Origin of the sequence: Hymenobacter citatus (assembly GCF_014333615.1) — a bacterium.
In the GTDB taxonomy this organism is placed as follows: domain Bacteria; phylum Bacteroidota; class Bacteroidia; order Cytophagales; family Hymenobacteraceae; genus Hymenobacter; species Hymenobacter citatus.
In genome coordinates this window covers 228,969-344,311 of sequence record NZ_JACSCY010000005.1, presented here as the reverse complement: position 1 = coordinate 344,311, position 115,343 = coordinate 228,969, and the positions used below count along the sequence as shown (strand labels likewise).

Sequence of the window (115,343 nt, the reverse complement as noted above, 5' to 3'; positions counted from 1 at the left end):
TACGCCGGCCTGCTGGCCATCCGCGACTACCACCTGGCGCAGGGCGACACGCACCGCAACGTGGCCCTCATTCCGGCCTCGGCCCACGGCACCAACCCCGCCTCGGCCGTGATGGCCGGCATGCAGGTAGTAGTGGTGAAAAGCACCGAACAAGGCAACATCGACGTGCAGGACCTGAAAGACAAGGCCACCAAGTACGCCGATACGCTGAGCTGCCTGATGGTGACCTACCCCAGCACGCACGGCGTGTATGAGGAAACCATCATCGACATCTGCCAGACCATTCACCAGCACGGCGGCCGCGTGTACATGGACGGCGCCAACATGAATGCCCAGGTGGGCCTCACCTCGCCCGCCACCATCGGCGCCGATGTGTGCCACCTCAACCTGCACAAAACGTTCTGTATTCCGCACGGCGGCGGCGGACCCGGCGTGGGCCCCATCGGCGTAGTAGCCGATCTGGCGCCCTACTTACCCGGCCACGTGGTGGTCGATGCCGAGGGCCGCACAGCCGGCGCGGTATCGTCGGCGCCATGGGGCTCGGCCAGCATCCTACCCATCAGCTACGCCTATATCTCGATGATGGGCGGCGATGGGTTGGAAATGGCTACGCGTATTGCTATTCTCAATGCCAACTACTTGAAAGCGAAGCTAGAAGAGCACTACCCGGTGCTGTACGCTGGTGCTAACGGCCGCTGCGCCCACGAGATGATTCTGGATTGCCGCCAGTTCAAGAAGGCCGGCATTGAGGTAGAAGACATTGCCAAGCGCCTGATGGACTACGGTTTCCACGCGCCTACCGTGTCGTTCCCAGTAGCGGGCACGCTGATGGTAGAGCCTACCGAGTCGGAGAGCAAGGAGGAACTGGACCGCTTCGTGGAGGCCATGGTGAAGATCCGGGAGGAAATCCGGGAGGTGGAACAAGGCCGCGCTGATGCCAAGGACAACGTGCTGAAGCACGCCCCGCACACCGCCGCCACCGTGCTGGTGCACGACTGGACGCGTCCCTACTCCCGCGAGCAGGCTGTGTATCCCACCGAACACGCCCGCGCCTACAAGTTCTGGCCCGCCGTGTCGCGCGTCGACTCCGCCTACGGCGACCGGAACCTGATCTGCTCCTGCACCTCTACCGAGGACTACGCCGACGAGCCCGAGCAACTGGTACAGGCCGATAAAGGCCCTTCGTATTAGGTTGAGGTAGGCGTCGCTCACAGAACGTAATTTCGACCAGCGGGAGAAATCTCGCGTGCTGATGTCGGATACTATCTGACGTCAGCACGCGAGATTTCTCCCGCTGGTCGAAATGACAGGTAAGCGTACTATAGTACAATACAAAGCAAAACCGGCCGACGCTTCTAGAGTGTCGGCCGGTTTTGTTATAAAAGGGAGGGTAGGGATTACCATTGTTTTGGGAAGCACGTGCGGTACATATAGCCCGTCACTACCTTGTCGCCGTTGCTCACGCGGGCCTTCACAAAATAGGCGTCAACTGAGTCGAGAACCTGCACTTTCATACCCGATTTGATTTCTGCCAATTGAGGGGAATCCTTCTTCATGCCATCGTATAAGATGCATTCGACGGCCGCAGTGCGCTCGGTTGGGGTATTGGCGGCGCGGCTGTTGCCGTGGCCATCTTCACGGGCGGCGTTGCAGCCACCGAGTAGAGTAAGGGCTAGCAAGCCGGAAAAAGATACGCGTACTGTTTTTTTCATGGTGAAGGAAGTATGGTATGATGTAGAAAAATTTATATTTTATCAACTTCCTCGCCCAGCTGTTTGAGTATAGCAATTTCGATACCAGAGGTGCTAACTAACGGGGAACGTTGGTTTTACGTACGGTGTTTACTCTATACCACCAACCACCCCGCCTCGTTATAGCGAGGATTCGGTTTCTCCCACGTTTTTAACTTTCGTATGAATCGTATAGCCCGTTTTCTGAATCGCTCTGCCATGCTGGCGCTGGTGGGCTTTTCCTTGCTGCTGGGCGCCAGCAGCTGCGCCATCTCTTCCCGGGTAGGCGTCTCCTCCGATTTTGACCACGCCGTGAACTTCCGGGCCTACAAAACCTGGGCCTGGTATCCGCAGCAGCCCGTAGATGCTGAGGGCGGCCCGGCTAAAGGCTACGAGTCGTTTTTGGACCAGCGCCTGCGCACGGCCATCGACCGGGAACTGGCTAACAAAGGCCTAACCCGCGTTGAGAGTAACCCCGACATCTATGTGGCCTACAATGCCAAGGTAGAAGAAAAGCAGTCGGTATCGCCGTACTACAATGGCTTGGGTTACCCCTACTATGGTTATGGTATGTACGGTGGCCTCTACGGCCGGGGCTACGCGCCTATGAGTCAATATGCCGCTGGTACGGTTATCATTGATGTGGTAGATGCGAAGCGCAAAGAGCTAGCATGGCGCGGCTCAGGTCAGGCTCAGATCGATAACAACCACTCCATTTCGGAGCAGGAAGTGTATCGCATCGTCAACGGCATCATGGGTGTGTACCCACCTAACGATCAGGCGCAAGCCCGCCGCTAAGTTGATTTTCGCTTAAAAAAGAAACCCCACCAACACGTTGTTGGCGGGGTTTCTTTTTGTGTGTAAAAAGTAAATGTCATTTCTCACCATGTTCGAAATGACGGTCTGGCTACCCTAGATCGGCACGTTTACGTGGCGCTCGGCGTGGTAGGAGCTGCGCACCAGCGGGCCGCTTTCCACATATTTCAGACCGCGCTTCAATCCTTCTTCGCGGTAGTGGGCGAAGAGGTCGGGGTGGATGAATTCGGCTACCTCCAGGTGGCGCTTGGTGGGTTGTAAGTACTGGCCCAGGGTCAGAATGTCGAGGCCATTGGCTACGAGGTCGTCCATGGCCTTGTACATTTCGTCCTTGGTCTCGCCCAGGCCCAGCATAATGCCTGATTTGGTGCGGTGTCCGGCGGCTTTGGTCCGGCGGATTTGCTCCAACGAGCGGTCGTACTTGGCCTGCGGGCGCACGAGACGATAGAGGCTGCCCACGGTTTCCACGTTATGCGAAATCACTTCCTGTCCCCCCGAAATCATCACGTCCAGCGCTTCCCAGTTGGCTTTCACGTCGGGAATCAGCGTTTCAATGGTTGTGGCGGGGGAGAGCTGCTTGATGCGCACCACCGTTTCGTGCCAGATGCTGGCGCCGCGGTCCTTCAGCTCGTCGCGGTTTACGGAGGTAATCACGGCGTGCTTCACACCCATCGTCAGAATGGCCTCGGCCACGCGGCGGGGTTCGTCGGTATCGTACTCGTTGGGGCGACCCGTAGCCACCGCGCAGAACGAGCACGACCGGGTGCAGATGTTGCCCAGAATCATGAAGGTAGCGGTACCCGCACCCCAGCACTCGCCCATATTGGGGCAGTTACCGCTTTCGCAAATAGTATGCAGCTTGTTTTCGTCTACCAGCTTGCGCACCCGGGCATACTCGGGGCCTACGGGCAGCTTCACGCGCAGCCAATCGGGCTTGCGGGGCCGGGCCGGCGCGGCGGCTTCCGGCTGTATTACGGGGAGTAGCAGCAGATCATCCATAGATAACAAAGATACGCAGCGCCTGGCTTACGCAAAGGCTGTAGCCAGTGGCGACGCTAGGTTTCCCTCACAACCAGCAATTGCAGAGAAAAGTTGAGCAGGAAAAAAGCAGTAGGGTAGGCTAGCTACGATGCCCGAGGTAGAGGGTGAGGTACACCGAAGGGTAGAACTGCTTGTTGAGCTTGGAGCTGGGTACGTTGTTGTCGCGCAGAATCTCCAGGCGCTTGGTGTACACCTCTAATAAGAAACCTGTTTCCACACCGGCTACCGCGTCGCGGTAGCGGCCGTACTCAAAGCTGAGCGCCCCGCGCAGGTGTGCGCCTACCGTGGGCTTGATTTCGCTGGCACCTCGGAACAAAGGGGCCCTATCGATGGGCGTTTGGGCGTTGTTAGGGTCGTATTGCGCCTCGCGTATGTCTTGGGCAGCGCCGGGTATGGGGTTGCCGTTGCCGTCGCGTAGGGTATAATCGTAGTACACGTAGTAGGGCATAAGCAGCCCGATAGATGGGCCTGCGCTAGCGAGTGCATTTACCTGTACGCCCGACTCGGCTGCTTTTCGAAAGATAACCCGCTGCAAACCCACAGAAGGCCGCAATACATAGAAATAATTGGTCTTGCCCGGCACGTAGGAGCCGCCGGTGTAGGGGTTGATGAATTTATCTTCCTTCTGCCCCTTCACTTCCACTGCCTCCAGGCTCCAGAAGCGTAGCCAGTCCTGCGACAATACTTTGGAGGAGCGAAAATGCACTCCACCAATCAAGCCGCCTTGCGTGTTGAAGTTGACGCCGTATACCGTTTCCTTGCGGTAGGAAGGATCATCGCCGCTGCCTCCTGCACTTTGTGCGCTGGTAGCGCCGGCAGCAGCTAGCAGCAGTGCCAGAGTAGAAAAACCGGAAGCCAGTAAAGTTCGCACGGCAGGCAAAGAAGCTAAGGGCGAGGAGATTCGGACGAAAGACGGCCGCTCCGAGGCAGCCTGATCGAAAGTACGTAAATTTGTTGTCATTGTCCTGCCAAATTTCTGATTCTATGAGCACTGCCAGCGCCCGCTATACCGGCCAACTGCGTACCGAGGCTACGCACAACGCTTCCGGCAACACCATTATTACTGATGCGCCTGTAGATAACCACGGTCGGGGCGAGGCCTTTTCGCCCACTGATTTAGTGGCGGCTTCGCTGGGTGCCTGCATGATGACCATTATGGGCATCGTAGCCGAGCGCCACCAGCTAAACCTCACTAGTGTTACGTACGAAGTGACCAAGCACATGGCTTCCGAGCCGCGCCGCATCCGGCAGATCGACGTGCAGTTTCACCTGCCCGCCAGCCTCCCCGAAAAGGAGCGCGCCTTACTAGAGCGTGCCGCCCACACCTGCCCCGTAGCACTCAGCCTGAACCCGGAAATCAAGCAGGAAGTTTCGTTCCTGTATGAGTAGGGAAATGGTGAAATGGTGAGTTTGATGTTCTGATGGCGCCACTTGCGCAAGCTGTGCCAATAGCACCGGTAGAACATCAAACTCACCATTTCACCATCTCACTATTTCACCAATTGCTGCACGTCGCTGAGGCGGATGCCCATGTGGGAGGCGTCGTAGCTGCACTCGCCGTTTTGGATGAGTAGCAGCTGGGGCGACTGGTGCTCTACGCCAAACTTTTGGGCAATTTCGTTGGAAATGGGACGGTAGCGCAGCAAGTCGAGGTAGTAAATGGGCGTGCCGTCGAGGCCAGCCGAGTCCCACTGGCGCTCAATCTTGCCTTTGGCAGCGGCGCTAATGGAGCAGGTAGTGCTATGTTTGAAGACCAATACCGGATGCTCGTGTGATTCCTGCACGATGTCGGCCAGCTGTTCGGGTTGGGTGAGGGGTTGCCAAGGGGTCATATTTCAGAGCGTTTTAAAGTTACTTTTTGCGGGTAAGACGTAAGCCGGGGGGCGTTGGTTCGCTAACGCGGGCTGTGCCAGTGTGGTCGAAGCGGTAACGGCGGCGGCTGTCGCGGGGGAGGGGAGTGCCCGTCTGGCCCCGTTTCAGTTCCTTAGGCGTCACAGTCAGGTGCGACTCTTTATACTTAGCCGGGTACTTGGCCGCGTCGCGCAGGGCGCGGCGATTCTCGGAGCGGTGCTGGGCGGGGGTGGTGTACTCCGTTTGGGCCGAGGCCGAGGCGGCTAGCAGCAAGGCAGGTAGAAGTAGCAAGCGTTTCATACCAAAGCATACGGAAAAGTGAGAGGGGGTAGCCATGCAAAACGGCTTGATTATCTGCGAGTCTACGGGAGCGAGGACACTAAAATATGATACCCAGAAACCGGTATTGCCCTACTTTGCGCTTCCGACTACGGTCGTGTTTTTTCTTCTTCAGCAGTCCCTGTTTATCGTAGCTGTTGTGCTGGGGCGGCGCGTTTTCTGCTTGGGCTGTGCTTTGGCTACTACCATCGGCGCTCTGCTCGGTATCTGTAGCGGAGGCTTTCGCCTTTTTCATCTTGGGCTGCGGCGGACCTTTTGGGTCGGAAATATGGTAGCGGTGGCAGCCCGTTTGGCCTAAGAGCAGCCAGCCGCTCAACAGCACGAGCAGGACCAATCGGAAACACTGTATGGGCCGAGTAGAGAAGAACATAGGCAACGGGTTGATGCAATGAGAATAGAACCTTGCCCAGAAATCAAGCCAATAACGCTACTATAGTAGAATTAAAGCAGGAGGAAGTAACGCGAAAGTAGGTTGCGTATGGAGTCTACAAGCACTATGAAATTGGCATTCTGAGCGCAGGGAGGAATCTTTTATTCAGATTCTTCGCTGCGCTCAGAATGCCAGGTATGCCTGTACAAGCTGCTTATGTTAAACAAGGAAGCAGTTGAAAGGGTATAGAGACGCATAGTTGTGTCCCATCGTTAAACATTAGCCGTCCGAATCGTTCAACGACGAGACGCAAGTATGCGTCTCTACGCCGTTCGAGCGGCGCGGAAAGCTTAGTAGTTGCGCAGCTTCTCTACCGCCTCGCGCAGGCGCTGCAGGGGTAGGAAGTCTTTTTCCAGGGTAGGGGCAAAGGGCACGGCCGTATCCAAGGAGGCCACGCGGTGCACGGGCGCATCGAGGTGTTCGAAACAGTTTTCGCCAATCCAGGCGGCCAGCTCGGCGCCGAGGCCGCCCGTGAGCGTGTCTTCGTGCAACACCAGTACACGGCCGTTTTTCTCGGAGGTACGGCGCACAGCTTCCTGGTCCCAGGGTAGGAGGGTGCGCAGGTCAAGAATGTCGCAGCTTACGTTCAATTCCTTTGTTACCTGCAAGGCCCAATGCACCCCCATGCCGTAGGTGACGATGCTCAGCTCGTCGCCCTCGCGCACCAGGGCCGCCTGCCCAATGGGCGTGGTGTAGTAAGCGTCGGGCACGGGGCCACTCACAGAGCGGTAGAGCAGCTTGTGCTCGAAGTACATTACCGGATTGGGGTCTTGCAAGGCGGCGCAGAGTAGGCCTTTGGCGTCGTGGGGGTTGCTGGGAAACACCACCTTCAGGCCGGGCGTGTGGGTAAACCAGGCCTCGTTGCTCTGGGAGTGAAAGGGGCCAGCCGCCGTGCCCGCGCCGGTGGGCATGCGCACCACTACATCGGCGTTCTGCCCCCAGCGGTAGTGGCTTTTAGCTAAGTTGTTGACAATCTGATTGAAGCCACAGGTCACAAAATCAGCAAATTGCATCTCTACCATGCTCTTCTTGCCGCGCACGCTCAACCCCAAGCCCGCGCCCAAGATGGCCGACTCGCACAGAGGCGTGTTGCGCACCCGCGCCTTGCCAAATTCCTCCAGCAGGCCCTCTGTCACCTTGAACACGCCGCCGTACTCGGCAATGTCTTGCCCCATGAGTACCAGCTCGGGGTAGCGTTCCAGGCTCTGGCGCAGCCCGTCGCGGATGGCGTCGACGTAGCGTTTATCAGTTGTGGTCAGTGGCGAGCTGTCAGTGGCGAGTTGTGCGTCGTCGGCGGGCAAACTGTTCTCTTGTTCTGGCAGCTCCGCATACATATCAGCCAGCTCGCGGGCAGAGTCGGGGGTAGGGGCGGGGAGAGCATCGGCCTGCTGCAACCCGGCTTCGATTTCCTGCTTGATCTGCTCCCGCATGCGGTGGCGGGCGGTTTCGCTCAGTAGCTCTTCCGACAGCAACCACTGCTCGTAGGTGGCCACCGGGTCTTTTTCAGCCCATTCTGTGAACAACTCCTGGGGCACGTACTTGGTGCCGCTGGCTTCCTCGTGCCCGCGCATCCGGAAGGTGAGGGCCTCCACCAGCACCGGCCGCGGGTTCTGGCGCAGGTCCTCGGCCAGACGCTGGATGGTGCTGTGTACCTCCAGCACGTTGTTGCCGTCGATCTGCACGGCTTCTATGCCGTAGGCGGGGCCTTTGTCGATAAAGCTCTTGCAGCGGAATTGCTCGTTGCTGGGGGTAGAGAGGCCGTAGCCGTTGTTTTCTATGAGGAAAATAACCGGCAGCTGCCATACGGCGGCCACGTTCAGGGCCTCGTGGAAGTCGCCCTCCGAGGCGCCGCCGTCGCCGCTGTAGACCAGCGTCACACGTTTTTGGTCGTCCAGCACATCGGCCAGGGCAATGCCGTCGGCCACAGCCAGCTGTGGGCCGAGGTGGCTGATCATGCCCACAATGTGGTGTTCGCGGGAGCCGAAGTGAAACGACCGGTCGCGGCCTTTAGTGAAGCCGCCTTCCTTGCCTTCCCACTGCGCAAACAGCCGCCCCAGCGGCACCCGCCGCGCCGTGAACACGCCCAGGTTGCGGTGCAGGGGTAGGATGTACTCATCGGGATTGAGGGCCAGGGTGCTACCCACCGCAATGGCCTCCTGCCCAATACCCGAAAACCACTTGCTGATCTTGCCTTGCCGCAGCAGAATCAGCATTTTTTCCTCGATGAGACGGGGTTTCAGCAGCTCTTGGTAGATGGTGAGCAGTTGCTCGGTAGGGTAGGCGGCGCGGTCAAAGGGCATAACAATAGGGGCTCAAAAGGGTAGCACCGGCAAAAGTAGGCGTTTGCGGGGGAAGGGGAATCGTGGGACGATTTTTGGGGTAGGCGGCCAACTCATTTTATAGCCTATTCTACTGTTTGCCTATGCGCCCACTTTTACTTTTTGGTCTGCTCTGTACCGCCGCGCCTATCCTGGCCCAACAACCCGATACACTGGCTTCGCGGCGGGTAGCGGTAGTCATACCAACTATTGCTGATTCCCTTGTTTTATCGAGCACTGATTCATCTAGAGCTTCTTTTATCGACCGAATACAGGGCGTAATTATCGAGAGAAAAAGATCTTTCCCCTTTCTCCCCATCCAAGAGCAACTACGCCAGACGGCCGGCGTGCAGGTCACGCCCTACTCCGGCGCACCGGGCGCGCAGGTGGTGGTGCGTATCAGAGGAGCAGCCAGTTTTGCCAACAACGCTCAGCCGCTGTACGTGGTAGATGGCATGCCGGTATTTCAGCGCGCATTCCGGTTGGGCATAATAGGAATCGCTTATTCGGATGCATTACCAGAAATAAGGGAGCTAGACACGAATCCATTACTGCACATTCCGACAGAAGATATTGAGCAGGTAGAGGTACTGAAAGGCGCCTTTGAAACGGCGCAATACGGCTCACAGGGTATAAACGGCGTTATCCGCATCACCACGCGCCAGGGCCGGACCGGGCCGCTGCGCGTGCAATACACTGGCTACGGTGGGGTGCAGCAAGCCCGCTATCGATACGAGCTGCTGGATGCCCGCCAGTACGCCATACTAGCCAACGACGCTGCCCGCAACGACGGAGAGCCACCGCGTTTTTCGGCAGCCGAAGTAGATGCTCTGGGCCGGGGCACCGATTGGGAAGAGGAGATGCTGCGCACGGCGGCCGTGCAGGAACACCATCTGAGCCTCACAGGTGGTACTTCCACCACGCACTACTATACGGGCATCGACTACCTGGGTCAACAGGGCATCGTGCTGAACTCCAACCTGCGCCGCTACGCCGTGCGGGCCAACGTAGACCAGCAACTAGGTCAACGCCTACACGTGGCGTTGCGGGGGAATCTGAGCAAAACGCAACGGCACGTGCCGTATTACTATGCCTTGCAAAGCGCGCTCTACGAGCGGCCTACCCGCACGGCGCAGGATACCACCAATCAACGGTATTTGATGAATCCGCTGCGGGAAGCCCGCGAACGGTACCAAACGCCCCACCAGCAACGGCTGCTAGCGCAATTAGACGTGCAATACCGATTAGCTACTGGGCTCACGTTGGAAGTACTGGGCGGATTAGAACGGGCCACGCAGCGTAGCCAATCGTATCAATCGGCTCTCTACTCTGCTGCCGGTAAGAATGGTGATATCACCAGCATCTACAAGCAATGGATAGCTAATCCGGCCCTACATTACAACCGCAGCTTTGCAGGTGATAGGCACGCCGTAACTGCCAGTGTGGAGGCCATTCGGCAGCAGCAAAGCGCTACGGACGATCTGCGAGGGTATATGCCAGGTACTCCCGTGGTAAATCTTCAATATAGTACATCGGAAATAGGTAGCCTCTTTTACCGATTCACTGGGGGCTATACGTTTGCAGAGCGCTATCAAGTGCAAGGGAGTGTGCGACACGACGTTCTAGCCACTTTTTCTGCTGACGACCGCAAATTCTGGCTGCCGGGTGCGCAGGTTATGTGGCATGCGGACAAAGAAGCCTTTTTACGAGACAACGCAACCATAAGCAAACTGAACGCGTGGGTCGGCTGGGGCTATACGTCGGGAGCGGGCATTGTAGGACGTAATGCGTATGCGTGGTCTATAGCTAGTTTCCCCGCAGGTGCTACTAATGAACCACTTCTGCTGCGGGAGCGGAGTCGGCAGCTCGATGCTGGCCTCTCGCTGGGTCTATGGCAGCACCAGCTGAACGTAACGCTGCAGGGCTACACCCGGCGCACGGTTGATGATAAGCTGTCGTCGTTTCGTGAAATGCCGGGCGCACTGTACAACAAGGGGCTGGAGCTATCCGTGGACGGGGGGTGGCGGCTGGGTGCGGTGCAGGGTAGCACAACACTGGCCGGCGCTATCAACCGCAGCCGCTACCAAGCAACGCCCTCATCCACCCCTTCGCGATATGAGCAAGCCGTATACAACAAGCCGCTCAGCACATTTTATGGGCTACATTATCTTGGAGTAGACGATTCTGGTCGGCCACGCTTTACAGAGGACAATTCCAGCACCCCACAGGATGAGGGCTGGCAGCCGCATGGCAGTGGTCTGCCCCGGCAATTACTCACCCTCACGCAACAAATTCAATACAAACGCTTTGCGCTGAATATGCAAGCTGATGCGATGTTAGGATATCAAGTGCAGAACGCGCAGCTAAGCAGACTAGATGTGCCACTTGGTGTCTACAATGCAACTACCCGCGTGCTGGACCGTTGGACGCCCACTAATACCACAACCGATGTGCCGCAAGCCAGCCAGCAATTGAGCGTCTTGTCTTTCAGTGACTACGGCCTGCAATCCGGCAACCACGTCCGCCTGACGGCCGTTACGCTCAGTTACCCAGTGTGGCAGCGAGCGGCCCGCAGCGCCAGTGTGTGGGTAGGTGGCCAAAACCTGCTGGTACTCACGCGTTACCGCGGCTACGACCCCAATGTTAGCTCCTTCGGGTCCGACGGCACGCAAGCCGGCTTTGATATAAGCGCCTACCCCACGGCGCGCACCTTCTTGCTGGGCGTGCGGGCCACGTTGTGAGCAAACGCATTCAAAACCAAACAAAAGCGGCCCGCTTCATATAGAAGCGGGCCGCTTTTGTTTAATCCTTAACTACTTCTACCAGGGCATTTCGTCGCCTTCCCCATCCGCGTCGTTGCTAAAGAACTGGCCGGTCGGGCCATCAGCGCCGATGGCAGCATACTTGGCAATGATCTTACCGGCGTCTTCCACCGTGCCGGGGCCGCTGTGCTGGTTGAAGTCGGTGGCGGTGTAGCCGGGGTCTACCACGTTGATTTTGAAGGGCGTATCGCGCAGCTCGTAGGCTAGCACCACGGTGTAGGCGTTCAGGGCCGTTTTGGAAGGACCGTAGGCGGCCGACTTTACGTGGTAGAACTTCGACGCCGGGTCGGTTTGCATCTCCAGGGAACCCAGCCCCGAGGTGACGTTGACGATGCGCGGCTCGTTGGACTTGCGCAGCAGATCCAGAAAGGTTTGCGTGACGTTGATGGTACCGAAGAAATTGGTGTCAAACACCTGCCGGATGGCGGCTGTGTCGGTGGTCGTGGTGCTTTGCGGCATGGGGCCGCTGATGCCCGCGTTGTTGATGAGCACGTCCAGCGAGTCGGTCTTCTTACCTAATTCCTCGCGGGCCGTGCGGATAGACGCCTCGTCGGCAATGTCAATCTGAAGGGGCTCCACGTTGGTGAGGCCTTCGGCTTTCAGCTTTTCTAAGGCTTCCTGGCCGCTTTCCAGGCTGCGGCTGCCCAAATAGATAAAATAGCCTTGCGCGGCCAGTTGACGGGCGGTTTCAAAGCCAATGCTGCGGTTGGCGCCGGTGATGAGGACAGTTTTCATGGTGCTTGCAATTGCGTTTAAGTACCCTGCAAACGTACAGGCACGCCGGCGGGAAGTAGTAACCCATATTCCGGTTTCACTGGTACATTTCGCGGACGCCGTGGCGGTACTGCAAGGGCGTTTGCTGGGTGAGGCGCTTGAAGAAGCGGTTGAAGTAGGAGGCATCCTCAAACCCCAGCTGAAACGCTATTTCCTTGCTGCTCTGCTCGGTATGAAACAGCAGGCGCTTGGCCTCCACCACCAGCCGCTCGTGGATGTGCGCAATGGCCGACTTGCCGCTCTGTTCTTTCACTACCTCGCTCAGGTGCCCGGCCGAGAGGTGCAACATGTCGGCGTAGGTGCCCACGTCGTGGTGCTGCGTAAAGGATTCTTCAATCCTAGTTCGGAATTTACCCAGCAGCACCGCGCCGTCGGCGGCATCCAGGGGGTGGTACTGCGCCGTGTACAGCCGGCTCAGGTACACTAGCAGCACATTTAGGTAGGCCAGCAGCATGGTGTATTGCCACGGGTGCGCTGCTTGGTACTCGGCGTACATCTTCTCCAAAATATCCTGCACAAACGCCATATCGGCCGGCGCGAGGCGTAGCGCATGGCCATTATGCGGGTTTTGGATGATGGGCAGTTGGCGTAGCGTGCCGCTCCCATCCAGGGCCAGAAACTCCTCCGTGAAGTTGAGGTTGAAGCCCGAAACCGGATGCAGCTCTTCCTTTAAAATCACTTGGCGCGGCACGGTGAAATACAATGTGTGCGGCTGCAGAGAGTAGGCGGTGGTGTCAATCCAGTGCCGCCCGCTACCCTCCCAGAGCAGCACCAGAAAGTAGTAGCCTTTGCGGTGCGAAATCAGCAAATCGTTTTGGCCGTGCACGGTCACTCCGCTCATTTTGCGGATCTGCAACGACTCGGCCTGGCCGTTGGTCTCCAACGGGTAGGTAGGGATGCGTAGGTCAGAAGCAGTGAGAAGATGCATAGCAGTAGGCAGGTAGGAGGTAGCTGAAACGCCGGCGGATGATAGGCTAAGCAGCCGCAACAAGCAAACAACAACCCCGCGCGGTAGTTACGTCGTTACTGCGCGCGCCGGTTGCAGCCACAAGTAAGTCGGGCTTGCTAACTAGCCATAGCGTGCTTTCGCTCCGGCTACCGAACCTGCCGCCGATTTCGTAAGTTGTAGCTTTCAAAAGAAAGCCCTGTCCTTCATATATGATTCACTTCACCGAATTTACCCTCGACAACGGCCTGCGCTGCATTGTGCACGAAGACCACACCACGCCCCTGGCCGTGCTGAACGTGCTCTACAATGTGGGCTCACGTGATGAGGACCCCGAGCATACCGGTTTTGCGCACTTGTTTGAGCACCTGATGTTTTCGGGCTCCGTGAATATCCCTAGCTACGACGAGCCCTTGCAGCTGGTAGGCGGCGAGAACAATGCCTTCACCTCGCCCGACATCACCAACTACTACCTCACCCTACCCGCTACCAACATCGAAACTGGCTTCTGGCTGGAATCGGATAGGATGCTGAACCTGGCTTTCTCCGAAAACGGGCTGGAGGTACAGCGCAAAGTGGTAGTGGAAGAGTTCAAGCAGAACTACCTCAACCAGCCCTACGGCGACCTGTGGTTGAACCTGCGCCCCCTGGCTTACCAGCAGCACCCCTACCGCTGGGCCACCATTGGCAAAGAAGTCAGCCATATCGAAAATGCCAACATGCAGCAGGTGCGCGACTTCTTTGCCAAGCACTATGCCCCCCAAAACGCCGTGCTGGTAGTAGCCGGCGCCGTAACGGAAGCAGAGGTAAAGCGCCTAGCTGAGAAGTGGTTCGGCCCGATTCCGGGCGGCACGCGCTATGAGCGCCAGCTCCCGCAGGAGCCGCGTCAGACCGAAGCCCGCTTCCTGGAGCTGACGTCCGACGTACCGCTGAGCGCCCTCTACAAAGTGTACCACATGCCCAGCCGCGCCGACGACGCCTACTACCCCGTCGATCTGCTGGGCGACGTGCTGGGCCGCGGCAAATCCTCGCGCCTGTATCAGCGCCTGGTGAAGGACCAGCAGCTATTCAACTCTATTTCGGCGTCGGTGTCGGGGTCGTTGGAGCCGGGGCTATTGGTGGTGAGTGGTAAGTTGAACGCCGGTGTAGCTTTGGAAGAGGCTGATGCGGCCGTAGAAGCTATTATTGCCGAGCTGCGCACCGAGCTGGTGCCCGCCGCCGAGCTGGAAAAAGTAAAGAATCAGGCCGAAGCCAGCATTGTGTTCGGCGAAATTGAGCTGCTGAACCGCGCCATGAATCTGGCCTACAGCAAGCTTATTGGCGACGCCAATCTGGTGAATCAGGAAAGCGAAAAAGTGCAGGCCGTGACCCCCACAGCCGTGCTGGAAGCGGCGCAGGAAGTATTGCGGCCCACCAATTGCAGCACCCTCTACTACCGCGCCCAACCTAAAATGGCCGCCGCTACCCTGGCCGCCGTGGAAGAGATGGAATAGGGAAATAAACCAACTAAAAGGCCGTCATTTCGACCAGCATGCGAGACTTCTCCCGCTGGTCGAACTGACGGCCTTTTGTATTTTAATCCTGGTCAAAAGATACGTTACAGCCTCTCTACTGGCTGGCAGCGGTTGCACACGCCCGCCAGCAGGTAGTCGCGGCTCACGGCGCGGAAGCTGGCCGGCAGCGTCACGGCCGGAATGGCTACCTGGTTGAGGCAATAGATGTGGGCGCATTCTGTGCATTTAAAATGCACATGGTTATCAAAGTGCGCTTCCTCGGTGCATTCAATAGAGCAGGCTGCGTAGCGAATGATGTCGGAGGCATCCATAACGCGGTGGATCAGGCCCTTTTCCTCGAAAGAACGCAATGTGCGGTATAGCGTGATGCGGTCGGTGTCCTGGCCCAGCTGCTGCTCTATCTCGTGGCCCGACAAAGCGTAGGGCGACGCGCCCAGGACCTGGAGCACGCGTAAGCGGGTAGGCGTCTGGCGCAAACCATGTCGGCTGAGCGTTTCGGCAATATGGTTATGGGGCTTTTCCATGCAAATGAAGGTAGGGCGGGGAATGACAAAGATAACAAGGAAGCAGCGGAGAGAATTTTCTGCCCGACGCCTTTCCTGCCCTATTTCAACTCTTTATTTATTATATGCAACATTGTTGCTTATTTTTACGATATTTGTACTGATACAGACAGTAAGACAACATCATAAAACGAATCTGAGTTGCAAAAGCAACAGATAGCCTTATTCCCCTTCGTCCATACCATACAACATACGGCCACTACTGGCATGTATGCCGGTAAGGTAGAAGCATCATCGCTTGCTCAGGTGTGCGCGTTGCTAGTGGCCTATGCTATCAAAATATATCAAGCAATGTGCTTGCACAGATAACCGCCGCGTTGTTGCAGTGGTACCGTCTCTCCTGGTTTGGTTTTGGAGAAACAGAGAAGGCACCAGCTTTTGGCTGGTGCTTTCTTTTTTTGCAACCCAGGGCAAAGGCATCCGCTACGGCCGCTACGCGGGCATATTTCCTGGCTGATACGCCGGGTGTTTAGTCGCGCTTGGGCGGGCGACGAGTTTTGAGCTTCTTCGATTTCACCGGATCGGGATTGGGAGAGAGGGAGTTGCCTTTTTCCTCCGCCGCCGGGCTAATGGGGTTGTTGCTGTAGTCGGTGGTGACTTGCTGCTTGGGGGCGCCCGTCATGTTGGGGGCCACATAGATGCCTTCTACAGTGGTATCGCGGGTGGCGGCACGGCTTTTAGCAGGGCGCACAGTTTGGGCCGCAGCCGTGTGGGCACTCATGCTGACCAACAATAAGACGGCCAGTACAACTATATTCTTACGCATGAGAAGTGGTCGTTTACAGGTGTGTTTTCTGTATACGCTACTTTAACTCATAGGATTACGGTTCGCTACTTAGCTACTTCCGTTTTCGGGTGGGGGTAGGTGCCGGCGTTATTTTTTCAGTCGAAAGACTGGTAGCACCCGTTGCTGCAACTTTGGCGGGCTTCTTCTTTAGTGGCCTACCCATGTAGTCGGTTGTGGGGGGGCTAGGCATGTTGAGGCGCAACCCGGGCGCCAGCTTTAGGTTTTCTTCGTCGCGCCGGTTCGAGCGGTCGTAGCGCGAGTAGGCGCCGGAGCGGGCCTTGGCTTTGGTGTTACTCGTCCGGTGGTAGCCATTGGCCGTAGGCTGCTTAGTTTTGACTTTAGTCTTGGCTTGCTGCGCTACTGCTGGCAGACTGCTAATGGCCCACGCAAGGCAGACACAGAGGAAAGCATTTTTCATAACGAGGAGTAGGTAAGATAATCAAAAAAATCCTAAAAAGTATGCATACGGTGGAGGCGCCTTTTTGGTCAGAAAATACAAACGGGCCAGCCTTTTTTGTCCAGGCTGGCCCGTTTGTACCACTTATTTTTTCGCGCCTCTTACTGCTGCGACCGATAGACAGTAGCCACCGGCGCCCCTTGCGGTAGTAGCTCTGGCTCGGCCGAGAGCGAGGTAGGGGCCTTGCGTACCGCTGGTTTCAGCGGACGGCCCCAGTAGTCGGTAGTGGGGCGCTGGTGCAGGCTAAGGGCCATGCCCGGCGCAGTAGACCAGCCTGTTTCGTATACGGGAGTATCTACTACCTCTGCACGAGCCACTTTGCGGGGGCGGGCCTTTAGGGGGCGGCCGTTGTAATCGGTGCTGGGGCGGGCGCTAACTGTGGGGTTGGCTGCCGGGGCTACCTTCCAGCCGGTAGGGTAGGAATCGGAAGTAGCAGCCGGCGCCGAGTCAAACCAGGGATTCGAGTCGGTAGTCGTTGTCTGGGCTTGGGCGGTGGTGGCACTACCCAATAAGAAGAGAGAGGCGGCAGCAAAGAGGAAGCGTTTCATAGGAGTGGAAAGATGAAGTGAGAAACAGAACTCAATACCCCCCTGCGGCTAGCAACTCCAAGACGTCTCCCGAATCTATCCAAACCAAAGTGGGTATTCTCCTACTTGCAGCAACCGTACCAAAAAGGTGAAATGGTGAGTAGTGAGATGGTGAGTGGTGAAGTGATGAATAAAGTTTGTCATCCTGAGTGCAGCGAAGGACCTTATCACGCGTGCACGACATCCGAGCTAACGACTCGTTCTAGCGTGAGAAGGTCCTTCGCTGCACTCAGGATGACACGCGCTTTCTGATTCACAACTTCACAAACTCACAACTTCACCATCTCACCATTTCACCATCTCACCATTTCCCCTGTACCTTTGCGGTATGATGCAGGAGAATATCACGCGGTTGCGCGCCGACATGGATGCGTACGACATCACCAGCCCCGAGCAGCTGGAGCAGTTCCGCATTGCCTTCACTGGCCGTAAAGGCCAGCTGGCCGATCTGTTCGACCAACTCAAAACCGTGCCCCAGGAGCAGCGCCGCGCTGTAGGGCAGGAACTGAACCAGCTGAAGCAGTTTGCCCAGCAGCGGTTTGATGAGCGACGCGAGCAGCTGGAAGCGGCCCAGAACAACGCCCCCGCCGATCCTACCTTCGACTATACCCTACCCCCCACGCCCCAGGCTCTGGGCACGCGCCACCCCTTGAGCCTGGTGCGCGAAGAAATGGTGCGCATCTTCTCCCGCATTGGCTTCAACGTGGCCGAGGGACCCGAAATTGAGGACGACTGGCACAACTTCACGGCCCTCAACTTCCCCGAAAACCACCCGGCGCGCGACATGCAGGACACGTTCTTCATCGCCCCTACCGCCCCGCCCGCCCACCTGGAAAATGGTGAGATGGTGAATAGTGAAATGGTGAGTGATGAGCGAATGACCGCTACTCACCATCTCACCATCTCGCCATCTCACCTCCTGCGCACGCACACCAGCACGGTGCAGGTGCGCGTAATGGAAAGCCAGCAGCCGCCCATCCGCAGCATTATGCCGGGGCGGGTGTACCGCAATGAGGCTATTTCGGCGCGGGCGCACATGATGTTCCATCAGGTGGAAGGCATTTTCATTGACGAGGGCGTGAGCTTTGCTGATCTGAAGCAGACCGTGTACTACTTCGTACAGGAGATGTTTGGGGAGGCTATTCAGATTCGCTTCCGGCCGTCGTTTTTCCCCTTCACCGAGCCTTCGGCCGAAATTGACATCACCTGCCTGATTTGCAAAGGCAAGGGCTGCAACATCTGCAAGGGGAGCGGCTGGGTGGAAATCGGGGGCTGCGGCATGGTAGACCCCGCCGTGCTCCAGCAGTCCGGCATCGACCCCGAGCGCTACTCCGGCTACGCCTGGGGCATGGGCATCGAGCGCATTACCATGCTCAAGTACCAGATCAAAGACCTGCGCCTGTTCACGGAAAACGACATGCGTTTCCTGCGTCAGTTCGAGGGCGCATAGACTTTGTAGCAGCAGATTGAAATAAAAAAGAACGTCCTGGGGGCTGAACCAGGGCGTTTTTTCGTTTGCAACACTGCCCATCGCCATTTCCCTGCCCTCGCTATGTCATCTACCCGTACAAACCAAGCGCTACTGGCTCTTTTGCTGTTTCTGAGTCAGGCGTTACTAGGCTGTGGCTCCGGCAGCCGCAACGACCCCAGTCCGCAGATTCCCTACGCCATCGTAAACGAGGTGCTGAATCTGACCAACCAGGAAAACGCCAACCTGCGCTTCGACAACGGCGCCATAACCCACGCTGGTGGTCTGCGCGGGCTGATTGTGGTGCGGCAGCCCGGCGGCACCTACACGGCCTTTGAGCGCACTTGCCCCTACCAACCCCAAAACGCCTGCGCCCGCGTTAGCATCGACCCTTCGTCGCGCCTGTTCCTGGTTGATTCGTGCTGCGGCTCCCGCTTCGACCTGCAAGGGCAGGTACTGGCCGGTCCGGCCACGCGGCCCCTGCGCCGCTATACTACCAACGTGTCGGGTAATTTGCTGAGCATCAATAATTAGAAAATTTATCTGAGTTTTTTTGCCTCATAATTTGCAAAAAGCGGGAATCTGCCCTAATATTGCACCCGCAACGACAGATAAACGTCGCCATAACCGCTTCCTTAGCTCAGCCGGTTAGAGCATCTGACTGTTAATCAGAGGGTCCCTGGTTCGAGCCCAGGAGGGAGCGCCACACAAAAGCCCGGTAGTAGACTTTAAACCAGTCTGTTACCGGGCTTTTGATTTGCTTACTACTGCTAGTTGGGGGTAGAATGGTGGCAATGCGACGAGGCTGTAGAACGCACCATTCAACCGCAGGCCTAAACCGCAGCCGCTTGCTCGATGTTGAATAGTCGAGACCTGATTACACCAGAAAATCAACCCCGTTATTCTATGTCTATTACTTTCCAGGCCGATGTAATTGGTCTTCAGCGCATCAGCGAAGCCGTTGGCACTACCCTCAAGCACATGCGCGCCTACGCCCAGCCCGGCATGACTACCAAAGAGCTGGACGAATACGGCGGACAGCTGCTGACGACGTTAGGCGCTAAGTCGGCCCCACGGCTTAGTTATGGTTTTCCGGGTTGGACGTGCATCAGCGTGAACAACGAGGTGGCGCACGGTATTCCGTCGGCGCGCAGAGTGCTGCAGGAGGGCGACTTGGTGAACATCGACGTATCGGCGGAGCTAGACGGCTACTGGGCCGATAACGGCGGTTCTTTTGTGCTTGGCACTGATCTGCATCAGCACCAGCCGCTGGTAGACGCCTCGCGGCAGATCCTGCGCACGGCCCTCAGCCGTATCCGCGGCGGGGTGCGCATTGCCGATATTGGTGGGCTGATAGAAGGCGAAGCGCGCAAGGCGGGCTTTCGGGTGATTAAGAACCTGGTAGGGCACGGCATTGGGCGCAGCTTACACGAGGAGCCCAAGGAAATACCCTGCTTCTACGACCGGGGTAATAACCAGCGCTTCAAGAAAAACTCGGTGGTAGCCGTGGAAACATTCATCTCCACTCGCGCCTCCATCGCGCACCAAACCAACGACGGCTGGACGTTGGTAACGAAAGACGGCAGCTTCGTGGCCCAGCACGAGCATACCATCATCATCACAGACGACCAGCCAATTATCCTAACCAAGGCAAATGGCATCTGGGAGTAGGCAAGATGAGCAATCAATAGAAAACAAAAGTGCCGGCTACCAGCCGGCACTTTTGTTTTCTGGCTTCCGGTGAAGGAAGGCAAGCAACCTGCACCTTAGCGCAGTACTACCGGGAAGGTCACGTTCGCATCGTCGGAGCCGGGGGCTTCGGTGCCGTCCTTGGTGCCGGGCTGGTGGCGTAGCCGGATAGTCAGATTGCCCGACGCAGCAGCTCCCGTTTGTACAGTGGTAGTGAGGCCTACTTCCAGGTTGTTGCGGTCCTTGTCGGTGCGCGTGATGGTCATGAGGCTAGTAGGATTAGGCGTGTATACTACCAAATGCTCATAGTTTTCTTCCTTCACTTCTTCGGTAATGTTGTCAGCAGGAGTTTTCGTCTCGTCGAGGAACTCGACAGTACCGGTGTAGGTGGTATTAGGTGCCAGCGTGATAGTGCTGATGGTAGGAGCCGTGCCGCCGGCACCGTCCACGTCTTTCCACTCGGCCGTTATGGCCTGGCCCGTGCCGCTGGTGGGCGTGAGTCTATAGCGAATAGTAGTGATGAACTCATTGTCGTCTTCGGGCTCCGGGTCGCTATCGTCGCTGCACGAGGCGAAGAACAAGGGAGTAGCCAGCAGAAGCGCGGCAAAGGGGCGGAAAAGTGAAGTCTTCATGGGAAAAAAGAAAAGTGAAAAAGTGAACGAAATGCTTAGTTAGGGCTAAAATTCAAGGGGACATGCACGCGTAGCGTCACGTTGCGGCCCATGTCGTCGGCGAAATAGCGGAAGCGGTTCAGGTAGTCGCGGTACCGCTCGTTGAGCAGGTTGGAGCCAGCCAGGCTCACCTCCACAGGGGTGCCGCCCAGGCGTAGGGTAGCGCCTACCTCGGCACCCAGCAGGCCATAGCCATTGGGGGCGGGCTGGGGGTCGTACTCGGCGCTGGGCACGCGCGTTTGTCGGCGCACCGCCGTGCCCCGTACCAAGGCAAAGAACTGGCTGGCGCGGGCGGCCTTCTGGCCGGCCCAATCGCGCCGCACCGACAGCTCAAACCGGTCGGCGGGCACGTAGATGAGGTAGTCGTTGAGGGTACGGTTGCGTGCCCGAATCACGGCCGCTTTGCCGTTGAGCAGCCAGTTGGCGGCCAATTGATAGTCAAGGGTAGCGTCTACGCCGCGGAATACGGCATCGGTCTGTTGGAAGCGCCAGGGTAGGAAAGAGCCCTGAATAGTGGTAATCGGCTCGCCTATCACCTGGTAGATGTAGCCGTTGATGATGTTCTGGTACACAGTCAGCTCCCCGTTCAGGCGCGGATTGTCGTGCAGGGTAGCCGTCAGGCCCAAATTGTAGGAGGTTTCGGGTTGAAGCGGGAGCGTGCCAGCCGGCCGCGAGATATCGTAGCCTTCCTCGTAAATGCCGCCGTGCACGCCCTGGGAGTACCGCTCGTTGGCGGCTGGGGCGCGCTGCACTAGGGCCGCGTCGGCGCGCAGGGTGAGGTGCACGTTGGCATCGTACACGGCCCCTACTGAGGCCGAGGGCGTCCAGAACTGAAAGCGGTTGCGCGCCACGCCGTAGAAGGAGCTAGAGTCCGTCTCGAAGCCGCGGGTGAGGCGGCGGGTGCGCAGGTCGCGGTGGTCGAGGCGCAAGCCGGCTTCCAAGAGCAGACGCTCGTGCTGCCAGCGCTCAATCACGAACGCGCCCTCCGTACGGTTGGTGTAGAACGGGATAAACTGCCGCGTACCGCCCGCATAGCGGTTGAACTGGTAGGTGCCGCTCAGGCCCACGCTACCCCGAAAGTTGCCTAAGGTAGGGTGTTCCCACACCACATCGGCGGTGGTGGTGTAGTTCTGGTAGCTGAGTTGGGGCAGGTTGCGCCGCCCCGCGTCGCTCGACGCCCGAATCACGTCGTACTCGTCGCGGTAGTCGCGCTGGTTGGCTACGGTAGCCGTCAGTCGCCCGCCGTTGCCGGTCTTCACGAAGCCGCTCAGCTTGGCCAGATCATGCTGGAGCTGCTGGTAGGGCCTGTCAATCTGGTAGCTGAAGCCAGGGTTGAGGATGGGCCGACCGCGGGCAATAGCGGCTTCCAAGTCGGCGCGGTTGCCCACAATGGCGCTACTTAGAATACCCAGGCGGGAGTTGAACTGACTGTAGAAAGCCTCCACCCCGTAGTTGTCCTTGCGCCAACCCACGGCCGCCGAGAAGTTGTGCTCCCGGAAGCCGGTATTGTCGAGGCGGTAGTCGGGGGTGCGGGTGTTGCCTGCCTGCTTCAGGGTACCTTGCAGGCGCCAGCTCAGGGCGGGTAGGCGGCGCAGGTTGCCATCCACCGCCGCCGACACGGCCCCTAGCCCGTTGTTCGACATGCCCACTAGGTTTATATCGGCCCCTACCCCCGCCGAGTCGCGCAGGGCTTTGGGCTGCACCAGCACCACGCCGCCCACGGCATCGGTACCGTAGCGCACGCTGGCGGCGCCCTTCACTACGGTTAGGTCAGATGCAATAAACGGGTCGATTTCCGGGCCGTGCTCCTGCCCCCACTGCTGCCCTTCCTGCCGCACACCGTTGTTCATAATGGCCACGCGATTGGAGTGCAGGCCATGAATCATGGGCTTGAAAATGCTGGGGCCGGTTTGAATGGCGGCCACGCCGGGGAGCTTCTGCAAGGCTTCGCCCAGGGCCTGACCACGGGTTTGTTGCAGGGCCTGCCCCGAGAGTGAGCTGCTGGCCTGGGGTAGGGGCGCCTGCACCCGCTCGCCGCGCACGGTGGCGCCGCGCAGCGTCACGGCATCGGGGTGGAGCTGGAAGTTGCGTACAGTGGCGCTGTTCAGGCGTACCTCGGCCCGCTCGGTGGCGTAGCCGATAAAGCGCACCTCCAGCTGGTAGGTGCCGGGGCACACATGGAAATGGAAGTTGCCGTCGGCGTCGGTCTGGGTGGCTTGCTGGCCGGGCTGCACAATTACGGTAGCCCCCGCCAGCCCCTGCCGCGACTCGTGGTCGGTGATGCGGCCCGCCAGCGGCAGGTTGCACCCACTTTGGGCCGCGCTGCTACGCGCAAAGCCCAGGCACACTCCTGCCGTCAGCAAGAACGCTACAAAGCGAAACAACATGAAATAGAGGGGGTTAGCAAAGCAGCCTGTTGCTGTATGTCGAAAGACAATAGGCTGATGATTAGCTACATATAAGGTAATGTAGCTGTGCTGCGCAGAAGCGTCGCGCAAATATGTAATGTCTCTGGATGGTCAGTAGACCAGCAAGCGGCTGCCTACCCGAGCATAGCTACTACGGTAGCTTACGCACTATAACGCAGGCAGAAACAGCACATAAAAACAGGCGCGTTTACGCCTGCCAGGCCGCTGGGGGGCCGCGCAGATGGCAGGTAGCCGCTAGGGCCTGACGCCATACCGACTGGCGCGGCATCATCCAACGGGGCGCGTGCGCAATGCCATTAGCAAAGACTACGCTTGTTGCCGAGAGCTGAAACGGAACGTTATAGAACTGATCTACGCTGCAATGCTGGTGCTGGGCCGAAACCACCGGCGCCCTCTTACGCGTTGCCTCATGCACCGTGTGCTCATGCGCGTGCAACGCCAACAGCCACGTATCCGGAACCATCACCCGCACGAAGCAGATGAGGAGGAAATAGGCTATAAAGGAGCGTAATGCAAGCATGCAGGCAACGAAAGGCGCAGAAGAAAGCGCTACTTGTCCAAAGCGTGTGGTAAACAACGCCCGTTTTGCACAAATGTTGCAAAATAATTTTTGAAAGAGGCAGTACCAGCACGCAGGATAGCGTAAAAACACCTTTCCTGCATCCTTGTGAAGTGTTATTATTATGAAGTATAATTTTGTTAGTGAGTTATTTGTGTGATAATCTATCGTGCTCTTCAAAGAGGTGATGTATGGGCTAAGGTAATGTGCTGTAGTCGGTGTTTAATGCAACGTGACTACGAAGTAGCTTCTGTCTGCAACAGCTGCCTTACCTGCTTCATCATCAACCCAACCGGGCAGCGTGCACGAGAAGAAGCCTCGGATGGTTGAGTAAATAGCAGATAATGAGTTGCTAAAGCGTCAGGGAACAAACCCGGTGCCCCTAGGTGTCTGGCTGATGTGCCCATCCATTTTCGTCTACCCAACTTCTTCCAACAACGCTTCCCATGGCTGCTGTGGCTGCTGGTGTGGCCCCTGGCTGCCGGTCGCCTCCCCAACACCGACAAGCCCCTTACGCTCCGCCCCGAACCGCTGGCCTTGCAGCCGCCTACCTTCCGGGTGGCGCAGGTGCGCGACGAGCGGCCCGACCGCCGGGCCGTGGCCTGGCTGCTGCCCGCGCCCGGCACCAACCCGGCCACCCCGCGCCCAATCGATTTGCAGGGCGGGGCCGCAGTGGCCTTGCAGCAGTTTGCCACCCAAAGCCTACCAAGCCAGCCAAGCACGCGGGCGGTGCGGGTGCGTATCCGCGCACTGCGCATCACGGAAAAGGCTGCGCCGGGAGGACGTGTGGAGGGCGAAATACAAGTGCAATTGGCCTTCGACTGGCTCCGGCCCGATGCTGCGCCGCTATTGCTCACGGAGTACCGCAGCGGTGCACGCTACGGTCGCCTGGCTACGGATGCCGCGGTGGTGGAGCCGGCCCTGCGGCAGGTGCTGGCGGGTGGGCTGCGCTACCTCAATGGGTGGTTGACACGAGCTGCCGAGCAGGATGCGCGCCTGGCTACCCGCGTGCAGCCCACCTTCCGCTACGACCAGCGCCAAACCGAGCCCGACACACTGTTCTACGACCCGGCGCGGCCCCTGGCTTGGTCGGATTTCACGGGGCCACCGCGGGCCGGCAACTTTGCGGCGGCCGTGTTCCCGGGGTTTTCCTACCAAGGCAAGCCCCGCCTGCGCAACGGGGTGATTGAGCTGGATATCACCCTGCAAGTATTTGTGGTGCGTAGCTCCTCCTGGGTAGGGCCCGGCAAAAATGCCTACTACCTAGCTCACGAGCAGCGCCACTTCGACTTGGTGAAGTTGGTGGCCGAGCGTTTCCGCCGCTCCGCCACCGCCGACAGCCTCACCGTGGAGGACTACAACAGCATCCTACAGCGCCAATACCTGCGCTCCTTCATGGAAATGAATCGCATTCAGGAACGGTACGACGCCGAAACTCACCACGGCACCAACGCCGCCGCCCAGCAGCGCTGGGACCAGCAGATAGAAGCGGATTTGCGGCGGTTTGGGGAAAGGTGAGGTTGTGAAATTGTGAGTTGGAAATAGGAATCTACCTGTCATCCTGAGCAGAGCGAAGGACCTTATCACGCGTGAACGAGTCGTTGTTATGACTGTCGTTCACGCGTGATAAGGTCCTTCGCTCTGCTCAGGATGACAGGTGTGTTTTGCATAACAACGACTCGTTCACGCGTGATAAGGTCCTTCGCTCTGCTCAGGATGACAGATTCTTCCCTACTTCCAACTCACCACCAACGGCGAGCTGATACGCTGGGCAAACTCCGCCAAATACGTGTCCCAAGCATCGGCGGAAGCAAACTGCCCGCTTTTCTGCCACCCGAAACCAGCGTAGAACACCACTACATCTTGTTGAGGCTTGGTGACCATGTAGAGCTGGCTCTGATCTTTCTGCTCGCTGCGGTGCTCCTGGTAATCAGTAAGATAACGCGGGGCTACTACCACGCCGGTGCCCAGGTAGGAATCATCTATCTTCTCCCAATAGCGGCACCAGCCGGCTTTGGGGTCGGCCTTCACCTCGCCTTTTTGCTCGTGCAGGGTGAGGCCTACGGTGCAGTTGGGGAGGGGCTGGCCGGCCGAAAGGTGCTCCTCGTAACGCGTGAGGTTACTGCCCCGATCCAGCGAAATGCGCTTGGTTTCCATCACCGACAAGCTACCGGCGGGGTAGGGTGCATACGTCAGCTCGAACACCGTGCGGATGAGGCCGGTGGCCAGCACCTTGTACTTGGTGAAGTTCTTGGATACGAATAGCTTACCATCCACTAATACGCCGGTGCCGCCCACGCCGCGGCTGCTGCCCACGTGGTAGGGGTCGTAGCCCTCGCCGATGTCGGTGTGGTAGGCAAAGGGCTTCTCGTGCACGTGGCGGCCGTACCACTTGTCGATGATGGGGTAGGGCACGCGTTTCAGCCAGCAGTCCATGCCACTGCTGAGCGTGCCGTTGGGGTCCTTTTTCTCCGCTAGCTCCTGGGCGTTGGGGCCATAGGTGCGGAAGGCCACCCGGTCGTTTTCCCAGGCAAAGTCGTCGGTGCGCTCCGGCACGAAACGCGCAAACGTGACATCGGGTGTGGTCGGAACCGGCCCCGCCGCGGCCGGTTCCACCGTAAACGTCTTGCTTGCCCTGGCCCCAATATCCGTCTGAAACAGCAGTTCGTCGGGCTTGCCGTCGGCGTCGTTGTCTACCAGCTGACTGATCAGCAGGGCTTTGCTGGCCGCGTCGCGCACGCGCAAATCGGCGGGGTCTAGCTGGCGAGCGGCGGCGGGCAGCTTAACCAGCGGCAGGCTGATGGTTTCGGCGCGGCGGGCCAGGTTCAGGGCGTTGCGTACTGTGATGGTAGCGGCCGGGCGAGGCGCTGGGGCCGCGCCCGCAAACAGCAGCGCGGCCAGAGGTAGGGCAAGCGGTAACGGTTTCATCGGCAAATGAAAAGGGTAGGAAGCAGGCTAGCGCAGTTTGTCGATGGGGGCGGGGTCCATGTCGGTATACTCCTGGTTTTCACCACCCATACCCCAGATAAACGTGTAGCCGGCCGTGCCGCAACCCGAGTGAATCGACCACGGCGGCGACAGAATGGCCTGGCCCTCGGCTACCCACAGGTGACGGGTTTCCTGGGGCTGGCCCATTAGGTGCAGCACCCGCTGGCCCTCGGCCAGATCGAAGTAGAGGTAGGCCTCCATGCGCCGGTCGTGGGTGTGGGCGGGCATGGTGTTCCACACCGAGCCGGGGTGCAGCTGCGTGAGGCCCATCACCAGCTGGCAGCTGGGCAGGCCTTCGTTGTAGATGTACTTGAAAATGGTGCGCTGATTAGCGGCTTCCATGGTGCCCAGCGTCACGGGCGTGGCCTCGGCCTGGGTGAGGCGCTTGGTGGGGTAGGTGGCGTGGGCCGGGGTAGAGAGCAGGTAGTAGCGGGCCGGCTGCGACGGGTCGGCGCTGGCGAATACCACCTCTTGGGCGTCCTTGCCCACGTACAGGCAATCCTGGCGGCCCAGCTCGTAGGTGGTGCCATCCACCGTCACGGTGCCGGGCTGGCCGATATTGAGAATGCCCAGCTCGCGGCGTTGCAGGAAGAAGTCGGCCTTCAGATTATCGGGGCAGGGCAGGGGGATGGCGTCGCCGGTGGGCACCACGCCGCCTACCACCATGCGGTCGTAGTGGGTGTATACCAGCTGAATATCGCCGGGCACAAACAGGTTTTCCAGCAGGAAGTTCTCGCGCAGCTCGGCGGTGTTCATCATGGCCGTCTCGCGCGGCCCGATAGCATATCGTTGGATCATGGTTGTTAGGGTCTTGGGGTCTTGGATGGGATGTTTAATTGGAACTGTCATCCTGAGCGCAGCGAAGGACCTTATCACGTCAGGGCGACTTGCGTAACAACGACTCGTTCTGCGGGCATAAGGTCCTTCGCAAGCTCAGGATGACAGCCGTATTTATTCACAATTTCACCACTCACAATTTCACCACTTACCTCCCCATCCAGCCGCCGTCGACGGTGAGGATAGTGCCGTGTACGTAGTCGGCGGCCGGCGAGGCCAGGAAGACGGTGGGGCCTTTGAAGTCGGCAGGGGTGCCCCAGCGGTTGGCTGGGATGCGGCTCAGGATGCTCTGCGAGCGGTCGGGGTCGTTGCGCAGGGCCTGGGTGTTGTCGGTGGCGATGTAGCCGGGGGCAATGGCATTCACGTTTACGCCCCGGCCGGCCCATTCGTTGGCTAGGGCCTTCACCACAGAGCCAATGGCGCCTTTGCTGGCCGCGTAGCCCGGCACCGTAATGCCGCCCTGAAACGTGAGCAGCGAGGCCGTGAAGATGATTTTGCCGCTGCCACGTTGCAGCATTTGCCCGCCAATGGCGCGGGCCAGCCGGAAGGGCGCATCCAGGTTGATGGCCAGCACCTCGTCCCACAGCTCATCCGAGTGCTCGGCGGCGGGGGCGCGTTTGATGGTGCCGGCGTTGTTGATCAGAATATCAATCTGCGGAAAGTCCTGCTGCACTTGGGCGATAAAGGCATCCACGGCCGGGCGCTGACTGAAATCGGCCTGGTAGGCGTGAAATTGCCGGCCCAGCGCCTGCACCTGCTGCTCAGTCTCGGAGCCGCTCAGCGCCAGCGACGACGACACGCCGATGATGTCGGCGCCGGCTTCGGCCAGACCAACGGCCATGGCCTGCCCAATGCCGCGGTTGCAGCCCGTTACAAGGGCCAGCTTGCCCGTCAAATCGAAAGAAGAAGTCATACGTAAAGGGTAGGAGGTAAGCCGACAAGATAGAGCACGTGGCCGGTTCCACTGTCCTGGGCTGTCGGGGTAGGGTAGGAAAAGTGGGGTCTTACAGGGCGTGGTCGGTCTTGATATCCTGCCCCGACCAGATTTTTTTGGCGGTCCAGTCTTGGGCCGAGGCGGTCCAAAACGCGTCGGTGCTGGGCAAGCCCAGGGGCAGGAAGGCGGCGGTGCACAGGTAGAGGCTGCCTGTGGAAATGTAGACCTCACCAATGCCCGGCTGATGCCCACATAGCCCAATTTGCAGCCAGCCCTTGCTGTCGAAGGTGCCCTTGGGCTCTAGGGTGCGCCGGATAACGGCCGTGAGGGCGCTGCGCACCTGCCCGGCCGGCAACTCCTCGGGCAACAACTGCTGCAAGGCCACCTGCGACAGGTGCTGAAACGCCCCGCAGCGGTAGGCCAGCGAGCGGCCGAAAGCGGCAAACGAGCCATCGGCACAAATCAGCCGCTCCTGCACCTGGGCATAGCGCCGGGCGCGGGCGCGCAGCAGCTCCAGCAGCTCTTTGCGCTCCTTGCCGGCCGCCACCAGGGTGCCCACTACATCCAGCAGCATGGGCTGAATCACGTAGCTATTATAATAGTCCCAGTGGTAGTCGGGGCCGTCGCCGTAGGTGCCGTCGCCCTTGTACCAGGTCAGGTGCTCTTTGATGGCGTAGTCCATGCGCATCAAGTCGCCAGCGCCGGTGAATTTCAGCAATGCCGCCTCAATGATAGCACTGAACAACAGCCAGTTGCTGTAATACGGCTTGATGACGCGGCTGCTTTGCAGAGCCGCTACCAGCTGCGTCTTGGTAGCCTCGGGCAACTGGTCCCAGAGCTGGGTAGGGGCGCGCAGCATGGCGTGCGCCAGAAACGCGGCGTCTACCACCGGCTGCCCGCCCTCCGTAAAGTTCAGGAAGTCCGGCGACTGGGGGTTGACGCCCTGGGCAATGGCCTGGCGGGCCAGCTCCCGGTAGCGCTGCTGCCGGGCCAGCTCGTTGGCGGGCACCGCTTGTAGCTCCAGCCAGGGCGCCAGCCCCGTGAGCGTGCGACCCAGCGCTTCGAGGTAGGTGACACTGCGGCGGCCCGCTTCCTGACCGGGGGCAGATTCTACGGGCATCTTAGCTTTCAGCCGACCAGCCGCGGCGTTGGTCAGCACCGGGTCGGCTACTTTCAGCAAGGTGCTGAGCCAGTATTCGCGGTCGGTAGGTTTGGCAGGGGTGGGTAGGGGCAAGGCGCTGCTCGCCAGGCTGGCACCGGGTAGGGCCAGTGCCGATAAAGCCGCCGCCGATTGCGCAACGAAGGTGCGTCGTTCCATGAGCAGAAATAGAGTAAAACGAAGCAGCCGGGCTACTTCAGCTTGATAACTTCCGAACCGGCCAGCAAAAACGCGCCGGTGCCGTACACCTCCCAGCTGTCGGCCGAGAAGTCGCGGCGCGGGTCGGCGCCGATGGGCTGCACCCACCCCACGCGCCCCTCCGGCGACACGCACCGGTTCAGCCCGGCCCACGCTTGCTGCACATGGGGTAGGTAGGTGGCTTGGTCGAGCAGGCCCTGGTTGATGCCCCAGGCCAGGGCGTAGCAGTCGAAGCCCGAGCCTGAGGCCTCGCCGCCGGGGTAGGCGCCGGGGTCGAGGAGGCTGGCGCGCCACAGGCCGTCGGGCTGTTGCAGCTCGATGAGGCGGGCGCTCATCTCCTTGAATAGGTTTTGGTAGAACGGCCGCGTGGGGTGGTCCTTGGGTAATTCTTGCAGGATTTGCACCAGGCCGCCCATCACCCAGCCATTGCCGCGGCTCCAAAAAATGGGCTGGCCGTTGCTTTCCTTCTTGCCCTCGCCGGCCGCGTTCCAGAGGTAAGAGGCGTCGCGGGTGAACAGGTGCTGCTGCTGGTTATAGAGCCGGCGGTAGGTCTGCTTATATAAGGTGTCGTTGAAAGCGAGGTAACGGGGCTGGTTGTCGATCAGGGCGGCCTTCACCAGCACGGGCGGACCCATAAACAGGGCATCGCACCACCACCACGTAATGCCGTGCTGCTGCACCTCGGGGCCGGGCGTGGTGTAGAGCTTATCTAAAGCGGCCAGGGTAGGCGCTATCATCTGCCGGTCCTTTTTGAGGCGGTACAGATTGAGGTAGGTCTGGCAGATGGCAATGTCGTCGGCGTGGTCGTAGCGCTTGGCGGGGCGCCATTGGGTGCGGTTGCCCATGGCCATGAGCGAATCCAGCACCCACTTGGTTTTGGTGGTTTGATAGGCCGCAAACACGCCCGAGTAGAAAGCTGCGTTGGTCCAGTCGGTGAGTTCGTGCTTGGGGTGGGCCAGTTGCCAGCGGGTGGCTTTCAGCAGTTGCTGCTTGATGAACTTGGGCTTGAACAGCGCCTTGTCAACCGGCGTGGTGGCCTGGGCATGGCTAGTCAGAGGTAGACTTAGCGTGAGAAGTACACCGGTAAGCAACCGGCGCAAACGGAAAGAACGAGGCATAGGCAGTAGGGTAGGGAAGGTATCCGCAATAGTAGGCATCTGCCCGCACAAGGTAGGGGGGCGTATCCTAAGATTAAGGGGGAAAGATTCGTCTGGTAGCCTGATGTATAGTGCAAAGGCCGTCATGCTGAGCTTGCCAAGCATCTCGCGTGCTGACATCTGGATTACCGTTGCAACATCAGCACGCGAGATGCTTCGGCAAGCTCAGCATGACGGCCTCCCTATTCGATATGCCTACTCCACGGCAGCCGCTTCCTTGCTCTGGCGGTGTTGCCGGGCGTACTCCGAGGGCGTCACGCTGTAGATCTTCTGGAACATCTTGCGGAAGTACTTGGCATCCTCAATGCCCACCTGAAACGCTACCTCCGACACGCGCATAGTAGTACCAGCCAGCAGTTGGGCGGCGCGCTTCATGCGCACGTCGCGGATGAACTCTACCACCGTTTGGCCCGTGATGCTCTTGATGCGCCGGTAGAACACCGACTGGCTCATGCCTACCTTCCGCACCAGCACCTGCACGTTGAACTCGGCGTCTTCGAGGTGGTCTTCCACTACGCGCATGGCGTTTTCCAAGAACTCGCGGTCGGCGTCGGGAACGGTTATTTCGGTGGGCTCTAGTAAGATGTGGCGCTGGTAGTACTCGTGCAGCTTGCGGCGGTTGCGCAGCAGGGCGTCCGCTTTGGCCAGCAGCAGGGTAGGGTTGAAGGGCTTGCTCATGTAGTCGTCGGCACCCAAGCCCAGGCCTTCTAACTGGTGGGTTTCGGCGGTGCGGGCCGTGAGCAGCAGCAACGGAATATGCGCCGTTTTGGGATGCTGCTTCACGCGTTGGCACAGCTCCAGGCCGTCGGAGTGTGGCATCATCACGTCCGAGATAATCAGGTCAGGGAGGTGTTGCAAGGCCTCGTCCCAGCCTTCCAGACCGTCGGCGGCCGTCAGCACTTCGTACTCGGTCGCGAAAAGCTGTTGCAGATACTGGCGCACTTCGTCGTTGTCTTCCACCACCAGCAGGCGCGGCGGCCCCGTCGGGGCGGCGGGTAGGGCCGCGTACTCCTCTGCTGGTTCTTTGGCTACTTCGAGCACCTCCAACAGCTCTTCCGACTCGGCGGGGGTAGCCAGCGCATCATCTTCCGGCTGAATGTCCTCGGGCTTGAGGTGCTGCTGGCCCAGCGGCAGGCGCAGCTCGAACGTGGTGCCTACCCCCTGGGTGCTGCTCACGGTGAGCTGGCCGCCGTGGCGCTCGGCAAACTGCCGCGCCAGCGACAGGCCAATGCCCGTGCCCGTCATGCGCAACGTGTTGGTGTGCGAGGCCTGGTAGTAGGGGTCGAAAATCCGGCCCAGCTCGCTGGCCTTGATGCCCACGCCCGTATCCGTCACGGTGATTTTCAAGTAGTTGCCCGCCAGTTGGCCCTGGTGGTAGAGGGCCTCGCCGGCAGCATTGCCAATGACGGTGGCGGCCAGCTCTACCCTACCCTTGTTGCGGGTATACTTGAAGGCGTTGGCCAGCAGATTGGTCAGGATGATTTCCAGCTTGCTCCGGTCGAAATACAGCGGCACCGGCTGGGTAGGCACGTCCAGCAGGTAGGTCACGCTGCGCTCCTGGGCTTTCAACTGAAAAACGGAGTAGATATCAGTGAGGAAGCGCACGGCATCGGCGCGCTGGGCACGCAGGGGCACGTGGCCGGTTTCCACCTTCCGGAAGTCCAGTAGCTGATTCACCAGCTCCAGCAGCTTGCGCGTTTGGCGGTGCATCAGCTGCACCTTGCCCCGCAGGTCGGCCACGGGGCCAGCGGCGCGCATGATTTCTTCCATCGGCCCTAGAATGAGGGTGAGCGGGGTGCGCAGCTCGTGGGAGATATTGGTGAAGAAGCCCAGCTTTAAATCGGTCAGCTCCTTCTCCTTTTCAACCTGAAACTGCTCTAGCAGCAGGCGGTTTTTAAGCTGCTGCTGGGCCATTTCCACGCGCCGGAACCAGGCCACCGCGCCCACCGCCGCCACCACGTAGAGCAGGTAGGCCCACCACGTGCGCCACCAGGGCGCCAGCACCTCAAACTGCATGGTGGCGTAGTGCTTCGACCACACGCCCTCGCCGTTGCTGGCCTTCACCTCCAGCGTATAATGGCCCGCGGGTAGGTTGGCAAAGCTGGCTGTGCGCTGCCCCGGCGCGGGGTACACCCAGTCCTCGTTGTAGCCCACCAGGCGGTAGGCGTAGCGGCTCTTTTGGGGATTGGCGTAGTTCAGGGCCACAAACTCCACCAGAAAGTCGTTTTCAGCGTTGCGGATGGTCACGGTTTGCGGCACCGATAGCGCCTGCCGGAGTAGCACGCGGCCATTCACAGTGTCGCCTACGGCTACGGGGCGGTTGGTCACGCGCAGGCCGGTAATCTGCACTGTCGGCGCGTAGGGGTTGGCCTGGATATCAGAGGGTTGGAAGTAGTTGATGCCGTTGATGCCCCCAAAGTAGAGCGTGCCATCCTGGGCGCGCGCCGCCGAGCCTATCTTAAACGCATTGCTTTGTAGGCCGTCGGCCACATCGTAGCGTAGGTATTGGCGGGTGGCGGGCGTGAAGCGGTAAAGGCCGGTGCCGCCTATCCAGAGGTGGCCTGCCTCATCGGCCAGAATGCTCTCTACGTCCTGCTCCGGCAACTGGTCGAAGTAGGAGCGCATGGTTTCATGGCCGGCCGCATCGGTGCGCAGCTGGTGCAGGCCGCCGCCAATGGTACCAATCCACAGAGTGTTTTGCTCGTCCAGCAGCAGCGGCCACGTGTAGTTCACGCGCAGGCTGTTGGGCTTTCCTGGCGCGTACTGGTAGTGTTGCAGCACGCGTAGCGCGCTGGGAGTGGCGCGCAGCTTCAGCAGGCCCGCGTCGCGGGTGCTGGCCCACAGCACGTCGCGCTTGGCATCGTAGAGCAGAAAGGAAAACTGGTTGGTGGGCAGGGCGCTGTTGGTGGTGCGGTAGGTGCCCAGGTACTGGCCGTCAGGGCTGAAGCAGCACAGTCCGTCCGAAAACGTAGCCACCCACACTGTGCCGCGCTTGTCCTGCGTGATGCGCTCAATGGCCGTGTTGCTGAGCGAAAGTCCACTGGGTAGCTTATCGTAGGTGGTCAGCTTTTCCTGGCCGTTTGTCCGGCTAAGCGTGACCAGGCCGTGGCCGCGCGTCCCAAACCAGAGCGTGCCGTTGGTGGTCTGAAAAACTGCCGAAACATCGACCCCGCGGGCGCCACCGCTTTGCTGATCGAGGTAGTTGTGGTAGGTGTGCCGGGCCAGGTCGTAGCTGGCTACCCCGTTGCGGGTGCCAAACCACAAGGTATTGCGTGCCTCCTCCTTATAAATGGCATTGACGTAGTTGTTGGACAGGGCCAGCCGCCCCGTAAGCTGCTGCCGAATGCTGCCAAAGGGTTTCTGGCGCAGGTCTACCTTGTTGAGGCCGCCAGCCGAGGCGCACAGCCACAGCACTTGGTGCTGATCTTCAAAGATTTGGTGCACCCGCTCGGAGTTGATGCTGAATGGCTCCCCGTCCTGCGGCAGAAACAGGGTAGGAGTCTCGGCGCGTAGTGGGGGCGCAAGACCGGTGCGGGCACCTGCTTCCCACACGTGCAGCCCGTAGATAGTGCCCACCCAAAGCCGCCCAAACGAGTCTGAATATACTGATTGAATGACCGGCAGCTCCTGGGGTAGGGGGTGTGTGCTTAGCTCCCGCACGGTGCGCCGGTTGGCGGCACTCACCCAATACACCCGGTGGTCGGTGCCTACCCACAAGTCGCCGTGGCGGTCGAGGTGCAGGGCCCGCACCGATGTGATGGCCCCGGTGGCAGTCTGTGGCTGAAAGCTGGCTAGGGTAGTGCGGATGAAATGGAGCCCCGAGGTTCTGCTGCCTACCCACAGCTTGCCTTCCGCATCAAGTGCCAGGCTGGTGATGTGCAGCAGCACAGGCTGCTGGTGCGTATAAGGCGACAATTGCTGTACTGTCTGCACGCGCCCCTGCTGGTCGAAGGTCAGTACAAACAGACCGGTGCGGTCGGTGCCTACCCATAGGCGTCCCAGCGTATCCGACGCCAGGGCCGTTACGTCGGACTGGGCCAGCAAGCGGGCCTGGGCCTGGTAGGCCGCCGGAATGTGCTGCTCATCGAGCCGAAAAAAGTCGTCCTGATCTGCGTTATATAAACTCAGGCCGGCCCGCTCGGTGCCTACCCATAGGCGCCCCTTAGTTCCCACATGCAGCACCGAAATCCGGTTGCTGGATATGCCGTTGTGCGGGTTCACGGGCAGCGAGTACTGCTTCAGGGTGTAGCCGTCGTAGCGGTTGAGGCCGCGGTTGGTGCCCACCCAAATGAAGCCGGCCCGGTCCTGGGTCACGGCCATACCGTCGCTGTGTGAGAGGCCTTCATTCACAGTCAGGTGCTCGAAACGAAACGCACTGGGCGCGCTCTGCGCCAGCGCCTGATGGCCTCCAGCCAGCGTCAACAAAACCCCCCATCTATACCGGCTGCATACCGCCTTCAGTACCACAAGAAATGGGGCAGAAAGGAATACGAGAATGTCCCGGAGGTGAGTTTGCAAACGATTGCGGTTACCCATTTAGAAAGAAAAAGAAAAGCAGTAAGAGAGCTAAATAAGGATGCAACTGCCTGCTGCAGAACAGGTTATTGTAATTGATTAAGTATATCAATCGATTGTGCGAGGAATGGATGACCAATTTAACCCCTTTTTTCGATTGAATTGTCCCCTACTCTCCTCTAAAGCTCCTTCTACATTTGGCTAGTTCCCAACACCACGGAGGTAGTTGCCGGAAGCAGCGCTTACCTACCACCAAGGAGGCGCCCGCAAACGGATAGGTTGGCCTGCACTGAGCAACATCCTTCCCTGCCCCGCCCCGACAACAACGCCTACTTACAGAAGACTTTTTGGAAAAATTTTACATCTCCCACCTTGCTCCGGCCTTTGCCGGACGCAAAATCCCTTCACTTCTATGAGAGTAAAACCGTTACTCTTATGCGGGACGCTTGTACCCCTGCAAGTAGCCCTCGCCGCACCCGCTGCGCGCAGCCACCCCGGAGCACCAGTGCGCCCCACCACGGAGGCGGTAGCCCCCGTCGACCAGACCATTACCGGCCGCGTAACCGACGACCAGGGCCAGCCCCTGCCCGGCGCCACGGTGGTGGTGAAAGGTACCACCATCGGCACGGGCACCGACGCCGACGGCCGCTTCTCGCTGGTAGTGCCCACGGCCAACCAAGGCGGTACGCTGCTGATTTCGTCTATCGGCTTCACCTCGCAGGAGTTTCCGCTGGGTAGTCGCACCACCTTTGATGTGCGAATGGTAACGGATACCAAGGCCCTGGAGGAAGTGGTGGTAGTGGGCTACGGCACCCAGAAGCGCTCCGACGTGACGGGCTCGGTGGTATCGGTGCCGCAGGACCGCTTGGAGAAGATTCCGGTATCCAACGTGGCGCAGGCACTGGCCGGCTCGGTGGCGGGCGTGAACATTGTGACCAGCTCGGCGGTGCCGGGCGCGCAGCCCAACATTCAGATTCGGGGGGTACGCTCCATCACGGCCAGTACCTCGCCCTACATTGTAGTGGACGGGCTGCCATTTCCGGGTAACCTCAACGACATCAATACCAACGATATAGCCTCTATTGAGGTGCTGAAAGACGCCAGCTCCACGGCCATCTACGGTACGCGCGGCTCCAACGGCGTTATCCTGATTACCACCAGGCGCGGCAAAACCGGCAAGCCCGAGATTCGCTACAACGGCTACGCGGGGCCCGAGTTTTTCATTCAAAACCTGAACCCACTCTCCCCGGAAGCATACGCGCAGAAGTATCAGGACTTTGCCGTTCAGCGCGGCTTTACGCCTACCCAGCCCCTACCCAACTCGGCGGAGGTAGTGAACTTACAAGCCGGCCGCACGGTGGACTGGATGAAGGAAATCAAGCAGACCGGCGTGATTCAGGACCACAACCTGTCGATTTCGGGCGGTACCGACGACGTGAAGTATTTCGTGTCGGGGGAGTATTTCAAGCAGCGCGGCACGCTCAAAGGCTTTCAGTTTCAGCGCGTGAGCCTGCGCACCAACATCGACGCCAACCTGACGCCGTGGCTGCGGGTGGGTACCTCGTCGTTCTTCTCCACCAACAACGACAACGGCGGCCGCGCCGACCTCACGCTGGCCCAAGTAACCAGCCCCTACGGCAACCTCTACAACCCCGACGGCAGCACCTACGCCATCTACCCCCAGCTGCCGGAATTGCTGATCAAAAACCCCCTGCTGGCTCTGAATACCACCCGCGAAAGCGTGGTGAACCAGCTCACGGGCACGGGCTACGCCGAAGTGGCGCCCACCTTCGCGCCAGGACTGAAGTACCGCCTGAATGCCACCTACTCTTTCCGCCCCTACCGCTATGCCTACTACGAGGGTAGGGATTTTGGTAACCTCAACGGCTACGCGCAGCTGCTGAATGATGAGCGCCGCAACTACACCATTGAGAATATTCTGAGCTATGCCCGCGACTTTGGCAAGCACCACGTGGACGTGACGGCTCTGTACAGCTCCCAGCAGAACACCTACTTTACCACCACCGAAAACGCCAACGGCTTCATCAACGACAACATCGGCTTCAATGGCATCGGCGGCGGCTCCTTGCCGCCTACTATCAGTTCCTACAGCGAGCGGCGGGCATTGCTCTCGCAGATGGGCCGCATCAACTACAACTACGACAGCCGCTACCTGCTCACGGTAACGGCCCGCCGCGACGGCTCCACGGTGTTTGGGGCCAATACCGACAAATACGGCGTATTCCCTTCCATCGCCCTGGGCTGGAACATCGCCAACGAAGCCTTCTTGCAGGATAATTCTCTGGTGAGCCAGCTGAAACTGCGCTTCTCGTACGGTACCACCGGCAACGAGGCCATCGGCCCATACGGTACCATCACGGGCCTGTCGCAGCTACAATATGCTTATAATGGAGTGACGACGGTAGGCCTGCGTCCTAATATCATCGGCAATGCTGATTTGAAGTGGGAGCGCACCTCTAGCGTCAACTACGCCGTGGACTTTGGGGTGCTGAAAAACCGCGTTACGGGCTCGGTGGAATACTACGATGCCAAGACCAACGACTTGCTGCTGAACCGCCAGCTACCCATTATCACAGGTTACGGTTCTATTCTAGCTAACGTGGGCTCGGTGCGCAACCAAGGCGTGGATGTGGCCCTGGCCACCAGGAATATCGATAAGTCTGATTTCGGCTGGGAAACCAATCTGAACTTCTCCGTGGTGCGCAACCGCGTGCTGCAAATCTACGGCACGGGCGGCGACGATATCGGCAGCAACCTGTTCATTGGCAAGGCGCTCAACGGTATCTACACCTACGAGAAAGAAGGCGTGTGGCAGGTAGGCGAAGACCCCAGCCGGCAAGATGCCTCCGCTAAGCCCGGCGACCTGAAGTTTCGGGACGTGAACGGCGACGGCAAGATTGACAGCAACGACCGCACCTACCAGGGAAGCACCATCCCCGAGTGGCAGGGCGGCATCACCAATACCTTCCGATACAAGGGGCTGAGCCTGCGCGTGTTCTTCCAAACGGTGCAAGGCGTGCTGCGCAACAACGGCAACCTGAACTTTGTGGACCTGGGTGGCCGCATCAACACCTCCCAGGAAATTGGCTACTGGACGGCGGCAAACATGAGCCAGGACCGCCCCGGCCTTAACTACAACAACCCCCGCGGCTATAGCTACCCCAGCGACGCCAGCTTCACCCGTCTCAAAGACGTGACGCTGAACTACAACTTCCCCTCCTCGCTGGCCGAGCGCCTGCACATGGGCAATCTGTCGGTATATCTGAGCGGCCGCAACCTCTACACCTGGACCGACTGGGTAGGCTGGGACCCCGAGCAGAGCTACACCGTGGGCAACGGCACCGGCAACGGCGGCACCAACTACCCCAACGTGCGCACCGTGGTATTCGGCCTGAACATCGGCCTGCGGTAGAAACAGTAGCTGATAGCTATTAGCTGCTAGCTGATAGCTTTTTATTGAACAACAGCTAGCAGCTAACAGCCATTAGCTAACAGCTTAAAAAAAATTTGATATGAAACGTTTTACGTTAGCTTGCCTTGGGCTGCTGAGCGCGATGCAACTGCTCAGCTCCTGCGAAAAAGAATACCTGGACGAGAACCCGCCCTCACTCTATACGCCCCAAACCGTACTGGTCGACTCGCTGGGCTTTGAGGCCGCTATGGCCGGCCTGCAATCCGTGGTGCGCGAGCAGTACACGTCCGCCGGGCGGCAAGGCCTGCTCGGCATCATGCAGGAAGGCACCGACGTGGCCATTCCGGGGCAGGTAGAGGGCGTAGAAGTCCCCTACTACAACTATACCCAGCTGAACTCGCAGGATGCGGGCGCCAGCTTCTACTGGAGCTGGGCCTACCGCACCATCAACAACGCCAACCAGATTATTGCCGGGGCTGAGGCCGCACCGGCCTCGCTGCGCCAGGGCTACAAAAACCGGATTTCGGCGGAGGCGCGCTTCTTCCGGGCCTATGCCTACGACTTTCTGGCTACGCTCTTCGGCGACGTGCCCCTGGTAAAGGAGCCCGTGACCTCGCCCCGCACCGACTTCACACGCACGCCCATTGCCGAGGTCAATGACTTTATTGTGAACGATTTGAACACGGCCATTCCCAATATGTTTGATGCGAATAAAGCCGTGTCGGGCCGGATTACGCGGGGGGCAGCCCAGCACTTGCTGGGCCAGGTATACCTGCGCATGAACAAGCCCGCCGAGGCCGAAAAGGTACTGCAAACGCTCATCAGCAGCGGCACCTACAAGCTGATTACGGCCCGCTACGGCGTGCGCACCAACCAGCCCGGCGACTACTTCTCCGACATGTTTATTGTGGGCAACCAGCGCCGCAACCAAGGCAACACGGAAATCATCTGGGGCATAGAACAGCAGCTGAACGTGCCGGGTGCGCAGACCGATGCCCAGCAGCGCCGCATGTGGGTGCCCGGCTACTACAACATCAAAGGGATGGTCATTGCCGACTCGCTGGGTGGCCGCGGCATCGGGCGCATGCGTCTCAGCAACTGGGTGGATTACCGCCTGTATCCCAAAGACGAGAGTGCGGATATGCGCAACTCGAAATACAACCTCAAGCGTCGCTTCTACTACAACGACCCCGCTCAGACAGCTTTGTATCGCCAGCGTGTAACGGGCCTGAAGGGAACCGACACCATCTACTACATCACGCCCTACACCACCAAGTGGAACCAGTATAATCCCGCCGACCCCTTCGGCTACGGTACCATCAAGGACCTACCCATGATGCGCCTGGGCGAAACCTACCTGCTGCTGGCCGAGGCTCAGATGAAGCAAGGCAACACGGCCGGCGCCGCTACCAGCATCAATGTGCTGCGCACCCGTGCCAAAGCCCCTCAGGTAACGGCCAGCCAGATGGATCTGAACTTCATCCTGGATGAGCGCGCCCGCGAGCTGATTGGCGAGGAGCAGCGCCGCATTACGCTGGTGCGCACCGGCACGCTGGTAGAGCGCACGCTCCGCCTGAACGGCGCCTCCGTGACGGGCCTGACGGCTCAGAAGGCGCTGATGCCCATTCCGCAGTCGGAAATAGACCGGAACACCAGCGCTACGCTGACGCAGAATCCTGGCTACTAACCACATCCCTGTCATGAGGTATACGGCCGGCTGCCGGCGCAGCCGGCCGTATGCTTTTACGCGTATGCAAAGAGTATTTCTTGTTTTAGCAGGCCTCGGGCTGAGTGTTGGGACGACCCTAGCGAAACTCCCCGCTACCCTCAGCAACGCCCCAAAGACGAAAAGCACTGCTTTCCGCCCCGGCGAGCTGTGGTACGACACCGACGGCAACCTCATCAATGCCCACGGCGGGGGCCTATTGCAGGTAGGGAATACCTATTATTGGTACGGTGAGAAGCGCGCCCAGCACCAGGAAGAAGGCGTGAACGTGTACTCTTCCAAAGACCTGTATAACTGGAAGTACGAAGGCGTGGCCCTACCCCCCAGCCAGGATGCGCAGAGCGACATTGCGGCCGGCTGCCTGATGGAGCGGCCCAAGGTCATCTACAACAAGAAGACCGGCAAGTACGTGATGTGGTTTCACCTGGAGCTGAAGGGCCAGGGCTACAAGGCCGCCCGCGCCGGTGTGGCCGTGGCCGATAAGCCCACAGGCCCATTCAAGTACGTGAACAGCTTCCGGCCTAACGGCAACATGTCGCGCGATATGGGTCTGTTTGTGGACGACGACGGCACTGCCTACCACGTCTACTCGGCCCGCGAAAACTACGACCTGCGCCTGGCCCGCCTCTCGGCTGACTACCTCACCGCTACCCCCCAGGACTCGTTGCTGTTTAGTAAGCACCAGGAAGCGCCGGCCCTGTTCAAAACCGGCGGCAAGTACTACCTCATCACCTCAGGCTGCACCGGCTGGGACCCCAACCAAGCCTCTTTGCACGTAGCCGACCACCCGTTCGGCCCCTGGAAACCCCTGGGCGACCCCATGACCGGCCCCAACGCCAAGCTCACTTTTGGTGGGCAGTCGACCTACGTGCTGCCGGTGGCGGGCAAGAAAGACGCCTTCATCTTCATGGCCGACCGTTGGAATCCCAAAGACCTGAAAGACAGTCGCTATCTGTGGCTGCCGGTGCAGTTCAAAGACGGCCAACCTACCATTGGTTGGCTGGACCACTGGAGCCTCAATTTCTTCAACAAACCCTCTGCTAGACCTCTGTAAGCTGTGCTGAATCAGACACTTGTGCGGGCGCTGCTACTGAGCGGCCTTAGCCTTACTACCCTCGCCGCCACGCAGGCGCAAACCAAACCTGCAACCAAAACCGCCGCTGCCCCCGCGGCCGCCAAACACACCTTTGCGCTGGGCGACGAGCACTTTTTGCTCGACGGTAAGCCATTCCAGATGATTTCGGGGGAGATACACTACCCCCGCGTGCCGCGCGAGGCCTGGCGCCAGCGCATGCGCATGGCCAAGGCCATGGGCCTGAACACCATCGGCACCTATGTGTTCTGGAATGCGCACGAGCCGGAGCCCGGCAAGTACGACTTCAGCGGCAACCACGACGTGGCCGCTTTCGTGAAAATGGCCCAGGAAGAAGGCCTGTGGGTGGTGCTGCGGCCCAGCCCCTACGTGTGCGCCGAGTGGGAGTTTGGCGGCTACCCCTACTGGCTGCAAAACGTGCCCGGCCTGAAGGTGCGCAGCCAGGAGCCGCAGTACGTGGCCGCCTACAAGCGCTACCTCAACGCCGTGGCCAAGCAGCTGACGCCCTTGCAAGTAAACCACGGCGGCCCGGTGCTGATGGTGCAGGTGGAAAACGAATACGGCTCCTACGGCGCCGACAAGGAGTACCTGGCCCAAAACCAGAAGCTGTTCCGAGAGGCCGGCTTCGATGGGCTGCTGTACACCTGCGACCCGGCCGCTGACGTGGCCAACGGCCACCTGCCCGGCCTGCTACCCGCCGTGAACGGCCTCGACAAGCCCGACCAGGTGAAGAAAATTGTGCGCGACAACCACGCTGGCAAAGGACCCTACTACATTGCCGAGTGGTACCCCGCGTGGTTCGATTGGTGGGGCGCACCGCACCACACCGTGCCCGCCGAGAAATACGCTGGTCGCCTCGACTCGGTGCTGGCCGCCGGCGTGAGCATCAACATGTACATGTTTCACGGGGGTACTACCCGCGGCTTCATGAACGGGGCCAACTACAAGGGCGAAGGCACCCGCTACGAACCCCAGATCAGCAGCTACGACTACGATGCGCCCCTGGACGAGGCCGGCAATGCTACGCCTAAGTTTATGGCGTTTCGGCAGGCTATTGAGAAGCACCTACCCGCGGGTACTAAGCTGCCTGCCGTGCCTGCGGCCAAGCCCACTACCCGCATTCCGGTTGTTAGTCTGAGCCAGACTACCCCGCTGCTGAGCGTGTTGCCCAAGGCCGTGACCAGCGCCAAACCCCAGACGTTTGAAGACCTGCACCAACCCTACGGCTTCGTGCTCTACCGTACCCAGGTGCCGGGCGGCCGCACGGGCGTACTCAGCCTGACGGAATTGCGCGACTACGCCGTGGTGCTGGTGAACGGCCAGCGCGTGGCCGTGCTGGACCGCCGCAAGGGCGAGCACCAGGAGGCCACCATCACCCTACCCGCTGGCACCGTTACGCTGGATATTCTGGTGGAAAACCTGGGCCGCATCAACTTCGGCGCCTACCTGTTGCAGAACCGCAAGGGCATCACGGAGAAGGTGACGTTTGCGGGCAAAGAGTTGACCGGCTGGCAGCATTTCCCGTTGCCGTTTGATGACATTTCGAAGGTGCCAGCCACCAAACCCGGCAATGCCGCTACCGGCAACGGCCCCGTACTGCGGCGCGGCTCCTTCACGCTCACTACCCCCGCCGATACCTACCTCGACATGAGCCCTTGGGGCAAAGGCAGTGTGTGGCTGAACGGCCACCACCTGGGGCGTTACTGGGAAGCCGGCCCCCAGCAAACCATCTACGCGCCCGCCGAGTGGCTGAAAAAAGGGCGCAATGAGGTGGTAGTGCTAGAGCTGCTGAAACCTGAGCAAGACCAGCTCGACGGCCTCGAAAAACCTATCCTGAACGTGCTGAAGCCGGAAGGCGAAGCCCGCAAGCCCAACTAACCCGTGCCCATTCCCACCCAACGCGCTTTCTTTCCTCCTCTCATTCCTGCAACCATCCGTCGCACTGCCCTTATGGGCCTGCTGGGGGTAGGCGGGTGGCTAGCGCCTACCCCTGGGGTGGCCCAGACCACCTCGCCTGCCTACTTCGATACGCACGTGGCGCCGGCGCCTACCAAGCTGCTGCCGTTTGAGGTGAAGCAGCCCGACAAGCGCCTCAGCCCCTTCACCGGCATGACGCGTCGGCACTGGCAGGATGCCGCCCGCTACCTGCTCAGCGGCGCGTTCAGCTACGTGCACAAGCTCGACGACCCCATGCAGTTTCCGAAGGAGCCGGGCAAGAGCTACCCCCGCAACGAGGGCCAAGTGCCCACCGAGAAGCTGGAGGGCCTATGCCGCACTCTGTTTATGGCTGCGCCGCTGCTGAAAGAAGAGCCGGGTCTCACGCTCAATGGCGTGAAGGTAGCCGACTACTACCGTCACCAGCTCGGGTTGCTCGTCGACCCGAAAAGCCCCAGCTACATTCAACCCCGCGCCAAAAACGGCGGACCCAGCCAGATTCTGGTGGAGTTTGGGGGGCTGGGTGTGGCCCTGTTTGCCGCCCCCGAGGTACTGTGGGACCCGATGCCCCAGGCTACTAAAGATGCCCTGGCCGCCACCATGCTCAGCTACGGCGACGGCCCCACGGTGCCCCAAAACTGGCGCTACTTCAACATCTTCATCCTCAGCTTTTTCGAGAGCCGCGGCTACCAGGTCAACAAGAAGCTGCTGGAAGAATACCTGCAAAAGCAACTCACCCACTACGACGGCCAGGGCTGGTATAACGACGCGCCTACCTACGACTACTACAGCATGTGGGCGTTTCAGATGTACGGCCGGCTGTGGAGCGAGTACTACGGCCGCCAGCGCTACCCCGAGGTGGCCCGGCAGCTCAACGAGAACTTCGCCCCACTCAAAGACACCTACCCCTACCAGTTTGGGCGCGATGGGCACCTGATTATGTGGGGCCGCAGCATCACCTACCGCTTTGCGGCGGTGGTGCCCTTTCCGCTGATGGGCCTGCGCCCGGCCGCCAATACCAACTTTGGGTGGATGCGGCGCATTGCTTCGGGCGCCATGCTGCAATTTCTGCAACACCCCGATTTTTTAGAAGATAACGTGCCCACGCTAGGCTTCTACGGGTCCTTTGAGCCGGCCGTGCAGCCGTATAGCTGCCGGGGCAGCGTGTACTGGATGGCCAAGGCCTTCCTGGGCCTGCTGGTGCCCGCCGACTCGCCCTTCTGGACCGCCACCGAGAACGAAGGCGCCTGGGCTACCCCAGCCCTAGCCAATGGCACGGTGTTCAACAAGTTTGAGCCCGGCCCTAATATTCTGGTAACGGATTACCCTAACGTGGGCGCGGCTGAGCTGCGCGCCCCCTGCCACCAGGATAGCTCTGACCCCTACCGCGGCGACGAGAACTACAACCGCCTGAGCTACAACAGCGCCTTCCCCTGGCAGGCCGATGGCCCCAACGGCGAAGTGGCCATGAACTACGTGTTCAAAAACAAGGAAAATAAGTGGGAGCCCCTGCGCCTCTACACCTTCAAGAAATTCGAGGATGGCGTGTATTACCGCGACGCCGTGCTGCAATCCAACAAAGACGTGCAGCTGCACTTGGCCGAAATGCCCCTGCCCAACGGCATTCTGCGGGTAGACGTGGGGCAGAGCCCCACGGCCACCGACCTGCACCTAGGGCACTACGCCCTACCCCAGCTCGCGGGCACCATCCGGCGCAGCACGCGCAAGGTAGGGCGCTACACGGCCCACATCATCGACAATGGCACCTACCAGCTGGCGATAGTGCCGCTCAGTGGGTGGTCGGAGACGCAGGCGGTGGACGCCACCGGGCTGCACCCGGCCGCCGCCCACAGCACCGTGCTCAACGCCGTGGGCACCACCTCGCCTGATAATCACCCCGTGGTGTTCGGCACGTTGCTGCTGTGGAAGAAGTCGGGACAGAAATGGACCGCGAAGGAACTGCTACCCGTGAAAAACATCCACTACGCGGCCCCGGCCGGTACCATCACCCTGACCATGGCAACTGGTCAGCAAAAGACTATACAGCCTTGATACACAACTGATACTATTCCGCATAACGCGCGGCGTTCCTACTGATTAGGTGCTTGAGCATGGCTGTATATTAGGGAAGCAGCCACGCCTACTGATAGCACCCCATTATAGACAGCCTACCCCATGGCCGTGGGAATCTGTGGGGTAGGTGGGGCGCCGCGCGTTCGGAATAGCATATCGAACCTCCTAAACGGCGTAGAGACGCAACCTTGCGTCTCGTCGTTGAACGACATCGGCCACGCGGCGCGGACGACAAGACGCAAGGTTGCGTCTCTACACACCGCTTTACACGAACTACTACTCTGACATACACTCAACCTATCTTTCTTTTGACTACATCCACTCTACGCCCTCTGTTTTCGGCGGCGCTCGGCCTGTTGCTGGTGCCCGCTGCCCACGCCCAGCAATACCAAAAAACCGCCACCGGCCTGCAACTGTCTACCGACTCACTCACGGTGCAGGTGCAGTTCTACAGCCCCGACATTGTGCGGGTAGTGAAGTTTCCGAAGGGTAAAGAAATTGAACCCAAGAGCCTAGCTGTGGTGCAGACGCCCGCGCCGGGCAAGCTGAAATACGCGAGCAAAAACGGCCTCATCAGCCTGAGCAGCCCTAGCACCGAGGTGCGCATCGACCCCAAAACCGGGCAGGTGTACTTCCTCACGGCCAAAAATCAGCCGCTGATCAGCGAAAAGGCCAACGGTTCGCGCTTTACGGCCAAGCAGGATCTGGGCACGGCTACCTACCGCGTGCGGCAGCTGTTTCAGCTGGCGCCCAATGAGGCGGTGTACGGGCTGGGCCAGCACCAGGATGGGCACCTCAACTACCGGGGGCAAAAGGTACTGCTGAAGCAGCGCAATCTGGAAATTGCCGTGCCGGTGCTGCACTCGGGCAAGGGCTACGGCCTGTTCTGGGACAATTACTCCACCACGCAATTCACTGATAGCGAGCAAGGTGCGATGTTCGATTCAGAGGTAGGCGACTGTGCCGATTACTACCTGCTGAACGGCAACGGCACGGCCGATGGAGTGGTGGCCCAATACCGCAGCCTCACCGGGCAGGCCCCCCTGTTTCCGCGCTGGACGCTGGGCTTCTGGCAAAGCAAGGAGCGCTACCGCAGCCAGGACGAGACGGTGGGCGTGGTGAAGAAATACCGCGCCCTAAGCGTACCCCTCGATGGCATTGTGCAGGACTGGCAGTATTGGGGCGAAAACAACGATTACTGGAACTCTACGGAGTTTGGCAACCCGCGCTTCCCCAACCCGCAGGGCATGGTAGATGAGGTGCACGCGCTGCATGCCCACCAGATTATTTCGGTGTGGCCCTCGTTCGGCAAAAAGACCAAGATCTACCAAGAGCTGGCCGCTAAGGACATGCTCTTCGACTTCATCACCTGGCCCAAAACGCCCCACGTGAAGGTCTACGACGCCTTTGACCCCGAAGCCCGCGACATCTACTGGAGCTACCTGAATAAGAACATCTTCCGCCTGGGGATGGATGGCTGGTGGCTGGATGCCACCGAGCCCGACCAGCTCCAGCCCTTCGACACCGACGACGACAACGAAACCGCCCTGGGCAGCTTCCGGCGGGTGCGCAACGCCTACCCCCTCGTGAGCACCACGGGCGTGTACCAGCACCAGCGCGCCGCCAGTGAGGCTAAGCGCGTGTTTATCCTTACGCGCTCGGCCTTTGCCGGGCAGCAGCGCAACGCCACCATGGTGTGGTCGGGCGACGTGAACTCGCGCTGGGACGTGCTGGCCAAGCAGATACCGGCCGCCCTCAACCTAAGCCTGGCCGGTTTCCCGTACTGGAACAGCGACATCGGCGGCTTCTTCCCCTCCGGCGACTACCCCAAGGGCGTGCAGGACCCGGCGTTTCAGGAGCTGTTTACGCGCTGGCAGCAGTTTGCGGCCCTCACGCCCATGATGCGCGCCCACGGTGAGTACACGCCCCGCGAGATTTATCAGTTTGGCGAGAAAGGCAGCTGGGCGTTTGATGCGCAGAAGAAGTTTATCGACCTGCGCTACCGCCTGCAACCCTACCTCTACGCCAACGCCTGGGGCGTAACCAGCCGCGCCGGCACCCTCATGCGGGCCCTGCTGATGGACTTCCCCACCGACCCGAAGGTGACGGACCTGAGCTCGGAGTACATGTTTGGCCCGGCCTTGCTGGTGCGCCCCGTCACGGAGGCGCAGTACGTGAAGCGGCCCGATAGAAACCAGCCCATACCGCCCGATTTCTCCCAAACGAAATCAACCGAAGTATACCTGCCGGCCGGCACCAGCTGGGTGGATTTCTGGACGGGCAAGCGCCACCGCGGCGGGCAAACCGTGCAGCGCGCCACCCCCATCGACCTGATGCCGCTCTACGTGCGTGCCGGCGCCGTGCTGCCCCTGGGGCCGCTGCAACAGTACACCGGCGAGAAGCCCGATGCGCCGCTGGAAATCCGCGTGTATCCCGGTGCTGATGGCGAGTTTACGCTCTACGAGGACGAAAACGACAACTACAACTACGAGAAAGGCGCCTACGCCACCACCCGCCTGCGCTGGAACGACAAGGCCCGCCAGCTGACAGTAGAAAACCGCGCTGGTTCGTTTCCGGGTATGCAACAGGAGCGCACGTTTCGAGTAGTACTGGTGGATGAGCAGCACGGCACTGGGGTAGGTGAGGGCACCGAGCCCGCCAAAGAAGTGCGCTACGTGGGTAAGAAGCTAACGGTGAAGCTATAACTTGCCAAGCGCCCCTTGGGGCTTTGCGTGGGGGGAGGCGAAAGCGCTGCCTGAACCGGCCCCTCGCGCAGCTGCTCTTTACCTGTTCTGCTTGCTGCTCTTTCGATGAAGTATTTCCTGTGTCTGCTATTTCTGTGGGGGCTGCTGACGGTACCCGCCTGTGCTACTACCCGCGCCGTACGCGGCCAAGCGGGCCACTGCCTCCGTGTCAGCCCGGCCGCTAAGGCGCGCCAGTGGGACGCTGCCGACCTGAAGCTGTGGTACAACAAACCCGCCACGGAGTGGGTGGAAGCCCTGCCAGTCGGCAACGGTCGGGTAGGGGCCATGGTGTTTGGTGGGGTAGAGAAAGAGCTGATTCAGCTGAACGAAAGCACTTTGTACAGCGGCGGCCCCGTGCCGGCCAGCGTCAACCCGCAGGCGGCCGCCTACCTGCCGCAGGTGCGCGAGGCGCTGCTGCGCGAGCAAGATTACGGCAAAGCCGACGAGCTGGTGCGGCACATGCAGGGCCTGTACACCGAATCGTACCTGCCGCTGGGCGACCTGATGTTGCAGCAGGACCTGGGCGCGGCCGCCCCCACCGCCTACCGCCGGGAGCTGGAGTTGCCCACGGCCACCACTACCACGCGCTTCACCGTGGGCGGGGTAGAATACACCCGCGAGGTACTGGCCTCGGCCCCAAGCAACGTGCTGCTGGTGCGCCTGCGGGCCAGCCGGTCCCACGCCCTCACGCTGGATGTGGCGGCCAGCAGTCCGCTGCGGCATACCTGGACCGTGGAGCAGGGCAAAGAGCTGGTAGTGAGTGGCAAATCCCCCGCCCACGTCGACCCCAACTACTACAACCCAAAGGACCGGGAGCACATCGTGTACGACGATACCAGCGGCTGCCGGGGCATGCGGTTTCAATACCGCGTGCGGGCGGTGGCGCCGGGCGGGCGCGTGTCGGCTGGGCCCCAGGGGCTGCACATTGAACAAGCCAACGAGGTAGTGCTGTACGTGGTGGCCGCCACCAGCTTCAACGGCTTCGACAAGTGCCCCGACCGGGACGGCCGCGACGAAAAAGCCCTGGCAACTGCGGCCATGCAGCAGGTGGCGGGCCAGTCGTTCGACGCGTTGCGGAAGGCCCACGTGGCCGACGTGCAGCGCTACCTGGGCCGCGTGGCGCTGGTGGTGGCCGATACCACCGGGCGCCCCGCCCCGGCCCTACCCACCGACGAGCGGCTGCAAGCCTACGCGGGAGGTGCTTACGATCCGGCCCTGGAAACGCTGTACTTCCAGTACGGGCGCTACCTGCTGCTGTCGTCCTCGCGGCCGGGCGGGCCGCCGGCCAACCTGCAAGGCATCTGGAACCGGGAGGTGCGCCCGCCCTGGAGCTCCAACTACACCATCAACATCAACACCCAGATGAACTACTGGCCCGCTGAGGTGACCAACCTGAGCGAGCTGCACGAACCGCTGCTGCGCTGGCTGCACGATCTGGCCAAGGGCGGCACCCACACGGCCCGCGAGTTTTACAACGCCCGCGGCTGGGTGGCGCACCACAACTCCGACATTTGGGCCACCACCAGCCCCGTGGGCGACGTAGGCCACGGCGACCCGGTGTGGGCCAACTGGGCCATAGGCGGCAACTGGCTGAGCCAGCACCTGTGGGAGCACTACGCCTTCACCCAAGACAAGCGCTACCTGGCCGAAGAGGCCTACCCCCTGATGAAGGAAGCCGCCCTGTTCAGCCTCGATTGGCTGGTGGAAGGCCCGGAAGGATACCTCGTGACGGCCCCCTCTACTTCCCCCGAAAACCAGTTCAAAGACCAGAACGGCAAGCCGCAGAGCGTGTCGGTGGCTACTACCATGGATATGGCCATCATCTGGGACTTGTTTACCAACGTCATTGAGGCCTCGCAGGTGCTGGGGGTAGATGCCGAGCTGCGCGCCCAGCTGCTGGCCAGCCGGGCGCGGCTGTACCCGCCGCGCGTGGGCACGCAGGGCCAGCTGCTGGAGTGGTACCGGGACTTCCCCGAAACCGACCCGCACCACCGCCACGTGTCGCACCTGTTTGGGCTGCACCCCGGCCGGCAGCTGTCGGAAGCCCAAACGCCCGAGCTGTTCCAAGCGGCCCGCAAAACGCTGGAGCTCCGTGGCGACGAGGGCACGGGCTGGAGCAAGGCCTGGAAAATCAACTGGTGGGCCCGCCTGCGCGACGGCGACCATGCCTACGCGCTCATTCGGCAGCTGCTGCGCTACATGCCCGCCAAGGGTAGGGGCGCGGGCGGCACCTACCCCAACCTGTTCGATGCCCACCCGCCCTTTCAGATTGACGGCAACTTTGCGGGCACGGCGGGCATGGCCGAGATGCTGCTGCAAAGCCACCTGGGCGAGGTGGAGCTACTGCCGGCCCTACCCTCGGCCTGGAACACCGGCCACGTGCGGGGGCTGCGCGCCCGCGGCGGCTTCGAGGTGGGCATGACCTGGCAGCATGGTCGGCTGCAAACCGCCAGCCTCACGGCCCTGGCCGGGGGGCGGTGCGTGGTGCGGGCCGCCCGGCCCTTCCGCATCAAAGGCGTGCGGGCCACGCCTACGCAGGATGCCCGCGGCTACGTGCTCCGCTTTGAAACCAAAAAAGGCCGCACCTATCAGCTTACGGCCGGGTAGGGCGGGCCGTGCGGGCCCGCAATAGCGGCAGAACGGTCAAAGAAGGGGGGCAAATTTGCTTTTGCGCGGCCCGCGCTGGCTTTGCTCCTGGAATTTGACTCTTTTGCGTAGCTCCCACTTCGACACTCTTCTTTCCCTATGATGATGTTCTTTCGTTCTGCATTTCGCCGCCGCGGTGCTACGTCTGCCGGCACTGGTCAGCACTGCTTGTTTGGGCGCACGGCTGGGGTAGTGCTGCTGGTGCTGGCGCTGGTAGGCCCTGCCAAGCCCGCCGCCGCCAAGCCACCCAAAACCACTGCCTACCTGTTTGCCTACTTCACCGGCAATAAAAAGGAGCAGGAGGCCATTCGCTTCGCGCTCAGCGAGGATGGCTACCACTACACGGCCCTCAACGGCAACCGGCCCATCGTCAGCTCGGCGGCCATTAGCGAAACCGGGGGCGTGCGCGACCCGCACATTCTGCGCGGCCACGACGGCAAAACCTTTTATATGGTGGCAACCGACATGGTGTCGGCCAAGGGCTGGAGCAGCAACCGGGGCATGGTGCTGCTGAAGTCTACGGACCTGATCAACTGGAAATCCAGCGCCATCAACTTTCAGAAACGCTACCCCCACCAGGAAAACCTGAAGCGGGTGTGGGCGCCGCAAACCATCTACGACGCCAAGGCCAGGAAGTACATGGTGTACTTCTCCCTGCAATACGGCTCGGAGCCCGATAAAATCTATTACGCCTACGCCAACAAGGACTTCACGGACCTGGAAGGTGAGCCCAAGCAGCTGTTCTTCTCGCCCACCAACGGCTCCTGCATCGACGGCGACATTGCGGAGAAGGACGGCAAATACTACCTCTTTTTCAAGACCGAGGGCCAGGGCAACGGCATCAAGATAGCCGCGTCGGACAAGCTGACGGAGGGCTACAAGCAGCGCGACCCCTACGTGCAGCAAACCACCGAGGCCGTGGAGGGCGCGGGTACCTTCAAGCTCAACAACAGCAACGACTACATCCTGATGTACGACGTGTACGGCAAGGGCCGCTACCAATTCACGCGCACGTCGGATTTTGAGCATTTCAAGGTGATTGACGACGAGGTGAAGATGAACTTTCACCCCCGCCACGGCACCGTGCTACCCATCACGGCCGCGGAAGCCACCCGCCTGGCCACCCGCTGGCTGACCCCCGCCGACCTATTTGGTACGGCCCAGAACAAAGCCATCCGGCAGCAGAACACCGTGGTTGACAGCGCGGCCGCCAAGGTGGCCTACCTGGCCCTACCCGGCACCAGCCTGCAACAGTTCGACCCCCAGCTCACGGCGTTTGGACTGACGGTGAAGCCCAGCGGCCCGCAGAACTTCGCCAAGGGCCCCGTGACCTACACGGTAGGGCAGGGCCCTTACGCGGTGTCCGTGACTGAAACGCACAACCCGGCCCTGAACGGCTACTACGCCGACCCAGCCATTTTGCACTCCGAGAAAACCGGCAAGTTCTATATCTACCCTACCTCCGACGGGTTTACGGGCTGGTCGGGCACCTACTTCAAAACGTTTTCCTCGCCCGATTTGGTGAATTGGAAGGACGAAGGCGTGATTCTGGACCTGAACCGCGACGTGAGCTGGGAAAAGAAAAACGCCTGGGCACCCTGCATCATCGAGCAGAAAACCGCCACCGGCTACCGCTACGCCTACTACTTCTGCGCGGGCGCCAAAATTGGGGTGGCGTTGTCGGACAGTCCTACGGGCCCGTTCAAGGACACCGGCAAGCCGCTCATCGACCAGCGCCCCGAGGGCGTGAAGGGCGGCCAGCAGATTGACCCCGCCGTGTTCAAAGACCCGCAGAGCGGCAAGCTCTACCTGTACTGGGGCAACGGCTACATGGCCGGCGCCGAGCTGAACGACGACCTGGTGAGCCTGAAACCCGGCACCACCCAAGTGATGACGCCTGACCGGACGTTCCGCGAGGGCGCCCATGTGTTTTTCCGCAACGGCACCTACTACTTTATGTGGAGCGAGGACGACACCCGCTCGCCCAACTACCAGGTGCGCTACGGCACCTCCACCACGCCGCTGGGCAAGATTACGGTGCCCGCCAACAACCTGGTCATCACCAAAGACCCCGCGCAGGGCATCTACGGCACCGGCCACAACAGCACCATCCAGGTGCCCGGCCGCGACGAGTGGTACCTAGTGTACCACCGCTTTACCTACCCCAAGGGCATCAAGATGGGCGAGTCGGCCGGCTACAACCGCGAGGTGTGCATCGATAAGATGGAGTTTAATGCTGATGGCAGCATCAAGCCCGTGGTGCCTACTCATGCCGGTATTCAGCCGGTGCAGCGGTGACCCCACCCCCGGCCCCTCCCCTCCGGGAGAGGGGTGCGTTCTGACGAGCCGTTTTGGTGTCGTGTGGCACCCCTCTCCCGGAGGGGAGGGGCCGGGGGTGGGGTGCACGGCCCACCGATGGTAGCAACACCTATACCAAGAGAAACGATAATGAAAGCTACTATACGCCTGATAATAAGCAGCTTGCTACTACTGCCATTCGCCGCGCAGGCGCAGCAAGTCAAAAAGCCAGTTATCCGGCAGAACGTGCCGTTGGATTCCATCCGGCTGAGTGACCCATTCATCCTGGCCGATGCGAAAACCAAGCAGTACTACATGACCGGCACCGGCGGCCTGCTCTGGAAAAGCCCCGATATGAAGCGGTGGTCGGGGCCCTACCCGGTGGCCCGGCCCGACCCTGCCTCCTGGATGGGGCCGAACCCGATGATCTGGGCTGCGGAGATTCAGCCCTACCAGGGCAAATATTACTACTTCGCCACCTTCACCAACCGGGCCGTGACGATTGACACGGTGCAGGGCACGCCCATTGAGCGCCGGGCCTGCCATGTGCTGGTCAGCAACCGGCCCGATGGCCCCTACGTGCCCGTGTCCGGCGGCGACGCCACCTACCTGCCCGCCAACAAGCCTACCCTCGACGCCACGCTGTGGGTAGACAAGGACAAAAAGCCCTACATGGTGTACTGCCACGAATGGCTGCAAAACCAGAATGGCACCATTGAAAAGATACTGCTGAAGCCCGACCTGAGCGGTACGGTAGGGGAGAGCAAGGTGCTGTTTCGGGCCAGCGACTCGCCCTGGAGCCGCGAGAATCCGCGCTCCGGCCCGGCGCGCCCCAACAAAGTAACCGATGGCCCCTACCTGTTTCGCACCGGCACCGGCCGCCTGGGCATGATCTGGACCAGCTGGATCTACGACGTGTACACGCAGGGCGTGGCCTACTCCACCAGCGGCACCCTCGATGGCCCCTGGGTGCAGGAAAAAGACCCCATTACCCCGCCCAACTACGGCCACGGCATGCTGTTTCGCACGCTGGATGGCAAGCTGCTGATGGCCGCGCACAGCCACCAGGATATCAACGGCCGCTACCACCGCGTGCCGCACCTGTTTTCGGTGGATGTATCGGGCAACAAGCTGGTGCTGGGCAAGCCCTACCAGCCGTAAAGGTCGCCTGCCGGCCCGACGCCTACGGCGTCGGGCCGGCAGGCGGCAACTATTTTCTACAAATTCCCTCTTTCACTCCATGACCCGCCTCCCTGCCTACCTGCTCGGCGCCACCCTGCTGCTGGGACTGCCTACCGCCTGCACTACTTCCCAAACGGCTGCCACCTCCTACACGCAGCCGAAAAAGCCCCAGGAGATACTGACCCTCATCACGAAGGTGAATGACCACTGGCAGGCCACGCACCCGCCGCAGGAACGGGCGTTTTGGGACGTGGCGGCCTACCACACCGGTAACATGGCGGCCTACGCCGTCACCAACAACGACAAATACCGCCAGTATTCCGAAATGTGGGCCGAGCACAACAACTGGAAGGGCGCCACCTCCGACGACCGCGCCACCTGGAAATATAAGTATGGCGAAACGCCCGACCACGTGCTGTTTGGCGACTGGCAGATCTGCTTTCAAACCTACGCCGACCTCTACAAGCTACAGCCCAAACCCCAGCGTATTGCGCGGGCTAAAGAGGTGATGGAGTACGAAATGAGCACCCCTCAGAACGACTACTGGTGGTGGGCCGATGGCCTCTACATGGTGATGCCCGTGATGACCAAGCTCTATACCATCACCAACAAACCGCAGTACCTGAGCAAGTTGCACGAGTACTTCAGCTACGCCAACAGCATCATGTACGACCCCGAAACCGGCCTGTACTACCGCGACGCCAAGTACGTGTACCCCCAGCACAAATCGGCGAACGGCAAAAAGGACTTCTGGGCGCGCGGCGACGGCTGGGTGTTTGCCGGCCTGGCCCGCGTGCTGCAAGACCTACCCCAAAACGACCCGCACCGCGACGAGTACGTGGCTAAATACCGCGGCCTGGCCGCCGCCCTCAAACAGGCCCAGCAGCCCGAAGGCTACTGGACGCGCAGCCTTCTGGACCCCGCGCACGCCCCCGGCCCCGAAACCAGCGGCACGGCCTTCAATACCTTTGCCTACCTCTGGGGCATTAACCACGGCGTGCTGGACCGCAAGGAATACCTACCTACCGTTATGCGCGGCTGGCAGTACCTCACCACCACCGCCCTGCAACCCGACGGTGCCATTGGCTACGTGCAACCCATCGGCGAGAAAGCCATTCCCGGCCAGGTGGTAGACAAGAACTCTACGTCCAACTTTGGGGTAGGAGCTTTCCTGCTGGCGGCCAGCGAGATGGTTCGGTATGCCGGCAAACGGTAGTTTGAGGGGAGGCGCCCACCAGAGCAACTCTATCTTGCCAGTTATAAAGACTATCCTAACGTTCCACCAAATGTCCGTTACTTACCTCCGTGCCTTCACGCACTTCTTACCTTTCCTCGGTTTGCTCAGCCTAGCCACTGCCGCCCAGGCCGCCAAACCCATCCGCGTAGCCAGTCCCGACGGCGCCGTGCAAGTAACCGTGGACGTGACCAGCCAGGGCCAGCCTACCTACGCCGTGCGCTACCGCAGCGCCGAGGTGCTGCGGCCCTCGCGCCTGGGCCTACAGCTCGCCGGCGCTGACCTGAGCCAGGGCCTGAAGCTGAAAAAAGCCGATAAGGTAGAAGCCGTGACCGACGACTACCAACTGGCCACCGACAAGCGCGCTAATTGCCGCTACCGGGCCAACCGGCGCGTGGTGCACTTCGCGGGCCGGGCGGGCGCCCCGCAGCTGAGCGTGGTGTTTCAGGTGTCGAATGATGGTGTAGCGTTTCAGTATGTGGTGGAAGGCACCAGCCAGGAGGTGCAGCGCATCACCGCCGAAAACACCACCTTTCACCTGCCGACCAGCGCCAAAGGGTGGCTGCACCCGCACGCCAAGGCCCAGACGGGCTTTGCCAACACCCAGCCCTCATACGAGGAAAATTACCAGCGCGGCATAGCGGCCGGCACGCCCTCTACCATTGGGCAGGGGTGGTCGTTTCCGGCCTTGTTTGAGACGAACGGGCACTGGGTGCTGCTCACGGAAGCCGGCATGGGCCGCACCTACGCCGGCGCCCACCTCGCCCACGAGTCGCCCGACGCGGAGTACCACGTTGCTTTCCCGCAGCCACCCGAGAAAACCACCCCCGATGCGGCCCTGCTGCCCGAAGGCCGCCTACCCTGGCGCACGCCTTGGCGCGTGGTGGTGGTGGGCAACTCGCTGGCGCCCATCGTCGAATCGACCCTGACCACGGACGTGAGTGCGCCCGCCCAAACGCCGGTGCTCACCGACGCGCCCGGCAAGTCGTCGTGGTCGTGGGTGCTGCTGGGCGACAGCAAAACCACCTACGACGTGCAGCGCCGCTTCATCGACTACGCCGCCGAAATGGGCTGGCGCTACTGCCTGGTAGATGCCTTGTGGGACACGCAAATCGGCTACGACAAGATGCGGGAGCTGGCCCAGTATGCGCGCTCCAAAAACGTGGGGCTGCTGGTGTGGTACAACTCCAACGGCCACTGGAACCAGGCCCCCCAGACGCCCACCAACGTATTGTTTGAGCCCGAAAGCCGCCGCAAGGAGTTTGCCCGCATCAAGCAAATGGGCGTGGCCGGCGTGAAAATCGACTTTTTTGGGGGCGATGGGCAGTCGTTTATGAACTACTACCAGGACATCCTGGAAGACGCCCACAAAGCCGGTCTGCTTGTGAACTTCCACGGCACTACCATCCCGCGGGGCTGGAACCGCACCTACCCCAACCTGATGACCATGGAGGCCGTGAAGGGCTTTGAGTTTCTGACCTTCGACCAGCGCAACACCGACCAGGAGCCGACCCACTGCGCCATCCTACCCTTCACCCGCAACGCGGTGGGTCCCATGGATTTCACGCCCATGGCCTTTTCGGAAATCCGCGGCAAGGAGCGGCGCACCTCCAATGCCTTCGAGCTGGCGCTGTCGGTGCTGTTTCAGTCGGGTATTCAGCACTACGCCGAAACGCCCGAGGGCATGGCCGCGCAGCCCGACTACGTGCAAGGCTTCCTGAAAAAGATGCCCCCGCGCTGGGCCGACGTGCGCTTCGTGGAGGGCTACCCCGGCCAGCACGTGGTGCTGGCCCGCCAGACCCCCGATGGCCGCTGGTACTTGGCCGGCATCAACGCCACCGACGCGCCCAAAACCGTGCAACTCGACCTGAGCAAGCTGGGTCTGTCTCAGGGCACGCTCATCACCGATGGCGCCACCAACCGCAGCTTCAGTACCCGGCCGGTATCGGGCACTACCCTGAGCGTGACGCTGCCGGCGCGCGGGGGCTTTGTGGTGGAACCGTAGGTCGTCCCACTTGTCCCAGGGCTGAAGCCCTGGGCTACGGAGCGGTTCTAAGTGCTATTCCGCTGATTAGCCCAGGGCTTCAGCCCTGGGGCAAGTGGGACGCCAAACCACAGGCCAGCATCGTGCAAGCGGCGCTACCGGATTCGGGGCAGAGCCCCTCAGGCGTAGGGCTCACTCGGCGCAGCCGAGCGAGTGCGAGAGCCGAGCGAGGGCGAGAGCAGCCGAGCGAGTGTAGTAGAACCATAGCCCTACCATAACCAAAACCACCCCTGCCCATGACCACTCCCGTACGCTGCGTTTGCGCGGCCATTTTGGCCGTTCTTACCCCCTTGCTCGCGCTGGGCCAGGCCGCGCCGGCTGGCAAGCCCATCAGCCCCGATTTGTTCGGTATCTTCTTCGAGGACATCAACTACGCGGCCGATGGCGGGCTGTACGCCGAGCTGGTGCAGAACCGCTCCTTCGAGTACGCCCCGAGCGACCATGAGGGCTGGAACTCACTCACGGCCTGGGAGTATTTGCACGAGGGCTACGCCATGGGCAGCGTATCGGTGGAAAGCGCGGCTCCGCTACACGCCAACAATCCGCACTACGCGACGCTGCGTGTGGAAAACCCGTTTCAGAAAGGGCTGGGGCTGAAAAACACCGGCTTCGACGGCATACCGGTGCGGGCAGGGGAGAAGTATAACTTCTCGATGTGGGGGCGGGTGAAATCGGGGGCAGCCGTGCCGCTGCTGGTGCAGCTGCGGGGCGCCAAAGACCAGGTGCTGGCCGAAACCACACTCTCGGCGCAGAAGGCGGACTGGCAGCAGTACAGCGCTACCCTCGCGCCCAGCACTACCGACGACAAGGCCACGCTGGTGGTACTGGTCACCGGCAAGGGCGTGATTGACCTTGATATGGTGTCGTTGTTTCCCGAAAACACGTTCCACCGCCATCCCAACGGTCTGCGGCCCGATTTGGCCCAGGCCATTGCCGACATCAAGCCCAAGTTTGTGCGCTTTCCGGGCGGCTGCCTGGCCCACGGCGACGGCCTGGACAACCTGTATGACTGGAAGAAAACCATCGGGCCAGTAGAGCAGCGCGTGGCCCAGCGCAACATCTGGAACTACCACCAAACGGCGGGGCTGGGCTACTTCGAGTACTTTCAGTTTTGCGAAGACATTGGGGCCAAGCCCCTACCCGTGGTGGCGGCCGGCGTAAGCTGCCAGAACTCGGGCGGCTCGTGGCGCATTGGGAGCGTTGGGCAGCAGGCCATTCCGATCAGCGAGATGGATGCCTACGTGCAGGACGTGCTCGACCTGATAGAGTGGGCCAACGGCCCCGTTACCTCGCCCTGGGGTGCCAAACGGGCCGCCGCCGGCCACCCCGCCCCCTTCAACCTGGAGTATGTGGGCATCGGCAACGAAGACAAGATTACCCCCGATTTTCGCAGTCGCTTCACCCTGCTCTACAACGCGGTGCACGCCAAGTACCCCAACCTGAAAATTGTGGGCACGGTAGGGCCCGGCCCCAAAGGCGAAGACTACGACCTGGGCTGGGCGCTGGCCAATCAGCTCGACGTGCCGCTCGTAGACGAGCATTACTACGAAAAACCAAAGTGGTTTTGGGCCAACAACCAGCGCTACGACAGCTACGACCGGGCTAAATCGAAGGTGTATCTGGGGGAGTATGCGTCGTGGGGCAACACCCTCTACAACGCCCTGGCCGAAGCCGCTTACATGACCAGCCTGGAGCGCAACGGCGACGTGGTGCAGCTGGCGTCCTACGCGCCGCTTCTGGCCAAGGAAGGCCACACGCAGTGGAACCCCGATATGATTTACTTCACCAACACCACCATTGTGCCCACGGTGAATTACTACGTGCAGCAGCTCTATGGCCACAACCAGGGCAATACCTACCATCAGGGGGTAGTCACGCTGCCTACCGGCGCGGCCGCCGATACCACCCTGGCCGCCTCCTGCGTGCGCGACGCCCAAACCGGCGACGTAATTCTGAAGCTGGTCAACGCCAGCCCCCAGGTCCAGACGTTCCCAATCAACCTGGCCTCTTTCAAAGGGCTGACCTCTGCCGCCACGCTGACCGTGCTATCGGGTGATAAAGACGCGAAAAACACCTTTGCCAATCCGCAAACGGTGCTGCCTAAGAAGTCGAGCTACAAAGCGGGCAAGTCGTTTGCCTACACGTCCCAACCCTATTCGATGGTCGTTATCCGGGTGCGGGGTAGGGGCGCTCGAAGGTAGGAATCGGAAAAAGAACGTCATGCTGAGCGGAGTCGAAGCATCTCGCGTGCTGATGTGGGATACTATCTGTCGTCAGCACGCGAGATGCTTCGACAAGCTCAGCATGACGTTCTTTTTCGTGTTTCCTTATTCGTGTTTCCTTAAATAGAAGCAGATCTACTGCGTAAGAAAATAGTTTGATAATCAATAGATTACCTATGGTTGCTAGCAGGGTCTAAAAGCCAGCCGCCGCTCCGTCCGACGAATATCACCCCGCCATTCTCCCAAAATGCCCCCGGTGGTGCCCCTGGCTACGGCGTAGGTTTGTAGTATGCATTTCTGAGGCGCCTTGTGCGGTACCAACCACACCGCTGATTGCCTCGCTTACCTCATCTAATCAATGCAAAACGTTCATTTTCTGACGGCTGCTTTGCTCCTAACCAGCGGCGCGGCCACGGCCCAAACCACCCCCAACGAGTGGGAAAACCCGCGGGTGTTTGAGCAGAACAAGGAGAAGCCCCACGCCAGCTTTATGGTGTACGACAAGGCCACCGACGTGGCCACCAACGACTACGCCCGCTCACCCTACTACCAGTCGCTGAACGGCCAGTGGAAGTTCAACTATGTGCCCCGCCCCGCCGAGCGCCCCACCACGTTCCAGCAGCCCGGCTTCGACGACAAGGGCTGGGCCAGCATTGCGGTGCCGTCGAACTGGGAGATGAAAGGCTTCGGCACGCCCATTTACACCAACATCACCTACCCGTTCCCCAAAAATCCGCCCTTCATTGGCGGGCCTAGCAACCCGGTGGGCAGCTACCGGCGCACCTTCACGGTGCCGGCCGCCTGGAAGGGTAGGGAAGTGCTGCTGAACTTCGGCTCCATCTCGGGCTATGCGGTGGTGTATGTGAACGGGCAGCGCGTGGGCATGAGCAAGGTGGCGAAGTCGCCGGCCGAGTTTGATATTACCAAGTACCTGAAAGAGGGCGAAAACACGCTGGCCGTTCAGGTAACGCGCTGGCACGACGGCTCCTACCTCGAAGACCAGGATTTCTGGCGCCTCTCCGGCCTCGACCGCGACGTGTACCTCTACAGCCTACCCCAGCGCACCATCTGGGACTTCTTCACCCACGCCGACCTCGACCCGAGCTACAAAAACGGCCAGTTTTCGGCCGATGTCACGCTGCGCAACTTCGGCGGCACCAGCGGTACCCCGGCCCGACTCACGGCCGAAATTCTGGACAGCAACGGCAAAACCGTACTGCGCCAGCAGCAGCCCGTGGCCGCCGGCGCCGAAACGGTGAAGCTCAGCGGCACGGTGAAGAATGTGCGGCCGTGGTCGGCCGAGGTGCCTACCCTCTACCAGTGCCGCCTGACGCTGGAAGACGCGCAGGGCAAGCCCCTGGACGTGACGGGCTGCCAGGTAGGCTTCCGCAAAGTCGAAATCAAAAACGCCCAGCTGCTGGTGAACGGTCGCCCGGTGGAGGTGCACGGCGTGAACCGCCACGAGCTGGAGCCCACCACTGGCCGCGTGGTGACGGATGAGCTGATGCGCAAGGACCTGGCCCTGATGAAGCAGCACAACATCAATGCCGTGCGCACCTCCCACTACCCCAACGACGAGCGGTGGTACCGCCTCTGCGACGAGCTGGGCTTCTACCTGGTAGACGAGGCCAACATCGAAACCCACGGCATGGGCGCCGAGTGGCAGGGCCGCATCGACGAGAGCAAGCACCCGGCCTACCTACCCGAGTGGGCCCCCGCCCACCTCGACCGCATCACGCGGCTGGTAGAACGCGACAAAAACCACCCCTCCGTTATCATCTGGAGCATGGGCAACGAGTGCGGCAACGGCCCCGTGTTCTACGACGCCTACAAATGGATCAAGCAGCGCGACCCCTCGCGCCCGGTGCAGTTTGAGCAGGCCGGCGAAAACGAAGACACCGACATTGTGTGCCCCATGTACCCCGGCATGAACCACATGAAGGGCTACGCCACGGCCACCGACAAAAAGCGACCCTTCATCATGTGCGAATACTCGCACGCCATGGGCAACAGCAACGGTAACTTTCAGGAGTACTGGGACTTGATCCGTAGCTCGCCGCACATGCAGGGCGGTTTTATCTGGGACTGGGTAGACCAGGGCCTGCAAGCCCGCGCCGCCGACGGCCGCATTTTCTACGCCTACGGCGGCGACCTGGGCGGCCTGCTCCTGCAAAACGACGAGAACTTCTGCGCCAACGGCCTGATTGCCGCCGACCGCACCCCGCACCCCGGTCTGCTGGAGGTGAAGAAGGTGTATCAGGATATCCGCTTCTCCGCCGCCCAGCCCGCCAGCGGCCGCGTGACCGTGCTGAACGGCTTCTCCTTTAAAGACCTGAATGACTACAACTTCCGCTGGGAGCTGCTGCGCAACGGCACGGTGGCCAAAACCGGCACCTTTGCCGTGGGCAAGCTGGCGGCTGGCGAGAAGAAGGAGGTGAAGCTGGGCCTACCCGCGCTGAAAACCGAGCCCGGCACCGAGTACGTGCTGAACGTGTTTGCCACCACCAAAGCCGCCGCGCCGCTGCTACCCGCCGGCCACGAGGTAGCCCGCGAGCAGTTCGTATTGACGCCGGCCACCACCTACTTCGCCGCCGCCCCAGCCACCACCGGCACCCTGCAAGTGCAGCGCGACGGCGATAAGCTGACCTTTACCTCGGGCGACGTGCGCGGCGAGTTCAATACCAAGCAAGGTCGCCTCACCGACTACCGCCGCGGCGACCAGCGCACGCTGGGCAGCTTCCCCGAGCCCTACTTCTGGCGCGCCCCCACTGATAACGACTTCGGCAACGGCATGCCCCAGCAGCTGGGCGTGTGGCGCACGGCCCACGCCACCCGCACGGTGAAGAACGTAACCGTAGGCGAGCAATCGGCCGCCGGCCTACCCATCAAGGTAGACTATATGCTAACGACCGTGAGCGTGCCCTACACCGTGTCCTACCTCATCGGCCCCGATGGCGCCGTGCAGGTAACGGCTGCTATCGACATGACCGGTAAGGAGTTGCCCGAGCTGCCCCGCTTCGGGATGCGCTTGGAGCTGCCTGAGCGTTACAACCAGCTGCGCTACTACGGCCGCGGCCCCTGGGAAAACTACCAGGACCGCAACACGGCCACGTTCCTGGGCACCTACCAGGACTCGGTGGCCGGGCAGTTTGTGCCGGGCTATATCCGTCCCCAGGAAAACGGCTACCATACCGACGTGCGCTGGTTCTCGCTCACCGATGCCGCCGGCCAGGGTCTGCGCGTGGAGGGTCAGCAACCCCTGAGCTTCAGCGCCCTACCCTACCGCGCCGAGGACCTCGACCCCGGCCTCACCAAGAAGCAGCAACACCCCACCGACCTGCCGCCCCACAAACAAACCTACCTCCACCTCGACCTGAAACAGCGCGGTGTGGGCGGCGACAACAGTTGGGGCGCCCTGCCCCACGAGCCCTACCGCCTGCTGGACAAGAAGTACAGCTACACCTACACGCTGCGGTTGGTGGATGGCAAGCAGCCGCAGATGTAACGTACGAAGTAGAGACACAATATTTTTGTCTAGTCTTTGAACGATTGATAGCCCTATCGTTGGATTAAATAACCTCAGCAACGACCAGACACAAAATGTTGTGTCTCTACTTCGGGCGCTGCCGCAAGAACGGCCGTATGTTGTTCGGTAGAAATGCTTTTCTTAGACGAATAATCTACTGTATTCGTCTAAAAAACAATGTTATGCACTATCTGCCACTCACGTTTCTGCTGCTTATGTGTCTGCTCACTGGTCAACCAGGATGGGCACAACGAACACCTGCTGCGCCGCGTGTTCCGGCTATGCAGCCAGCCGCTCCAATAATTCAGCAGACTGCTTCCTCAGATACAGCAACGCAAAAGCCAGTAGCACTGGCTAAACGGCCGAAGTACCCAATTGCGAAGCCACTGGTTATTTTGAATTCGACGTCAATAATAAACTGGCAGTTGATGGATGTAAATCCTGATGACATTGAGGATGTGATTATTTACAAGGGCTCAGATGCTCCTGCTCAATGGCGTAGCCTGACGGCTAATGGCATTATTAACATTACGCTGAAAAGGAGTAAGCAAGTCGAAATAAGAATTTTAAAGCTGATTGACATTGGCCAGCAGCTGCTATTGTCAGGCCCAATTAGTTATTCAGTGAATGGGATGCCGGTGGCGGAAACCAACTTACAGATTGCTAACACTGCCATCAGTAGCATCAAAATAACGCATGCCACCTCATCCAATACCACTACATCGGTTGAAATTCAAACGGCTGTGATGGAGATTGAAATGTTGCCGCCGGCGCCACCCGGTACCATTAGGATTCGAGGTGTGGCATCTCATTGAAATTATTCTCTCTAGTGCTAATTCTTCGGGTTTTTGTTTGCTTGCTGCTGGGCGGCACTGCTTTATTTGCTACGCCAGCCCCCGCCCAAACACCCATAGGGCTGGGCTGGGCCAAAAACAACGTGAACGGGGCCGTGTTCCGCAAGAACTCCGTGGTGACGCACGGCAAGGAACAGTACACCGCCTACTACGACTCCCTGGGCTACGTGGTGCTGGCCAAGCGCCGCCTACCCCGCGGTCCATGGCAGGTGCAGCGCACCCAGTACCAGGGCAAGGTGCAGGACGCCCATAATATTATCAGCATCATGGTGGATGGGCGCGGCTACCTGCATTGCTCCTTCGACCACCACGGTAACCCCCTGCACTACTGTCGTAGCAAAGCCCCCGGCTCGTTAGAGATGAGCGAGTTGCTGCCCATGACCGGCGACCGGGAAAAGAACGTGACCTACCCCGAGTTTCACCACTTCCCCTCCGGCGACTTGCTGTTTCTGTACCGCGACGGCAGCTCCGGCAACGGCAATCTGGCCCTGAACTACTACGCCGCTAAAACCCAGCAGTGGCGCCGCCTGCATGATGTGTTGATTGATGGGGAAGGCCAGCGGAATGCCTACTGGCAGGCCTGCATCGACCCGAAAGGCACCATCCATCTGTCGTGGGTGTGGCGGGAAAGCCCCAATGTGGCCAGCAACCACGATATGGCCTACGCCCGCTCACTCGACGGCGGCAAAACCTGGCAAAAAAGCACCGGCGAAGCCTACCGCCTACCCATCACCCAGGCCACGGCCGAGTATGCGGCCCGCATCCCGCAAAACAGCGAGCTGATCAACCAAACCACCATCACCACCGACGCGGCCGGCACGCCCTATATAGCTACCTACTGGCGGCCACAGGATACGCAAGTGCCGCAGTATCAGTTAATTTATATAAATGGTAACACCTGGAAAACCCAGCAGATCAGCCAGCGCACTATGCCCTTCAGCCTGAGCGGGGTAGGGACCAAGAAGATTCCGATTTCGCGGCCGCAGCTGCTGGTCGAAACCCGCAAGGGCCGCACGGCTGCCTACCTTGTGTTCCGCGACGTGGAGCGCCAAGATCGCGCCTCCGTGGCCGCCTGCCCCGACCTCACGCAAAATCAGTGGGCCGTGACAGACCTGACCACCACCAGCGTGGGCAACTGGGAGCCCAGCTACGACACCGAGCTGTGGCAGCGCCGCCACGTGCTGCATCTCTTCGTGCAGCGCACCGGCCAGGGCGACGGCGAAACCCTGGAAAACCTACCCCCGCAGCCAGTCTATATACAGGAGTGGGCGCCGGGAGAAACTTCTGCGCAGCCAGCTACCACGTCGTGGTCGTTAGGTACCGCGGCGCCTACCCCGGCAGCTACGCAAGACGGCTGGCGGCTGGTGTGGGCCGATGAGTTCGACCAACCCGGCCGCCCTAATCCGCAGAACTGGCAGTTTGAAAACGGCTTTGTGCGCAACCACGAGCTGCAATGGTATCAGTCCGACAACGCCCGCGTGGAAAACGGGATGCTCGTTATTGAAGCGCGCCAGGAGAATCGGCCCAACCCTACCTACGAGCCTGGTAGCACCGACTGGAAAACCAGCCGCACGACCATCGACTACACCTCGGCTAGTCTAAACACCCAGGGCCGGCATCAGTGGCAGTACGGCCGCTTCGAGATGCGGGGCCGTATTGATGCCCGCTCCGGTCTGTGGCCCGCGTTCTGGACGCTAGGCGTGGCCGGCGAGTGGCCCGCCAACGGCGAAATCGACATCATGGAGTATTACAAAGGGAAGATTATGGCCAACGTCGCCTCCGGTACCGACAAGCGCTACACCGCCAAGTGGCACAGCGAAACCAAGTCGGTCAGCTCCTTCGCCGACCCCGACTGGGCCCAGAAATTTCACATCTGGCGCATGGACTGGGATGCCACCGCCATCCGCCTCTACGTAGACGACTTGCTGCTCAACGAAACGCCCCTCACGGCCACCGTGAACCAAGACGGCACCGGCCGCAACCCCATGATGCAGCCGCACTACATCCTACTCAACCTAGCCCTGGGCGGCGACAACGGCGGCCCGCTGGAAGGCACTGCCCTACCCAGCCGCTACGAGGTAGATTATGTGCGCGTTTATCAGCGGTAGAGGGTAAGCAAAATTGACGCAGTGTGGCTGCTATGCGGCCGTGTGGTAGCGGAGATTAAACAAGAAGTGCCTGTTTGAGAAAGGTGAATACCACCCTTCCCCGTGTGAGTAAGTTTCTGAGCTGCAACTACACGGAGATTTTCCAGTGCTAGCGTTCTGCTCGAGATTGAAGACCCGACGAAGCCCTCCGCGCCCACGCTCCACCTCCACAGGAGGCTACCTTAAGAGGCTTAATAACCACGTTCCAGAGCAATAAGGGGGAATACCTACCTGGGCTTTCAGGACTTCGCGCAGTTGGAGCGCAATTACGGCCAGGAGGCAGCCTACACCATCAAGACCACGGCGGGCAATGTGTTCAGCGGACAGGTAGCGAGCAACAATAGCGCGTGACTGAGCGAGTAAATCGGCAAAATCCTACAGCAGCGCCCGCGCCTGAGCATCTCTCTCGTTGCGATATCACTTCGTATCTTGATGTGCCTAACCTGTCGTTGTATCGCCGTGTCCGATTTTTTGCCTCCTGATTCATTCCCGGCAATTCCGGCCGCTGCCTTACAGACTATGTTTGAGCAGACCCCGGCCGCCATCTGCCTGCTCCGCGGGCCAGCGCACCACGTTACGTACTATAATCCAGCCTGTCAAGCGCTGTTTCCGGGCCGCGACCTGCACGGCCAGCCCGCGGCCCAGGTGCTGCCCGAAGCCGCGGCCAACGGTTTTGTGGCGCTGCTTGATCGGGTGTACCGCACCGGCCAGCCGTGTACCAGCCTAGAGGTGCCTCTGGTCGTCAACCTGCACAATGGCCAGCCGCCCCGGCCGCTATTCTTCAACTTCACCTACAACGCCTACCGCGAAGCCGGTCAGCTCACCGGGGTGTTGGTCTTCGCTTATGATGTGACAGAGCAGGTGCTGAGCCGGCAGGCGGCCGAGCGCCAGCGCCAATTGCTGCACCAGCTCTACGAGGAAGCGCCCGTGCCCATTGCCGTACTGGATGGCCCCACGTGGGTGTACGAACTCGTGAATCCGGCCTACCAGCGCGTGTTTCCTGGCCGGGTGCTACTGGGCCGCCCCTTGCTCGAAGCACTGCCGGAAGTGGCCGACTCGCCCATGCCCGCCATTCTGGCGCAGGTCTACCGCACGGGAGAGCCTTATTCGGCCCAGGAAATGCCGCTGAACCTGGCGCGCTACGACGACGCGGCGCCGGAAGTCATTTACGGCTCCTTCACCTGCCAAGCCCGCCGCAATACACAAGGCGAGGTAGACGGGCTGGTGTTTTTTGCAACCGACGTTAGTGAGCAGGTGCGGGCCCGCCAGCAGGCCCAGCAAAGCGAGGCCCGCTTCCGGCACCTAACCGAAACCACGCCCTTGGTGGTGTGGGAAGCCGATGCCCAAGGCCACACCACTTACTTAAGTCCGCACTGGGAGCAGTTTGGCCACCCGAGCGCCGACGGTGGGGGCGGCTGGTTGCAGGCAGTGCACCCCGACGATAGGCAGCCCACGCTGGACGCTTGGCAAACGGCGGTACACCGGGGCCAGCCCTTCCAGGCCGAGCTGCGCCTGCGCGAGGCGGCCACCGGCACCTACCGCTGGCACTTAGACCGGGCCGTGCCCGTGCGCGATGCCGAGGGGCAGGTGGTGCAGTGGGTAGGCGCCGCCAGCGACATCCACGAGCTCAAACACCTGCAACAAACCTTGCTCGAAAGCGAGCAGTACTTCCGCAACATGGCCGACCACGTGCCGGCCATTTTATGGGTCACCGATCCTACCGGCTCGTGTACCTACCTCAACCGGCCCTGGTATGACTACACCGGCCAGACCGAGCGCGAGGCCCTGGGCTTTGGCTGGCTCAATGCTGTGCACCCCGAGGACGCCGCCGCCACCGAAACCGCATTTCGGGATGCCAACGCCCGCCAGAGCGACTTTCGGGTGATATACCGGCTGCGGCGCCCCAACGGGCACTACCGCTGGGCCATCGACGCGGCCACCCCGCGCTTCGATGCCCAGGGCCACTTTGCCGGTATGGTGGGCGTGGTGCTCGATGTGCACGAGCAGCAAACCGTTGAGCACGCACGGCAGCAGCTCACCGCCGAGCTGCGCCTGGCCCGCGACGAAGCGCAGGCCCTAAACCAGGAGCTGCGGACGGCCAACCAGCAGCTGGTGCGCACCAACCTGGACCTGGACAACTTTGTGTACGCGGCCTCGCACGACCTGAAGCAGCCCGTGCACAACCTGGGCGGCCTGCTCGACGAACTGCTGCGCAGCGTCCAAATCATCGATTCGGCGGAGGAGCTGGTGCTGCTGCCCCTGATCCGGCAGGCGCTGCAACAGCTTAGCCTCACCATCGACGATCTGGCTGCCTTGGGCCAGGCGCAGCAGGCCAGTGCCGGACCAGCCGAACCCGTGCCGCTGGCCGAGCTGACGGCGGAAGTGCTGCGCACCCTGGAGCCGCAGGCCCACGCCGCCCGGGCCCACGTTACCACGAACTTTACCGCTTGCCCTACCTTGGCCTTCCCCCGCGCCAACCTGCGCACGGTGCTACTAAACTTGGTGAGCAATGCCCTGAAGTATGCCCACCCAGACCGCCCGGCCCGCATCCATATCGAAATGCGCCGGAGTGACGACCAGGCAGTACTGGTGGTGCAAGACAATGGGTTGGGCTTCGATGCCGAGAAGTACGGCGCCGAGCTGTTTCACCTGTTTCGCCGCCTGCACGGGCACACGGCCGGCTCCGGCGTGGGCCTGTACTTAGTGCACCGCATTGTGCAGGCTGCCGGCGGGCGCATCGAGGTGGAAAGCCAGGAAGGCCAGGGGGCTACCTTCCGGCTCTGGCTGGGTGGGGGCGAAGCTGAAGGCGAATGAAGGACGGAGGACCTGTGAACTGACCCGTAGCAAGCGCAAGAGAAGCTTCCGATTGCGGCGAATTAGGACTGGATGAAAAGCCGGTCAACCTAGTATAAGACAAGACACACGAGTGTATTGCAAGGTCAGCCATGCACCGGCACTCCGGCCAATCGGTCTTGGATCAAAGCCAGCAGGTGAGCTACCGAGTCGGTTAGCTCCACCCCGTCGGCGTTGGTGATGGCAATGCCGTAGATCATCTGCAACTCAAATTGCAGCAGGTGCAGGTCCACGGAGTTCATACCTAACTCGGCAAAGGTAATTTGCAGAGGTGGACCGGGGGCACTGGCCCAAAAATCCCGGCATAGCAGCTCGAACAATACGTCTTGAATGGGCTGGGTACGCATGGCAAAAAGCAAGTGGATAACTACAGATTCAAAGAAAAGCGTTGCGTAAGCCAGCAGCGCTGGGTAGGCTGCACTACCGGGCGCTGCTGGCCAGAAAAAATCAGTCCTGCTCGCCGGTGGCGCGGGCCAGCGCCGCTTCAGCCATGCGGTATTCGGCCTGGGCCTCGACCAGGGCGGCGGCAGCTTGCTGGCTTACTGTTTGAGCTTGCAGCAGGTCTACAAGGGAGAGCAGGCCAGCCCGGAAGCGGTTGTCGTTAAGGCGCAGGTTTTCCGCGGCTTGGGCCACCGTGAGGCGTTGCAGCTCGATGCGGCGGACCGCCTGGTTGAGGCGCAGCAAGTCGCGGCTGATTTCGAGCTGCACCTGCTGGCGGGCCTCCGTCAGCTGGGCCGCGTTGGCCTGGGCCTGATAGCGGCGCTGGGCTTCGAGCAAGCGGTGCTCTTTCCAGTGTACAAGTGGCAGGTTCACACTCACCAAGGCGTAGGCTGGCGTAAGAGTACGGTCGGGTAAGAAGACGTTGGGCCGCTGCACAAGCAGCAGGGCGTTGGCGCTGGCATTCACCTGCGGCCGCCGGGCGCTGCGCGCCAGAGCAATCAGCAGCGAGTCGGCGCGGGTATTCAGGGCAAGTTGGCGCAGGTCGGGGCGTTGGACCTGGGCCCGCGCCTGGTAGTCGGCCGCCGCCACCGGCAAAAACTCGCCTTCCAGAGTGTCGGCCAGGCGCAGGGAGTCGCCGGCCGGCCAGCCGATGAGCTGCCGCAGCACCTGCTGGCTTAGCTGCTGCTCGTCGCGGGCGCGTAGTAGCTGCACGTCGGCGTCGCGCAGCTGCACCTGGGCCCGCAGCAGGTCGGCCTTGTAGACCAAGCCGGCCTGGTACTTGTGGTCCAGGTCGCGCACCAGGGCTTGCAGCTGGAGCCGGTTGCGTTCGGCCAGTCCTACCTGCTCGCGCAGGGCTATGGCCTGCCAGTACGTTTGGTCGGTTTCGGCTACCAGCTGCTGGCGGGCGGCCCGCACATCTTCGCCGCTGACCTCGGCCTGCAAGCCGGCCAGGGCAATCTGGGAGCGGATGCGCCCACCGGAATAAATAGGTTGGCTCATGCCCACGCCGGTTGCCACGCCCTGCGCTTCGAGGGGCGTGCCGCGCAACCCGCGTACGTAGTAGCCGGTGCTGCTGGCATCGAGCTTGGGCAGCCGGCCGGTTTTAGCGGCCGCCTGGGCCGCTTCGGCGGCTTGTTGCCGGCGGGCGGCCACGGTCAGGCGCTGGTTTTGGCGCAGGGCCAGCGCCCGGCATTCGGCCAGGGTAAGGAGGGAAGCGCCCGCACCGGCAGGTGCGGGGGCAGCGGGCAACGACTGGGCAGCCAGGCCCGGCGTGAGCAGCACCAGGGCTGCCGCTAACAGGGATAGGATGTTCATAGGAAAAGCGAGGTTAGTGGGCCAGCGCCAGCGCGGGCTGGTTGCCGTCGTGGGGAGTAGTGGGGGCGGCGTTCCGGCGGGGTTTCAGCGACTGGTAGTAGAGCACGGGCACCACAAACAGGGTCATGCCCATGGCTACCATAATGCCGAAGGCAATGACGCTGCTCAGGGGCGCCCACAGGGGGGATTTGCTCAGAATCATGGGAATCACGCCCACGGCGGCGGCCGACGAGGTGAGGAAGATGGGGCGCATGCGCCGTTGCGCCGAGTGAATGGCGGCCTCCCGGATGCTGTAGCCGTGCTCGCGCACCAGCTCGTCGGCGTAATCGACCAGGATGATGCCGTTGCGCACCACGATGCCCAGCAAACTATTGATGCCCAGAAAGGCGGTCATGCCCAGTGGGTTATCCGTTATCCAGAGGCCAAACATGGCGCCGGGCAAGCTCAGAAAGAACGTAGATAACACGATGAGCGCCCGACCCAGGTGGCGGAACTGAATCAGCAGCGTGAGGAAAATCAGCAGAAAGCTCAGGCCCAGGGCCAGGTTGGCGTTGGGGGCCGCGTCGCGGCCCGATTCGTCGTCGCCGCCGTACTCCAGGTGCACGCCGGCTGGTAGCGGTAGCGCGTCGAGCTGGGGCCGGACCTCGTCCAGAATCTGCCCGGCCACCCGGCCAAAATCCGTGTCGCTGCTCACGGTGAGGGTGCGCAGCCCGTTGCGGCGCACAATATTGCTCAGGTGCCAGGCGGGCACCACGTCGGCCACCTGGCGCAGGGGCACCTTGGTCTGGTAGGCCGTCGTCACGTACACTTGGTTCACGTCGCTGAGCTGCTGGCGGTCTTTTTCGTCGAGGCGCAGCACAATGTCCAGGGGCTTGTCGCCCTCCCAGAGCGTGGAGACGGGCCACCCTTTGAGGCTGCCGCCCAGGGTCTGGCCCACAGCTTCCTTGCTCACACCCAGGCGGCTAGCCTGATCTTCTTTCACGCGCACAGCCACGCCCAGGTAGGGATTGCGCCAGTCGTCGCGCACGAAGTGGGTGTTGGCGGTGCTAGCCAGAAGCTGCGCCACCTGCTGGCCTACCCGGCGGATGGCCGCCACGTTGTCGCCCACCACGCGCACCTCAATCGGGGCCTTGGTTTCCTTCCAGCTCAGGCGGCGCACCCGTACCGAGCCCTCGGGCACCACTGGCTGCAAGGAGTGCGCGTACTCCTTGGCCAGGGCCACGGTGGCCTCGGCGCTGGTGGTGCTAATGAACACCTGGGCGTAGTTTTCGGCCGGGGCCTCGGGAGCGTAGCTCGAGTAAAAGCGCGGCGAGCCGGTGCCGATAAAGCTGACCACCTGCCGGATGCGCTTATCGCCCCGGATGGCGGCCGTCAGGCGGGCAACGGCCCGCTCGGTCTGGGCCACGGGCGTGCCCTCGGGCAGCCACAGCTCCAGGTTGAACTGGTCGCGCTCGGCGTAGGGTAGGTACTCAAACTTGAGCTGCGAGCCGAAAACGCCGGCCAGCAGAATAAACGAAAAGCCCAGCGTGAGCACCAGCTTGGGCCGCGCGAAACTCCAGTCCACGGCCCGGTTAAACCACGCCTGCACCCGGTCGATAACCGAGGGCTTGCCGGCGGGTGCACCGGCCTTTTTCGCGTGCAGCCCCTCCCGAATAGCGAAGTAGCAGAGGTAGGGCGTGAGCAGCATCGAGACCAGAAACGACGACGTCAGCGCCACCGCCACGGTCGCCGGAATGTGCATCGAAAACTCCTTGGTGAGGCCCGTGTACACCAGGGCCGAGGGTAGAAAGGCAAAGATGATGGTGGCCGTGGCCGCCAGCACCGGCACAAATAAATCGGTGGCCGCGCGCCAGGCCGCCTGCCAGCGGTCCAGGCCCTCGTCGAGCTTCTCCACGTAGTTGTCTACCACCACAATGGCGTCGTCTACCACCATGCCCAGCACAATCACCAGCGCCGCCAGCGACACCTGGTGAATTTCCATGCCCAGCAGGTGCATCACGGCAAACGTGATGAGGATGGAGAGCGGGCAGGCAATGGCCGAAATCAGGGCAATGCGCAGCGGCAGCAGCAGCATCACCACCGCAATAACCGAGGCCACGGCAATGCTCAGCTCCACGAAAAAGTCATGCAGCTTGTGGTCGACCACCGCGGGCTGGCTCACAATTTCCTGCACCCGCACGCCCTTCGGGAAGCGGGCTTCCACTTCCTTGATTCGGGCCTGAAGCTGGTCGCCAAACCAGACGATATTGTTGCCCGGCTGCATCTCCACGGTCAGCATCACGGCTGGCTGGCCGTCGATGCTGATGCGCGAAGTCAGCTCCTCGTTGCGACGCTCCAACTGGGCCACGTCGCGCAGCCGCACCTGGTTGCCCGAGGCCGGGTCCGTGTAAATCAGCTGGTTGGCCAGCGCCTGCTGCGAGCGGTAGAGCCCTTCGGTGAACACCGGCACGCGGGCCGCGGGCAGCTTTAGCTCGCCCGAGTAGCGCACGTTGTTCTGGCTTTGCAGCACGGCCGCCATCTGGCCAAAGTCGAGGCCGTACTGCCGCAGCCGGTCGGCCGATGTCGTCACGGACACCTGCTCGCGCTGCTCGCCGTAGCGCCGGATTTTGGCCACCTGGGGTAGGGTTTTGAGGGCGTCTTCCAGCTGGTCGAGGTATTCCTTCAGGTCGGCGTAGCTGCGGTCTGGAGCCGTGACGGCCAGCATCAGAGCCGCCACATCGCCAAACTCGCCGTTTACGTACGGCCCCTGCACGCCCGGCGGAATCAGTTGCTTGTTGGCGTTGAGCCCGTCCTGAAGCTTGGTCCAGAACTTATCAGTATCCGTCACCCAGTCCTGCAAGGTCACGTTGATTACCACGGCCCCGGCCTTGGTGGTGGAGTAGGTCTTCTCCTTCCGCACCTCTTTGTAGCTGAAGAGCTGCTGTTCCAGCTTCTTGGTCAGCTGGTTTTCCACCGTCATCTCGTCGGCCCCTGGGTATACCGCCAGCACCAGGCCCTGCCGAATAGTGATGCGCGGGTCTTCCATGCGCGGCATGCTGTACAGGGCCCAGATGCCCGCCAGCGCCAGTAGCAGGGTGATACCAAAGGTAACCTGCTTGTATTTCATGGCTGCCTCAATCAGGTTGAGGCGGCGTTTGGAAGCTTGTTCTTTCATAAAACGAAGCGGGTTACGGAAGAATGTGAATGGCCTGCCCATCGTGCAGGCGCTGCTGCCCGGCCACAATGACCCGGTCGGTAGCCGCCAGGCCCTGCGCTACCACCACTTGCTGGCCCTGCACCGGCCCCAGCACCACCCGGCGGCGCCGGGCCGTTTGGCCGGCCGCATCAGGCACATACACCACGCTAGCACCGTCGGTCTCCTGCACCACTACCTGCGGCGCCACTGCCACCAGCGGCTTGCTGGAGCCTGGCGGCAGCGGAATGCGCAGGCTGGCCAGCATGCCCGGCAGCAAGCGTAGCCCAGGGTTGGGCAGCAGCACTTTCAAATAGAAGCTGCGCGATGTGGGGTCGGCTACGGGACTGATGACCTGCACCTGGCCCGTCACGTCGCGGTTCAGCGCTGGCACCTGCACCCGCACCGTTGTGCCCTTGGCCATGCGCCCAATCTCCGCTTCCGGCACCACGGCCCGCGCAAACACTTGCTGAGTTTTGATGAGGCTGAACGCCGGACTACCCGGCATGGCCGTCACGCCCGGCTCTACCATCCGGCTTGCCACCAGCCCCGCAAAAGGTGCCCGCAGGTAGGTGTCTTTCAGATGCTTGCGGGCCACCTGGGCGTTGGCTTGGGCGCGCTGCAAGGCCGTGGTGGCCTGCACCAGCTCGCGCTCGGTCAGGCTTTCTGCCTGGAAAAGCTGCTGCGAGCGGCGGGCGTGGTCGCGGGCTTCCCGCAGCGAGGCCTCGGCGCCGGCTACCAGGCTGGCGTACTCCTCCCGTTCCAGCGTGGCCAGTAGCTGGCCCGCCCGCACCTGTTCGCCTTCGCGCACCAGTACCTGGCGCACCGTGCCGGCCGCACCAAAGCCCAGGCTGGCTGTGTTTTCGGCCTCAATGGTGCCACTATAGGTTTGTTCGGCGCTGCCAGATGTAGTGCCTACTGCCTGCACCTGCACGGCCACAGAAGGCACGGAGGAAGGCTGGGCCGTGCGGGCCTGTTCAGCGGGCTTGGAGCAGGCCACTACGCCGGGTAGCAACACCCAAGGCAGCCAGCGCAGGGCTGGCTGCCTGCGTGGCGCGTAAGCAGAGAGTAAGTTTGCTTCGTTGTTCATAAAATGACTATCGGTTCAATTAGAGTAAAAAAATGAGCCAAGACATGTTGCTTTACCACTGCTCCAACTATTTGTTCATAAAATGACTATTAGTCCAAAAATGTTAAAAAAAAGGTGCTGCCTTGTGGCCCGCTAGCCGGCTGGGGCCCGCAAGCCGCTTTCCAGCAGCATTATGTATGCTTCAAACTGCGCAGCAGGGTCGGTGTGCTGGGGCTCCATCAGGTAGCTACCCTTGTTGACGATGAACTGCATCATCCCGTAGGAAGTACCCCATATGCTGTAAGCCAGCAAGTTGGCATCGATATCCTTGCGCATCGAGCCGTCGGCTATGCCCTCGTCGCGTAGCTCCATCATCAGCTGGTGCGTGGTGGTAGCAATGTCGGCAAGCTGCTCGGGAGCATTTGTGGAGAACGGCGACTCGAAGAAGGCAATAAAACCGAAGTAGGCCGGGTTCTCCATGGTAAATTGGAAAAAGGCCCGCCGAGTGCGCAGCAATTTGTCCAGGCCAGAGCCACCTTTGGCCACTGCCGCCACATAGCGCTGGTGCAGCTCCCGGAAAGCCTGCTCGCTCAGGGCCAGCATAATATCTTCCTTGCTGCGGTAATGCCGGTATAGAGTGCCCTTGCCCAGTTCGGCGGCGGCCGCAATGTCATCAATGGTAGCAGCCACCAGTCCCTTGGTCAGGAAAACGGTTTTGGCGGCGGCCAAAATCGACTGCTCCCGATATTCCTTTTCCCGTTGTTTGCGCTCTTTAACTCCCATCGACCAAATAAGTCTGTTTGTGACTGACAGTCCAAAAATACGAATCTTTCGGTGAGTCCACTGCTAGTTTGCCAAAATTCGGCCCCAACTCTACGCGGTGCTGTTCGTGCGCGCCGCAAATACCGAAACCTGCTTAAGCAGAGCAAAGGCGAAGAAAAGATTGGCGCGACGTGACTCAGAACGTGTCAAGACCAGTCGTGAGCCACGCCGCGTCAAATACAAGCAGCGGGTGTAGAGGATAGGGTAGGCAGCCTGAAACCGAGGCACGTAGCCAGGGAGGGCCCAAACCCGCACCTTGGTGGCGGGAAGAGCTATTTCGTCGCCAGAATGCTCTTGGCAATAGCGGTGTACTGCTCATCTGCCTGCTTGGCTTCGTGCAGACTCTGTTGCATGGCTTGGGCCGTTTGGGTGTAGCCAGCTGCTTCGGCGTACTCCCGCAGGGTGCCAAACGAGGCAACCCAATAGAGCAGCGACAACTGGGCGCTACTAATAATGCCCAGGTCGCGCACAGTTTCGGTTTCGGCTTCTTTCTGGGTTTCCTTGCTCACTTCGTAGTGTGCCTCCACAATCTTGTTGTCTTGCGAAGGCACACCCCCAACTTCGGCAATAGCGGCTTCAATGCGCTTGGTCCAGTCCTTGGCCACCTCGATATCCTGGTTGAGGGCGGCGCGCAAATCAGGGTTGGTAGCAGCTTTCAGGGCATCAGCAGTGGCTTTCGCGCCCACTTCACCGCCACTTTGCAGGGCCGATAATGCAGTTTTAATGAGGTCTTTTAATGCTTGCTGGTTCATGAGAAATGGGTTTGAAAAGGGATTAGAAATGGGTGAATGATACCCCTTTTACCGATGTGAATTATTCTTTGTTGCACAAATAGTCAAAAAATGACTGATGGTCCAATTTAGAATTAAAGTGTTATTGGCGCAAAATTTATTTAACGCAACCACCACTCACTTCACACTCACAGAAGCGTAAGAACAGAGCCCCAACGTTATATGCTGTTGGTAAAGAAGTATTTATATCCTTGTGTGCCGTAGTATGCGTGCCGCTCGTGCCTACCGTACTACCAGCTTGCTGATGGCGCCATCGGTGATGCGCAGCAGGTATACACCACTAGTCAGGCCAGTAATTTTGAGGTGGCCGGTGGCGGCGAGGGTGCGTACGGGACAGCCCGTGAGGTCCAACAACGTGCCCGATACGACGCGGCTCAGGTGCACGATGCTATCCTGGGGAGAAGTTGCACCCCTAGCCTCTGGCATGCCCGCTCGAACGACTTCATATGGCTTATCGGCGCGAACGACGGCAGGCCAGAGGCCTGCGCATAGTCGGCACGGGGCACAGCCCCGCGACATCGCCAATATTTCTACTTTTTCTTCGCGCTATACTGCACCTCCACGGCTACGGGGTAGTGGTCGGAGGGCGTTTTGCCACCGCCGTACGTGTCCGTCAGGATGCCGTAGCGGGTGGCGGTGAAGGCGGGGCTGAGGAAGATGTGGTCGATGCGGGCATCGGTTTTGCGGGCGGGGTCGAAGCCGTTGAACGTGCCGTTGGGCGCGTATACGACCTGCGCTGTTTGGTAGGCGTCCTTCAGCGTGCCCGAGGTGCTCAGAATGGTGTAGCTCTCGTTGCGCTGGTCGATGTTGAAGTCGCCGGTAAGGACGGCGGGCGTGGTGCCGGCCATTTCCTTCACCTTGGCCAAGATCAGCTTGGCGCTTTCCTTCCGGGCTTCCTTGCCCACGTGGTCGAAGTGGGTGTTGAAGAAGTAGAACGTGAAGCCGGTGCTTTTGTCGCGCAGGTGCGCCCAGGAGCAGATGCGGGATAGGGCGGCATCCCAGCCCTTGCTGGGCGTGGCGCTGGTAGGCGACAGCCAGAACGTGCCCTGTTGCAGCAGCTCAAACTTGTCTTTCTTATAGAAGATAGTCGAGAACTCGCCGGCCTGCTTGCCGTCGTCACGGCCCACACCTACGTGCGCGTAGCCGGGCAGCTGACCGGCCATATCCTGCAACTGGTTGTAGAGCACTTCCTGGGTGCCAAACACGTCGAAATCTTGAAAGCGAACGAGCTTGGTGAGGTAGGGCACGCGCTTGCTCCAGGCGTTGGCCGTGTCGTTCTTATTGTCGTAGCGGATGTTGTAGGTCGCCAGCTTCAGGGTTTGGGCCGATAGGGTAGTGGCAGCGCCGAGGAAGAGTAGGGCGGCGAGTAGGGTTTGCTTGAGCATTGGGGAAGAAAGCGGTTGTAATGGTTTGCAGGCAAATCGTATGTCATCCTGAGCTTGCGAAGGACCTTATCACGGTAGAACAGCAGGCGTCACAACGACTCGTGCTACCGTGATAAGGTCCTTCGCAAGCTCAGGATGACAGCCGGTTATCTATGTTTGTCTATTCCCAACCCGGATTCTGGCCGAGCTTGGGGTTGATGAGGCGGTCGGCTTCGGGGATGGGGTAGAGGTAAAATTTATCGTCCCATTTGCGGGGCACGTTGGCCAGCCAGGTCAGCTCGCCGGAGGTACCATTTTTGAGTTGCTGCGGGTTGGCGCGGCCGTTCAGGGTAGGCGACACGTTCACGTAGGTAACGCCCGCGGCGGGCGGGGTAGGGGCCGTGTTCTGGTAGAACGCCACGTCGGCTTTGCCGTCCTCGTTTAGGTCGAGGGGTTGGTTGAGGGCGGGCACGTAGAAGCCGTTCCAGGTCATTTCCATCAGCGAGCCGCGGCGCCAGCGGATGATGTCGGCGAAGCGGAAGCCTTCCAGCACCAGCTCGATGCCCCGCTCGCGGCGGATTTCCAGCAGCGCCGGGTCCGAGATGCCGGGGAAGTAGTTGGCTTGCAGGTAGGCGTCGGCCACGGTAGGCTTGGTGGTGAGGCCGCCCGTGATGCCGGCGCGCTGGCGCAGGGCGCCGATGGTTTTCACCCAATCAGCATTACTAAACGTGCCCAGCTCGGCGCGGGCCTCGGCGTAGTTCAGCAGCACCTCGGCGTAGCGAATGATGGGTAGGGAGTTGATGTTGCGGGTGCCGCCGTCGTAGTAGGTGTCGTCCAGCGTTAGCTTAATAGGCTGATAGCCAGTATAGGTATACGAGAAAACCGGCGGGGCGGCCTCGGTGGCGTTGCCGTTGGTGCGGCGGTAGTCGCCCATCCGGATGGTCTGTTGCAGGCGCTTGTCGCGGCCTTTCACCTCCTGGGCAAAGGGTAGGGTTTCGTAGCCGGCCTTGCTGGTGAAGGGCGTGCCGTCGAGGTTCAGGTAGGTGTTCACGAAGGTGCGAATCAGGCTCACGCGCGAGCCGTAGGTAGCGCTGGTCCACCACCAGTTGGCGTCGTTGTACACGCTCAGCGCCGGGTCCGACACGGAAGCCAGAATCACCTCCGAGGCTACCGGTGCCTGGCTGGTAAACACCTGGCGGTAGGCGCGGTCGGTGCCGCCGGCCGCGTTCAGGCTGAAGCCGCCGGTGGTCATCACCTGCTCGGCGGCGGTGGCGGCCTCGGTCAGCCACTGGTTGGCGCTGCCGGTGAGGCCGTAGCCGGTCTGGTACTTCCGAAACGTGCCCTCAAACAAGCACACCCGCGACTTAAACGCGGCGGCCGTTTGCTTGGTCACGAGGCTGCGGCTGTTGTCGGCGGTGGTCGTGATGTTCTGGATGGCAAAGTTCAAATCGGCCAGTACCGAGTCCATCACCACGGTGCGCGGGTCGCGGGCGTTGTAGAGGGTAGGGTCGTCCACCGACTGCGGCTTGCCAATCCACGGCACATCCCCGAAGCGCTTCACCTTATCGAAGTAAAACCACGCCCGGAAAAAGCGCGCCAGCCCCCGGTAGTGGTTGCGCACGGCCGGCGCCACGGCGGGGTTGTTGTTGTTGGCCAGGAAGTAGTTGATGTTGCGCAACGGGCGCCAGTCCCAGCCCGAGCTTTGGCGGGCACTGAAGGCGCCGGGCAGCAGGAAATCGGGCACCTGGGTGCGGGCCGCGTAGTCAGCCATGGCATCGCCGCGCACAATGTCGTTGGCGGTCGGCAGCACGTCGTAGAAGGAGTTGGCGTACAGCTCCAGGCCCCGCTCGCTGCTGAACACGGCCGAGCCCGTCACGGTGGCCTCGGGCTCCTGGTCCAGCGAATCGCAGCCAGCCAGGGCTAGGGCCGAGAGGAGGAAGGTGGTAAGGTATGGTTTCATGAGGAAAATGTGTGGGGAAGGTATTTGTCTGCCGGGCGCCTGCCGGTCCGACGCCGGAGGCGTCCGACCGGTATCGTCGCTGATGTCTGCACCCGCGTCAGTGGGCGTCAGCATGAAGCTCGTTCTACGATACCGGTCGGACGCCTCCGGCGTCGGACCGGCAGGCGACCCTACCGTTAAAAGGTCACCGACAAGCCCAAGATGACGCTCTTGAGAATGGGGTAGTTGTTGCCGTTGCCGCTGTTGCTGGAAGTCAGCACTTGGTCGGAGCGGCCGATGCTTTCCACGTCCAGGTCACGCGTAATCTTATAGAGTGGCGACCACGCCCACAGGTTCTCGCCCGACACGTACACCCGCGCCGCCGAGAGCTTGGCGCGGTTGATCAACGATACCGGTAGATTGTAGCCCAACTGAATGTTTTTCAGGCGGATATACGCCGCGTTGATGAGGTAGCGCGTCTGCGTTTGGCTTAGCTCGCCAGCGCCGTTCTGGGCCACGTAGCCGCGGTAGCGCGGGAAGTAGGCGTCGGGGTTGTCCTCCGACCAGATATTACCCAGCTGCGACTTTGGCAACTTATTATAGGGGCGGTTGTACTGGCCCCAGAAGATGCCCGCTTCCGAGCCGGGGTACCAGTCCTGGTGCCCTACCCCCTGGAAGAAGGCCGAGAAGAAGAAGTTGTGCCAGCTGGCGTCGGCCATCACGCCGTAGGTGTAGCGGGGTAGGGAGTTGCCGATTACGCGCCGGTCGCCGGGGTTAGCCACGGTGTTGTCGCCGTTGTTGATGACGCCGTCGCCGTTCAGGTCGGCAAACTTGATATCGCCGGGTAGCAGCTGGCCGCTGGTAGAGGCCCGGAACAGCGCCTGCGAGGGCGAGGAGCTGATCTGGTCCTGCGACACAAACAGCCCGTCGGTGGTGTAGCCCCAGATTTCGCCCAGGCGCTGGCCCTCGTAGTAGTCGTTCAGGCGCTTGTTTTCGTTGTTGTATTTGGTGATGTGCGCCTTGTAGTCGGCCAGCGTGAGGCGCAGACCGTAGGCCAGGGGGCTGTTGCCCACGTTGGCCTGGTCGCGCCAGTTCAGGGCCACTTCCCAGCCCTTGGTGCGCAGGTCGGCGTAGTTGCCCTTGGGCACGTCGGTGCCAAACACGGCCGGTAGAGTAGGGCCTACCGTAAACATGTCGGTGGTGTTGCGAATGTAGCCGTCGGCGTTCAGCGTCAGGCGGTTTTTTAGCATACTCAGGTCCAGGCCCAGGTCCGAGGTAGTGGAGGTTTCCCAGGTCAGGCCATTGGGCAGCACGTTGGGCTGACCGGTATACTGCGGCCGCACCCCATTCAGCACCCGCCCCGACTGCGCAATGCTAAACTGCTCCTGAAACGCGTAGGAATTGATGTTGCCATTACCCAGCGACCCATACGACCCCCGAATTTTTAGCTCCGAAATCAGGTTGGGCGACACCTTCCAGAACGGCTCGTTGGAGATGCGCCACCCCGCCGAGAACGATGGAAAAAAGGCAAACCGCTCGTTTTCGGGGAATTTTGAGGAGCCGTCGTAGCGGCCGCTGGCCTCCAGCAGGTAGCGCTCCTTGAAGGAGTAGTTCAGGCGGTAGAAGCCACCCGAGATGTTCCACCGGTCCCAGCCGCCGCCCGTGGTAATGGCCTGGCCCAGTGCCAGGTTGATGTCCTGGGCATCGGGGTAGATGAGGCCGTTGCGCTGGGTTTGCAGGCCGCGGTACGTCGACTGCTCGTAGTTGTAGCCCAGCAGCGCCTTGAAGTAGTGCGCCGGCGTGAAGTTGGTTTCGTACTCGGCGTAGAGGTTGGTGGCCAGGTAGCGCGTCTGCCCAAAGGCGCGCTGCAAATCGTTGGTGTTGGTGCCCACGTACTCAATCACGCCGGGCTTGCGGCTATACGGCACCGGCACGCGCGTTTGGGTGCGGTCGTTGTCGGTGTTGCGGATGGTGAAGTTGCCGTTGATGCGGAATTTGTTGTCGAAGAAGTTCGTGCTGAACGCCGTGGTATTCCGAAACACCCGCTCGTCGAAGTCGATGCCGTTTTTGCCGTACCAGAAGTCGCCCACCGTGTAGGCCGCCGAGTAGGTGAGCGTGCCGTCGGGGTTGAACATGGGCGCCACCGTGTGGCCCTCGTCGGCAATGTTGCGCCAGATGCCGCCGCCCTCGCCCACGTTCAGGGGGTTGTGGTAGGTCATATTGGAGTAGTCGGCGTTGTTCTCCACGCGCAGCCACGGAAACAAATCCAGCGCCCCCTTCACCCGGAAGTTATACATCCGGTAATCGTCTGAATTATAGCGAAATAGCCCATCCTGCCCGAAGTAGCGCCCCGTGGCGTAGAAGCTGGCCTTGCCGCTGCTCCCCGATACCGACAGGTTGTGCTCCGACGAGCTGGTGCGCTTCTTATACAACTCCTTGTACCAGTCGGTATTGCCATAATACACGTACTCGCCGGCGGCATTCACGTCTACCTTAGGTAGGCTGGGGTCCTCGGAGCGGCGCTTCAGCTCGGCCAGGTATTCGGGCGAGAACTTCACGGTTTTGTTGATGTTCTGCGGGGTCTGGGAGTAGTCGTTCCACGCCGACCAGCCCTCGTTGAACATCTTGGCAAACTGGTAGCCGTCGGTCACGAAATCCGGCACCGCCGTGGGACTCTTGATGGCTTGGTTGAACGAATACGTGATGCTGGTGCGGTCCTTCGCGGGGTTTTTGGTCGTAATCAGCACCACGCCAAACGCACCCCGCGCCCCGTAAATAGCGGCCGCCGAGGCATCCTTCAGCACCGATACCGTGGCGACATCGTTGGGGTTCAGGCGGCTCGGGTCGCCCTCCACGCCATCAATCAGCACCAGCGCGTTGCCACCCTGCCCAATGGAGGTAGTACCCCGAATGTTATAGGCCGGCGACGTCGTCGGTTTGCCATCGCCGGGCACCAGGTTCAGGTTAGGTAGCACGCCCTGCAACCCCTGCGTGAGGTTGGGCACAGAGCGGTTTTGCAGCACCTCCGACGTCACCTGGTCTACGGCGCCGGTCAGGTTCACCTTTTTCTGGGTGCCGTAGCCCACCACTACCACCTCGTCCAGCGCCTTGGTATCGGGCGCTAGCTTGATGTTGAGGTCGGTGCGGCCGTTCAGCGGCACCTCCTGGGTCTGAAACCCTAAGTATGACACTACCAGCGTGTTGGCCTCGGCGGGCATTTGCAGCGAGTAGGCGCCAGCGGCATCCGTGACGGTGCCAACCTGGGTGCCTTTGGCCAGCACCGTCACGCCGGGTAGGGCCTCGCCAGTGGCATCGGCAATGCGGCCGCTCACGGTGCGGGCCTGCTGAGCCGTGGCTACCAGGCTGCCACACATCGCAACGGGCAGCAGCAGCCCACGTTTCCAGCAAGAAACGGTAGAAAGTAGGTTCATAGGATAGGTGTATTGGTTGGAGGAAAGTAGGTGCGCAATAACCCCAGCGACTTATTCGGGATAAGTCGGCTAAAGAGGTAGGAAAGCGTGGAGAGGACGAAAAGGAACGGCTACAAAAGGCCGTTAAATCAAAAAAATAATTCAACTATATCTTTTGGTAATGCAAATATAAAATAGCTGTTTTAAGCTTTGTTTGTGATTTAGTAAGGTTTATAAAAGGATAATACAAAGCATCTGATTTTAACACAATCGTAATATTTGAATAAAAGTAAGATGATATAAAATTATTGGGCAACAAGTGGCATTATCATATTTTGATATAACAGTGTTTTTTATAATGTATTATTCTAATACTTCTTAATTATTGAACCGAATTTTATATTATTTTTTTATCTATTATTTACACTTCTCTTTTTATAGTTATGGATTAATTGTAATTTTTGCTAATAGATCATTTTTTGAAATTTTTTACATGAGTAATAAAATTTTTATTAGGTTTTTGTTTGTGGTCACTGCTACTTTGAGTATTGTGGGAGTAATAATATATTATAAGTATAATGATGCTAAAATAAATTTAATAGGTTACTTTCATAAAAAAAATAATGTTGATTATGTAGTGGGTTCGTACGATAGGGATATCATAGATAACTATGTAGAAAAGCAAAAATTTCAGCATATAGTGATTGATGTAACAGAAAATATAACACAGAAGAAGGTGCAAAAATTATTGGTAGATATCTCTAGCAATAAATCAATTATAATTACAGTAAATACATTTAGTATTGAAAATAAGGACGTTTTACAACAAATAAATAATGGTAAGTTTGACGTAACTATAGGAATTATATGTGATATTTTGAAAAAAGCGAGAAACCCAATCTATCTACGCTTTAATCCGGAAATGGAAGTACCCGTAATACTTTATCCTTGGCAGTATAACTCACCTATTCTTTACGTGAATACTTTTCGCCGATTTGCGAAAATCAGTAAAAAAATACTGCCTAAAGCTGCCATTGTTTGGGGGCCGGCTGGATACCCAGGATTGGAAGAATTTTGGCCGGGCGACGACGTTGTGGATTTAATTACTTTAACAGTAAATAGTAAATCGGAATTGCAGGCTACGGGTTATCCCCCCGTCCGGGATATGACTGTTTTGCTCAAGCGAAAAATCCATAGAGTACGTTTTATGGATAAGCCGGTTCTGATACTCGGGGCTGGAGACACCAACACAAATACATTGGCTAAACGTGCTCTGCCAATGGCAATTGCTGAGATTCGACGCGAGCAGTCGATTATTTATTCAACGGCAACTTCCAGATTTTCTTCAGCCCCTGTTGCTGGTATAGAGGCCAAGCCAACGGTAGGAGTTTACGACCCTACCCATCAACTTACAGAAACTGCACCTGTAAAAGCGGAACACCTATTTGTTGACTTAGAGGGTATTGAAAGCGGAGCTTTTCGTAAAGATTTTGCAGCCGTTACAGCGCGCAAACACGATATAATTGTGACAGTTGAGCCACTGCTGGATAAAAAATTTAGAAAGAAAAATAATGTGTTGTTAAATACAATAAATGGAAAATATGATTTCTTATTTAAGGAAGTATATAGTGTATTAGCTACCACAAATCAGACTGTGTATCTCAGGTTTGCGCATGAAATGGAAATTCCAATAGAGCGTTATCCCTGGCAAAGTCAAGATCCTGTGCTCTATATCAAGGCATTTCGGTACTTTATGAAGTACAATTCTCCAAAGTTGAGGAACGTTAAGAGGGTGTGGGGACCTGCCGGCGACAGGGGTTCTATTGAATGGTGGCCGGGAGATGATGTTGTCGATTATGTGAGTGTCGCCATTTACGGCTTGCCAGACAAAAACATAACGGACCCCAAAAAGCAGGAGTCATTTAGTGATATTTACAATCGTAAAAGTTACCGTATGCGCCTTGTGCATAAGCCTATATTTATAACTGAATTTGGTGTAAAAGGTCCGGAAGATTTTCAAAGTCACTGGCTCGAAGATGCAGCCAATACGATCAATCAGCATCGGGAAATAGTAGGTGTTTGCTATTTTAACTTAGCTGATAATCCTAAAGTATGGGGTAATATGCCAGCGCCTGATTGGAGTATCAGTCGTGATACCTTTATTAAATTTGATAAAGAGCTGGCGACGAGACGGTAACTAGCCCATTGTTTATAAATAAAAAACATACAATATTACTTGTTTTCAGATTGTGATATCTTATATATTTATATTATTATATATAGGCCTGTATAAAATAGTATTATGCAAATATTTTAGTAACTACTTGTTCACTACGTTATCAGAAAATAAATCCGGGTAATCCGTAATAATGCCGTCTACCTGCTGCGCTACCAACTCCTTAATGGCCGCAGCGGAATTAACAGTCCACGGAATAACCTGTATGCCCTGCTTATGGCAGGTTTGCACCAGTTCGGGCGTTACCAGCTTGTAGGCGGGGCTGTAGATATTCGGCCGGAAGCTCAGGCGTTTTAGGTTGGCCGCCAGGCCATCAGTATTTTCCACTAGCAGGGCCGTGCGCAGGGTAGGGTGCGTGCGGTGCACCACCTCCAGCGTGCGGGGGTCGAACGACTGGATAATGACGCGGTCCTGCACGCCTTTTTCGGTGATGACGGTCAGCAGCAGGCGCACAAACTCCGCCGGCTCGGGGTGCAGGGTGTTGTCGCCGGCCGGGGTGGTCTTGGTTTCGATGTTGTAGTGGGGTAGGGGCCGCCCCTGCCGCCGCGCGTGCGCCTCCGCCGAGTCGATGACCTCGGCCAGTAGGGGCTTATAGGTCTTCAGCTTCTCTTGCCGCGGAAATTTGGGGTTGCCGTGGCTGCCCACGTCGTAGCGCCGGATTTCGGCGTAGGGCAATCCGTAGAGGCGCAGGGCTTTACCCGCGGCCGGGGTGAGGGGTTGACCGTCGGGCGTCCACACAAAATCGGCGTTTAGGTAGGGGTCGTGGGAGAGCAGCACCTGCTTGTCCTGGCTGATGGCCGCGTCCATTTCCAGCGTTGTTACGCCCAGGTCCAGGGCGTGCAGCATGGCCAGCACGGTGTTTTCGGGCAGCAGGCCGCGGCAGCCGCGGTGGCCTTGCACGTCGAGGGGTGGGTGCTGGGTAGGGGCGGGCGTGAGCATGGCGAGTAGGGGAAGGAGCAGCAGGAAGGGTTTCATCGAAAGAAGGTTTTACGGCGCGGGTAGGGGTAGGGCTGGGGGGCATCAATCGTCGTCATCGTCGCGCTTGGGCGCCAGCTTCAGGAAGGCACCGCGCCGGGGAGCGGGGGCCGTGGCATTTTCGCCGCGCACAAACTTCCAGATCACCTCGTTCAGCTCTAGGTCGGGCACGGCGTCTTCGCGGGCCAGGTTGAAGCGCTCCGACTTCTCGGCGCTTTTGTTCCAGGCCACGTTGCGGGCATTCAGGTCTACACGGGCGGGGCGGGCTTGGTAGGGCACGGCGTTGGGCGTGGTGGTGAAGCAGTCGGCCAGGGGTAGGGCGGCCGCATCGTACTGACTCATAGGGGGTAAGCCCAGCAGTAGCTCCATGGTGCGCAACGCGCCCGAGGTGGAGTAGAGCGTGTGGTTGACGGTGCCGCGGCGGGTGTAGGGGCTAATCACGAAGGCCGGGGAGCGGTGCGCGTCCACGTGGTCGGGGCCGTTCTGGGCGTCGTCTTCCAGCACAAACACCACCGATTCTTTCCAGATCGGGCTTTTCGACAGGTGCTCTACCAGCTGACCCAGGGCCAGGTCGTTGTCGGCCATGGCGGCAATGGGCGTGTACTTGCCGCGCCGCTGCCCGCTGGTGTGGTCGTTGCTGAGGCGGATGGTGCTGAATTGCGGCACGGCCCCCACGGCCAGCAGCGAGTCGAAATCCTGCCGCCAGATACGCACCCGCTCCACGTCCTGGATATCCATGTTAAAGCCCGGCGACGGCACGCACACGTGCCCCTGCAACGACTTGAGCGGGGTTTTGCCCTTGTCGGCAAATTCGCCGTAGGTGCGGTAGCGCAGGCCGGCGCGCTGGCAGTAGTCCCAGATGTAGCCGTCGCGGGGGTAAGCAATCGGGCGGGTGCCCTCGTAGTCGTAGGTGCCGCCGCGGCCGCCGTAGCTGGTGGGCCAGGTTTTCTCGGTGTAGTCGGTGGCGTAAGCGGCCATGCTCCAGTTGTGGCCGTCGGCACTCACCTCGGCATTCACGTAGAAGTTATCGAGCAGCACAAACTCGCGGGCCAGGGCGTGGTGGTTGGGCGTCACCCGCTCCGGAAACACGCACAGGGTAGAGTCGCCGTTGCCCTCCGGCATATCGCCCAGCACCTGGTCGTAGGTGCGGTTTTCCTTGATGACGTAGAACACGTACTTGATGGGCGACTTTTCGCCTACCTTGCCGGGTACCGGGTGGCCGGCGGGGCGGGCCGCGGCCTGGCGTTCGGACTCGGCCGTGAAGGGCGTATTGGCATACACCTGCTTGGAGTAGGCGCCCAACTGGGCCTCGCTGGGCTGCGGAATACACGACAGCGTACCTTTGAACAAACTGCCGATGTACTGCACCGGCTGCCCCGTTACGCCGGTGTGCGAGCCGCTGTTATCGGTGTTCTTCACCGGCTGCGGCCCCTGCGGATTGGCCAGCGAAGAAAACCCTTTGCCATTGGCTACCAGGATGGTACGCCCCAGGGTCTTCACGTTGGTGGGGTACCAGCCCGTGGGGATGAAGCCGCGGGCCGCGCTCTTGCCCGGCGTGCGCACATCAAACACGGCCAGGCAGTTGTTGTCGGCGTTGGCGATGTAGAGCGTTTTCTCGTTGGGCGACAAGGCCAGCCCGTTGGTGGTCGAGCCCGTGAGGTGGGTAGGGTAGAGGGCCGTTGAAATCACCTCCAGCACCCGGCGCGTGCGCGTGTCCACTACCGACACCGAGTTGTCGTTGGCGTTGGCCACGAACAGGTAGCGGCCGTTGCGGGTCAACAGCAACTCGTTGGGGTGACTTTCGGTGGCGATTTCGCCGGTGAGACGGCCGGTTTGGGTGTCGAATAGGGCCACTTTGTCGCCGCCCCAGAGGGAGATGTAGAGGGTGCGGCGGTCGGGGGCGAGCAGGCAGGCGTAGGCTTCGTGGCCCAGCGCTACCTTCTGCACGGTGGCCCCGGTGCGGGTGTCCAGCACGTAGAGACTGTTGTCTTCCTTCGTCACCACGTAGAGGCGGTGGCGGGCGTCGTCGAGGGCCAGGCCGGTAGGACCGATTTTATTGGGCCAGGCGCGGCCCAGGCGCAGCGTGTCGGGGTCGCCCAGGCGGTTGTCGGCGGTAGGGTAGCGCAGCACCACGTTGTCGTTGCCGCCCGAGGCGTAGAGCTGCTGCCCATCGGCGCTAAAGGCCAGCCCGTACCACGACTTGCCAATCACCTTTTCATCCAGCAGCTTTTCCGTTTTAGGGTCAATTAGCTGAATGCTCTGCGTGCCCTGCCCGTTGTTGCTGACGGCCAGCAGTCGGCCGTTGCGGGAGAGCTGCATGTTCAGCGGCAAATCACCGAGCGGCAACGACCGCCCCGCCGGACTCAACGACCAGCCATTGGGCAGCAGTATCCGCTCGGCCTGCGGGTTGTTGGTAGGGAGCTGCGCCTGCGCGGCCGGCGCGAGCCAGGTGCTGCCCAGCAGGCAGAGGCCCAAGGCGAAGGAGTGGGTGCGATGCATAGACGAGGGGGGTAGGCTGGCAAGGTAACAAGATACGCAACGGCGCGGGCGGCGGGGCTACACGGCCACCGTTTCGGTGTATTGCTGCCCGAAGCGGTCCGTCACTTCCACCCTGATTTCCTTGGCGTCTTTGGAGGGGCGGGCGTAGAACAGGTGGTCCGTCAGGGTAGGGTCTACCCACTTGTGCTTGGCGGGGCGCTTGTCGCCGGCTTGCAGCTGCACGGCCATGGGGTCGAGGCTGGTTTGCTGGTGCATAGGCCCCTGGCGCTGGCCGTTTTCAAACCACACCACCTGCCACTCGGGGTCCCAGTTCCACACGTTCACCACAAAGTCGTCGGGGCGGTCGGGGTTGGCGCCCTTGGGGTAGCTGCGGAACTGGTGGTTGCGGTCCTTTCCAAACGACTTGTAGTACCACTTAATATTCGGGCCGTCTACCTCATACACGCCGTAGCCGCTGGGCGTGCCGTCGGTGCAGATGGGACCGGTCCACCAGGCGCCGCACACCGCGCCGTGGGTGTGCTCGATGGTGTTTTCGTGGAAGATTTTCTCGCACACGTGCGTGTGGCCCGACATGATGTGGGCTGTATAGGGCTTCAATAGCCGGTACAGCTCGTGGCGGTTAGCCACCACCCCACCCAGCGACTCGTCCTTGAGCTGGTTGCGGCGCTTGTCGCCGCTGTCGACGGGAATGTGCAGGGCCACCACCACCGTGCTGCCGGGCTTCACGTGGCTCAAATCCTGCTCCAGCCACTGCAACTGCGTTTCGGTCAGGTAGCCGATATACTTTTTGGGCGGGCCGATGAAGAACACATTGTCGAGCACCACGTAGTGCACCTCGCCGCGGTTGAAGGAGTAGTAGGTAGGGCCAAACAGGCTCTTGAACGTCTCGGCCGAGCCGTCGTCGGAGCGGGCTTTGATGTTCATGTCGTGGTTGCCAATCACCTGGAAAAACGGAATGCCGGTGATGTCCACGGCCTGCTTGTAGTCCTCAAACAGCTCAAAATGGTCCCACACCAAATCGCCGCAGCCAATGGCGAAGGTGTTGGGGCTGTTGTACTCGGCCGCCAGCGCCTTCAGATCGGGGGCCGACACTGTGATTAGCTCGTGCGTGTCCTTTTTGTCGATCATCTGCGGATCGGCCCACACCATAAAGGTGTGCTTGGTATCGTCGCCGGGCAGCTTTTGCAGGGCGAAATCGGCCGTCATCGACTTCTGGCCGGGCTTGATGGGCTGGTAGAACCGCGCCACGCCCTTCTCCTGCGGAATCTGGTAGCCGCGGGGTAGGGTGAGGTACACAAACTCGGTGGTGCTGTTGCTGGTCAGCGTGTAGCGGCCGCTCTGGTCGGTCAATACAATATTGTAGCCATCCGTGACGGGCACGCCGGCCAGGCCTTTGCCGCTGGTGTGCACGCGCCCTTTGATGGTAAGCGGGGCCAGATCGAGCTTGTGCGGGGCGGCTTTCGGCTCCGCTAGTTCAGCTACGGCGGCCGGGGCCAACGGCAGACTCACGCCCGCACTCAGCAGGCCCAGGCTTTGAAGGAATTTTCTGCGAAACATGTATCTGAATGTAGAGACGCGTACTCGCGTCTCGTCGTTGCTGATGTTGTTTATCTCGGCTTCCTGAATAGTTCTGGCGGGTGTCGTTCAACGCCGAGACGCGAATACGCGTCTCTACATCGTGCCCTCGCCTCCAACTCAGTTCTCGTAAATGGCAATATCATCCAGCCCCAAACGCCCGTTCAGGATGGCGGGCGGGGCGCTGGTGCCCAGGCCAAGCTTACTGATGCGGAAGCGCACGGGGCCTTCAATGTTCATCAGGAAGGTGATGGAGTGCTGCCAGTTGCCGGCATCGGTGATGGTAGGGCCGGTTTGCTGCCAGGTAGCGCCCTGGTCCTGTGAGTATTCCAGCATCCAGGAGCTGGAGGCATCGGTGTAATAGGCGCCGTAGAGCAGGGTCACTTTGCTGGCGCCGTTGGGCAGGTCGAACTTCATTTCTACCAGGCCCGACACGGTCAGGTTTTGCTGCATGCGCAGGCCCTGGGTGCCGGTGTACCGGTCGCGGCCGGCGGTGTTGCCCAGGATGGTCTGGTAGAGTTTCCAGGGACCGGTGCCGAAGGTCACGGTGTTGTCGGGCACGGCGGCGGTATTCATGTTGTAGCTGCCCTTGGTGCTCTGCGGCACCCCCTCGAAGCTCTCGGGGAAGCCCGCGTACACGGGGCCGCTGGGGTCGATGGCATCAGCAATAGTGCGCAGCCACAGCTGGGGTAGGGGCTGCCCATCGGCACCGGTAACCGCCACCGGAATACCCTGGAAAGTGGCGCTAGCCGGCACCCGGCGACTGGCAAACGTCGCCGTGGCCTCGGTGTGCAGCACCAGCTGGTTGCCGGAGCCGTCCACCAGGTTTTTGTCGCCGCTGTAGGTGACGCCCCCGGTAGGCGCGGGCGTGATGTTGCCACCCGTGACGCGCACCAGCGTGGCCTCGTAGGTGCCAGGCGAAGCGCGCAGGGCCTCAATGGTAGCCGCCTGCACCACCGGCTTATTGCCGCTGCTCACTTTGGTGATGTTGGCTGGCGACAGACCCGTAATGCGCAGGCCGCCGTTCTGGCTGGTGAGGGTAGCCCCGCTGATATCCACCACCACCGAGTCGCCCACGGCGTAGTTGAGGGAAGCGCCGTCCGGCATGGGTAGCACCAGCCCGCGCACCAGGCCTTTGCGGCGGTTTTGCACCACCACGGCCTGGGGGCCACCGGGCACGTTACGGCCGCTGGCGTCGGAAATCACGAGGCCCGCAATCTGGCGGGCGCCGGAGAGGTTGCCGTTGTCGAGCAGCACGTCGGTGCCTTTGTAGAGGTTGCGCACGTCGGCAATGGAGATAGTCGGGCTGGGTATGCCGGCGGCGTAGTCGGGGTTGTCTTCGAGGCAGCTACTCAGGGCAAGCGCGCTGAGTAGGAGGGTGAAAGGTAGGATGCGTTTCATGTTTTGAGCTGTTAGCTGATGGCTGATAGCTGGTAGCTTTTTTCGTTCTGGTAGAGAGCTTTCGTGTTTCTTCTAGCGGCGAGCTAACAGCTAATAGCCATCAGCTAATGGCTAGAAAAACCTAGTTCTGCCACCACACCTTGGTGTTCACATCATCCGGGCCCTGGTCGGCTACGGCGGCTTGGTAGCTTTGCTGATTCAGGCTTTGCACGTACACGGGGTAGTTGAGGCGGGCGGGCATCTTGCCGTCGTTGCGCACGCCTGCGCCGATGGGCAGCACTGGGTGGCCCGTGCGGCGGTACTCAAACCACTGCTGAAAGTCGGTGAAAAACAGGGCGTAGTACTTCTGCAAGTGAATCTGCTCCAGCTTGCGGTCCAGGGTGCTGGCGGGGTTCCACTGCACGTCGGAGTTATCGAAGTAGCCGGTGGGCACCGTGTAGCCCCAAAGCGTGATGCCGGCCGTGGTGCCGGCCTCGTAGTAGGTCTGGGCGTTGCCCGACACCCAGCTGCGCGCGGCGGCTTCGGCCAGCAGCAGCTGCACCTCGCCGTAGTTGAGGATGTTGCCCAGCAAGGGCTCGGTCATGAGGGCCGCGGGGTAGGTAGAGCCGACAGGCTGACTCTGCGTGATGGGGTCATAGCCGCTCGGAATACCCTCGTACACCCCCTGGTAGAGCGTCATCCACTTGGCCCGGCGCGGGTCGTTCCACTCGTTCAGGTTGTTCACAAAGAACTGGCTAAGGGAGCTGAACGACGAAAAATCGGCCGTGCGGAAGGTGGCGAACGGCGACTGGTAGGGCGCCGTGCCGGTCCAGCGCATGATGGCCGACTCCTCGTTGTTGCTGATGAGGGGGTAGGCGGCGGCGTTAGTGTTCACCATATCGCGCAGCTTGTCCTGGGGGCTCATGCCGTTGGCAAGGGCATCAGTGCGGTTGGAAACACGCATGAGCAGGCGCAGATAGAGTGAGTTGCCAAACTTGCGCCATTTCAGGGCGCTGCCCTGGTAGAGCGGGTCGAGCTGGCTTTGGTCGGCCGAGAGGTTGGTGCCGGCTTTTAGCAGCTCATTAGCTTCTTCTAGCTTGATAAACAGGTCTTTGTAGATGTCTTCCTGCTTGTCGAAGGAGGGTTGCAACAGCCCCTCGCGCCCCCTAATAGCCTGGGAGTAGGGCACGTCGCCAAACGTATCCGTCAGAAGCGACACTGTCCAGACCTCCAGGATGCGGGCAATGGCTTTGAAGGTAGGGCTGTTCACGGCCTCGGCGCTACGGTACAGGTCGCGGAAATCGGTGAGCTGGGTGTACCAGCCGTTCCACATGTAGTCGGCCTCCGAGGGGCGCACCACGTAGCGATGAATGGCGTCGCCCTCGTTGCGCGTCACCTGCACCTGCATCAGCTCGTTGGTGATGCGCTTGGCGCGGTCCATGTTGCGCTTCACCAGGTCTGTGAGGGCCGGGGCCAGCAGCGTTTCCGGTATCACGTTGGGGTTCTGGTTTGGGTTCACATTCAGCTCCTCAAAGCCGTCGGTGCAGGCGGGTAGGGTAGCCGCGCTGGTGGAAGCGAGCAGCAGCCAAGTGAGTAGTTTGATGGTTTTCATGAGGTTGTGCTTTTTCGGTCTTCGTGCTGGCGTCCGCGGTGTCCCAGGGTTGAAACCCTGGGCTATGTAGAGGGTAGGGCGGTGATTTTCCGCTGATTAGCCCAGGGTTTTAACCCTGGGACGCCTGAGGGTCAAATCCCCACCGTCAGATTCACCCCAATGGTGCGGGTGCTGGGGAACTGGCCTAGCTCGTAGCCCAGGCTCACGGTGTCGTCGTTCAGGGTGCCGAACTCGGGGTCGTAGGCGGGCCACTTGGTCAGGATGTACAGGTCGCGGCCGTAGAGGCCGATGGTGGCCTGCGTGAGCTTGAAGCGCTGCAACAGGCTGGCGGGTAGGGAGTAATCGATGCGGAGCTCGCGCAGCTTCAGGAAATCGGTGCGGAACAGGTTGGCCTCGATGTTGTCGCGGCCGTAGTGCTGGGAGTAGTAGGCGGGCACGTTCTCGGCCACCACGTCGTTGGGGCGGAAGGTGCCGTCGCCGTTGTCAATCACGCCGTTGCCGATGATGCCGTTGTAGCGGCCGGGTAGGGTGAGCTTGGTTTTGCCTTGCTCGGCCAGCACGGCATTGGTCATGGAGTAGGCTTTGGCGCCAAACTGCCCGTCTACCAGCACATTCAGGCGCACCTGCTTGTAGCGGAACTCGTTGCCGATGCTGGCCTTCCACTTGGGTAGGGCCGAGCCCAGCAGCATCACGTCGTTGGTGAGCTGGGGTAGGCCGTTGCGGTAGATGATCTGGCCGTCGGGGGCGCGCAGGTAGCCGCGCCCGTAGATGGCGCCCATGTTGCCGCCAGGCCGGGCCTCCACCGTGCCGCGCCCGCCGGGGCCGCGCTGAAGCTGGTAGGTAAACACGCTGTCGGCCAGCTCTACCACCTTGTTGCGGTTGGCGGTGTAGGTGCCAAACATCTTCCAGCCAAAGCCCGAGGGCCGCGCCAGTATCTCAGCATTGGCCTGAATCTCAAGGCCCTGATTGCGTACCAGACCGGCGTTCAGCACTGAGTAGTTGTAGCCCGAAGCCCTATCCACGGGCACTTCCAGAATCTGGTCGTAGGTATTGTTGCGGTACACGGCCACGTCCAGCCCGATGCGGTTTCGCAGGAAACGCAGGTCCAGACCCAGCTCGGTGCTGCGGGTGCGGCGCGGCTTCAGGCCGGGGTTGGCAATAGAGCCGGGGTTGCTCAGGCCCGACGGAAAGCCCGTGGCTACGGCGTAGGTGTATGCCGTGCGGTAGGGCACCGTAGTGCCGCTACCCACCTCAGCCCACGAGCCGCGCACCTTCGCAAAGGATATCACCTCCGGCAGCTTCACCACCTCCGATACAATGCCGCTGAGGCTCACCGACGGGTAAATCGGAATTTCCGTCACGCCGTTCACGCTGGCCAGGGTGCTGCTCCAGTCCTTGCGGGCGGTCAGGTCGAGGTACAGAAACTTGTTGTAGGCCACCGTCGCCAGGCCGTAGAAGCTGTTCACCGCAAACTCGGCGCGGTAGGGTAGGGTGATGGGTAGGTCGCGGCTGTTGGCGAAGGAGAAAATGCCGGGATAGAGCAGGCGCTCGGCGCGCAGCTCGTCCTTCACGTAGCGGTTGCGCAGACGGCTGCCCCCACCCGAGGCGCTCAGCTCAAATTTGCCCACCGTGCGGGCGTATTGCAGCAGGAAATCGTGGTTGACTTCCTGCGAGAAGATGTTCTGGGTGCGGTACATGCCCTCCTTGTAGCGCTCCGTGTCCTTGGGGCGCTGCTGCGAGCGGGCCTCGTAGGAGTAGTCCAGGGCCGAGCGCAGCATCAGGTTCCAGTGCTGCCCAAACTTGTAGTTCACCTGCACGTTGCCGGTGAGCGTGTTGCGGTTCGATTTGTTCAGCATCTCGTAGGCAATCAGGTAGGGATTGTCGATGAGGCTGCTGAAGGGGCTGCGCTGGGTGATGTTCTCGGCGCCCGGCAGCCAGTAGTCCTTCCACCAGTTCAGGTTGGCGTTGGGCACCTGAAACATGTTCCAGTACATAATCGTCTGATTGTTGTAGCCGGTGCTGGGCAGGTTGTCGCTGTAGCGGTTGGTGTAGTTGGCCTTGGCCGAGATGCGCAGGCGGTCGGTCAGCTTGTGGTTCAAGGACAAGGCCACCGTGTTGCGCTTGTAGCCCGTGTTCGGAATAATCCAGGTATTCTGGAGGTTGGTCAGCGACAGACGGGCCGTGGTCTTGTCAGTACCGCCATCAATAGAAACCGTGTTGACGAAGGTTTTGCCGGTCTCGAAGAAATCCTTGCGGTTGTTTTTGTAGGGCACCCAGGGCGTGCGCTCGGTGGCCGTGGTGTTGGTGGCGGGGTCGTACTGGTAGAACTGCTGCCCATCAAACTTCGGCCCCCAGGCCGAGCTGGTGCTGCGCGTGCTGGGGCCGTCCTCGGTGGCATTATAGGAGTAGTAATTCTCGCCCGCCGAGCCCTGACCGTACTCGTACTGAAAGTCGGGCCAGCGCGAAATCGTCTCAATCGAGCTGTTCGAGTTGAACGTGACGCCGATGCCCCGCTTGCGCGACTTGCCCGATTTGGTGGTGATAATCACGGCCCCGTTGCCGCCGCGGGCGCCGTACAAGGCCGTGGCCGCCGGCCCCTTCAGCACCGACACCGACTCAATGTCCTCGGGGTTGATGTCGTTGAGACTGGTACCGAAGTCCACCGGCGACTCGCTCTGGAGGTAGGCCGAGCTGCCGGTGCCGGTGTTGCGGTTCGAGCCGCCCAGCACCACGCCGTCCACCACAATCAGGGCGTCGTTGTCGCCGGCCAGCGAGCTTTCCCCGCGCAAGATGATGCGGTTGGTACCGGCTGGGCCGCCGCCCGAGCGCACCAGATTCAGCCCCGCCACCTTGCCCGACAGTGCATCGGTCCAGTTGTTGGATTTAGCCTCGGTCAGTGCCTCGTTGTCGAGTTTTGTGACGGCGTAGCCCAGCGCTTTTTCCTCCCGCTGAATGCCCAGCGCCGTTACTACTACCTCGTCCAGACTAGTAGCGTCCTCGCGCAGCACCACATCGTAGGTAGCTTTGGTTTCTACCCGCACCTCCTGCGTGGTGTAGCCAATGAAGCTGAATAGCAGCACCTGGCCCGGCTCGGCGCTCAATTGGTAGCGGCCCTCGGCATCGGTTACGGTGCCGGTGCTAGTGTCTTTGATGCGGATGGACACGCCCGGTAGGCCTTGGCCCTGGCTATCCAGCACGCGGCCGCTCACGGACTTAGGCGCGGCCGGGCGGCTGGCTTTCAGCACAATGCGCTTGTCCTGCACCTCAAACTGCACGCCCGCCTGCGCGGCCACTTGGGCCAGCACTGCTTCCAGGTTGCTGTGCGGCGCCTGCACGCTGATGCGGCGGCTCAGCAGCTGGCCCTGGCCCGCAAACAGGAAGTGGTAGCCGGTTTGCCGCTCAATACTGGTTAGCACTTCGCTCAGCGGCTGCTGCTGCACTTGCACGGCACAAGGCACGGCGCTGGGGCGCGTGGTCTGATCTGCGGTGGCAGCGGCGGGGGTGGCCGTGGCGCTCAGCACCGTGAGGCCCAGGCCCAGCAGGGTAGGGCGCCAGTGGCCGGTTCGTTTCGAGTACCTCGTTTTTTTCATACACTTGTGCGTGAGCGTTTTTCTTTGAGCTATTGGCTGTTAGCTATTAGCCGTTAGCGCTTGATTCTGTATGGCAAAACTCTTAACCTGCTGTATTTCAATGAAAAAGCTAATAGCTAACAGCCAGCAGCTAGCAGCTCAATCTTGGGTGCTGAGGTAGATGGTCTGGCCTTCGCGGCGGTAGGTGATGGGGCCAGCCTCCTGCAAGGCGGCCAGCACCTGGGGTAGGGGCTCGTTGCGGAAGGTGGCCCACAGGCGCACGTTGGCCGTGGCTGTATCGGCAAACACCAGTTTCACGCCGTAGAGGCGCTCAATCTGGTCGGCTACATCGGCCAGCTTTTCATTCTGGAAAATCAGGTGGCGCTGCCGCCAGCCCGTCACGCGGGCCGCGCTGAACGGCTGCCGGTACATGCGCCCCGTGCGGTGGTCGGCCAGCAACTGCTGGCCCGGCGCGAGCTGGTAGGTGGTCTGCTGATCCAGCACTTCCACCTTCCCTTCTAGTAAGGATACCGCCACCTGGGCCGCGCCGGGCCGGGCCTGCACGTTGAAGCGCGTGCCCAGCACCCGCGTAATGAGGGTGCCGCTGTGCACCCGAAACGGCCGGTGCGGGTTCTTGCTAACCTCAAAAAACGCCTCGCCCTCCAGGTACACCTCGCGGCTGGTGGCCGCAAATTGGGTAGGGTAGCGCAGCCGGCTTTGTGGGGCCAGCGTCACGCGGGAGCCATCGGGGAGGCGCAGGGTGCGCTGCTGGCCGGCCGAGGTGCGGGCCAGGCGGTAGGTAGGGGTTGCGGGGGTAGGACGGCGGTAGATCAAGATGCCTACCCCTGCTACCAGCAGTGTCAGGAGTGCCCACAGCGCCACGCGGTAGCGCCGGGCTTTGGCGGAGCGCAGCTGGTGCTGGGGGGGTGGCGTTGGGGCCGTACCGGCCAGTTCCGGCCGGGCTTTCAGGCGGCGCAGGGCGGTAGCCGTTGCGGCGGGCGCGGGGGGCGTCTGGCTGTGCTGCCACACGGTTTTGAGCTGCTCGAAAGTCTGCTCGTTTTCCTGGGAGGCGGCCACCCAGGTGGCCAACTGGTCGTTTTCCTCGGCCGAGGTCTGGCGGGCCAGGTAGCGGGTGATGAGCAGGTACGATTCTTCTGGTTTCAACGGAGGCCGAGCGGCTGGTTACGCTGCCGCTCATGGGTATAGACGCCCCCGCCCGCCCGGCTCGTGACACGCCAAAGCAGGCTTAACCGAATCGTAACAACCGTAATATTGTGGTAACGTAGTGGCCCGGTACCTCGCGTCACTAAGAAGCTTCTGTTTGCATTAGTTAGAAGGGTCGCCAGAACGGTGTAGAGACGCATATTTGCGTCTCGTCGGCCGCGCCGTGTGCACAAAATTGTTCAACGACGAGACGCAAGTATGCGTCTCTACACCGTTCTGGCGACCCTTCTAACTAATGCAAACAGCTTCTACACTACCTGGCCCATGCTACACCTCATCCGCACCACTTCCGAGCACCCCGATTTCCGCGCCCTCGTGCAACTCCTCGACCACGACCTTGCCGTGCGCGACGGCGCCGACCACTCGTTCTATGCGCAGTTCAATAAAATTGATGCCATCCGCCACGCCGTAGTAGCCTACCTCGACGATGAGCCCGTGGGCTGCGGCGCGTTCAAGCCTTATGCAGAAAAACAGGTGGAAATCAAGCGGATGTATGTGCAGCCTGCTTGTCGTGGGCAGGGCGTGGCACCCGCCGTGTTGGCCGCGTTGGAAGCTTGGGCCAACGAATTGGGCTACCGCGGCTGTGTGCTCGAAACCGGCCTCAAGCAACCCGAAGCTATCCGACTGTATGAGAAAAGCGGCTACCAGCGCATCCCCAACTACGGGCAGTACGTGGGGGTAGCGAACAGCGTATGTATGGAGAAGGCACTGTAGCCATTCCGGTTATCAGGGTTGAAAACCTGGGCTACGGAGTGGGTTAGGCGGCAACGCAGAAAATGCTGCATTGCCTAGGGTCTCAACCCTTGGGCCAACTACCGCACGCCCGACACATGAAGTGCTTCTTTCAGAAAGCGCAACGCCCGGAACATGTGGGTTTTCACGGAGTTCAGCGAAATGCTGAGTAAGTCGGCAATTTCCTCGTAGGTGAGGCCCGCGTCGCGGTGGAGCTGGAACACCTGGTGGGTGCGGGCGGGTAGCTGCCCAATGAGCCGGTGCAGGTGCTCGTGCAGCTCTTGGTAGGCTAGCTGTTCGTCGGGGCGCAGGTGGGTGGCTTCGGGCTGGTGCTGGGGTAGCTTGTCGGCTACGGCTATTTCCTGGGCAGTGCGGCGTTGCTGGCGTAGCCTATCGAAGCAGCGGTGGCGCACGGCAGTGTAGAGGTAGGCGGCCACCGAGCCCTGCACCACGAGCTGGGTGCGGCCGGTCCAGAGGGTACAAAACACGTCGGCCGTCACGTCCTCGGCGGCATCGGTGGGGTAGGGCAGCAGGCTGGTGGCGTAGCGCAGCAGGCCGGCGTAGTGGCGGGCAAACAGCGCGTCGAAAGCGGCCTCGTTGCTGAGGGCCAGCGCCGTAAGTAGCTGCTGATCGGAAGAGCTGGGTGCGTAGGTCATACCAGCAGACAAAGCTACCGGGTGGTAGTATACGGCTACGTTATGCTTTCATTACCCAAAGATGAACAACCCGGCCAGGGTAACGAAGTCAGGTAGTGATGCCTACGTATAGGCCGGACGCCAACCTTTTCGCGGTCAAGTCAGTATCAACAAACAGTCCTGACCCTACAGGTCAGCTAGATGCTCTCTCACTCTCTCCCCTTGTATAGTCATGAAAAACTACCGCTTTTTCCTTCCGTTTTTTCTGTTTGTGCTCATGTTCTCGGTCAGCAGCTGCGATGCTATTGTAGGCATCTTCAAAGCAGGTGCCTGGACGGCCGTTGTGGGTATTTTCCTGGTGGTGCTCTTGCTCTGGTGGATTGTAAACCGGATGCGCCGCCCGTAGTAACACCTTGCTACCCAGCACAAAAAAAGGCACCCAGTGGGTGCCTTTTTTTGTGCTGGGTAGGGTAGGGCTAGTTTTTTACAACGCGCACCGTAGTGGCACCCTGTGAGGTTTGCAGGCGCAGCAGGTACATGCCACCGGGCTGCTGTGTGAGGTCGAAGGAGAGTAGGCTGGCAGCCGACAGGGTAGCCACGCGCGTACCCACACTGTTGTAGATTTCGCCGCTGAGGAAGGTAGCGTCGGCGGGCGTCAGCAGCTGAAAGTGGCTGCTGCCGGGGTTGGGTACCACGGCCCAGGTGCCGGCCGCGCCGCGCAGGGCACTCACGGCCACCACCGGGGAGTAGGCCGTGGTACCGTCCAGGTCCGTCTGCCGCAGGCGGTAGTAGGCCAGCGTAGCAGGCGCATTCTGGTCGAGGAAGGTATAGTGGTGGCGCGTGGTTGAGGAGCCAGCCCCCCCTACCTTCCCAATAACCACAAACTGCAGCCCATCCAGGCTACGCTCCACCGTGAAGTAATCGTTATTTTTTTCGCTGGCCGTGGCCCAGGCGGCTGTTACGGTCGCGCCGGTGCGCTGGGCGTTAAACGACACCAGCTCTACCGGCAACACGCTGCCGGGGTTGGATGACACCACAAAGGGCGAGAAACTGGTGATACCGGCGCGGGAAAGCCTGTAGCTGGCGGCAACCGTTCCAGCGGCGGCATTGGCGGGCGTACCCTGGTCAAAGACGCCATCTTTGTAATGGCTGATGTAAGACTTGGCCCGCACGAAGGCATAGGTGCCAGTGGCTTCGTCGGTGCTGTTCCACTGCAAGGTCATCGTCACATCAGAGTTGCCGGTCACTTCTTCGTCTACCAGCCATGTTCTCTTCACGTTCTGGTTGGTCACAGCCTTGGTGCCGGTTCCGGTGGCATCATACGAGGAGTACATATCATCCAGCACGCGCACGCCAAACACGTCCTCGTTGCGGGCAGTGGTACTGTTAGGCTGCTTCAGCCACATGGGAGTATAGCTGGTAGCAGAAGCGCCTACCGGATACAAAACGTCTGCGCCGCTGTTGGGTACCGACTGCCGCAAGGCGCCCTTGCCATTGGTAACCAAGTAGGTAGATGCTGAGGCGCCCGAGACGGTGGCGCCGCGCTGTAGCGTCAGGGTGTAGTCGCCTAGGGTGAGCTTGGAGCCGAGAGCCAGAGCGTTTGTAACCAGTACGTTACCAGCCAGCGTTTTTTCAGTGGGGTTGGATAGCTTCAACTGTCCATACTGCCCCGGCAACACACGGGTAGCGGCATTGGTGGCCATATACTCAACCATACTGGTATAATCCAGCGCACCCAGTGTGAAGGAATAGGTAGGTCGTTTCACCTGTAAAGTAGCGTTGGCCAATAGGTCGATGGTGGCGTTGATGTCGTCGTTGTCGTCCAGAAACAGGGTAGTAGCGGTACCGGCCGCGTCGCCTACTATCACTTTAGAGTTAGTGCCACTCACCGTCCAGGTGTCGGCGGCGGGGTAGTTGGCGGCGCCCCGGATGCGGCTGTTGGCACTGCTGCCCCGCACGTAGTATACGGTATTGGGGGCCGTAAAATCGGCAGGGTTCGTACCCGTGCCATCGATGTTGGTACCCCAGGAGGTAGTCAGGTTCAGCTCGGCGCTAGTTGAGGAGTAGAATATATTCGTCTGCGGCGTTATCACCACATCATCGATGCTGACGCCGTTGCCGTTGGTGGTAGAGTTGAAGGTGTAAGACCAACGAATCATTATCTCGCTATCGGCCGGCAGCTCAATGCCGCTGAGCGTCGTTTTGGCTACTCGGCGGTTCGTTGCGGAGTTACCGTCGCGCGGGGCAATGGTAGTGGTCGTAGAAGGAGCATCTACATTCAGTGCCGAAATGGGCTTCCAAGTGCCGGCAGTAAGCGACGTAATGGCGGCCGTGCTGGTTTGATAATCTACCAGTACCTGCGCCGATTTATTGATGCCTGAATTGTACCACTGTTCCATCACATACGCAATTTCCAGGTTGCGAATAGTCTTGCTTGTACCATTCTTGAGCCGGATACCAATGTACCCCGTACCGGGAGCTGTGGTGCTGGAGGCTACCCCACCAAACGCCCGCTCCGGGTCGTCGGCATAGCCGAAATGGTACCAGTTCTGTACTGGTTGGCTGCCATCGGCATTGGCACCACTGCTGGGGCCTACCGTGGTGGGTGCAAAGCTGGTACCACCCAAAAAGGTAGCAATAGCATACACACCTGGAAAGGTAGTGTTGGAACCGAATGTGGCTGTACCCGTGCCAAAACCATCAAAGTTCTGCGTGTACGGACCCAGGTTGGTGTCTGTGAAGGTGTACTGTGCCTGAGCTTGCCAGTTTGCCAGGCAGAAAAAGGCTGCCAAAGCAACTCCTAAGAGAGATTTCATCTACTTCCTATCTGAATAATCAACTTCTTTTTCCCAAATCAAGAATAAATACAATATATTCTTCCTTATTTGGGTCTTGCAAAAGTATCTGATTGATAATATTATATCTTAATTATTAGGTGATAAATCAATTATTATATTTGAATAATGATAAAATGAGTCCTTTTTATAGACGGTTTTCTATTTTTGGGACAATAAAAAAAGCCCAACTCCTAGGAGTTGGGCTTTGAGAGGAAGAACGGTTCTGCTATTTCTTCGGCTGACGTGAAGGCATGGTGCCAATGATATGGTCCCAGAGGGTAGTGCTCACGCCAAAGGCCTCATCCTCTTGTCGGTAGTGGTGCATAGCATGGTGGTGCCACCAGAACTTCAGGAAATTCTTGGGCGGCGCATACATATGAATAGCATAATGCACAAAGAGGTAGAGCGCATACCCAAACACGAAACCCGCCAAAATGCCGAAACCAGCGTTGCCAAAGGTGAAGCGGAAGATGAAGAACAGCAGCGAGGCCACAAACACCGTCAGGATGGGCGGCATGGCCAGGCGGGTCTTGTCTTTGGGGTACTCGTGGTGCACACCGTGCATGGTATACTGAAACTTGGCCCGGCCGGGAGTAGAGGGCTCGATGTGGTACACGTAGCGATGTACCAAGTACTCGGCCAGCGTAAACAACAGCCACCCGCCCAAAAACAGCCCAAATGCCGAAAGTCCTGTGAGCAGACCCCGGCTCAGGCTATAATACAGGCTAACCGCTGCCACGGCGAAGAAAATGCTGAGGGGGCCTGCTATATGCGTGTGCGTGAGGCGCTCCAACACAGGATTCTGAAACAACTGCGCCGAGCCTTTGGCTTTCGGCTTCACAGTGGTAGCAGGCTTCTTTGCGGGGGCAGCTTGTACCTCAGGTTGGGAGGAGGATGTAGCGTTCATAACAGAATAATCGTCTGAATTCAAGGTCAAAAGTACGCAGCCTGACGCAAACGCCATGCCTGCTCACTCTCGGGGCTGCCACCTACGCCGTAGTACGAAAACGGTCAATGAGTTCACGCACAGCGGGTAACGTGCAGGCCGGTGGTGAGCAGCGAAGGGGTGCGCGCTCGTAAAACTCTTGGCGGGCGCGTAAGGTTTCGTCTAGGCGCAGCAGGAGGGCGGCTTCGTCGCGGGCAGGGGCCAGTAGGGGGCGCGTAGCGGCGGCCCGCAACACCCGGCGCAGCAACTCACTGGTAGGCACGGCCAGATAGAGCGTCAGGCCGGTTTCGAGCAGTAGATCGAGGCTGTTGTGAAAGCAGGGCGTGCCGCCGCCGGTAGCCAGCACCAGTCGAGGGTACTCCTGCAACACCAGCCGCAAAATGGCCGCTTCCCGCTCACGAAAGTAAGCTTCACCCTCCGTCTGAAAAATATCTACCACCGTGCGGCCCTCACGGCGCACAATTTCTGCATCCAGATCCACAAAAGGCACCTCGTAGGCCACGGCCAGTCCCCGCCCCAGGGTAGTCTTACCCGCTCCCGGCATTCCAATTAAGTAAAGTCGCATGAGGTGAAGTGGTGAGATGGTGAGTAGTGATATGGTGAGAGGTGAGATGGTGAGTAAAAAGATGCCTGTCATCCTGAGCTTGCGAAGGACCTCGTGCTCACAGAACGAGTCGTTGGTACGCCTGCCGTTCAGGCATGATAAGGTCCTTCGCGCTGCTCAGGATGACAGGCATCTTTTTATTCACCATCTCACAATTTGACCCTTGGGTCGAGTACGGCATACAGCATGTCGACCACGATGTTGATGGCCACGAACAGGAAGGCAATGAACAGGGTAGCCCCCATCACAACGGGGAAATCTAGGTTCTCAACGGCGCGCAACGTAATGGTGCCCAGGCCTTTCCAGTTGAAGATGTACTCAATAAAGAAAGCGCCCGCCATCAGCGAAGCCAGCCAGCCCGATACGGCCGTTACCACTGGGTTCAGGGCGTTTTTTAGGGCGTGCCCTACCACCGTGTGGTAAGACGAAAGCCCCTTGGCCCGCGCCGTGCGGATGTAGTCCTGGCTGAGCACATCCAGCATAGACGAGCGTGTGAGCTGGGTGATGATGGCCAACGGCCGGATGCCCAGCGCGAAGGCGGGTAGCAGCAAGTTGCGCAGAACCAGGTGGTTGCCCGTAAACGGGTCGGTTTCGTAGAGCTGGCCCGTGAGGTTGAGGCCGGTCCAGTGGCTCCAGTAGAACCCGAACGTCATGGCAATGAGGATGCCCGCCACAAAGGACGGCACCGAAATACCCAGCACTGATGTGGTAATAAGCGTACGGTCGAGCCAGGAGTGGGGCCGCAGCGCCGCCAGAATGCCGAATAGAATACCCAGTACCGCTGCCAGCAGCATAGCAGCCAGCGCCAGCCACAGGGTGCCCGTGAAGTGGTCGAGCAGGATGCTGAGTACGTCCTTATTGCTCTGAAACGAGCGACGCAGGTAGGGCGCTTTCAGTACCAGTGCCTTGCTACCCAGCGGCAGCAGCGCAACACCCCCGTAGCGCGCTACCGCGGCCGAGTCGCGGGCATGGATGCCCAGCGGGGAGGCATCGTTGAGGTAGCCCAGCAGCTGGGCGGGTAGGGGCTTGTCGAGGCCCAGGTCGGCGCTGATGGCGGCGCGGGTGGCCGGGTCGGAGCGCTGGCCGGCCAGCAGGGCCACCGGGTCGCCGGGCAGCACGTTGAACAGAAAAAACACCGTCACGGCCACCCCAATCAACACCAAAATGCCCTGGCCCAGCCGACTGAGTAAGAAAGAAAGCATTCGGTTTTCGTGTTCACTTTCTACACCTGTCATCCTGAGCTTGCGAAGGACCTTCTCACGGCAGAACGACCGTCATAACAACGACTCGTTCTGCCGTGAGAAGGTCCTTCGCAAGCTCAGGATGACAGGTGAAAAATAGTCAATTAAAGAAGCCCTTCCAGCTTGGCGCGGGTAGGGATGTCGTGGTAGTGGAACTTGCCTTTCACTACCCCATTCTGCAGCAGCAGAAAACCAGGGTCGGATCGGATGATGGTTTTGAGCACGGTAGCGTCGGCGTAGTACACGGGCGCCACCAGGTTCACGTCGTGGCGGAACACATCGAAGTCGGCGGGGCTGCTGCTGGTGACTACCAGCGGCATCAGCTTCTTCTTCGACGAGTCGGCAGCCAGCAGCAACTGGTTGATCTGCTTGAACCGGTCCCGGTCGGCACGCTCCACGCTCTGCACAATCAGCACCAGCTTATTGCCTTTCAGCAACTCTTGGGTATAGTCGCCTTCATCATTCCACACCCGGAAATCCGTAATCTTGGGGCCATCATTCGGATTAAGGGCCACCATCTCCTTGAACTTCCAAGTGGTATCGGTAGGGTAGTCGGTGAACTCCTGTTCCGCGCCGTTGCGCGTCATGATGTACTTGTAACGCAGCGGGGCTGAGGGCTGCATCAGCTTGCCAATGTCGTTGCCGACCTTATAAGGGCGAAAATCGAAGTAAGGCAAGTGGCCCAGCGCATACACCCCAATCCCCGCCGACACGGCCGTGGCAATGGTGATGTACATAATTCCCAGCTGCCCAGGTGCGTAGGAGTAGCGTAGGTGGCGCTGCCCACGGTAGACCACCACCCACAGGCCCAACAGGATCATGTCCTTCGTGAACGAGGCCCAGGGCGTCAGCTTCAGGAAGTCGCCGAAGCAGCCGCAGTCCGTCACTTTGTTGAACGCGGCCGAGTAGAACGTGAGGAAGCCAAAGAACACCAGCAAGACCAGCAGCACCCACAGCGTTTTGCGCAGATACCAGCGCAGCAGCAGCGCCACGCCCAGTACCACCTCCAAGGTGCTAAGAATGATGGCCAGCGTGCGAGCCACATTGCGGAAAATCAGGAAAAAGGAGCCAAAATCCTGGGCAAACACCTCGAAGTATTCTTCCAGTTTGAGGCCCGTACCGACCGGGTCGTTGAGCTTGATCAGGCCCGAGAAGATGAACACGATGCCCAGCAGCGCCCAACAAATGCGCGTAATCAGTTTCATATGGTAGGGTCTTGGGGTCTTAGGAGCTTGGGGTCTTGGTGTGGTGCGGGAGCTATTGCGCAAGGTACGCCACGCACGCCAATACGGAAATGGTAGGGTAGAGGGCGTATGTCATTTCGATCAGCGGGAGAAATCTCGCGTGCTGGCACGTTGAACGTCATGCTGAGCCTGCCGTTCAATAGTTAGCTACCGCGGCTCGAAATAACATCCAAGACCCTAAGTCCCCAAGCCCCCAAGCCCCATTTTAATCAACACAAACACCGCATAGTTGAGCATGTCGCGGTAGTTGGCTTCTACGCCTTCCGAAACCTGGGTATGGCCCGCCAAGTCTTCGATCTGCTTGGTGCGGTGCAGCTTCATCAGGATGATGTCGGTGATGCTGGAGATGCGCATCTGCCGCCAGGCCTCGCCGTAGTCGTGGTTTTTGGCGAACAGCAGCTGGCGGTTGGCCTCTATTTCCTGGTCATAGGCAGCGGCTACCTCCTCGGTGGGTAGGTCCAGGGGGGCGTCGGTAGGCAGATGCAACTGCAGCAAGGCAATCACGCAGTAGTTGATGATGGCCACAAACTCTTCCTCCACGCCATCGGCTACCAACTGCGTGCCTTTCTCCTGAATGGAGCGAATGCGCTGAGCCTTAATGTATAGCTGATCGGTGACGGAGGGTAGGCGCAGGATGCGCCAAGCCGTGCCGTAGTCGTGGGTTTTGGCCAGAAACAGCGTGCGGCAGCGCGCAATCACCTGGTCGTACTCGTGCTGGGTTTGCGTTTGCAAGGTTTTCAACCTATTTTGTTGGGAAACGAAGGCGTCTGTCATCCTGACGAAGGAAGGACCTTATGACAGCAGAAGGAACCGTGGGCACGATACTCGTTCTATCTCCATAAGGTCCTTCCTTCGTCAGGATGACAGACGACCCACCCCGAAACTATGCTCCAGGCTCCGCAAGATACGTGTTTTTCGCCGAGGCAAACCCTGCGCTGCCCCCATGGCCGGGTGCTGGATTTGAGCCGCCCGCAGGTGATGGGCATTCTCAACCTCACCCCCGACTCCTTCTTCGAAGGTAGCCGGGTGGGGTCTGATGCCGACCTGCTGCGCCGCGCCGAAGCCATGCTGCAAGCCGGTGCCGCCGTGCTCGATTTGGGCGGCTACTCCTCCCGCCCCGGCGCCGAGGACATCAGCGCCGACGAGGAAAAGCGCCGCGTGGTGCCCGCGGTGGAAGCAGTGCGTCGTGCCTTCCCCGAGGCGTTTATTTCTGTGGATACCTTCCGGGCCAGCGTGGCCTCCGAGGCCGTGGCCGCCGGCGCCGATATCCTCAACGACATCAGCGGCGGCACCCTCGACGATGAAATGCTGACCACCGTGGGCCGCCTGCACGCGCCCTACGTGCTGATGCACATGCGCGGCACGCCCCAAACCATGATTCAGCATACTGAATATAGTGGCGACATCGTTACGGAGCTCGTGCGTTACTTCCGCGACAAGCTCACCCAGCTGCGCTCCTTTGGGGTGCGCGACGTACTGCTCGATCCTGGCTTTGGGTTTGCCAAAACGGCTGCCCAGAACCACGAGCTGCTGCGCCGCCTACCCGAGCTGCACGTACTGGGCCTACCTATCCTAGCCGGGCTGTCGCGCAAAGCCATGTTGTACAAACCCTTCGGCCTCACGCCCGATGCCGCCCTTACCGGCACGGTGGCCGTCAATACCATTGCCCTGCTCAACGGTGCCCGCCTGCTGCGCGTACACGACGTAGCCGAGGCTATGCAAACCATACACCTCGTATCGAACACCTACCCCGCCCACCCTTCCTTTCCACTTTCCCCGTGAGTAGCTCTTTTGCCATCGGCTTCCTGCGCGTCGGCTGGATCGACGTTGTCGACGTGCTGCTCGTGACGGTGCTGTTCTACCAGCTCTATAAGCTACTGACGGGCAGCGTCGCTCTCAAGATTTTCCTGGGGCTGATGTCGCTTTACCTCACCTATCTGGTAGTGAAGGCCGCCGGTATGGAGCTGCTAACCAGCATCTTGGGGCAGTTTATGAGCGTGGGCGTTATTGCGTCGGTGGTGCTGTTTCAGCAAGAAATCCGGCGGTTTTTACTGAATATCGGCAAGGCTACGGCCCTGGAGCGGTTGCGTACGTTCTCGTGGCGCCGCGAAACCGGCGGGCAGCGTATGAGCATCACGCCGTTTGTGGAAGCAGCCAAGAGCCTCTCGGGTAAGAACACGGGCGCGCTCATCGCCTTCACCATGTCTACGGAGCTGAAGTTCTACGCCGACTCCGGCGACCTGATTGACGCGGCCATCAGCAAACGCCTGCTAATGAGTATTTTCAACAAAACCAGCCCCCTGCACGACGGCGCCGTGATTATCGCCAATGGCCGCATCAACGCCGCCCGTTGCATTCTACCCGTAAGCGAAAATCCCGATGTGCCCGCCTCCATGGGCCTGCGCCACCGCGCTGCCATCGGCCTTACCGAGGTAACGGATGCCGTGGTACTAGTGGTAAGTGAGGAAACCGGGCAGGTGTCGTTGGTACGCAGCGGCGAAGTATTCCGTAACCTCGCCCCCGCCGACCTGCGCGCCCGCCTCAACGAGTTCCTGTTCAACGCCGCGCCCCGCGCTACCGCCACGCCTTCTGCCGATGTAGCGGCGTAAGAAAGCAGTCGGATTTCCGGGTTCAGCGTCCTGAGCCCGGAAATCCGGCTGCTTTCTTACGAGGGTCAACCGTGCTATCCTACTTGCAAAAGAGAAGCGGGCTCCTGGTTGTCACTGGCACAGAAAAGGTAGGAAGGACGACGTGCCGTTTAGGGTGTATTGGTCACTACCTGGCCGGGCGTGGTTTCGGCAGCGGCACTCCGGTCTTTCAGCGTGCCCAGTTCCTGCCCTACCTCCACGAAAGCGGCAATGGCCTTGTCCAGATGCTCGCGGGTGTGGGCGGCGGAGAGCTGCACCCGAATGCGGGCCTGTCCCTGCGGCACCACGGGGTAGTAGAAGCCCACCACATAAATACCTTTTTCCAGCATTTTGGCCGCAAACTCCTGGCTCAGTTTGGCATCGTAGAGCATTACGGGCACAATGGGATGCTCACCGGGCCGGATGTCGAAGCCGGCTTCGGTCATTTTCTCGCGGAAGTACTTGGTGTTTTCCTCCAGCTGGTCGCGGAGCTGGGTGCTTTCGGTGAGCAGTTCCAGCACGCGCAGCGAAGCACCCACAATGGCCGGGGCCAGTGTGTTACTGAACAGGTAGGGCCGGCTGCGCTGGCGCAGCATATCAATAATCTCTTTGCGGCCCGAGGTGAAGCCACCCATGGCGCCACCCAGGGCCTTGCCCAGGGTGCCAGTGATGATGTCTACGCGGCCCATCACGTTGCGGTACTCGTGGGTGCCGCGGCCAGTTTTGCCCAGAAAGCCCATGGAGTGGCACTCGTCAATCATCACCAGCGCCTCGTATTTATCGGCCAGGTCGCAGATTTTATCGAGCTGGGCAATGGTGCCGTCCATCGAGAACGAGCCGTCCGTCACGATGATGCGGTGGCGCGTGCCTTTGGCCTGGGCGTCCTGGAGCTGCTTTTCCAGGTCCTCCATATTGTTGTGCTGGTAGCGGTAGCGCTGGGCCTTGCACAGGCGCACCCCGTCGATGATGCTGGCGTGGTTGAGCGCATCACTGATAATAGCGTCCTGCTCGTTGAACAGCGGCTCGAATACACCGCCGTTGGCATCGAAAGCGGCGGCGTAGAGAATAGTGTCTTCGGTGCCCAGAAACTCGGCCAGCTTCTGTTCCAGTTCTTTGTGAATATCCTGCGTGCCGCAAATAAAGCGCACCGACGACATGCCGTAGCCGTGCGTATCGATGGCCGCTTTGGCTGCCTCAATCACCTCGGGGTGCGATGACAAGCCCAGGTAGTTGTTGGCGCAGAAGTTCAGCACGTCGCCCGCTTCCTGGGTTTCAATTTCGGCGCCCTGGGGCGAGGTGATGACGCGCTCCTTCTTGTAGAGGCCGTTGTCTTTGATTTCCTGAAGCTGTTGTTCGAGGTCGGGTTGCAGGGTAGCGTACATAGATAAAGAGTGACTGAGTGGCTGAATGACTGAATGAGCGAAGCCTGGGCTTCATGACGCCGGTGGGGTAGGGGCGCCGGGTAACTTGGGTAAAAATACAGAAGTCGGAACATTGCCGACGGTAACATGCCGTTTGCAACGACCCGACTTCCATTTGCTTACTGACTCCGGAAAGGCTATAAAACCATGCTTACCGCGCCGCTACGTCGGCTTTCAGCAGGTTCGGGAAGGCCTTGCGGAACTTCTCCACCTTGGGCCGCGACACGTTGGCGATATAGCCTTGGTTGGGATTCTCGCGGTAGAAGCCTTGATGGTAGCCCTCGGCGGGCCAGAACTTCTGCATGGGTACTACCTGCGTTACCACTGGCGCGCTGCCATAATGATGGGAGGCGTTGACTTTCTTGATTTCGGCTTCAATCTGCTGCTTTTCCTGGGGCGTGCGGTAGAAAGCCACCGAGCGGTATTCCGGACCATGGTCGGGGCCCTGATAGTTCAGCTCCGTGGGGTTGTGAGCACCCAGAAAGAACACGTCAAGCAGCTGCTGGTAGCTCACCTGCTTGGGGTCGTAGTACACCTGCACCGACTCGGCGTGGCCGGTTTCCTGGCCAGCTACTTCCTCATAGGTAGGGTTTTGCGCTTTGCCACCGGCGTAGCCCGCTAGGGTTTCGCGTACGCCACGCACCTCCCGGAAAGTTTCCTGTACGCTCCAGAAGCAGCCGCCGGCAAAGGTAGCCACAGCCAGGCCTTGGGTGTTTTTGGGTAGGGGCGCAGGTTTTAGCGCGCTGGCCGGCTGTTGTTGTTGAGCGCAGGCGGTAGAGGCCACCGTGGCCAGTACCAGCAGAAAGGATTGGAAGAGTTTCATACGAAAAGCAAGAAAAGACCAAAGCGGACCGGCAAACATGCCGGCCCACCACAGGTACATACGTCTTCTTCAACAAACCGGACTGCAAAAAAGCTCCTGCGTAGTAGCCTGTTACCGATTAGTGTGGGTAGGGCCGGTTGCTCAGCGGCTCGCCCGGTTTCGGCCAAAAAATGCCGCGGCACCATCCCGGCCGCTCTGTACCAACTGTTGCTTCTGCGCTGCCGTCATGCGCTTGATTTTGGGGTTGAAACCGGCCGTGCTAATGCTCACTGTGCGGGGCCAGTCTTGGGGTTGGGCGGGGTTCAGGTTTTCAATAGAAAGCGAATAGAGCGCCCCCATATAGGAGCCGAAGTTCTGAATGGGGTAGGGAGCCAGCTGCTGCCGGCCGCTGGGCAGCGTGTCCAGGGCAATCTGCTCGGCACGGTCGAGGCGCAGGCCCAGGGTTTCGGGGTTGGGGGTAGGGGTAGCCGCCGGGCCGGTGCCGGCCGGCTGGTAGCGCGGGGCATCGAACAGGTCGATGGGGTAGTTGGCCAGCAGGCCGCCATCTACCAGCACGTGCACCGGCTGCCCTTTCGCGGGGCGCGTTACCACGTGGCCTTGCATATCCAGCAGCACCGCCCGGAAGTACAGCGGAATGCTCATGCTGATGCGCACGGCGTCGGCTACGCGCAGGTCGGGATGGGTTTCGTAGCTGAACACCTGCACGCGCTGGGTAGTCAGGTTGGTGCCCGTGGTGTATAGGTCGCGGTAGCGGGTGGGTTGCGCCAGCGCCAGCTGGTGCAGCTGGCCCAAAGTAAGGTAGGGCTGCTGGGTTTGCTGGCCCACCAGCTCGCTCAGGTACTCCGTAAACTGGTCGCCGCGGTACCAGCCGTACTGCTTCAGCAGGCGGTTGCTACCCCCGAAGAAGATAAAGCGCCCGTCGTTGAGGCGCTGCACCGGCGTGCGGTCGATAATGTCGATAATCTGCTGGGGTGAGTAGCCCACGGCCAGCAGCGCCGCCTGAATAGCTCCCGCCGATGTGCCCCCTACCCGCCGAATGTCCGCCAGCACGCCCTGCTCTTCCAGCACCTGCAACGCGCCCCCGTAGGCAATGCCGCAGATGCCGCCACCCTCCATCACCAGGTTGCGGTAGGGGGCACTTGGTTGCGCCAGCAGCGGGAGAACAAGAAGCAGCAGAAACAGAACGGCACAGCAGCGCAGCATACAGCGTATTTAAGAAATGATATTTGGCCTTTCAATATAAGAAAAGGGAAAGTCGAGAAGGTGAATGTGCGCATCATGTACTCTTCACAAGTTCACTATTCACAACTTCCCCTTCGGGCCGGTATCTTTGTACTCACCACCCGCTTCACGTTTTTATTCCATTTGTTTTCTATGGCTATCACCCCCGCCGAACCTGCTACTATTCTCGTGCTTGGCGCCTGCGGCCAACTAGGTCTGGAACTCACCGATGCTTTGCGCCAGCGCTACGGCGCGGCCCAGGTAATAGCCGCCGATGTGCGCCCGCCCCAGCTGCCCGAATTGTTGCAGGGTGGCCCGTTTGAGCTGTTGGACGTGCTAGACCGTGCCCGGCTGTTTGCCTTGGTGGAGCAGTATCGTCCGCGCCAGATCTATCACCTGGTAGCCATGCTTTCGGCCACCGCCGAGAAGCACCCGCAGCTGGCCTGGAAGCTGAACATGGATGGTCTCTTGAACGTGCTGGATGCGGCCGTGGAGCACCAAGTAGCCCAGGTGTACTGGCCCAGCAGCATCGCCGTGTTTGGCCCCGATACGCCCCGCACGCACACCCCCCAACTCACCGTGATGAACCCCAACACGGTGTACGGCATCAGCAAGCTAGCCGGCGAGCAGTGGTGCGAGTGGTATCACCGAAAGCACGGCCTCGATGTGCGCAGCCTGCGCTACCCCGGCCTTATTGGCTACAAGAGCCTACCCGGCGGCGGCACTACCGACTACGCCGTGGACATCTACCACAAAGCCGTGGCCGGCGAAAACTTCGAGTGCTTTCTGCAAGAGGACACCGAGCTGCCCATGATGTACATGCCCGATGCCCTGCGCGCTACCCTGGATTTGATGCACGCCCCCGCCGAGCAAATCAAGGTGCGCTCCAGCTACAATCTGAGTGGGATGAGCTTCTCGCCCCAGGAAATTGCGGCCAGCATCCGGCGCCACGTACCCGATTTCGAGGTGTCGTATCGCCCCGACCAGCGCCAGCAGATTGCCGACTCCTGGCCCCGCAGCATCAATGACTCCCAGGCTCGCCAGGATTGGGGCTGGCAGCCCGAGTTCGACCTGGATAAGATGACGGCCGACATGCTGGCCCACCTGGCCGTGAGCGTGTAGATTTCTGGCAGAAGTACGCAGTGGAAAAGCGCAGAGGTTCGCAGAGTACGATAATCGTTGAACTCTGCGAACCTCTGCGCTTTTCCACTGCGTACTTCTGCCAGAAACATTCCCTCGCATGATTGTCAACCCTACCCCCGCTGGCTGGCAGGTTATCTACCAGCAAGCCCACGCCCTACTAGCCGCGCAGCTGGCCTGGCAGTGGCCGCCCTTCCTATCCCCTAGCCGCTGGGTAGGGCTGCTGGCCGCCACCGCCCAGCACGACGATGAGCAGCAGCGCTGGCGCGGCCACTACGGCCTCACCGCCGCTGGCGCCCCCGCCGACTTCACCCAGAAGGAATTCTCGCTGGAGCAGGCCGAAGGTGTGATGCGTGCGGCCCGCTTCCAAGGGCAATGGCGCAGCCTGCTTACCAGTCTGCATATGAGCTTTTTGTATGAGCCGCAACGGGGGGAAACTACGCAGCAAGACGCGTTTTTGGATGAGCAGCAAACCCTACAAAAGCAGTGGCGCCGTGCCCTGCATGTGACCAAAGCTGAGGCCCAGCAAGCTTACGCGCTGCTGCAATGGTGCGACCGGCTCTCCCTGATTTTGTGCCGGCAGGAGCTGCCCGAACGCGGCCGTGCGCTCGAAATCAGCAAGGGGCCCGATGGGAAGCCGTACACCGTGTGCCGCCCTACCCCCAATGGGCCGGTGCTGGTGTCGCCCTGGCCTTTTGCGGCCGCAGAATTCGATGTGACGGTGGAAGCGAGTGAGTTGCACCAGCTGCAGTTTCAAGACGATGCGGAGCTATCCGCGGCTTTGCACGCCGCACCCATCAAAACGTTGCAGTGGCGGCTTCAGCGCGACGAATAACTAACTCCTAGCCGGGTAGTGCGTACTAGTGAACAATCTTCATCTGTAACTACTGC

General features: G+C 60.2%; 82 protein-coding genes, 1 tRNA gene and 1 pseudogene (1 of these 84 only partly in view). 35 read left to right on the top strand and 49 right to left on the bottom strand.

The window, feature by feature from the left end; translation table 11 throughout:
• A protein-coding gene (gene gcvP / locus H8B15_RS09540; RefSeq protein ID WP_187319439.1) for an aminomethyl-transferring glycine dehydrogenase crosses the window boundary here: on the top strand, positions 1 to 1,191 show its 3' portion. It extends 1,737 nt beyond the left edge of the window; 1,191 of the gene's 2,928 nt are visible here — the last part of the coding sequence; its start codon lies off the left edge, out of view; the stop codon is at positions 1,189 to 1,191.
• 206 nt (positions 1,192 to 1,397) lie between these two features.
• Here the strand turns inward: gcvP and H8B15_RS09535 are convergent, their stop codons facing one another.
• A complete protein-coding gene (locus H8B15_RS09535) occupies positions 1,398 to 1,712 on the bottom strand; it encodes an SH3 domain-containing protein (protein ID WP_187319438.1) in 315 nt (104 codons plus the stop codon).
• A 201-nt stretch (positions 1,713 to 1,913) separates the two neighbouring features.
• Here H8B15_RS09535 and H8B15_RS09530 point away from each other — a divergent pair, with 201 nt between their 5' ends.
• On the top strand, positions 1,914 to 2,528 hold the full coding sequence (locus H8B15_RS09530) for a DUF4136 domain-containing protein (protein ID WP_187319437.1): 615 nt from the start codon (positions 1,914 to 1,916) through the stop codon (positions 2,526 to 2,528).
• 114 nt (positions 2,529 to 2,642) lie between these two features.
• Here H8B15_RS09530 and lipA read toward each other — a convergent pair whose 3' ends face one another.
• Together lipA and H8B15_RS09520 are read right to left on the bottom strand one after the other, a co-directional pair.
• A complete protein-coding gene (gene lipA, locus H8B15_RS09525; protein WP_187319479.1) occupies positions 2,643 to 3,536 on the bottom strand; it encodes a lipoyl synthase in 894 nt (297 codons plus the stop codon).
• 130 nt (positions 3,537 to 3,666) lie between these two features.
• Entirely contained in the window at positions 3,667 to 4,458 is a 792-nt protein-coding gene (locus tag H8B15_RS09520) for a hypothetical protein (protein WP_187319436.1), read from the bottom strand.
• A gap of 113 nt (positions 4,459 to 4,571) precedes the next feature.
• Between H8B15_RS09520 and H8B15_RS09515 the strand changes: the two genes are divergently transcribed.
• Positions 4,572 to 4,976 carry an OsmC family protein gene (locus H8B15_RS09515; RefSeq protein WP_187319435.1) on the top strand — a complete coding sequence of 135 codons (405 nt, stop codon included), beginning with the start codon at positions 4,572 to 4,574 and terminating at the stop codon, positions 4,974 to 4,976.
• 101 nt (positions 4,977 to 5,077) lie between these two features.
• Here H8B15_RS09515 and ytxJ read toward each other — a convergent pair whose 3' ends face one another.
• The 4 genes from ytxJ to H8B15_RS09495 all read right to left on the bottom strand — a co-directional run bounded on the left by ytxJ (position 5,078) and on the right by H8B15_RS09495 (position 8,507).
• On the bottom strand, positions 5,078 to 5,419 hold the full coding sequence (ytxJ, locus tag H8B15_RS09510; RefSeq protein WP_185281784.1) for a bacillithiol system redox-active protein YtxJ: 342 nt from the start codon (positions 5,417 to 5,419) through the stop codon (positions 5,078 to 5,080).
• 19 nt (positions 5,420 to 5,438) lie between these two features.
• On the bottom strand, positions 5,439 to 5,738 hold the full coding sequence (locus tag H8B15_RS09505; RefSeq protein ID WP_187319434.1) for a hypothetical protein: 300 nt from the start codon (positions 5,736 to 5,738) through the stop codon (positions 5,439 to 5,441).
• A 79-nt stretch (positions 5,739 to 5,817) separates the two neighbouring features.
• A complete protein-coding gene (locus tag H8B15_RS09500; RefSeq protein WP_187319433.1) occupies positions 5,818 to 6,147 on the bottom strand; it encodes a hypothetical protein in 330 nt (109 codons plus the stop codon).
• A gap of 350 nt (positions 6,148 to 6,497) precedes the next feature.
• On the bottom strand, positions 6,498 to 8,507 hold the full coding sequence (locus tag H8B15_RS09495) for an alpha-ketoacid dehydrogenase subunit alpha/beta (protein WP_187319432.1): 2,010 nt from the start codon (positions 8,505 to 8,507) through the stop codon (positions 6,498 to 6,500).
• A gap of 122 nt (positions 8,508 to 8,629) precedes the next feature.
• Here H8B15_RS09495 and H8B15_RS09490 point away from each other — a divergent pair, with 122 nt between their 5' ends.
• Positions 8,630 to 11,266, top strand: a complete 2,637-nt coding sequence (locus H8B15_RS09490) for a SusC/RagA family TonB-linked outer membrane protein (protein WP_187319431.1) — start codon at positions 8,630 to 8,632, stop codon at positions 11,264 to 11,266.
• A gap of 78 nt (positions 11,267 to 11,344) precedes the next feature.
• Here the strand turns inward: H8B15_RS09490 and H8B15_RS09485 are convergent, their stop codons facing one another.
• Complete coding sequence (locus tag H8B15_RS09485; RefSeq protein ID WP_187319430.1) at positions 11,345 to 12,082, bottom strand: SDR family oxidoreductase; 738 nt, start codon at positions 12,080 to 12,082, stop codon at positions 11,345 to 11,347.
• Positions 12,083 to 12,158: 76 nt separating this feature from the next.
• Positions 12,159 to 13,049: an AraC family transcriptional regulator gene (locus H8B15_RS09480; protein WP_187319429.1), complete on the bottom strand. Its 891-nt coding sequence runs from the start codon at positions 13,047 to 13,049 to the stop codon at positions 12,159 to 12,161.
• A gap of 230 nt (positions 13,050 to 13,279) precedes the next feature.
• Between H8B15_RS09480 and H8B15_RS09475 the strand changes: the two genes are divergently transcribed.
• Complete coding sequence (locus H8B15_RS09475) at positions 13,280 to 14,560, top strand: M16 family metallopeptidase (protein ID WP_187319428.1); 1,281 nt, start codon at positions 13,280 to 13,282, stop codon at positions 14,558 to 14,560.
• A gap of 104 nt (positions 14,561 to 14,664) precedes the next feature.
• Here the strand turns inward: H8B15_RS09475 and H8B15_RS09470 are convergent, their stop codons facing one another.
• The 4 genes from H8B15_RS09470 to H8B15_RS09455 form a co-directional block, all read right to left on the bottom strand.
• Positions 14,665 to 15,105 (bottom strand): Fur family transcriptional regulator, encoded by a 441-nt coding sequence (locus H8B15_RS09470; protein ID WP_187319427.1) that lies wholly within the window; start codon positions 15,103 to 15,105, stop codon positions 14,665 to 14,667.
• Between the two features lie 508 nt (positions 15,106 to 15,613).
• Positions 15,614 to 15,910, bottom strand: a complete 297-nt coding sequence (locus H8B15_RS09465) for a hypothetical protein (RefSeq protein WP_187319426.1) — start codon at positions 15,908 to 15,910, stop codon at positions 15,614 to 15,616.
• A 73-nt stretch (positions 15,911 to 15,983) separates the two neighbouring features.
• Positions 15,984 to 16,349 (bottom strand): hypothetical protein, encoded by a 366-nt coding sequence (locus tag H8B15_RS09460; RefSeq protein WP_187319425.1) that lies wholly within the window; start codon positions 16,347 to 16,349, stop codon positions 15,984 to 15,986.
• Between the two features lie 140 nt (positions 16,350 to 16,489).
• Positions 16,490 to 16,936 carry a hypothetical protein gene (locus H8B15_RS09455; RefSeq protein WP_187319424.1) on the bottom strand — a complete coding sequence of 149 codons (447 nt, stop codon included), beginning with the start codon at positions 16,934 to 16,936 and terminating at the stop codon, positions 16,490 to 16,492.
• Between the two features lie 370 nt (positions 16,937 to 17,306).
• Here H8B15_RS09455 and pheS point away from each other — a divergent pair, with 370 nt between their 5' ends.
• The 4 genes from pheS to map all read left to right on the top strand — a co-directional run bounded on the left by pheS (position 17,307) and on the right by map (position 20,114).
• A complete protein-coding gene (gene pheS / locus H8B15_RS09450) occupies positions 17,307 to 18,425 on the top strand; it encodes a phenylalanine--tRNA ligase subunit alpha (protein ID WP_187319478.1) in 1,119 nt (372 codons plus the stop codon).
• Positions 18,426 to 18,527: 102 nt separating this feature from the next.
• Positions 18,528 to 18,977 carry a QcrA and Rieske domain-containing protein gene (locus tag H8B15_RS09445; RefSeq protein WP_187319423.1) on the top strand — a complete coding sequence of 150 codons (450 nt, stop codon included), beginning with the start codon at positions 18,528 to 18,530 and terminating at the stop codon, positions 18,975 to 18,977.
• Between the two features lie 95 nt (positions 18,978 to 19,072).
• Positions 19,073 to 19,149: transfer RNA gene (locus H8B15_RS09440), tRNA-Asn, on the top strand.
• A 200-nt stretch (positions 19,150 to 19,349) separates the two neighbouring features.
• A complete protein-coding gene (map, locus tag H8B15_RS09435) occupies positions 19,350 to 20,114 on the top strand; it encodes a type I methionyl aminopeptidase (protein WP_187319422.1) in 765 nt (254 codons plus the stop codon).
• Positions 20,115 to 20,209: 95 nt separating this feature from the next.
• On the opposite strand, the gene H8B15_RS09430 is transcribed toward map, so the two are convergent.
• The 3 genes from H8B15_RS09430 to H8B15_RS09420 all read right to left on the bottom strand — a co-directional run bounded on the left by H8B15_RS09430 (position 20,210) and on the right by H8B15_RS09420 (position 23,752).
• Positions 20,210 to 20,764, bottom strand: a complete 555-nt coding sequence (locus H8B15_RS09430) for a hypothetical protein (protein WP_187319421.1) — start codon at positions 20,762 to 20,764, stop codon at positions 20,210 to 20,212.
• Positions 20,765 to 20,799: 35 nt separating this feature from the next.
• Positions 20,800 to 23,190, bottom strand: a complete 2,391-nt coding sequence (locus H8B15_RS09425; protein ID WP_187319420.1) for a TonB-dependent receptor — start codon at positions 23,188 to 23,190, stop codon at positions 20,800 to 20,802.
• Between the two features lie 229 nt (positions 23,191 to 23,419).
• Positions 23,420 to 23,752 carry a hypothetical protein gene (locus H8B15_RS09420; RefSeq protein ID WP_187319419.1) on the bottom strand — a complete coding sequence of 111 codons (333 nt, stop codon included), beginning with the start codon at positions 23,750 to 23,752 and terminating at the stop codon, positions 23,420 to 23,422.
• Between the two features lie 438 nt (positions 23,753 to 24,190).
• Between H8B15_RS09420 and H8B15_RS09415 the strand changes: the two genes are divergently transcribed.
• Positions 24,191 to 25,309 (top strand): hypothetical protein, encoded by a 1,119-nt coding sequence (locus H8B15_RS09415; protein ID WP_187319418.1) that lies wholly within the window; start codon positions 24,191 to 24,193, stop codon positions 25,307 to 25,309.
• A 213-nt stretch (positions 25,310 to 25,522) separates the two neighbouring features.
• Here the strand turns inward: H8B15_RS09415 and H8B15_RS09410 are convergent, their stop codons facing one another.
• The 6 genes from H8B15_RS09410 to H8B15_RS09385 all read right to left on the bottom strand — a co-directional run bounded on the left by H8B15_RS09410 (position 25,523) and on the right by H8B15_RS09385 (position 35,486).
• Positions 25,523 to 26,719 carry a DUF4861 domain-containing protein gene (locus H8B15_RS09410; protein ID WP_187319417.1) on the bottom strand — a complete coding sequence of 399 codons (1,197 nt, stop codon included), beginning with the start codon at positions 26,717 to 26,719 and terminating at the stop codon, positions 25,523 to 25,525.
• 27 nt (positions 26,720 to 26,746) lie between these two features.
• Positions 26,747 to 27,577 carry a 5-dehydro-4-deoxy-D-glucuronate isomerase gene (gene kduI, locus H8B15_RS09405; protein ID WP_187319416.1) on the bottom strand — a complete coding sequence of 277 codons (831 nt, stop codon included), beginning with the start codon at positions 27,575 to 27,577 and terminating at the stop codon, positions 26,747 to 26,749.
• Between the two features lie 187 nt (positions 27,578 to 27,764).
• On the bottom strand, positions 27,765 to 28,529 hold the full coding sequence (kduD, locus tag H8B15_RS09400) for a 2-dehydro-3-deoxy-D-gluconate 5-dehydrogenase KduD (protein WP_187319415.1): 765 nt from the start codon (positions 28,527 to 28,529) through the stop codon (positions 27,765 to 27,767).
• 91 nt (positions 28,530 to 28,620) lie between these two features.
• Positions 28,621 to 29,868 (bottom strand): DUF2264 domain-containing protein, encoded by a 1,248-nt coding sequence (locus H8B15_RS09395; RefSeq protein ID WP_187319414.1) that lies wholly within the window; start codon positions 29,866 to 29,868, stop codon positions 28,621 to 28,623.
• 32 nt (positions 29,869 to 29,900) lie between these two features.
• On the bottom strand, positions 29,901 to 31,025 hold the full coding sequence (locus H8B15_RS09390; RefSeq protein ID WP_187319413.1) for a glycoside hydrolase family 88/105 protein: 1,125 nt from the start codon (positions 31,023 to 31,025) through the stop codon (positions 29,901 to 29,903).
• Positions 31,026 to 31,259: 234 nt separating this feature from the next.
• Positions 31,260 to 35,486, bottom strand: coding sequence for a hybrid sensor histidine kinase/response regulator transcription factor (locus tag H8B15_RS09385; RefSeq protein ID WP_187319412.1), 4,227 nt, complete (start codon positions 35,484 to 35,486; stop codon positions 31,260 to 31,262).
• Positions 35,487 to 35,991: 505 nt separating this feature from the next.
• Between H8B15_RS09385 and H8B15_RS09380 the strand changes: the two genes are divergently transcribed.
• The 18 genes and pseudogenes from H8B15_RS09380 to H8B15_RS09295 all read left to right on the top strand — a co-directional run bounded on the left by H8B15_RS09380 (position 35,992) and on the right by H8B15_RS09295 (position 69,550).
• Positions 35,992 to 39,012 carry a SusC/RagA family TonB-linked outer membrane protein gene (locus H8B15_RS09380; RefSeq protein ID WP_187319411.1) on the top strand — a complete coding sequence of 1,007 codons (3,021 nt, stop codon included), beginning with the start codon at positions 35,992 to 35,994 and terminating at the stop codon, positions 39,010 to 39,012.
• A 100-nt stretch (positions 39,013 to 39,112) separates the two neighbouring features.
• Positions 39,113 to 40,699 carry a RagB/SusD family nutrient uptake outer membrane protein gene (locus tag H8B15_RS09375; RefSeq protein ID WP_187319410.1) on the top strand — a complete coding sequence of 529 codons (1,587 nt, stop codon included), beginning with the start codon at positions 39,113 to 39,115 and terminating at the stop codon, positions 40,697 to 40,699.
• Positions 40,700 to 40,763: 64 nt separating this feature from the next.
• Positions 40,764 to 41,792 carry a glycoside hydrolase family 43 protein gene (locus H8B15_RS09370; protein WP_187319409.1) on the top strand — a complete coding sequence of 343 codons (1,029 nt, stop codon included), beginning with the start codon at positions 40,764 to 40,766 and terminating at the stop codon, positions 41,790 to 41,792.
• 3 nt (positions 41,793 to 41,795) lie between these two features.
• Positions 41,796 to 43,709 (top strand): glycoside hydrolase family 35 protein, encoded by a 1,914-nt coding sequence (locus tag H8B15_RS09365; RefSeq protein WP_216859119.1) that lies wholly within the window; start codon positions 41,796 to 41,798, stop codon positions 43,707 to 43,709.
• Positions 43,710 to 43,712: 3 nt separating this feature from the next.
• The gene (locus H8B15_RS09360) at positions 43,713 to 45,818 is read left to right on the top strand and encodes a DUF2264 domain-containing protein (protein ID WP_216859118.1); all 2,106 of its coding nucleotides are present in this window, start codon (positions 43,713 to 43,715) and stop codon (positions 45,816 to 45,818) included.
• A 329-nt stretch (positions 45,819 to 46,147) separates the two neighbouring features.
• On the top strand, positions 46,148 to 48,544 hold the full coding sequence (locus tag H8B15_RS09355; protein ID WP_216859117.1) for a glycoside hydrolase family 31 protein: 2,397 nt from the start codon (positions 46,148 to 46,150) through the stop codon (positions 48,542 to 48,544).
• A 105-nt stretch (positions 48,545 to 48,649) separates the two neighbouring features.
• Entirely contained in the window at positions 48,650 to 51,190 is a 2,541-nt protein-coding gene (locus H8B15_RS09350) for a glycoside hydrolase family 95 protein (protein WP_187319408.1), read from the top strand.
• 138 nt (positions 51,191 to 51,328) lie between these two features.
• The gene (locus H8B15_RS21015) at positions 51,329 to 53,527 is read left to right on the top strand and encodes a glycoside hydrolase family 43 protein (protein WP_246455366.1); all 2,199 of its coding nucleotides are present in this window, start codon (positions 51,329 to 51,331) and stop codon (positions 53,525 to 53,527) included.
• Positions 53,528 to 53,677: 150 nt separating this feature from the next.
• Positions 53,678 to 54,688: a glycoside hydrolase family 43 protein gene (locus H8B15_RS09340; protein WP_216859116.1), complete on the top strand. Its 1,011-nt coding sequence runs from the start codon at positions 53,678 to 53,680 to the stop codon at positions 54,686 to 54,688.
• A gap of 79 nt (positions 54,689 to 54,767) precedes the next feature.
• Complete coding sequence (locus H8B15_RS09335) at positions 54,768 to 55,925, top strand: glycoside hydrolase family 88/105 protein (protein ID WP_187319407.1); 1,158 nt, start codon at positions 54,768 to 54,770, stop codon at positions 55,923 to 55,925.
• Positions 55,926 to 55,995: 70 nt separating this feature from the next.
• Entirely contained in the window at positions 55,996 to 57,948 is a 1,953-nt protein-coding gene (locus H8B15_RS09330) for a glycoside hydrolase family 97 protein (RefSeq protein ID WP_187319406.1), read from the top strand.
• 275 nt (positions 57,949 to 58,223) lie between these two features.
• Entirely contained in the window at positions 58,224 to 60,188 is a 1,965-nt protein-coding gene (locus H8B15_RS09325) for an alpha-L-arabinofuranosidase C-terminal domain-containing protein (RefSeq protein ID WP_187319405.1), read from the top strand.
• A 379-nt stretch (positions 60,189 to 60,567) separates the two neighbouring features.
• Positions 60,568 to 63,714: a beta-galactosidase, LacZ type gene (gene lacZ / locus H8B15_RS09320; RefSeq protein ID WP_187319404.1), complete on the top strand. Its 3,147-nt coding sequence runs from the start codon at positions 60,568 to 60,570 to the stop codon at positions 63,712 to 63,714.
• 236 nt (positions 63,715 to 63,950) lie between these two features.
• The gene (locus H8B15_RS09315) at positions 63,951 to 64,550 is read left to right on the top strand and encodes a hypothetical protein (RefSeq protein ID WP_187319403.1); all 600 of its coding nucleotides are present in this window, start codon (positions 63,951 to 63,953) and stop codon (positions 64,548 to 64,550) included.
• Between the two features lie 14 nt (positions 64,551 to 64,564).
• Positions 64,565 to 65,500: pseudogene (locus H8B15_RS21380) on the top strand (BNR repeat-containing protein); the annotation flags it as partial.
• Between the two features lie 345 nt (positions 65,501 to 65,845).
• Positions 65,846 to 66,697 carry a glycoside hydrolase family 16 protein gene (locus tag H8B15_RS21375; RefSeq protein WP_187319472.1) on the top strand — a complete coding sequence of 284 codons (852 nt, stop codon included), beginning with the start codon at positions 65,846 to 65,848 and terminating at the stop codon, positions 66,695 to 66,697.
• A 252-nt stretch (positions 66,698 to 66,949) separates the two neighbouring features.
• Positions 66,950 to 67,087, top strand: coding sequence for a TraM recognition domain-containing protein (locus H8B15_RS21370; protein WP_425489794.1), 138 nt, complete (start codon positions 66,950 to 66,952; stop codon positions 67,085 to 67,087).
• A gap of 168 nt (positions 67,088 to 67,255) precedes the next feature.
• Complete coding sequence (locus H8B15_RS09295) at positions 67,256 to 69,550, top strand: PAS domain-containing sensor histidine kinase (protein ID WP_187319401.1); 2,295 nt, start codon at positions 67,256 to 67,258, stop codon at positions 69,548 to 69,550.
• 125 nt (positions 69,551 to 69,675) lie between these two features.
• Here the strand turns inward: H8B15_RS09295 and H8B15_RS09290 are convergent, their stop codons facing one another.
• The 10 genes from H8B15_RS09290 to H8B15_RS09245 all read right to left on the bottom strand — a co-directional run bounded on the left by H8B15_RS09290 (position 69,676) and on the right by H8B15_RS09245 (position 83,932).
• Entirely contained in the window at positions 69,676 to 69,936 is a 261-nt protein-coding gene (locus H8B15_RS09290; RefSeq protein WP_187319400.1) for a hypothetical protein, read from the bottom strand.
• Between the two features lie 100 nt (positions 69,937 to 70,036).
• Entirely contained in the window at positions 70,037 to 71,344 is a 1,308-nt protein-coding gene (locus H8B15_RS09285) for a TolC family protein (RefSeq protein ID WP_187319399.1), read from the bottom strand.
• A 13-nt stretch (positions 71,345 to 71,357) separates the two neighbouring features.
• Complete coding sequence (locus H8B15_RS09280; RefSeq protein WP_187319398.1) at positions 71,358 to 74,498, bottom strand: efflux RND transporter permease subunit; 3,141 nt, start codon at positions 74,496 to 74,498, stop codon at positions 71,358 to 71,360.
• Between the two features lie 13 nt (positions 74,499 to 74,511).
• Positions 74,512 to 75,606 carry an efflux RND transporter periplasmic adaptor subunit gene (locus H8B15_RS09275; RefSeq protein WP_187319397.1) on the bottom strand — a complete coding sequence of 365 codons (1,095 nt, stop codon included), beginning with the start codon at positions 75,604 to 75,606 and terminating at the stop codon, positions 74,512 to 74,514.
• 132 nt (positions 75,607 to 75,738) lie between these two features.
• Positions 75,739 to 76,368: a TetR/AcrR family transcriptional regulator gene (locus H8B15_RS09270; protein ID WP_187319396.1), complete on the bottom strand. Its 630-nt coding sequence runs from the start codon at positions 76,366 to 76,368 to the stop codon at positions 75,739 to 75,741.
• Between the two features lie 311 nt (positions 76,369 to 76,679).
• Entirely contained in the window at positions 76,680 to 77,159 is a 480-nt protein-coding gene (locus tag H8B15_RS09265; protein ID WP_187319395.1) for a YciE/YciF ferroxidase family protein, read from the bottom strand.
• A 261-nt stretch (positions 77,160 to 77,420) separates the two neighbouring features.
• Complete coding sequence (locus tag H8B15_RS09260; protein ID WP_187319394.1) at positions 77,421 to 77,624, bottom strand: hypothetical protein; 204 nt, start codon at positions 77,622 to 77,624, stop codon at positions 77,421 to 77,423.
• A gap of 104 nt (positions 77,625 to 77,728) precedes the next feature.
• On the bottom strand, positions 77,729 to 78,583 hold the full coding sequence (locus H8B15_RS09255) for an endonuclease/exonuclease/phosphatase family protein (RefSeq protein WP_187319393.1): 855 nt from the start codon (positions 78,581 to 78,583) through the stop codon (positions 77,729 to 77,731).
• Between the two features lie 160 nt (positions 78,584 to 78,743).
• The gene (locus tag H8B15_RS09250; protein ID WP_187319392.1) at positions 78,744 to 80,522 is read right to left on the bottom strand and encodes a RagB/SusD family nutrient uptake outer membrane protein; all 1,779 of its coding nucleotides are present in this window, start codon (positions 80,520 to 80,522) and stop codon (positions 78,744 to 78,746) included.
• A 176-nt stretch (positions 80,523 to 80,698) separates the two neighbouring features.
• Positions 80,699 to 83,932, bottom strand: coding sequence for a SusC/RagA family TonB-linked outer membrane protein (locus H8B15_RS09245; protein ID WP_187319391.1), 3,234 nt, complete (start codon positions 83,930 to 83,932; stop codon positions 80,699 to 80,701).
• Positions 83,933 to 84,296: 364 nt separating this feature from the next.
• Here H8B15_RS09245 and H8B15_RS09240 point away from each other — a divergent pair, with 364 nt between their 5' ends.
• Positions 84,297 to 86,108, top strand: a complete 1,812-nt coding sequence (locus tag H8B15_RS09240) for a glycoside hydrolase family 26 protein (protein ID WP_187319390.1) — start codon at positions 84,297 to 84,299, stop codon at positions 86,106 to 86,108.
• A 123-nt stretch (positions 86,109 to 86,231) separates the two neighbouring features.
• Here H8B15_RS09240 and H8B15_RS09235 read toward each other — a convergent pair whose 3' ends face one another.
• The 7 genes from H8B15_RS09235 to H8B15_RS09205 form a co-directional block, all read right to left on the bottom strand.
• Positions 86,232 to 87,122, bottom strand: coding sequence for a glycerophosphodiester phosphodiesterase family protein (locus H8B15_RS09235; RefSeq protein ID WP_187319389.1), 891 nt, complete (start codon positions 87,120 to 87,122; stop codon positions 86,232 to 86,234).
• Between the two features lie 45 nt (positions 87,123 to 87,167).
• A complete protein-coding gene (locus tag H8B15_RS09230; RefSeq protein WP_187319388.1) occupies positions 87,168 to 89,621 on the bottom strand; it encodes a bifunctional YncE family protein/alkaline phosphatase family protein in 2,454 nt (817 codons plus the stop codon).
• Positions 89,622 to 89,678: 57 nt separating this feature from the next.
• Positions 89,679 to 91,178, bottom strand: coding sequence for a calcineurin-like phosphoesterase C-terminal domain-containing protein (locus tag H8B15_RS09225; RefSeq protein WP_187319387.1), 1,500 nt, complete (start codon positions 91,176 to 91,178; stop codon positions 89,679 to 89,681).
• A gap of 138 nt (positions 91,179 to 91,316) precedes the next feature.
• Positions 91,317 to 92,597, bottom strand: a complete 1,281-nt coding sequence (locus H8B15_RS09220) for a DUF5689 domain-containing protein (protein ID WP_187319386.1) — start codon at positions 92,595 to 92,597, stop codon at positions 91,317 to 91,319.
• 121 nt (positions 92,598 to 92,718) lie between these two features.
• Positions 92,719 to 94,188 (bottom strand): SusD/RagB family nutrient-binding outer membrane lipoprotein, encoded by a 1,470-nt coding sequence (locus H8B15_RS09215; RefSeq protein WP_187319385.1) that lies wholly within the window; start codon positions 94,186 to 94,188, stop codon positions 92,719 to 92,721.
• A 131-nt stretch (positions 94,189 to 94,319) separates the two neighbouring features.
• Positions 94,320 to 97,778: a SusC/RagA family TonB-linked outer membrane protein gene (locus H8B15_RS09210; protein ID WP_187319384.1), complete on the bottom strand. Its 3,459-nt coding sequence runs from the start codon at positions 97,776 to 97,778 to the stop codon at positions 94,320 to 94,322.
• Positions 97,779 to 97,916: 138 nt separating this feature from the next.
• Positions 97,917 to 98,921: a FecR family protein gene (locus H8B15_RS09205; protein WP_187319383.1), complete on the bottom strand. Its 1,005-nt coding sequence runs from the start codon at positions 98,919 to 98,921 to the stop codon at positions 97,917 to 97,919.
• 324 nt (positions 98,922 to 99,245) lie between these two features.
• On the opposite strand from H8B15_RS09205, the gene H8B15_RS09200 reads away from it, so the two are divergent.
• Entirely contained in the window at positions 99,246 to 99,695 is a 450-nt protein-coding gene (locus tag H8B15_RS09200) for a GNAT family N-acetyltransferase (protein WP_187319382.1), read from the top strand.
• Between the two features lie 98 nt (positions 99,696 to 99,793).
• On the opposite strand, the gene H8B15_RS09195 is transcribed toward H8B15_RS09200, so the two are convergent.
• Positions 99,794 to 100,369 carry an RNA polymerase sigma-70 factor gene (locus tag H8B15_RS09195; RefSeq protein WP_187319381.1) on the bottom strand — a complete coding sequence of 192 codons (576 nt, stop codon included), beginning with the start codon at positions 100,367 to 100,369 and terminating at the stop codon, positions 99,794 to 99,796.
• Positions 100,370 to 100,580: 211 nt separating this feature from the next.
• Between H8B15_RS09195 and H8B15_RS09190 the strand changes: the two genes are divergently transcribed.
• Positions 100,581 to 100,754: a hypothetical protein gene (locus H8B15_RS09190; protein ID WP_187319380.1), complete on the top strand. Its 174-nt coding sequence runs from the start codon at positions 100,581 to 100,583 to the stop codon at positions 100,752 to 100,754.
• A 70-nt stretch (positions 100,755 to 100,824) separates the two neighbouring features.
• Here H8B15_RS09190 and H8B15_RS09185 read toward each other — a convergent pair whose 3' ends face one another.
• The 6 genes from H8B15_RS09185 to H8B15_RS09160 all read right to left on the bottom strand — a co-directional run bounded on the left by H8B15_RS09185 (position 100,825) and on the right by H8B15_RS09160 (position 107,952).
• Positions 100,825 to 103,164, bottom strand: coding sequence for a T9SS type A sorting domain-containing protein (locus H8B15_RS09185; RefSeq protein ID WP_187319379.1), 2,340 nt, complete (start codon positions 103,162 to 103,164; stop codon positions 100,825 to 100,827).
• 247 nt (positions 103,165 to 103,411) lie between these two features.
• Positions 103,412 to 104,092 carry a sterol desaturase family protein gene (locus tag H8B15_RS09180; RefSeq protein ID WP_187319378.1) on the bottom strand — a complete coding sequence of 227 codons (681 nt, stop codon included), beginning with the start codon at positions 104,090 to 104,092 and terminating at the stop codon, positions 103,412 to 103,414.
• 82 nt (positions 104,093 to 104,174) lie between these two features.
• On the bottom strand, positions 104,175 to 104,696 hold the full coding sequence (locus H8B15_RS09175) for a shikimate kinase (protein WP_187319377.1): 522 nt from the start codon (positions 104,694 to 104,696) through the stop codon (positions 104,175 to 104,177).
• Positions 104,697 to 104,884: 188 nt separating this feature from the next.
• The gene (locus H8B15_RS09170) at positions 104,885 to 105,937 is read right to left on the bottom strand and encodes an ABC transporter permease (RefSeq protein WP_187319376.1); all 1,053 of its coding nucleotides are present in this window, start codon (positions 105,935 to 105,937) and stop codon (positions 104,885 to 104,887) included.
• Positions 105,938 to 106,080: 143 nt separating this feature from the next.
• Positions 106,081 to 107,181, bottom strand: coding sequence for a BT_3928 family protein (locus tag H8B15_RS09165; RefSeq protein ID WP_187319375.1), 1,101 nt, complete (start codon positions 107,179 to 107,181; stop codon positions 106,081 to 106,083).
• Positions 107,182 to 107,397: 216 nt separating this feature from the next.
• Positions 107,398 to 107,952 (bottom strand): DUF1599 domain-containing protein, encoded by a 555-nt coding sequence (locus H8B15_RS09160; RefSeq protein WP_187319374.1) that lies wholly within the window; start codon positions 107,950 to 107,952, stop codon positions 107,398 to 107,400.
• A gap of 153 nt (positions 107,953 to 108,105) precedes the next feature.
• Here H8B15_RS09160 and folP point away from each other — a divergent pair, with 153 nt between their 5' ends.
• Together folP and cdaA are read left to right on the top strand one after the other, a co-directional pair.
• Positions 108,106 to 109,002 (top strand): dihydropteroate synthase, encoded by an 897-nt coding sequence (gene folP, locus H8B15_RS09155; RefSeq protein WP_187319373.1) that lies wholly within the window; start codon positions 108,106 to 108,108, stop codon positions 109,000 to 109,002.
• On the top strand, positions 108,999 to 109,829 hold the full coding sequence (gene cdaA / locus H8B15_RS09150) for a diadenylate cyclase CdaA (protein WP_187319372.1): 831 nt from the start codon (positions 108,999 to 109,001) through the stop codon (positions 109,827 to 109,829). Before folP ends, cdaA begins: the two co-directional genes overlap by 4 nt.
• Positions 109,830 to 109,978: 149 nt before the next feature.
• Here the strand turns inward: cdaA and kbl are convergent, their stop codons facing one another.
• The 3 genes from kbl to H8B15_RS09135 all read right to left on the bottom strand — a co-directional run bounded on the left by kbl (position 109,979) and on the right by H8B15_RS09135 (position 113,294).
• Entirely contained in the window at positions 109,979 to 111,229 is a 1,251-nt protein-coding gene (kbl, locus tag H8B15_RS09145; RefSeq protein ID WP_187319371.1) for a glycine C-acetyltransferase, read from the bottom strand.
• A gap of 190 nt (positions 111,230 to 111,419) precedes the next feature.
• Complete coding sequence (msrA, locus tag H8B15_RS09140; protein ID WP_187319370.1) at positions 111,420 to 112,091, bottom strand: peptide-methionine (S)-S-oxide reductase MsrA; 672 nt, start codon at positions 112,089 to 112,091, stop codon at positions 111,420 to 111,422.
• 141 nt (positions 112,092 to 112,232) lie between these two features.
• The gene (locus H8B15_RS09135; protein ID WP_187319369.1) at positions 112,233 to 113,294 is read right to left on the bottom strand and encodes a patatin-like phospholipase family protein; all 1,062 of its coding nucleotides are present in this window, start codon (positions 113,292 to 113,294) and stop codon (positions 112,233 to 112,235) included.
• Positions 113,295 to 113,465: 171 nt separating this feature from the next.
• On the opposite strand from H8B15_RS09135, the gene H8B15_RS09130 reads away from it, so the two are divergent.
• Together H8B15_RS09130 and H8B15_RS09125 are read left to right on the top strand one after the other, a co-directional pair.
• A complete protein-coding gene (locus H8B15_RS09130; protein ID WP_187319368.1) occupies positions 113,466 to 114,434 on the top strand; it encodes an NAD-dependent epimerase/dehydratase family protein in 969 nt (322 codons plus the stop codon).
• 118 nt (positions 114,435 to 114,552) lie between these two features.
• Positions 114,553 to 115,287 carry a DUF3891 family protein gene (locus H8B15_RS09125; RefSeq protein WP_187319367.1) on the top strand — a complete coding sequence of 245 codons (735 nt, stop codon included), beginning with the start codon at positions 114,553 to 114,555 and terminating at the stop codon, positions 115,285 to 115,287.
• Positions 115,288 to 115,343 lie beyond the last annotated feature (56 nt).

Excerpts from the sequence above, each read along its gene's own strand:
- H8B15_RS09535 (WP_187319438.1), bottom strand. The coding sequence starts at position 1,712 with ATGAAAAAAACAGTACGCGTATCTTTTTCCGGCTTGCTAGCCCTTACT.
- H8B15_RS09530 (WP_187319437.1), top strand. The coding sequence starts at position 1,914 with ATGAATCGTATAGCCCGTTTTCTGAATCGCTCTGCCATGCTGGCGCTG.
- H8B15_RS09515 (WP_187319435.1), top strand. The coding sequence starts at position 4,572 with ATGAGCACTGCCAGCGCCCGCTATACCGGCCAACTGCGTACCGAGGCT.
- ytxJ (WP_185281784.1), bottom strand. The coding sequence starts at position 5,419 with ATGACCCCTTGGCAACCCCTCACCCAACCCGAACAGCTGGCCGACATC.
- H8B15_RS09505 (WP_187319434.1), bottom strand. The coding sequence starts at position 5,738 with ATGAAACGCTTGCTACTTCTACCTGCCTTGCTGCTAGCCGCCTCGGCC.
- H8B15_RS09500 (WP_187319433.1), bottom strand. The coding sequence starts at position 6,147 with ATGTTCTTCTCTACTCGGCCCATACAGTGTTTCCGATTGGTCCTGCTC.
- H8B15_RS09495 (WP_187319432.1), bottom strand. The coding sequence starts at position 8,507 with ATGCCCTTTGACCGCGCCGCCTACCCTACCGAGCAACTGCTCACCATC.
- H8B15_RS09490 (WP_187319431.1), top strand. The coding sequence starts at position 8,630 with ATGCGCCCACTTTTACTTTTTGGTCTGCTCTGTACCGCCGCGCCTATC.
- H8B15_RS09485 (WP_187319430.1), bottom strand. The coding sequence starts at position 12,082 with ATGAAAACTGTCCTCATCACCGGCGCCAACCGCAGCATTGGCTTTGAA.
- H8B15_RS09480 (WP_187319429.1), bottom strand. The coding sequence starts at position 13,049 with ATGCATCTTCTCACTGCTTCTGACCTACGCATCCCTACCTACCCGTTG.
- H8B15_RS09475 (WP_187319428.1), top strand. The coding sequence starts at position 13,280 with ATGATTCACTTCACCGAATTTACCCTCGACAACGGCCTGCGCTGCATT.
- H8B15_RS09470 (WP_187319427.1), bottom strand. The coding sequence starts at position 15,105 with ATGGAAAAGCCCCATAACCATATTGCCGAAACGCTCAGCCGACATGGT.
- H8B15_RS09465 (WP_187319426.1), bottom strand. The coding sequence starts at position 15,910 with ATGCGTAAGAATATAGTTGTACTGGCCGTCTTATTGTTGGTCAGCATG.
- H8B15_RS09460 (WP_187319425.1), bottom strand. The coding sequence starts at position 16,349 with ATGAAAAATGCTTTCCTCTGTGTCTGCCTTGCGTGGGCCATTAGCAGT.
- H8B15_RS09455 (WP_187319424.1), bottom strand. The coding sequence starts at position 16,936 with ATGAAACGCTTCCTCTTTGCTGCCGCCTCTCTCTTCTTATTGGGTAGT.
- pheS (WP_187319478.1), top strand. The coding sequence starts at position 17,307 with ATGCAGGAGAATATCACGCGGTTGCGCGCCGACATGGATGCGTACGAC.
- H8B15_RS09445 (WP_187319423.1), top strand. The coding sequence starts at position 18,528 with ATGTCATCTACCCGTACAAACCAAGCGCTACTGGCTCTTTTGCTGTTT.
- map (WP_187319422.1), top strand. The coding sequence starts at position 19,350 with ATGTCTATTACTTTCCAGGCCGATGTAATTGGTCTTCAGCGCATCAGC.
- H8B15_RS09430 (WP_187319421.1), bottom strand. The coding sequence starts at position 20,764 with ATGAAGACTTCACTTTTCCGCCCCTTTGCCGCGCTTCTGCTGGCTACT.
- H8B15_RS09425 (WP_187319420.1), bottom strand. The coding sequence starts at position 23,190 with ATGTTGTTTCGCTTTGTAGCGTTCTTGCTGACGGCAGGAGTGTGCCTG.
- H8B15_RS09420 (WP_187319419.1), bottom strand. The coding sequence starts at position 23,752 with ATGCTTGCATTACGCTCCTTTATAGCCTATTTCCTCCTCATCTGCTTC.
- H8B15_RS09410 (WP_187319417.1), bottom strand. The coding sequence starts at position 26,719 with ATGAAACCGTTACCGCTTGCCCTACCTCTGGCCGCGCTGCTGTTTGCG.
- kduI (WP_187319416.1), bottom strand. The coding sequence starts at position 27,577 with ATGATCCAACGATATGCTATCGGGCCGCGCGAGACGGCCATGATGAAC.
- kduD (WP_187319415.1), bottom strand. The coding sequence starts at position 28,529 with ATGACTTCTTCTTTCGATTTGACGGGCAAGCTGGCCCTTGTAACGGGC.
- H8B15_RS09395 (WP_187319414.1), bottom strand. The coding sequence starts at position 29,868 with ATGGAACGACGCACCTTCGTTGCGCAATCGGCGGCGGCTTTATCGGCA.
- H8B15_RS09390 (WP_187319413.1), bottom strand. The coding sequence starts at position 31,025 with ATGCCTCGTTCTTTCCGTTTGCGCCGGTTGCTTACCGGTGTACTTCTC.
- H8B15_RS09380 (WP_187319411.1), top strand. The coding sequence starts at position 35,992 with ATGAGAGTAAAACCGTTACTCTTATGCGGGACGCTTGTACCCCTGCAA.
- H8B15_RS09375 (WP_187319410.1), top strand. The coding sequence starts at position 39,113 with ATGAAACGTTTTACGTTAGCTTGCCTTGGGCTGCTGAGCGCGATGCAA.
- H8B15_RS09370 (WP_187319409.1), top strand. The coding sequence starts at position 40,764 with ATGCAAAGAGTATTTCTTGTTTTAGCAGGCCTCGGGCTGAGTGTTGGG.
- H8B15_RS09350 (WP_187319408.1), top strand. The coding sequence starts at position 48,650 with ATGAAGTATTTCCTGTGTCTGCTATTTCTGTGGGGGCTGCTGACGGTA.
- H8B15_RS21015 (WP_246455366.1), top strand. The coding sequence starts at position 51,329 with ATGATGATGTTCTTTCGTTCTGCATTTCGCCGCCGCGGTGCTACGTCT.
- H8B15_RS09340 (WP_216859116.1), top strand. The coding sequence starts at position 53,678 with ATGAAAGCTACTATACGCCTGATAATAAGCAGCTTGCTACTACTGCCA.
- H8B15_RS09335 (WP_187319407.1), top strand. The coding sequence starts at position 54,768 with ATGACCCGCCTCCCTGCCTACCTGCTCGGCGCCACCCTGCTGCTGGGA.
- H8B15_RS09330 (WP_187319406.1), top strand. The coding sequence starts at position 55,996 with ATGTCCGTTACTTACCTCCGTGCCTTCACGCACTTCTTACCTTTCCTC.
- H8B15_RS09325 (WP_187319405.1), top strand. The coding sequence starts at position 58,224 with ATGACCACTCCCGTACGCTGCGTTTGCGCGGCCATTTTGGCCGTTCTT.
- lacZ (WP_187319404.1), top strand. The coding sequence starts at position 60,568 with ATGCAAAACGTTCATTTTCTGACGGCTGCTTTGCTCCTAACCAGCGGC.
- H8B15_RS09315 (WP_187319403.1), top strand. The coding sequence starts at position 63,951 with ATGTGTCTGCTCACTGGTCAACCAGGATGGGCACAACGAACACCTGCT.
- H8B15_RS09295 (WP_187319401.1), top strand. The coding sequence starts at position 67,256 with ATGTTTGAGCAGACCCCGGCCGCCATCTGCCTGCTCCGCGGGCCAGCG.
- H8B15_RS09290 (WP_187319400.1), bottom strand. The coding sequence starts at position 69,936 with ATGCGTACCCAGCCCATTCAAGACGTATTGTTCGAGCTGCTATGCCGG.
- H8B15_RS09285 (WP_187319399.1), bottom strand. The coding sequence starts at position 71,344 with ATGAACATCCTATCCCTGTTAGCGGCAGCCCTGGTGCTGCTCACGCCG.
- H8B15_RS09280 (WP_187319398.1), bottom strand. The coding sequence starts at position 74,498 with ATGAAAGAACAAGCTTCCAAACGCCGCCTCAACCTGATTGAGGCAGCC.
- H8B15_RS09275 (WP_187319397.1), bottom strand. The coding sequence starts at position 75,606 with ATGAACAACGAAGCAAACTTACTCTCTGCTTACGCGCCACGCAGGCAG.
- H8B15_RS09270 (WP_187319396.1), bottom strand. The coding sequence starts at position 76,368 with ATGGGAGTTAAAGAGCGCAAACAACGGGAAAAGGAATATCGGGAGCAG.
- H8B15_RS09265 (WP_187319395.1), bottom strand. The coding sequence starts at position 77,159 with ATGAACCAGCAAGCATTAAAAGACCTCATTAAAACTGCATTATCGGCC.
- H8B15_RS09260 (WP_187319394.1), bottom strand. The coding sequence starts at position 77,624 with ATGCCAGAGGCTAGGGGTGCAACTTCTCCCCAGGATAGCATCGTGCAC.
- H8B15_RS09255 (WP_187319393.1), bottom strand. The coding sequence starts at position 78,583 with ATGCTCAAGCAAACCCTACTCGCCGCCCTACTCTTCCTCGGCGCTGCC.
- H8B15_RS09250 (WP_187319392.1), bottom strand. The coding sequence starts at position 80,522 with ATGAAACCATACCTTACCACCTTCCTCCTCTCGGCCCTAGCCCTGGCT.
- H8B15_RS09245 (WP_187319391.1), bottom strand. The coding sequence starts at position 83,932 with ATGAACCTACTTTCTACCGTTTCTTGCTGGAAACGTGGGCTGCTGCTG.
- H8B15_RS09235 (WP_187319389.1), bottom strand. The coding sequence starts at position 87,122 with ATGAAACCCTTCCTGCTGCTCCTTCCCCTACTCGCCATGCTCACGCCC.
- H8B15_RS09230 (WP_187319388.1), bottom strand. The coding sequence starts at position 89,621 with ATGCATCGCACCCACTCCTTCGCCTTGGGCCTCTGCCTGCTGGGCAGC.
- H8B15_RS09225 (WP_187319387.1), bottom strand. The coding sequence starts at position 91,178 with ATGTTTCGCAGAAAATTCCTTCAAAGCCTGGGCCTGCTGAGTGCGGGC.
- H8B15_RS09220 (WP_187319386.1), bottom strand. The coding sequence starts at position 92,597 with ATGAAACGCATCCTACCTTTCACCCTCCTACTCAGCGCGCTTGCCCTG.
- H8B15_RS09215 (WP_187319385.1), bottom strand. The coding sequence starts at position 94,188 with ATGAAAACCATCAAACTACTCACTTGGCTGCTGCTCGCTTCCACCAGC.
- H8B15_RS09210 (WP_187319384.1), bottom strand. The coding sequence starts at position 97,778 with ATGAAAAAAACGAGGTACTCGAAACGAACCGGCCACTGGCGCCCTACC.
- H8B15_RS09200 (WP_187319382.1), top strand. The coding sequence starts at position 99,246 with ATGCTACACCTCATCCGCACCACTTCCGAGCACCCCGATTTCCGCGCC.
- H8B15_RS09195 (WP_187319381.1), bottom strand. The coding sequence starts at position 100,369 with ATGACCTACGCACCCAGCTCTTCCGATCAGCAGCTACTTACGGCGCTG.
- H8B15_RS09190 (WP_187319380.1), top strand. The coding sequence starts at position 100,581 with ATGAAAAACTACCGCTTTTTCCTTCCGTTTTTTCTGTTTGTGCTCATG.
- H8B15_RS09185 (WP_187319379.1), bottom strand. The coding sequence starts at position 103,164 with ATGAAATCTCTCTTAGGAGTTGCTTTGGCAGCCTTTTTCTGCCTGGCA.
- H8B15_RS09180 (WP_187319378.1), bottom strand. The coding sequence starts at position 104,092 with ATGAACGCTACATCCTCCTCCCAACCTGAGGTACAAGCTGCCCCCGCA.
- H8B15_RS09175 (WP_187319377.1), bottom strand. The coding sequence starts at position 104,696 with ATGCGACTTTACTTAATTGGAATGCCGGGAGCGGGTAAGACTACCCTG.
- H8B15_RS09170 (WP_187319376.1), bottom strand. The coding sequence starts at position 105,937 with ATGCTTTCTTTCTTACTCAGTCGGCTGGGCCAGGGCATTTTGGTGTTG.
- H8B15_RS09165 (WP_187319375.1), bottom strand. The coding sequence starts at position 107,181 with ATGAAACTGATTACGCGCATTTGTTGGGCGCTGCTGGGCATCGTGTTC.
- folP (WP_187319373.1), top strand. The coding sequence starts at position 108,106 with ATGCTCCAGGCTCCGCAAGATACGTGTTTTTCGCCGAGGCAAACCCTG.
- kbl (WP_187319371.1), bottom strand. The coding sequence starts at position 111,229 with ATGTACGCTACCCTGCAACCCGACCTCGAACAACAGCTTCAGGAAATC.
- msrA (WP_187319370.1), bottom strand. The coding sequence starts at position 112,091 with ATGAAACTCTTCCAATCCTTTCTGCTGGTACTGGCCACGGTGGCCTCT.
- H8B15_RS09135 (WP_187319369.1), bottom strand. The coding sequence starts at position 113,294 with ATGCTGCGCTGCTGTGCCGTTCTGTTTCTGCTGCTTCTTGTTCTCCCG.
- H8B15_RS09130 (WP_187319368.1), top strand. The coding sequence starts at position 113,466 with ATGGCTATCACCCCCGCCGAACCTGCTACTATTCTCGTGCTTGGCGCC.
- H8B15_RS09125 (WP_187319367.1), top strand. The coding sequence starts at position 114,553 with ATGATTGTCAACCCTACCCCCGCTGGCTGGCAGGTTATCTACCAGCAA.